Origin of the sequence: Paenibacillus sp. Soil766, from assembly GCF_001428105.1 — a bacterium.
Taxonomy (GTDB): domain Bacteria; phylum Bacillota; class Bacilli; order Paenibacillales; family NBRC-103111; genus Paenibacillus_E.
On sequence record NZ_LMSJ01000019.1, the window covers coordinates 1 to 115,343 of the forward strand.

The 115,343-nt window shown below is 45.4% G+C and carries 107 protein-coding genes, 1 tRNA gene and 1 other annotated feature (1 of these 109 running past the window's edge); of the genes, 91 read left to right on the forward strand and 17 right to left on the reverse strand.

The features are described 5' to 3' along the window. Positions 1–430 precede the first annotated feature (430 nt). Positions 431–1,531 (reverse strand): YheC/YheD family protein, encoded by a 1,101-nt coding sequence (locus ASG89_RS15195; protein ID WP_057311562.1) that lies wholly within the window; start codon positions 1,529–1,531, stop codon positions 431–433. A gap of 216 nt (positions 1,532–1,747) precedes the next feature. On the opposite strand from ASG89_RS15195, the gene ASG89_RS15200 reads away from it, so the two are divergent. From ASG89_RS15200 to ASG89_RS15260, 13 genes are all read left to right on the forward strand, one after another. Further along, the gene (locus ASG89_RS15200) at positions 1,748–2,938 is read left to right on the forward strand and encodes a glycosyltransferase family 4 protein (protein ID WP_235549776.1); all 1,191 of its coding nucleotides are present in this window, start codon (positions 1,748–1,750) and stop codon (positions 2,936–2,938) included. A 91-nt stretch (positions 2,939–3,029) separates the two neighbouring features. Next, positions 3,030–6,404 (forward strand): WIAG-tail domain, encoded by a 3,375-nt coding sequence (locus tag ASG89_RS15205; RefSeq protein WP_057311563.1) that lies wholly within the window; start codon positions 3,030–3,032, stop codon positions 6,402–6,404. Between the two features lie 231 nt (positions 6,405–6,635). Next, a complete protein-coding gene (locus ASG89_RS15210) occupies positions 6,636–7,355 on the forward strand; it encodes a sugar phosphate nucleotidyltransferase (RefSeq protein WP_057311564.1) in 720 nt (239 codons plus the stop codon). Then, the gene (rfbB, locus tag ASG89_RS15215; protein WP_057311565.1) at positions 7,355–8,356 is read left to right on the forward strand and encodes a dTDP-glucose 4,6-dehydratase; all 1,002 of its coding nucleotides are present in this window, start codon (positions 7,355–7,357) and stop codon (positions 8,354–8,356) included. The genes ASG89_RS15210 and rfbB overlap by 1 nt, the downstream gene beginning before the upstream one ends. After that, positions 8,353–9,240 (forward strand): dTDP-4-dehydrorhamnose reductase, encoded by an 888-nt coding sequence (rfbD, locus tag ASG89_RS15220; protein ID WP_057311566.1) that lies wholly within the window; start codon positions 8,353–8,355, stop codon positions 9,238–9,240. The genes rfbB and rfbD overlap by 4 nt, the downstream gene beginning before the upstream one ends. After that, entirely contained in the window at positions 9,234–10,325 is a 1,092-nt protein-coding gene (locus ASG89_RS15225) for a glycosyltransferase family protein (RefSeq protein ID WP_057311567.1), read from the forward strand. Before rfbD ends, ASG89_RS15225 begins: the two co-directional genes overlap by 7 nt. Positions 10,326–10,340: 15 nt before the next feature. Next, complete coding sequence (locus ASG89_RS15230; protein ID WP_057311568.1) at positions 10,341–11,486, forward strand: glycosyltransferase family protein; 1,146 nt, start codon at positions 10,341–10,343, stop codon at positions 11,484–11,486. 45 nt (positions 11,487–11,531) lie between these two features. Further along, positions 11,532–11,912: a hypothetical protein gene (locus ASG89_RS15235; RefSeq protein ID WP_057311569.1), complete on the forward strand. Its 381-nt coding sequence runs from the start codon at positions 11,532–11,534 to the stop codon at positions 11,910–11,912. A gap of 23 nt (positions 11,913–11,935) precedes the next feature. Then, the gene (locus tag ASG89_RS15240; RefSeq protein WP_057311570.1) at positions 11,936–12,454 is read left to right on the forward strand and encodes a glycosyltransferase family A protein; all 519 of its coding nucleotides are present in this window, start codon (positions 11,936–11,938) and stop codon (positions 12,452–12,454) included. Beyond that, positions 12,414–13,148 (forward strand): glycosyltransferase family 2 protein, encoded by a 735-nt coding sequence (locus ASG89_RS15245; protein WP_321166509.1) that lies wholly within the window; start codon positions 12,414–12,416, stop codon positions 13,146–13,148. The genes ASG89_RS15240 and ASG89_RS15245 overlap by 41 nt, the downstream gene beginning before the upstream one ends. 59 nt (positions 13,149–13,207) lie before the next feature. Next, positions 13,208–13,495 carry a hypothetical protein gene (locus ASG89_RS15250; RefSeq protein WP_057311572.1) on the forward strand — a complete coding sequence of 96 codons (288 nt, stop codon included), beginning with the start codon at positions 13,208–13,210 and terminating at the stop codon, positions 13,493–13,495. 5 nt (positions 13,496–13,500) lie between these two features. Beyond that, complete coding sequence (locus tag ASG89_RS15255) at positions 13,501–13,863, forward strand: hypothetical protein (RefSeq protein WP_057311573.1); 363 nt, start codon at positions 13,501–13,503, stop codon at positions 13,861–13,863. Beyond that, positions 13,860–14,117: a hypothetical protein gene (locus ASG89_RS15260; protein WP_057311574.1), complete on the forward strand. Its 258-nt coding sequence runs from the start codon at positions 13,860–13,862 to the stop codon at positions 14,115–14,117. Before ASG89_RS15255 ends, ASG89_RS15260 begins: the two co-directional genes overlap by 4 nt. 36 nt (positions 14,118–14,153) lie before the next feature. On the opposite strand, the gene ASG89_RS15265 is transcribed toward ASG89_RS15260, so the two are convergent. Next, positions 14,154–15,143 (reverse strand): ketoacyl-ACP synthase III, encoded by a 990-nt coding sequence (locus ASG89_RS15265; protein WP_057311575.1) that lies wholly within the window; start codon positions 15,141–15,143, stop codon positions 14,154–14,156. A gap of 277 nt (positions 15,144–15,420) precedes the next feature. Between ASG89_RS15265 and ASG89_RS15270 the strand changes: the two genes are divergently transcribed. Continuing rightward, positions 15,421–16,575 carry a sulfite reductase subunit alpha gene (locus ASG89_RS15270; RefSeq protein WP_057311576.1) on the forward strand — a complete coding sequence of 385 codons (1,155 nt, stop codon included), beginning with the start codon at positions 15,421–15,423 and terminating at the stop codon, positions 16,573–16,575. A gap of 312 nt (positions 16,576–16,887) precedes the next feature. On the opposite strand, the gene ASG89_RS15275 is transcribed toward ASG89_RS15270, so the two are convergent. Continuing rightward, complete coding sequence (locus tag ASG89_RS15275) at positions 16,888–19,884, reverse strand: efflux RND transporter permease subunit (RefSeq protein WP_057311577.1); 2,997 nt, start codon at positions 19,882–19,884, stop codon at positions 16,888–16,890. Between the two features lie 282 nt (positions 19,885–20,166). On the opposite strand from ASG89_RS15275, the gene ASG89_RS15280 reads away from it, so the two are divergent. Continuing rightward, the gene (locus ASG89_RS15280) at positions 20,167–20,943 is read left to right on the forward strand and encodes a peptidoglycan-binding protein (RefSeq protein WP_057311578.1); all 777 of its coding nucleotides are present in this window, start codon (positions 20,167–20,169) and stop codon (positions 20,941–20,943) included. Positions 20,944–21,117: 174 nt separating this feature from the next. On the opposite strand, the gene ASG89_RS15285 is transcribed toward ASG89_RS15280, so the two are convergent. Together ASG89_RS15285 and ASG89_RS15290 are read right to left on the reverse strand one after the other, a co-directional pair. Further along, positions 21,118–22,149, reverse strand: a complete 1,032-nt coding sequence (locus tag ASG89_RS15285) for an anthranilate phosphoribosyltransferase (protein WP_057311579.1) — start codon at positions 22,147–22,149, stop codon at positions 21,118–21,120. Then, on the reverse strand, positions 22,146–22,796 hold the full coding sequence (locus ASG89_RS15290) for an ANTAR domain-containing response regulator (protein ID WP_063867915.1): 651 nt from the start codon (positions 22,794–22,796) through the stop codon (positions 22,146–22,148). Before ASG89_RS15290 ends, ASG89_RS15285 begins: the two co-directional genes overlap by 4 nt. A 464-nt stretch (positions 22,797–23,260) precedes the next feature. Here ASG89_RS15290 and ASG89_RS15295 point away from each other — a divergent pair, with 464 nt between their 5' ends. From ASG89_RS15295 to ASG89_RS15310, 5 genes are all read left to right on the forward strand, one after another. Beyond that, a complete protein-coding gene (locus tag ASG89_RS15295; protein WP_057311580.1) occupies positions 23,261–24,502 on the forward strand; it encodes a nitrate/nitrite transporter in 1,242 nt (413 codons plus the stop codon). A gap of 21 nt (positions 24,503–24,523) precedes the next feature. After that, a complete protein-coding gene (locus tag ASG89_RS36420; protein WP_157276672.1) occupies positions 24,524–24,688 on the forward strand; it encodes a hypothetical protein in 165 nt (54 codons plus the stop codon). A gap of 68 nt (positions 24,689–24,756) precedes the next feature. Further along, positions 24,757–27,183 (forward strand): nitrite reductase large subunit NirB, encoded by a 2,427-nt coding sequence (nirB, locus tag ASG89_RS15300; RefSeq protein WP_057311581.1) that lies wholly within the window; start codon positions 24,757–24,759, stop codon positions 27,181–27,183. A gap of 33 nt (positions 27,184–27,216) precedes the next feature. Continuing rightward, positions 27,217–27,570, forward strand: a complete 354-nt coding sequence (gene nirD, locus ASG89_RS15305; RefSeq protein ID WP_057311582.1) for a nitrite reductase small subunit NirD — start codon at positions 27,217–27,219, stop codon at positions 27,568–27,570. Positions 27,571–27,618: 48 nt separating this feature from the next. Continuing rightward, complete coding sequence (locus tag ASG89_RS15310; protein WP_414813270.1) at positions 27,619–29,736, forward strand: molybdopterin oxidoreductase family protein; 2,118 nt, start codon at positions 27,619–27,621, stop codon at positions 29,734–29,736. A 481-nt stretch (positions 29,737–30,217) separates the two neighbouring features. Here the strand turns inward: ASG89_RS15310 and ASG89_RS15315 are convergent, their stop codons facing one another. Then, positions 30,218–30,439, reverse strand: a complete 222-nt coding sequence (locus ASG89_RS15315) for a helix-turn-helix domain-containing protein (protein WP_028556998.1) — start codon at positions 30,437–30,439, stop codon at positions 30,218–30,220. Positions 30,440–30,633: 194 nt separating this feature from the next. Between ASG89_RS15315 and ASG89_RS15320 the strand changes: the two genes are divergently transcribed. From ASG89_RS15320 to ASG89_RS15330, 3 genes are read left to right on the forward strand one after another with little or no spacing between them, the layout of a single operon-like run. Continuing rightward, on the forward strand, positions 30,634–31,308 hold the full coding sequence (locus tag ASG89_RS15320; RefSeq protein ID WP_057311583.1) for a DUF6483 family protein: 675 nt from the start codon (positions 30,634–30,636) through the stop codon (positions 31,306–31,308). A 47-nt stretch (positions 31,309–31,355) separates the two neighbouring features. Beyond that, positions 31,356–32,087, forward strand: a complete 732-nt coding sequence (locus ASG89_RS15325) for a class I SAM-dependent methyltransferase (RefSeq protein WP_057311584.1) — start codon at positions 31,356–31,358, stop codon at positions 32,085–32,087. A gap of 10 nt (positions 32,088–32,097) precedes the next feature. Next, positions 32,098–33,075 (forward strand): MBL fold metallo-hydrolase, encoded by a 978-nt coding sequence (locus ASG89_RS15330; RefSeq protein ID WP_082593270.1) that lies wholly within the window; start codon positions 32,098–32,100, stop codon positions 33,073–33,075. A 261-nt stretch (positions 33,076–33,336) separates the two neighbouring features. Here the strand turns inward: ASG89_RS15330 and ASG89_RS35635 are convergent, their stop codons facing one another. Continuing rightward, the gene (locus ASG89_RS35635; RefSeq protein WP_056610274.1) at positions 33,337–34,299 is read right to left on the reverse strand and encodes a phosphatidylglycerophosphatase A; all 963 of its coding nucleotides are present in this window, start codon (positions 34,297–34,299) and stop codon (positions 33,337–33,339) included. A gap of 249 nt (positions 34,300–34,548) precedes the next feature. Here ASG89_RS35635 and ASG89_RS15340 point away from each other — a divergent pair, with 249 nt between their 5' ends. The 3 genes from ASG89_RS15340 to rdgB all read left to right on the forward strand — a co-directional run bounded on the left by ASG89_RS15340 (position 34,549) and on the right by rdgB (position 37,168). Then, positions 34,549–35,598 (forward strand): GerMN domain-containing protein, encoded by a 1,050-nt coding sequence (locus ASG89_RS15340; protein WP_057311586.1) that lies wholly within the window; start codon positions 34,549–34,551, stop codon positions 35,596–35,598. Between the two features lie 180 nt (positions 35,599–35,778). Then, positions 35,779–36,537: a ribonuclease PH gene (rph, locus tag ASG89_RS15345; RefSeq protein WP_057311587.1), complete on the forward strand. Its 759-nt coding sequence runs from the start codon at positions 35,779–35,781 to the stop codon at positions 36,535–36,537. Next, positions 36,521–37,168, forward strand: a complete 648-nt coding sequence (gene rdgB / locus ASG89_RS15350) for an RdgB/HAM1 family non-canonical purine NTP pyrophosphatase (RefSeq protein ID WP_057311588.1) — start codon at positions 36,521–36,523, stop codon at positions 37,166–37,168. The genes rph and rdgB overlap by 17 nt, the downstream gene beginning before the upstream one ends. 68 nt (positions 37,169–37,236) lie before the next feature. On the opposite strand, the gene asnB is transcribed toward rdgB, so the two are convergent. Continuing rightward, complete coding sequence (asnB, locus tag ASG89_RS15355) at positions 37,237–39,081, reverse strand: asparagine synthase (glutamine-hydrolyzing) (protein ID WP_057311589.1); 1,845 nt, start codon at positions 39,079–39,081, stop codon at positions 37,237–37,239. Positions 39,082–39,269: 188 nt separating this feature from the next. Here asnB and ASG89_RS35640 point away from each other — a divergent pair, with 188 nt between their 5' ends. The 3 genes from ASG89_RS35640 (at position 39,270) to ASG89_RS15365 (ending at position 41,936) form a co-directional block, all read left to right on the forward strand. Continuing rightward, positions 39,270–39,383, forward strand: coding sequence for a DUF4023 family protein (locus ASG89_RS35640; protein WP_082593271.1), 114 nt, complete (start codon positions 39,270–39,272; stop codon positions 39,381–39,383). 480 nt (positions 39,384–39,863) lie between these two features. After that, entirely contained in the window at positions 39,864–41,507 is a 1,644-nt protein-coding gene (locus ASG89_RS15360; protein WP_057311590.1) for a hypothetical protein, read from the forward strand. Positions 41,508–41,606: 99 nt separating this feature from the next. Continuing rightward, positions 41,607–41,936: a hypothetical protein gene (locus tag ASG89_RS15365; protein WP_057311591.1), complete on the forward strand. Its 330-nt coding sequence runs from the start codon at positions 41,607–41,609 to the stop codon at positions 41,934–41,936. 148 nt (positions 41,937–42,084) lie between these two features. On the opposite strand, the gene ASG89_RS15370 is transcribed toward ASG89_RS15365, so the two are convergent. Beyond that, positions 42,085–42,158 (reverse strand) — tRNA-Arg (locus ASG89_RS15370). Between the two features lie 162 nt (positions 42,159–42,320). On the opposite strand from ASG89_RS15370, the gene ASG89_RS15375 reads away from it, so the two are divergent. The 6 genes from ASG89_RS15375 to ASG89_RS15400 all read left to right on the forward strand — a co-directional run bounded on the left by ASG89_RS15375 (position 42,321) and on the right by ASG89_RS15400 (position 48,893). Further along, positions 42,321–43,232, forward strand: coding sequence for a hypothetical protein (locus tag ASG89_RS15375; RefSeq protein WP_057311592.1), 912 nt, complete (start codon positions 42,321–42,323; stop codon positions 43,230–43,232). 110 nt (positions 43,233–43,342) lie between these two features. Then, entirely contained in the window at positions 43,343–44,644 is a 1,302-nt protein-coding gene (gene tig, locus ASG89_RS15380; RefSeq protein WP_057311593.1) for a trigger factor, read from the forward strand. A 195-nt stretch (positions 44,645–44,839) separates the two neighbouring features. Then, positions 44,840–45,430, forward strand: a complete 591-nt coding sequence (gene clpP, locus ASG89_RS15385; RefSeq protein ID WP_028556985.1) for an ATP-dependent Clp endopeptidase proteolytic subunit ClpP — start codon at positions 44,840–44,842, stop codon at positions 45,428–45,430. 12 nt (positions 45,431–45,442) lie between these two features. Beyond that, positions 45,443–46,711: an ATP-dependent protease ATP-binding subunit ClpX gene (gene clpX, locus ASG89_RS15390; protein WP_057311594.1), complete on the forward strand. Its 1,269-nt coding sequence runs from the start codon at positions 45,443–45,445 to the stop codon at positions 46,709–46,711. 97 nt (positions 46,712–46,808) lie between these two features. Further along, positions 46,809–47,909, forward strand: coding sequence for a flavodoxin-dependent (E)-4-hydroxy-3-methylbut-2-enyl-diphosphate synthase (gene ispG / locus ASG89_RS15395; RefSeq protein ID WP_057311595.1), 1,101 nt, complete (start codon positions 46,809–46,811; stop codon positions 47,907–47,909). A 180-nt stretch (positions 47,910–48,089) separates the two neighbouring features. Continuing rightward, positions 48,090–48,893 (forward strand): divergent polysaccharide deacetylase family protein, encoded by an 804-nt coding sequence (locus tag ASG89_RS15400; RefSeq protein WP_082593273.1) that lies wholly within the window; start codon positions 48,090–48,092, stop codon positions 48,891–48,893. A 1-nt stretch (position 48,894) separates the two neighbouring features. Here ASG89_RS15400 and ASG89_RS15405 read toward each other — a convergent pair whose 3' ends face one another. Further along, positions 48,895–49,575, reverse strand: a complete 681-nt coding sequence (locus ASG89_RS15405; protein ID WP_162259703.1) for an N-acetylmuramoyl-L-alanine amidase family protein — start codon at positions 49,573–49,575, stop codon at positions 48,895–48,897. A gap of 198 nt (positions 49,576–49,773) precedes the next feature. Between ASG89_RS15405 and lonB the strand changes: the two genes are divergently transcribed. From lonB to hemG, 15 genes are all read left to right on the forward strand, one after another. Next, positions 49,774–51,492: an ATP-dependent protease LonB gene (gene lonB, locus ASG89_RS15410; RefSeq protein ID WP_057311597.1), complete on the forward strand. Its 1,719-nt coding sequence runs from the start codon at positions 49,774–49,776 to the stop codon at positions 51,490–51,492. Positions 51,493–51,654: 162 nt separating this feature from the next. After that, entirely contained in the window at positions 51,655–54,006 is a 2,352-nt protein-coding gene (gene lon / locus ASG89_RS15415) for an endopeptidase La (protein ID WP_057311598.1), read from the forward strand. 17 nt (positions 54,007–54,023) lie between these two features. Further along, positions 54,024–54,674 (forward strand): ribosome biogenesis GTP-binding protein YihA/YsxC, encoded by a 651-nt coding sequence (gene yihA / locus ASG89_RS15420; RefSeq protein WP_057311599.1) that lies wholly within the window; start codon positions 54,024–54,026, stop codon positions 54,672–54,674. Positions 54,675–54,916: 242 nt separating this feature from the next. Beyond that, on the forward strand, positions 54,917–55,504 hold the full coding sequence (locus ASG89_RS15425) for a hypothetical protein (RefSeq protein WP_057311600.1): 588 nt from the start codon (positions 54,917–54,919) through the stop codon (positions 55,502–55,504). Between the two features lie 307 nt (positions 55,505–55,811). Continuing rightward, on the forward strand, positions 55,812–56,219 hold the full coding sequence (gene speD / locus ASG89_RS15430) for an adenosylmethionine decarboxylase (RefSeq protein WP_057311601.1): 408 nt from the start codon (positions 55,812–55,814) through the stop codon (positions 56,217–56,219). Positions 56,220–56,338: 119 nt separating this feature from the next. Beyond that, positions 56,339–56,875 (forward strand): hypothetical protein, encoded by a 537-nt coding sequence (locus tag ASG89_RS15435; protein WP_057311602.1) that lies wholly within the window; start codon positions 56,339–56,341, stop codon positions 56,873–56,875. A 153-nt stretch (positions 56,876–57,028) separates the two neighbouring features. After that, the gene (gene hemA / locus ASG89_RS15440) at positions 57,029–58,432 is read left to right on the forward strand and encodes a glutamyl-tRNA reductase (RefSeq protein WP_057311603.1); all 1,404 of its coding nucleotides are present in this window, start codon (positions 57,029–57,031) and stop codon (positions 58,430–58,432) included. A 32-nt stretch (positions 58,433–58,464) separates the two neighbouring features. Continuing rightward, a complete protein-coding gene (locus tag ASG89_RS15445; protein WP_057311604.1) occupies positions 58,465–59,295 on the forward strand; it encodes an inner membrane protein YpjD in 831 nt (276 codons plus the stop codon). A 26-nt stretch (positions 59,296–59,321) separates the two neighbouring features. Next, the gene (locus ASG89_RS15450; protein ID WP_235549778.1) at positions 59,322–60,044 is read left to right on the forward strand and encodes a bifunctional precorrin-2 dehydrogenase/sirohydrochlorin ferrochelatase; all 723 of its coding nucleotides are present in this window, start codon (positions 59,322–59,324) and stop codon (positions 60,042–60,044) included. After that, a complete protein-coding gene (gene hemC, locus ASG89_RS15455; RefSeq protein ID WP_057311606.1) occupies positions 60,041–60,985 on the forward strand; it encodes a hydroxymethylbilane synthase in 945 nt (314 codons plus the stop codon). Before ASG89_RS15450 ends, hemC begins: the two co-directional genes overlap by 4 nt. Before the next feature lie 5 nt (positions 60,986–60,990). After that, entirely contained in the window at positions 60,991–62,535 is a 1,545-nt protein-coding gene (gene cobA, locus ASG89_RS15460) for a uroporphyrinogen-III C-methyltransferase (RefSeq protein WP_057311607.1), read from the forward strand. Next, on the forward strand, positions 62,532–63,524 hold the full coding sequence (gene hemB, locus ASG89_RS15465) for a porphobilinogen synthase (RefSeq protein WP_057311608.1): 993 nt from the start codon (positions 62,532–62,534) through the stop codon (positions 63,522–63,524). The genes cobA and hemB overlap by 4 nt, the downstream gene beginning before the upstream one ends. A 158-nt stretch (positions 63,525–63,682) precedes the next feature. Then, entirely contained in the window at positions 63,683–64,747 is a 1,065-nt protein-coding gene (gene hemE / locus ASG89_RS15470; RefSeq protein WP_057311609.1) for a uroporphyrinogen decarboxylase, read from the forward strand. A gap of 1 nt (position 64,748) precedes the next feature. Continuing rightward, on the forward strand, positions 64,749–65,696 hold the full coding sequence (gene hemH / locus ASG89_RS15475; RefSeq protein WP_057311610.1) for a ferrochelatase: 948 nt from the start codon (positions 64,749–64,751) through the stop codon (positions 65,694–65,696). Next, a complete protein-coding gene (gene hemG / locus ASG89_RS15480; RefSeq protein ID WP_057311611.1) occupies positions 65,693–67,150 on the forward strand; it encodes a protoporphyrinogen oxidase in 1,458 nt (485 codons plus the stop codon). Before hemH ends, hemG begins: the two co-directional genes overlap by 4 nt. Here hemG and ASG89_RS15485 read toward each other — a convergent pair. Continuing rightward, the gene (locus ASG89_RS15485; protein ID WP_057311612.1) at positions 67,122–67,781 is read right to left on the reverse strand and encodes a Crp/Fnr family transcriptional regulator; all 660 of its coding nucleotides are present in this window, start codon (positions 67,779–67,781) and stop codon (positions 67,122–67,124) included. The two genes, hemG and ASG89_RS15485, sit on opposite strands and share 29 nt — an antisense overlap. Positions 67,782–67,861: 80 nt before the next feature. On the opposite strand from ASG89_RS15485, the gene hemL reads away from it, so the two are divergent. Together hemL and ASG89_RS37695 are read left to right on the forward strand one after the other, a co-directional pair. Continuing rightward, entirely contained in the window at positions 67,862–69,160 is a 1,299-nt protein-coding gene (gene hemL, locus ASG89_RS15490) for a glutamate-1-semialdehyde 2,1-aminomutase (protein WP_057311613.1), read from the forward strand. Positions 69,161–69,259: 99 nt separating this feature from the next. Beyond that, positions 69,260–69,457, forward strand: coding sequence for a hypothetical protein (locus ASG89_RS37695; RefSeq protein ID WP_235549779.1), 198 nt, complete (start codon positions 69,260–69,262; stop codon positions 69,455–69,457). 522 nt (positions 69,458–69,979) lie between these two features. On the opposite strand, the gene ASG89_RS15495 is transcribed toward ASG89_RS37695, so the two are convergent. Next, positions 69,980–71,473 (reverse strand): phosphodiester glycosidase family protein, encoded by a 1,494-nt coding sequence (locus ASG89_RS15495; RefSeq protein WP_057311614.1) that lies wholly within the window; start codon positions 71,471–71,473, stop codon positions 69,980–69,982. 266 nt (positions 71,474–71,739) lie between these two features. On the opposite strand from ASG89_RS15495, the gene ASG89_RS15500 reads away from it, so the two are divergent. The 6 genes from ASG89_RS15500 (at position 71,740) to ASG89_RS15525 (ending at position 81,375) form a co-directional block, all read left to right on the forward strand. Continuing rightward, positions 71,740–72,627, forward strand: coding sequence for an RluA family pseudouridine synthase (locus ASG89_RS15500; protein WP_057311615.1), 888 nt, complete (start codon positions 71,740–71,742; stop codon positions 72,625–72,627). A gap of 117 nt (positions 72,628–72,744) precedes the next feature. Continuing rightward, positions 72,745–73,863: a LysM peptidoglycan-binding domain-containing protein gene (locus ASG89_RS15505; protein ID WP_057311616.1), complete on the forward strand. Its 1,119-nt coding sequence runs from the start codon at positions 72,745–72,747 to the stop codon at positions 73,861–73,863. 188 nt (positions 73,864–74,051) lie between these two features. Continuing rightward, positions 74,052–74,312 (forward strand) — a binding site (T-box leader). Positions 74,313–74,367: 55 nt separating this feature from the next. Next, the gene (locus ASG89_RS15510) at positions 74,368–77,028 is read left to right on the forward strand and encodes a valine--tRNA ligase (RefSeq protein WP_057311617.1); all 2,661 of its coding nucleotides are present in this window, start codon (positions 74,368–74,370) and stop codon (positions 77,026–77,028) included. A 70-nt stretch (positions 77,029–77,098) separates the two neighbouring features. Next, complete coding sequence (locus ASG89_RS15515) at positions 77,099–78,472, forward strand: bifunctional folylpolyglutamate synthase/dihydrofolate synthase (RefSeq protein WP_082593279.1); 1,374 nt, start codon at positions 77,099–77,101, stop codon at positions 78,470–78,472. Between the two features lie 7 nt (positions 78,473–78,479). Further along, complete coding sequence (murC, locus tag ASG89_RS15520) at positions 78,480–79,868, forward strand: UDP-N-acetylmuramate--L-alanine ligase (RefSeq protein ID WP_057311619.1); 1,389 nt, start codon at positions 78,480–78,482, stop codon at positions 79,866–79,868. A 163-nt stretch (positions 79,869–80,031) separates the two neighbouring features. Then, a complete protein-coding gene (locus ASG89_RS15525; protein ID WP_057311620.1) occupies positions 80,032–81,375 on the forward strand; it encodes a hypothetical protein in 1,344 nt (447 codons plus the stop codon). A gap of 53 nt (positions 81,376–81,428) precedes the next feature. Here the strand turns inward: ASG89_RS15525 and ASG89_RS15530 are convergent, their stop codons facing one another. Then, a complete protein-coding gene (locus ASG89_RS15530; RefSeq protein ID WP_057311621.1) occupies positions 81,429–82,664 on the reverse strand; it encodes an N-acetylmuramoyl-L-alanine amidase in 1,236 nt (411 codons plus the stop codon). A gap of 164 nt (positions 82,665–82,828) precedes the next feature. Here ASG89_RS15530 and ASG89_RS15535 point away from each other — a divergent pair, with 164 nt between their 5' ends. From ASG89_RS15535 to ASG89_RS15630, 20 genes are all read left to right on the forward strand, one after another. Next, positions 82,829–83,071 (forward strand): DUF4321 domain-containing protein, encoded by a 243-nt coding sequence (locus tag ASG89_RS15535; RefSeq protein WP_057311622.1) that lies wholly within the window; start codon positions 82,829–82,831, stop codon positions 83,069–83,071. Positions 83,072–83,122: 51 nt separating this feature from the next. Further along, positions 83,123–83,725, forward strand: coding sequence for a Maf family protein (locus ASG89_RS15540; RefSeq protein ID WP_057311623.1), 603 nt, complete (start codon positions 83,123–83,125; stop codon positions 83,723–83,725). A gap of 121 nt (positions 83,726–83,846) precedes the next feature. Then, positions 83,847–84,296 carry an RrF2 family transcriptional regulator gene (locus tag ASG89_RS15545; protein ID WP_057311624.1) on the forward strand — a complete coding sequence of 150 codons (450 nt, stop codon included), beginning with the start codon at positions 83,847–83,849 and terminating at the stop codon, positions 84,294–84,296. 114 nt (positions 84,297–84,410) lie between these two features. Beyond that, entirely contained in the window at positions 84,411–85,100 is a 690-nt protein-coding gene (radC, locus tag ASG89_RS15550) for a RadC family protein (protein WP_057311625.1), read from the forward strand. A 36-nt stretch (positions 85,101–85,136) separates the two neighbouring features. Then, complete coding sequence (locus tag ASG89_RS15555) at positions 85,137–86,171, forward strand: rod shape-determining protein (protein ID WP_057311626.1); 1,035 nt, start codon at positions 85,137–85,139, stop codon at positions 86,169–86,171. Between the two features lie 21 nt (positions 86,172–86,192). Beyond that, entirely contained in the window at positions 86,193–87,056 is an 864-nt protein-coding gene (gene mreC, locus ASG89_RS15560) for a rod shape-determining protein MreC (RefSeq protein ID WP_235549780.1), read from the forward strand. Positions 87,057–87,069: 13 nt separating this feature from the next. Next, positions 87,070–87,597 carry a rod shape-determining protein MreD gene (gene mreD / locus ASG89_RS15565; protein WP_057311627.1) on the forward strand — a complete coding sequence of 176 codons (528 nt, stop codon included), beginning with the start codon at positions 87,070–87,072 and terminating at the stop codon, positions 87,595–87,597. Positions 87,598–87,669: 72 nt separating this feature from the next. Beyond that, positions 87,670–88,329, forward strand: a complete 660-nt coding sequence (gene minC, locus ASG89_RS15570; RefSeq protein ID WP_057311628.1) for a septum site-determining protein MinC — start codon at positions 87,670–87,672, stop codon at positions 88,327–88,329. A 38-nt stretch (positions 88,330–88,367) separates the two neighbouring features. Further along, the gene (gene minD, locus ASG89_RS15575) at positions 88,368–89,162 is read left to right on the forward strand and encodes a septum site-determining protein MinD (protein WP_057311629.1); all 795 of its coding nucleotides are present in this window, start codon (positions 88,368–88,370) and stop codon (positions 89,160–89,162) included. A 7-nt stretch (positions 89,163–89,169) separates the two neighbouring features. Further along, entirely contained in the window at positions 89,170–90,318 is a 1,149-nt protein-coding gene (locus ASG89_RS15580) for an FtsW/RodA/SpoVE family cell cycle protein (RefSeq protein WP_057311630.1), read from the forward strand. Positions 90,319–90,463: 145 nt separating this feature from the next. Further along, the gene (locus ASG89_RS15585) at positions 90,464–91,342 is read left to right on the forward strand and encodes a M23 family metallopeptidase (protein WP_057311631.1); all 879 of its coding nucleotides are present in this window, start codon (positions 90,464–90,466) and stop codon (positions 91,340–91,342) included. After that, entirely contained in the window at positions 91,335–92,210 is an 876-nt protein-coding gene (locus ASG89_RS15590; protein ID WP_063867918.1) for a M50 family metallopeptidase, read from the forward strand. The genes ASG89_RS15585 and ASG89_RS15590 overlap by 8 nt, the downstream gene beginning before the upstream one ends. Positions 92,211–92,234: 24 nt before the next feature. Then, on the forward strand, positions 92,235–93,398 hold the full coding sequence (locus ASG89_RS15595) for an Rne/Rng family ribonuclease (RefSeq protein ID WP_057311632.1): 1,164 nt from the start codon (positions 92,235–92,237) through the stop codon (positions 93,396–93,398). 155 nt (positions 93,399–93,553) lie between these two features. Beyond that, positions 93,554–93,865, forward strand: coding sequence for a 50S ribosomal protein L21 (rplU, locus tag ASG89_RS15600; RefSeq protein ID WP_028555793.1), 312 nt, complete (start codon positions 93,554–93,556; stop codon positions 93,863–93,865). Positions 93,866–93,876: 11 nt separating this feature from the next. Next, positions 93,877–94,230: a ribosomal-processing cysteine protease Prp gene (locus tag ASG89_RS15605; RefSeq protein ID WP_057311633.1), complete on the forward strand. Its 354-nt coding sequence runs from the start codon at positions 93,877–93,879 to the stop codon at positions 94,228–94,230. Between the two features lie 4 nt (positions 94,231–94,234). Beyond that, positions 94,235–94,549, forward strand: coding sequence for a 50S ribosomal protein L27 (gene rpmA / locus ASG89_RS15610; protein WP_036742986.1), 315 nt, complete (start codon positions 94,235–94,237; stop codon positions 94,547–94,549). Between the two features lie 139 nt (positions 94,550–94,688). Next, positions 94,689–95,495, forward strand: a complete 807-nt coding sequence (locus ASG89_RS15615; protein WP_082593282.1) for a Spo0B domain-containing protein — start codon at positions 94,689–94,691, stop codon at positions 95,493–95,495. 16 nt (positions 95,496–95,511) lie between these two features. After that, positions 95,512–96,816 carry a GTPase ObgE gene (obgE, locus tag ASG89_RS15620; RefSeq protein ID WP_057311635.1) on the forward strand — a complete coding sequence of 435 codons (1,305 nt, stop codon included), beginning with the start codon at positions 95,512–95,514 and terminating at the stop codon, positions 96,814–96,816. Positions 96,817–96,975: 159 nt separating this feature from the next. Continuing rightward, positions 96,976–98,055 (forward strand): anthranilate phosphoribosyltransferase, encoded by a 1,080-nt coding sequence (locus ASG89_RS15625; RefSeq protein WP_057311636.1) that lies wholly within the window; start codon positions 96,976–96,978, stop codon positions 98,053–98,055. A gap of 162 nt (positions 98,056–98,217) precedes the next feature. Further along, positions 98,218–99,198 carry a C40 family peptidase gene (locus ASG89_RS15630; RefSeq protein WP_057311637.1) on the forward strand — a complete coding sequence of 327 codons (981 nt, stop codon included), beginning with the start codon at positions 98,218–98,220 and terminating at the stop codon, positions 99,196–99,198. A gap of 307 nt (positions 99,199–99,505) precedes the next feature. On the opposite strand, the gene ASG89_RS15635 is transcribed toward ASG89_RS15630, so the two are convergent. Further along, the gene (locus ASG89_RS15635; protein ID WP_057311638.1) at positions 99,506–100,015 is read right to left on the reverse strand and encodes an NUDIX domain-containing protein; all 510 of its coding nucleotides are present in this window, start codon (positions 100,013–100,015) and stop codon (positions 99,506–99,508) included. A 197-nt stretch (positions 100,016–100,212) separates the two neighbouring features. On the opposite strand from ASG89_RS15635, the gene ASG89_RS15640 reads away from it, so the two are divergent. The 5 genes from ASG89_RS15640 to ASG89_RS15660 all read left to right on the forward strand — a co-directional run bounded on the left by ASG89_RS15640 (position 100,213) and on the right by ASG89_RS15660 (position 105,377). After that, positions 100,213–100,665 carry an ACT domain-containing protein gene (locus tag ASG89_RS15640; protein ID WP_056610603.1) on the forward strand — a complete coding sequence of 151 codons (453 nt, stop codon included), beginning with the start codon at positions 100,213–100,215 and terminating at the stop codon, positions 100,663–100,665. A 29-nt stretch (positions 100,666–100,694) separates the two neighbouring features. Further along, entirely contained in the window at positions 100,695–101,981 is a 1,287-nt protein-coding gene (locus ASG89_RS15645; protein ID WP_057311639.1) for a homoserine dehydrogenase, read from the forward strand. Between the two features lie 74 nt (positions 101,982–102,055). Continuing rightward, entirely contained in the window at positions 102,056–103,033 is a 978-nt protein-coding gene (gene thrB, locus ASG89_RS15650; RefSeq protein ID WP_057311677.1) for a homoserine kinase, read from the forward strand. Further along, the gene (pheA, locus tag ASG89_RS15655; RefSeq protein WP_057311640.1) at positions 103,030–103,902 is read left to right on the forward strand and encodes a prephenate dehydratase; all 873 of its coding nucleotides are present in this window, start codon (positions 103,030–103,032) and stop codon (positions 103,900–103,902) included. The genes thrB and pheA overlap by 4 nt, the downstream gene beginning before the upstream one ends. 200 nt (positions 103,903–104,102) lie before the next feature. Then, positions 104,103–105,377, forward strand: coding sequence for a LysM peptidoglycan-binding domain-containing protein (locus ASG89_RS15660; RefSeq protein WP_057311641.1), 1,275 nt, complete (start codon positions 104,103–104,105; stop codon positions 105,375–105,377). A gap of 71 nt (positions 105,378–105,448) precedes the next feature. Here ASG89_RS15660 and sigW read toward each other — a convergent pair whose 3' ends face one another. Together sigW and ASG89_RS37700 are read right to left on the reverse strand one after the other, a co-directional pair. After that, positions 105,449–106,060, reverse strand: a complete 612-nt coding sequence (gene sigW / locus ASG89_RS15665; protein ID WP_057311642.1) for an RNA polymerase sigma factor SigW — start codon at positions 106,058–106,060, stop codon at positions 105,449–105,451. 244 nt (positions 106,061–106,304) lie between these two features. After that, a complete protein-coding gene (locus ASG89_RS37700; protein ID WP_235549781.1) occupies positions 106,305–106,502 on the reverse strand; it encodes a hypothetical protein in 198 nt (65 codons plus the stop codon). Between the two features lie 76 nt (positions 106,503–106,578). Between ASG89_RS37700 and ASG89_RS15670 the strand changes: the two genes are divergently transcribed. The 8 genes from ASG89_RS15670 to yajC all read left to right on the forward strand — a co-directional run bounded on the left by ASG89_RS15670 (position 106,579) and on the right by yajC (position 114,623). Next, positions 106,579–107,241, forward strand: coding sequence for a BofC C-terminal domain-containing protein (locus tag ASG89_RS15670; protein WP_235549782.1), 663 nt, complete (start codon positions 106,579–106,581; stop codon positions 107,239–107,241). Between the two features lie 229 nt (positions 107,242–107,470). Next, complete coding sequence (gene ruvC, locus ASG89_RS15675) at positions 107,471–107,971, forward strand: crossover junction endodeoxyribonuclease RuvC (RefSeq protein ID WP_057311643.1); 501 nt, start codon at positions 107,471–107,473, stop codon at positions 107,969–107,971. Beyond that, on the forward strand, positions 107,968–108,597 hold the full coding sequence (gene ruvA, locus ASG89_RS15680; protein WP_057311644.1) for a Holliday junction branch migration protein RuvA: 630 nt from the start codon (positions 107,968–107,970) through the stop codon (positions 108,595–108,597). Before ruvC ends, ruvA begins: the two co-directional genes overlap by 4 nt. 32 nt (positions 108,598–108,629) lie before the next feature. Then, on the forward strand, positions 108,630–109,637 hold the full coding sequence (ruvB, locus tag ASG89_RS15685) for a Holliday junction branch migration DNA helicase RuvB (protein ID WP_057311645.1): 1,008 nt from the start codon (positions 108,630–108,632) through the stop codon (positions 109,635–109,637). A 167-nt stretch (positions 109,638–109,804) separates the two neighbouring features. Beyond that, positions 109,805–112,015 carry a SpoIID/LytB domain-containing protein gene (locus tag ASG89_RS15690; RefSeq protein WP_057311646.1) on the forward strand — a complete coding sequence of 737 codons (2,211 nt, stop codon included), beginning with the start codon at positions 109,805–109,807 and terminating at the stop codon, positions 112,013–112,015. A 9-nt stretch (positions 112,016–112,024) separates the two neighbouring features. After that, a complete protein-coding gene (gene queA / locus ASG89_RS15695; protein ID WP_057311647.1) occupies positions 112,025–113,104 on the forward strand; it encodes a tRNA preQ1(34) S-adenosylmethionine ribosyltransferase-isomerase QueA in 1,080 nt (359 codons plus the stop codon). Positions 113,105–113,153: 49 nt separating this feature from the next. Then, positions 113,154–114,293, forward strand: a complete 1,140-nt coding sequence (gene tgt / locus ASG89_RS15700) for a tRNA guanosine(34) transglycosylase Tgt (protein ID WP_057311648.1) — start codon at positions 113,154–113,156, stop codon at positions 114,291–114,293. A gap of 15 nt (positions 114,294–114,308) precedes the next feature. Then, positions 114,309–114,623 carry a preprotein translocase subunit YajC gene (gene yajC, locus ASG89_RS15705; RefSeq protein WP_057311649.1) on the forward strand — a complete coding sequence of 105 codons (315 nt, stop codon included), beginning with the start codon at positions 114,309–114,311 and terminating at the stop codon, positions 114,621–114,623. A gap of 61 nt (positions 114,624–114,684) precedes the next feature. Here yajC and ASG89_RS15710 read toward each other — a convergent pair whose 3' ends face one another. After that, positions 114,685–115,343 carry the 3' portion of a phosphatase PAP2 family protein gene (locus tag ASG89_RS15710; RefSeq protein WP_057311650.1) on the reverse strand. The gene runs 181 nt beyond the window's last position, so 659 of the gene's 840 nt are visible here — the last part of the coding sequence; its start codon lies beyond the right edge, outside the window; its stop codon occupies positions 114,685–114,687.

Below are 115,343 nucleotides of genomic sequence, written 5' to 3' on the forward strand. Positions count from 1 at the left end.
CGGCATCTCTTGCGGAAGAGAAAGACGAATTCTGGAGATTTTTTTATGCATTGTCCATGAAAATATAAGATAAAATTACATAAATAGTAAATAATTGAAGTATTTTTTCGTGTTAGCTTTGATGCAACGCTAGTGGAAAATATGTAGCTAATTTCTCGCTTTTCTCCTCATAAGGCGAAAATGGCGGGAATTAGCTGTAGGTTTTCCAGTTATTCTCTATTGCGAGAGATTATTTGCGAGAATAGATGTACTTTTTCTAGGTAATAGGCACCAGGTGGTATGGCTATGACTGCCTTTATACGTGGGCTATCATTCCAACCCGCCCCACCCCAAAAACACCGTCCCCCCCGAGTCAACTCGGAAGTACGGTGTTTTCGCTTCGCAGATGCTCTCGCTCTGATGTCTCCCTCCGGCGCACCCGCTCCTGCTTCTAGCACGGAGGCGTACCGCCGTCTAAGATGAATTTGGCATAGGCCATAGGGTTGAAATAGGTGGCTTTCCAACACTCTTGCATATTGGCCTCGCGGAAACTATAACGTTGATCCTTCCCGTTGCATTCGATAAATAAAGGGAATCCATCATTCGTCATCGCAATGTCGAGTCCTAAATCGGCCAAGTTCGGCAATTCTGTGCTGAGATGTTGCGCGACTAAGAGCGCGAATTTCGTCATCTGGAGACATACGGTCTCTGGATCAAGCTGCGGATAGTGGTTAGTCAAAATATCTGATAAGGATTTCACTCGCCCGCCTTGTGCGACATTCGTTAGGAAATGTTTACGAGAGGCCACCTTGGCAATGATGCCAGTAACGCCCCATGATCCATCATTCCCACGCTGAACGGAAATGCGCAGGTCAAAAGGAGAGCCATCTACTGTGGCAAGAGGCAGGCATTGTTGAACCATATAGCTGCTCTTTGCAATCCGCCGGCGGAGAAGCAGAGGTAAGTGTTGACGAAACTTGAGTGTTCGCCAAGTCCGATTCGTAAGCTTCATGTTAACTGGATATATAAGTTTCCATAAATTTCCTTGTCGCTCTAACTTCATCACACCGCGTCCGATGCTAGAGTTGGTTGGCTTGATTATTAACGAGTCAAACGAATCCATCATGGCCTTAACATTTTCAATTGTAGCGGGAAATGTACAGGGGAGATGGGGGCGAATGCTCTCATTTTTCATTAAAATTTCATGGATACGCATCTTGCTATAGCGGTTCCAACGATTAAACAGCGTAACACCTCGCTGTGTCCATGCTTCCAATATTCTAGCTGAAGATGAGTCCAAATAAATGGCGCGATTATGAATGACTTTAGGGAGATCAGACCATTTCCTTTTGAAATGTTGGCCGTCCTTTACATAGGCATGTACTTTCATAGTTTTCATATGAACATCATGAATTCGGAAATAACAAGGCGTTAGGCCATAGAGTTTGCAAGCATCCTCGTAAAATCGAATGGCTTCGTATTGTGTGTTCCCTAGAGGAATACCTGCAAACAAGGAATCGTTAACTAAAATACCCACATAGGGATTACTCATTGACTTCACTCCCTCGCGAATTGGGGTTGAAATTATGCCGAAAATGGAATCACTCTTAGTTTATGGAAAGTGAACACGACTTGTTTGTACAAATGCTGATACTTTCTTCAAAAACAAGGACAGATGCCTATGCTTTACCACTTTATCCGCATATGTATAGAAGGAAGTAGCAAAATGGGGGGAGCTGAGCCTCATTTTATCCAGGAGGTTTAGAAGTTGAAGACTATACGGAAGCCCAAATCGAACCGTCTCGTCATCATCACCCCAGGATCCTTCCCTATACCCTCTGGGAATAGTAGCTCCGTTGAGCAAGTGGTTCAGAAAACGGCAGAGCAATTGGTGAAGAGTATGCCTGTAGTCGTACTTGGACGAAAAGCATCCTATCAACCATGGAAGGAAATTCGACAGGGTGTAACGTATCACCGAGTACCTTATCAGACGCAAACTAGCTATATGAAACAAGTATCCAAACAGATATCCTCGTTAAGACCTGGTATTATTCAAGTGGATAATCGGCCTCGATTCCTTCCCTTTCTTCGCAAACGCTACCCTCATGCCATATTAAGTCTCGTCCTCCACTCTACAACCTTTATCACAAGACCCCATATTTCTAATTCGTCTTTAACTGTGTGTTTGCGTGCTGCTGATGTCATTATCGTGAATAGCGACTTTCTAAAGCGGTTTCTGCAAAAAAAAGTGCCGAGTGCTGCGCATAAAATAGTCACACACTATTTAGGCGTTGATGTTGCTCAATTTACTTCCAAATGGTCGAATGAAGGCATCAAATCTCGAAATGAAATGCGTAGAGGACTAGATTGTGAGGATAACAAAATTATTTTATATGTGGGTAGATTGATTCCTAAGAAAGGTGTTCATCATCTGTTGAATGCGATGAAAAGTATCATAAAACGTGAACCAAGCACCAAGCTTGTTATCGTTGGAAGTGCTTTTTATGGATCTAAGAAAAAAACCAAGTATGTAAGGCAATTAGTTAAAGCAGCCAGGATGATGCCTAAACATGTGCAATTTATTCCGTTTGTGAAGCATCAAGAAATGCCCAAATGGGTCCGAATCGCTGATGTTTTTGTTGTCCCCTCGATTGGAAAAGAAGCTTTTGGTCTTGTTAATGTGGAGGCCATGGCTACTGGTGTTCCCGTTGTTGCAACGAGAGTAGGCGGGATTCATGAGGTTGTGGAAGATGGCAAAACGGGCTATTTAATAGAACCAGGCGCCATTGAGAATGAGCTCCCCGACCGTGTTATACGGTTACTGAAAGATGAAAGCCTACAACGTAAGCTGGGGCAAAATGGTATCAAGCGGGTTGATAACCTGTTCACGTGGGAGCGAGCTGCTGAGGTGAGGTCAGCGTTGTACAGGCAAATGTTGAAGGAAACGGCTCTTGTCTAGGTGAGCGCACATTTTTTGGGGCTAATGTACTTATTAAGGTGAGAATGAATATGTTACCAAAGATAAATCTTGGCGAATGGAGAGGAGTCATATGAATAAGCGTAAGAGCAGTACCACCCAGAAAGCGAACGTGCAGAAAGTGAACGTGCACAAAGTGAACGCTAACTTGAATGAATTAAAATGGCTCGATGAAGCACCAATAAAGCAAGACAAAGTGGTAGAACAACCGAAACTAATCGCGAAAACGAATCCAGCGGTGACAGAGAAAACAGATATGACAGATAAGACAGAGAGAGCAGAGAAGACAGAGCCAAACAGAGTCTTGCATGTTACCGAGCAAATCACACCCGAGTTGTTATTAACGGAGCGGAAAACGGGGAAATTCGTTGACCCGGTTGTCTATACGGACGACATTGTAGATGAAGCGGTAACATGGGACAAAATTGCAAGCCGGTCGATAGATGATACGAAGATAAAGCCGTTCAGCATTGGTGTCAGATCGATCAAGGATGGTGCGATCGAACCTTCCAAACTAGCTCAGGCAAGCGTAACCCGTCCCAAAATTGCCAACCAGGCTATCCATGATGAACATGTTGCTCCAAACAGTATTGCAGGAGATAAAATTCAAGATAGTACATTGTCTGGCGGAAAGCTGTTCGATGGCAGTATCACGACTGCTAAAATTGCAGATAGATCGGTCGATGCCACGAAATTGGCAGATGGTGCTATTATGCCACAACATTTATCTGAACTGATTATTACAAGTGAATATATTGATCAACAAGCGATTACGTCAGATAAAATCCTCAGCGGTGCTGTTCAGACGAAGCATTTGGCCAATTATATTATTGATACAGCTAAGCTCATGGATGCTTCCATTACCTCTGCGAAAATTAGAGAGGGTGCTGTTACGGAAGATAAATTGGGGATTGGCAGTATCGGTTCTATTCATATCCAAGGTGAGAGCGTTAAGTCCGAACATCTAAGAAATCACTTAATCACAAGTGACAAACTCGCCGATCAGACGGTAACAGGTGCTAAGCTTGCTCCGCAAGCCGTAGATTCGATGCATATCACTCAATCCGCGGTGAGAGGTGTTCACATTGAGGGTGCTGAGGTAACCAGTTACCATATAGCTGATCAAGCCATTCGGACTAAGCATATTGGAGAAGGTGTCATAGAAACGAAGCTCATTCAAGATGGAGCAATTACTGTCGCGAAATTAGGCGAGAAGATCATCACGAGTAAACATATAACGCCGCAAGCGATTGAGTCGGACCATTTGAACGATCAAGTTATTTCTAGCAGCAAATTGCAAGACGGTGCGGTCACTGCGGATAAACTTGCGCAAGGTGCTATTATCGCCAAACATATCGGTTCACATATGATTCGGACTGATCATTTGGAGGAGAATGTGGTATCAAGCTCCAAAATTGCTGCAGGCTCCATCATTACAGATAAATTGGCAGAGGGGAGTGTAGGTAATTCTAAACTGAAGGATGAGAGTGTCACTTCCAACAAAATTGCCTACCGCACCATCAATTCTGCTCATCTGCAGGAAGAGATTATTGCTACTGGTCACATCGCAAAAGGTGCCATTGGTGAGAAACAAATCGATTTGCACGCGATTCATCGCAACCATATTGCGGACGAAGCGATTACAACTAGACATATTCAGGAAGAAAGCATTACGACGAGTAAGCTTGCTGAGGAAACAGTAACAACGGCGAAGATCGCTCCATTGTCCATTGAATCACGCCATTTGCAAGATGAAATTATCGATGGTGCTCATATTAGACCGGGGGCAATTACTTCGGAGCATTTGGCACAAGGGTCCATTACGCTGGAAGTATTCGCAGACCGAAGTCTAATGGGCAGTAAACTACAGGAGAGTGCAATCTCGACTGAAATTTTAGCCGACGGCGCAGTCACAGAAGAGAAGCTCGCGAATGGAGCAGTGGGCACACAACACCTTCAGGCGGAATCTGTGACTACGTGGACCATTGAAGATCAAGCTATAACGAACGCGAAATTAGAGAATGAAGTGGTGACTTCAGATAAGTTGGCTGATGGCAGTGTAATTAGTACCAAAATTTCGAGCAAAGCGGTGAATGCTGAGCATATCATCGATGGTGCGATCACGGCCTCGAAATTGGCGAATGAAAGTGTACATGGCAGCAAGCTGGCACCTTCGGCGGTAGTTTCCAGGCATTTGGCGGATGGCTCCATCATCAGCTCGAAAGTGGCATTTCGTGCGATCAATAGTGAGCATTTGGCAGAAGGTGCGGTCGTTAGTACCAAGTTGGCAAATCACAGTGTAGACGGCTCCAAAATCATGCCTGGCACGATCACAGATGAACATCTGTCACTAGGCGTGGTGAATGGTACGAAGCTGGCGCATGGTTCTGTAAGTAATCAGCATCTCGTTGCAGGTGCTATTGATTGTGAAAAGTTAGCTGTGAACTCGGTAGATAGCAGCAAACTGTTGTCTGGATCGGTCAATAATTATCATCTGGCTGATCATGCCGTATATGGTGTGAAATTGGCACCGGAAAGCGTGGATGGAAGTAAGCTGGCTTTAGGTGCTGTAAATAGTGACCATCTGGCAGATCATGTTGTGGATGCCTCTAAGCTGGCGTCGGGAAGTGTGGATAGCTCTAAAATCATCTATGGTGCGATTCAACGCGAGCATTTATCAGACTTCATCATTGATGGATTGAAGCTCTCCTTGGGCTCTGTAACTAGCAGCCATCTTGCTCCTGGTTCTATTGATGGGGGGAAACTGCAAAATGCCAGCGTAGACGGTTCCAAGCTAACCGATCATGCAATCGGAAGCAAAAACCTGCAGGACGAAGCCGTCACTGGCGATAAGTTAGCTCCTGGTAGTGTGGACAGCAATAAACTCGTGTTCGGCGCTGTGAATACTGAGCATCTAACTGATGAGGCTGTTACAGGATCGAAGCTATCCCTTAACAGTGTGGATGGCAACAAAATTGTCGATGGCGCAATTGATACAGCTAAGCTTGCTGACGGCAGTGTAGACAGTTATAAGCTGGCCCAGGGGGCGGTAACTGATTTCCATTTAGCCACTGACAGCATCGATGGAACGAAGCTTCAAGCTGGGGTGATCACGAATCATCATATCGCAGACGCTTCGCTTACCGTGACGAAATTGGCAGATAGTGTTGTGCGTACCTCCTCCGGGCAAAGGAATGTGTTGCAGCAGTTTGGTCTTGAGCCATTTGTTATGAAGATACAGGATGAGACTATTGAGCTGGTACTTCATTTTGAAGAGGAATATGCGGATACGAATTATGTGTTAACAGCAATAACGAATCATCCAGCTTGTTATGTCATTGTTAGTCAAAAGACTACAAGCAACGCGGTGCTGTCCATTATCCGGGCCAAGTTTTCACCCGATCAACAAGGCATAGTGAATTGGATGGCCATCGGTAAGAGTAATTAATCGCCTCGTTGTTGTGAACCCATGCATCAGAAACAAAAAACAGTGTATCGCACCCTATGCGAGACTACTGTTTTTTTGTTTTTTTCCTATTCGATAGTTAGATAGATGACCAATTTTCGATTTTGAGGTATTCGTCCAATTTCCGTCTATCACGAAAGCATATGATAGTAGAAATGGATGTGACTAAGCACCATACGAAATCATACGAACATTCGTGAAGGGGGATGACTTGTGAAAGGTGTCGTACTTGCAGGAGGAACTGGGAGTCGTTTACGCCCTTTAACGTATATTATCAACAAACATTTACTTCCAGTTGGTGATCTGCCCATGATTCAATATGCCATTGATAAACTAAGTCAGGCAGGTATTCAGGATATTCTTGTCATAACTGGGAAACAATCTGCGAGCTTATATGTAGACTACTTGGGCAGTGGTGACCCGTTTGGCGTGAATCTGACTTACAAGATTCAAGAGAAACCAGGAGGTATCGCACAAGCCTTGGCATTGGCGGAGGATTTCGTGGGGGAAGGTGAGAAATTCGTGGTTATTTTGGGAGATAATTTATTCCGAGATCCACTTCAACCCATAATTTCAACCTTTTATCAGCAGGACGAAGGGGCTATGGTCATTTTAAAAGAGGTGGAAGATCCTCGCAGATATGGTGTAGCCACGATGAAGCATAATCAGATTGATCGCATTGTAGAGAAGCCGGAGCATCCAACCTCGCCGTATGCTGTGACGGGGATCTATTTATATGACTCTTCTGTTTTTGAGATTATTAAATCACAATCACCCTCAGCAAGAGGCGAGATGGAAATCACAGATGTTAATAATGTGTATGCAGCCGCTGGCACGCTCGCTCATATGTACTTGACAGGTTGGTGGATTGACGCGGGCACGCACGAATCGCTCTTTCAAGCCACTCTGTTAGTAAGAAAGGGGTACAGCTAATGCAGTCATTGCTTGTGACAGGTGGCATGGGGTTTATTGGAAGTAATTTTATTCATTATTGGAAGAAACATCATCCAGATGATCAAATCATCAATGTTGATTTACTTACGTATGCAGGGAATAGGGATAACGCTAGGCTGTTTGATGGTCAAGTTGGCTATCAGTTTGTGCAAAGTGATATTGGTGATGAGGCGCTCATGATGAAACTGATGCAAGGCATCGATGTGGTTGTTCACTTTGCGGCTGAATCCCATGTAGATCGAAGTATTCATGACCCTGGCAGTTTCGTGAGAACGAATGTTGTTGGCACCCAAATCCTGCTTGAGGCCGCACGTCAAGGTTCCATTAAGAAGTTTATCCATATATCCACAGACGAAGTGTATGGATCACTTGGGGCTGAAGGATCCTTCAGTGAAGATACACCAATTGCACCGAATTCTCCGTATTCAGCTAGTAAAGCAGGCTCTGATTTACTGGTTAGAGCCTATTATGAAACCTATGGTTTTCCAGCAGTGATTACACGTTGCTCCAACAATTACGGTCCCCGCCAATTTCCTGAGAAGTTAATCCCACTTTTGATTACACGTGCGTTGCGCGATGAAAATATACCCCTATATGGTGATGGATTGAATGTACGAGACTGGTTGTATGTAGACGATCATTGCTCTGCCATTGAACGCGTAATTGAAGCTGGTGTGCCTGGGGAGGTCTACAACGTTGGCGGCCAGAATGAGAGAACGAATTTGGAGGTTGTCCAGAGCATTTTGAAGCTGCTGGGCAAACCTGAATCTTTAATTCAATACGTGGCGGATCGGCTTGGACATGATCGGCGATACGCTATCGACAGTTCGAAGATACGTCGCGAATTAGGGTGGTCGCCGGCTTATTCGTTTGAGATGGGCCTGCAAAAGACGTTGGAGTGGTATGTGCAAGAAAGTGAATGGTGCGCCCGTATTGCAGACGGTTCGTACCGTGTAGATAAAGAAGCTGATCACACTTGAAAATCGTCATTACAGGAGCAGGCGGGCAGCTAGGCTATGACCTTAAGCGTGTTCTGAGTCCCGTGCATGAGGTCATCTCATGGGAGAAACAGAAACTGGATATTAGAGATGAGCAAACAGTCATGGAGAAGCTGTTGCACGAACGACCGGACGTTGTTGTGCACGCTGCTGCCTATACGAATGTAGATAAGGCTGAACTGGAGAAAGAGTCTGCTTATCAAGTGAATGCATTAGGTGCTCTCCATATCTCGACGGCTTGTGAGATCCTGGGGGCCAAGCTCGTCTATGTTAGTACAGATTATGTGTTCGATGGGACGAAGTCTACACCCTACGACGAGAACGATGTTCCGAATCCACTTAATATATACGGACATTCTAAGCTTCTTGGGGAGAAATTCGTCGCAATGACTTGTTTGAAGCATTTTATTGTACGAACCTCTTGGTTATATGGTCAGAAAGGAATAAATTTTGTAACCAAAGTATTAGAGAAGGCGCGCGAGGATTCGCCTCTTTCCATCGTGGATGATCAATTTGGCTCACCCACGTATTGCTTGGATTTGGCCATTTTCATTCGTGAGCTCATCGAAACGGACCGATATGGGCTCTATCATGCCTCTAATCAAGGCGTATGCTCTAGGTATGAATTCGCCAAGCATATCTTTCAAGCGGCTGGCATGCCGCATATTTCCCTGCTGGCTGTCCCTACTCATGCTTTTCCGGCAGCACCAGCAGCAAGGCCCATGTATACCGCATTTGCACACAAAGCGATGAGAAGCAACGGATTTGAGCCAATGCGAGATTGGCGGTCGGCATTGGATTTCTTTCTACAAGTAGATTATTACAATACAGCTGCTAGGGCTAAGAGGGTGAAAAATACATGGTGAATCGTAACCGCATGGCGGAGAGTCGCAGTCAGGGATTTCAGGCTGGTCGGGAAAGTGGCTTTCGTATGGGCAGATGTCAGTTTGCCCTCGACACCTGTTATCCAGCACCTATTCCGCTGAGAGAAGCTAGTGTTTTATTTATTGTTCAGGGCATTTTCGATGCCATTGACAATGGGATTATTCATGGTCTGCAACAAACAGTTCGAGTTGCATATACAGCGACGGCTGCAGATATGCTCCGATTAGCGAATGAGCTTAAACCGAATCTGGTGCTTGTCATGAATGGGCTCCATGTTTTCCCGGATGATCATGCTAATCATGTGGATCAAGTAAGACAGATGGGGATTCGAACCGCTATTTGGTTTGCTGACGATCCCTATTTTACCGACCCATCGGCTGTATTAGCTCCTCATTATGATTATGTATTTACGCATGAACTGTCCTGTGTACCCTTCTATCAGGGGATAGGCTGCGCGCAAGTTCACTACTTGCCATTAGCGGCTAACCCAACTGTGTTTAAACCTCAGCATATTAGCCCTGACTACCAGAGCGATATTTGCTTTATTGGCACGGGTTTTCCTAACCGAATTACCCTCTTCAATGAGTTAACTCCCTACTTGATAGGGAGAAAAGTGGTTATTGCTGGGGGATTATGGGATCGTTTAGATCACTTCGCTTTGCTTCAACAAGGGATTAAGCTGCAAGGGGTTACGGTCGAAGAGTCAGTGAAGTATTATAACGGGGCTAAAATCGTCCTGAATATCCACCGACTTACGTACGATGAAACCTACAACAAAAACAGCAGAAATATACCAGGAAATTCCATTAATCCGAGAACCTATGAGATTGCGGGATGTGGAACTTTGCAAATAACGGATTATCGTCAGGATCTGGAACAGCACTATCGGTCAGGTCATGAGATCGAAACCTTTCGTCATCCAGCTGAGCTCGTTCATAAAATAAATCACTACCTAATTCATGAAGAGGAAAGATTACGGATTGCTGTCAATGGGCTGCGGAGGACACGAATGGAGCACTCATTTTCAGCTCGATTAGTTAAGCTGTTGGACATTATATTTGTCTAGAAAGGAGTAAAGAGGATGAGTTTTATGAATAGTGCGCATGCTCGGGAGCGCGGACTTGCTGATGGTCATCAATTAGGTCACGCTAATGGAGTCAGGATGGGACAGTGTGAAGCGATCATGCAAAAAGCGATTCGTGACCGTGCGCCTAGTCCTGTCTGGGACGTACGTGTGTTGTTTGTTACTTCGGGCAAAGGATACCCTTACGAGCCCTTGGATCTCGCCGTTATTAACGGCCTTCGTCCTATAGTTCGCGAATTGATTATAGGAAACTATGACAACGATCCGATTCGTATCGGGAATCCAAAAGCCAGCATCGAAACGATTGCCACGAGGTTCCGACCTGATGTGATGATTGTTTTAGAGGGGATGAATCTCTCCTTGAAAGTCGTTGATCGGGTTCGCCAAATGGGTATTCGGACTGCCATTTGGCTAACCGATGATCCCTATTACACGGATATTACGGCTGCCTATGCGACCCACTATGATTATTTATTTACCTTGGAAGTGAATTGTGTACAGTTTTATCGGGAGATGGGATGTCAGCAGGTTCATTATTTGCCTCTAGCCTTTCAACCAGATATGTTTCGACCAAGACCAGTGCCGAATGGTATCCACCGCGATATTTGTTTTATTGGTTCGGCTTACTGGAACCGGGTTGGAGTGTTCAATCAGATTGCACCTTTTTTAGCGAACAAACGTGTCTTCATCTCCGGAATATGGTGGGAACGGCTGCAACAATATCGTCTTTTGGCACCTCAAATTCAATTGAATACGTGGATGCCGCCAGATCAAACCGCTACCTTCTACAATGGGGCTAAAATCGTCATTAATATGCATAGAGCCTTCGATGATCAATCGTATAATAATAATTCACGGCGCATTAGCGCGGCTTCGCCTAATCCTCGGACATTTGAAATTTCTGGTTGCGGCGCCTTTCAATTGACGGACATTCGGGATGATTTAGTCAATTTCTATACACCTGACTATGACATCGTGACGTACGCATCACCAGAAGAAATGCTTCACAAGATGAATCATTATTTAATTCACGAAGAGGAACGTAAGCAAATAGCCATGCGTGGGCTCTATCGCACGATGCGAGATCATACCTATACCAATCGGCTGATTACGATGCTTTCCATCATTTTTGGACCTAGATAAAGATTGACTTCAAGAGAACCATTTTAGAAAGATGAGGTGTAGAGATTGATCACGAAAAATAAGGTTCGCAAGCTGAACGTGAGCAGAAAGGTTCAGAAGAAGCGGGTTGCATCGCCAAGAAAGGCGGGTCCTAAAAAACGAATCATTGTTCGAAAAAAGGGGCGTGCCATTCGACGTTTGAGACCAGTAGCAAAGCGGAAGGGGAAACGTCGGTTAGTTCGTCGTTTGATCCGACTCCCTAGACGCAAGGGGAATCGAATCATAGCTCGCCGCCGCAAAGCCCCGCGCCGTATTATCCAAAGTCCGAGAGCTAGGAGATTTCAATTGGCCTATGATCGAGCATTCAATGAAGCTTACAATTCGGGATATGGCGTTGGTTACGCAGAAGGATACCAATGGGAGCTTACGCATCCAACGATTGCTTAAAGCCAAGTCATGAGGTGAGCCAGTTGCTTAAACTTATTAGAAAGAAGCGGATGAGGGGGCAGGTTTCCTTAAGGCATGAAAAGAAACGCATCCTAAAGAAACCAAAACGCCGATTCATTCCTAAGCGTAAGAGATCTTTTGCTAGGGTAAATAGGACAAGTGTCCATCCTGTCGGTGCGATCATCCTAGCTTCCAATGCAGAAGGAACGATCGTGCATGTACTGGAGCCATTGAAACGTTTACCGCTTAAGGAGATTATCGTGATTGTTCACGGCTCTGTAGACCGTACACTAGATAAGGTTAAAAGACATTCCAGTGCCATTATTATTCATGATCCTCAAACAATCGAATGGGATGCGGCAAGAGCTCTGGCTGCGAGAATATCGCGGTCGGACTTCTTGCTTTTCATAGAAGGGGACGAGATTGTTAATGCGGATGAGCTGCTTCCGTCTATTAATAATGTAGCATTAGGAATTGAAAACGGCACATTAGCGAGGAGGCATGAACTTGCAATTAACGAGCATCATTATTCCAACGTTTAATGGTCTAACTTTGCTGAAAGCTTGTGTCACATCTATCCGCCAGCATACATCCGTGCCTTATGAAATTATTGTTGTGGATAATGGCTCCGGGGACGGTACATTGACTTACTGCCGCAATGAAAATATTAAGTTTGTGGCGCTGCCAGCCAATCTCGGTTTTCCAGCTGCATGCAATTACGGGTTACGTTTTGCGGAAGGTGACTCGTTAATGCTCTTGAATAACGATACAATCGTAACGCCTAATTGGCTGCCCATGCTGCTGAACTGCTTATACAGTCGAGATGACGTAGGGATTGTAGGTCCTGTCTCTAACTATGTCAATGGCAAACAAAAAATCCGTACCCCCTTCACTGGTATTTCGAACATGGCTCACATCTATAGTCATGTTAATCCTGGGAAATGGCGGCAAACGAATCGCTTGGTTGGCTTCTGTTTACTGTTTAAGAGGAAGCTCTATGAGCAGGTAGGTGTTTTGGATGAACGATTTGCACCCGGCTATTATGAAGATGACGACTTCTCCTACCGTGCGCGATTAGCGGGCTATCAGCTGCTCATAGCAGGTGATTGCTTCGTTTATCATCGTGGAAGTGTTAGTTTTCGAAAAAATAGCCGTCGATCTAAGCTCTTACTGCTGCGACGAAATCGTAAGAAATTTATTCAAAAATGGGGCGTCGATCCCTTTCAGTTTATTTAGGCACAGTTTCAGAATCAGCAGCATAACGTAGAGTGAAAAAGGTTGTAGGAGGAGTACGTGTGGAGGAGCGGGTGACGAAAATTATTTCTCAAATTGCTGCATCGCATAGCCAAATGGGACGAATATTGGAAACACATCGGCATGTGTCTACACAAATGGCAGCCATTACAGGAGATCTGCCTGATTCTCATCCTGGGTTTGCAGGATTAGAGATGCTGCAGAAGCGGGCTTTACAATTAACCAAAAATGTAACGGTGTATTTAAACAGCCTTGCTGAATTGGAAGAAGCTATGGCGATGCAAACGGAAATAGTTATGAAGGAAATACAAGTAACTGATGAGGAATAGAGGGAATGACCTTGGACAGAACGGATCTCTATATGCAAATGTTAGATGCGACAGGCAAGCTGCAAACCGAAATAAGTCTGATGCTGGAAGCAAGAGTCGTTGAAGCTTCGAAGTCGCAAAACTGGATTTGTCAGCATATCAACGCGACTAATCTGGAAGGACATGACCATAAAATGAAAGTAACTGGCGAAATTAATGAGAGTGTTATTGATCTTATAGATGGCTTAACAAAGATGGAAAATGCGCTAAATCGTCAGATGAAGGCGTTGCTTGGGAAACATTCTTCAGGTTCCGCAATAGGCTTGGGGTCAGACGACGATATGGGATTTGGCGGCATGCTTCCGTTTGGTGAGGATGAGAAGTTGTGAAGAAATGGAACCGAGAGCGCGTGGAGCTGCATATGTTGATCTCGCTGGCTAGAAGCCAGCGAGCGTTATGCCGAATCATGGAATCTGTGGCGGATCACGTAGAGGGTTCAGAACAGCTGGCTGGTCATGTCGCGGAAAATCTTAAGTCGATAAGTGATTATCAGAATGCGATGATGTTGAAATTATCGAAGCAGCCAGATCGTAAACGTGTTAGCGGCAAGCCAGGTAAGCCTTGGATGAATAAGCGATTGTAGCCTCATGGGCACAACCTCAAGCAATTGTATACGAACTTAACCCCAGCGTACGATCAAACCTGCGTGAGTCAATCCACCGCCAAATCCATAAAGTAACAGCGTGTTGCCGGCTTTTACTTTTCCATCCCTTAACCCCAGATCCAGTGCAAGCGGGATCGAAGCGGCGGAAGTGTTTCCGAAGTATTCAAGGCTGTACAGTGCTTTGTCGATCGGGATCCCGCTCTTCTCACAGATGGAGTCAATCATGCGCAGGTTTGCGCTATGAGGAATGAACCAATCGATCGCCGCGAGCGGCAAGCCGCTTTTATGCAGCAGCATCTCAATGCCCTGCGGTACTGTTGAAACAGCGAATCGGTACACTTCGCGACCGTTCTGGACAAGCTTACCTTCCCCAAGCAGCGGTTCGCCATTCAGCTCTGTAGCCAGTCCCGTCCGGTAGACATGCTTGGCGCCTGTTCCATCTGATCCCATATGATAAGCGAGGAAGGCAGGCTTAGCTTCTTCCCGTTCAACAACAACGGCACCAGCGCCATCACCAAATAGGATGCAGGTAGAACGGTCCGAATAATCTGTGATCTTGGATAAGGCGTCGCCGCCGATTACGAGTATTTTGTGATGTACGTCTGCCGCCACAAGGGCACTAGCCGTGTGAAGCGCGTAGGCGAAGCCCGCGCACGTCGCATTGAGATCATAGGCTCCAGCGGACTGGACGTTGAAGTGAGCCTGAACCTGACACGCAACTGGCGTTGACGATAAATCTGGTGTATGTGTGGACACGATGATGAGATCTACATCGTTAAGGGAACTTGGGTATCGATCGAGCAAATTTTGTACGGCTGCTATACATAAATGGCTAGTGAACTCATGGGCTCCAGCAATTCGGCGCTCACGAATCCCAGTGCGTTGGACGATCCATTCATCATTGGTATCCACCATGTGGGAAAGTTCTTCATTGGTTAAAGTGCGATCAGGCACATACGTACCGATGGCAGAAATACGCGCATGCAAGGGATATGAGAAAGGCATTAACGACACTCCTTTGGGTTGAATAGATTTTTTAAGACTAGATATTAGTATCAGGTACTAAATTTAGTTTAAGATAAGGGAGTATACTTTGTCAATGGGCTGATGTTGATGATATGAGGGGTTCCATTGCTGGAACCCCTTTCTTATGTTTTTAATGACAAATTGTTTAATTTTTTCGAAAAAGTTAAAAATTCATAATAGGGTTAATTAAAAAACGTTTCTAAGTTGAGCGGCATGTGCTATTCTAAATAATAAAAAATTCCTGGAGTGAAGAGAAATGCAAGTTACTGATGTCGAAAAAGTACCATCCTTGTTTTCCAGAACCAATCCGTTTCAAGCGAAAGTGTTGAAAAATGTCAACTTAAACGGAGAAGGCTCCAGCAAAGAAACACGCCACATCGAGCTTTCGCTTGAAGGCTCTGGCTTGTCCTATGTGCCTGGTGACTGCTTAGGCGTAGTTCCAGACAACGATCCACAGTTAGTTGCTTCCATCCTTGAGGTTATGAAGTGGGATGCGGATACGGCAGTTGTCATTAATAAACAGAACGATACGCTCCCGCTCCAAGAAGCGCTTTTGAAGCATTTCGAGCTTACGTTATTGTCCAGAAAAATCGTTCAGCAAGCAGCTGAATTTTCCGACAATAAAGCGTTGAAACAGCTTGTGGCGGATACGGAGCAACTGAAGGCCTATGTAGATGGTCGCGATTTGCTCGATTTACTGAGCGAATTTGGACCTTGGTCAGCTTCCGCGCACGATATCGTTGCTTTATTAAGAAAAATGCCGCCACGCTTGTATTCCATTGCAAGCAGCTTTGCAGCGAATCCAGGTGAAGTTCACCTTACGATCGGTGCTGTTCGCTACATGGCACACGGCCGCGAGCGCAAAGGTGTATGTTCCGTGATGTGCGCAGAGCGCCTGAGCGGCGGAGATACAGTTCCGGTCTTTGTTCAAGTAAACAAACATTTCAACCTCCCGGAGTCCTCGGAGCAGGATATCATCATGGTAGGTCCTGGTACAGGTATTGCGCCATTCCGCTCCTTTATTCAAGAGCGTGCGGTGAGCAAAGCGACAGGCAAAGCATGGCTGTTCTTTGGTGACCAGCATTCCGCGACAGATTTCCTATACCAAGAGGAGCTGGAGCAATATCAACAAGAGGGCGCATTGACCAAAATCGACGCAGCCTTCTCCCGTGATACGGCGCAGAAAGTGTATGTCCAGAATAAAATGCAGGAAAATAGCCAGGAGCTATTCACTTGGTTAGAGCGCGGAGCTTACTTCTATGTGTGCGGCGATAAACAAAACATGGCGAAGGATGTTCACAACACTCTGATTGACATTATTGAAAAAGAAGGCAAGTTGAGCCGCGAAGATGCTGAAGCGTATTTGGCAGGCTTGCAAGAACAAGGACGTTACCAACGCGACGTTTATTAATTGGAATTATAAGGCGAGTAAGCTGAATATCAGCTTGCTCGCCTTTCGTATTTATTGCTCCAAATCCCGCCCGCAGCGGTCGGTGTGCAGCACAATAAGGCCCCTTTTGGGCCTTATTGGTGCCTCCACCGCAGGGCGCTATTGCTCCAAATCCCGCCCGCAGCGGTCGGTGTGCAGCACAATAAGGCCCCTTTTGGGCCTTATTGGTGCCTCCACCGCAGGGCTCATGGCAATAGCGCCCCAAAAGGGCGCTATTGCTCCAAATCCCGCCCGCATCGGTCGGTGCGCATTATGGTGATCTGTAAACGATGCTTAATGAGTTCTTGCAAGCCGTCGTCTTTGACGTTTTGCTTTTCTAGCATGCAGAAGCTCATATACCGTTGGAACCATAATCAGCGTAAAGATCGTTGCTGAAGTCAAACCACCGATAACGACGACCGCTAGACCTCGAGAAACGATGTTGCCTTCTTCGGCTTTGGCAAGAACAAGCGGCACCATGGCACAAATGGTCGCTACTGCGGTCATCAAGATGGGACGCATCCGAGTAGCCGCGGCTTCCAGCAAGGACTCACGGATGGTCATGTGCTCTTCGTTTTGCTTCACACGGTCAATCAAGACGATGGCGTTCGTGACGACGATACCGATCAACATCAAGAATCCGAAGATCGATGTAACGTCGAACGATGTTTTCGTGATCATCATCCCGACAATCGCACCAATGGCCGCGAAAGGAAGGGATACCATGCTCGCAATCGGTGCGCGGAATGATTTAAATGTGATGACCATGATCAGTAATACGATACCGATGGAGATACCCATGGTCATGAATAAGTCGGCAAAATCACTGGATTGCTCCGCCGATGCTCCGCCAACCATTAAAGCAACGCCTGCTGGCAGCTTCAAATCCTTCGTATTTTTCGTGATCTCTGTGTTGATTTTGGATAGCTTAGTTGAGTCTACGAGTGCCGTCGCACGCAAAAATTGTTGACTATTCTTATGAAGGATCGTGTTGGACTCATTTGTTTTTTCGATTTTCGCAACAGAGGTCAAAGTTGCTGGACCCGCTGCTGTCATAATTTGAATATTCGATAGGTCTGAAACCGTCGATGGATTAATCAAAGCATCTAGCACAACGGGAATTTCTTTGTTCTCCAGCTTCATGGAACCAATCGGTGTTGGGTTCATCAGGGAACGGATCGTACCTGCAATTTCCTCAGGTTTTGCGAGTGCAGGATCAACGGTAATCGAGTACCCAGGTTTCGTTACATTTTGATTACTCGTCACTTTCTCGACGCCTTCAATACCTTTAATTGCCGCGATGACATCCCCTGCAGCTTGATCTAAGCTCTTGGCTGAATCTCCCGTTAAATCAACAGTAATCGCTGAACCGCTGCTGCCATCGAAGCCACCGCCGCCTGCTTGCAAATCAGCGTCCGGATATTTAGATTTTTGAGAGAGAACCTCATCGATAAAATGCTGTGTATCCACATCTTTTTTCATGAATACTTGGAAGGTTGCAATCGTTGGAGACGCTACGCTGCCCCATTTGGCATTATCTTCGGTATTCCCTTGTTGCAGTATTAGATGATCAAGCTCACTTTGTTCGAGCATGAATTTTTCTAACTCAATCGCTTTGTCGCGGACAGTTGTAATCGGAGTTTCAGGTGCATAGGAAAGTGTGACCCCTAACTGACTTGCCGTCGATCCGCCAACCGCACCTTTTGGCATAACAAAGTATAGGGCAATCGAGCCTCCAAATAGGATAAGGGAAACGAGAATGGAGATGAATTTATGATTCAAGCTCCAGGATAAGATGTTTCTTAGACCCTGCGACTCTTTATGCTCCTTTAATTTCGTTTTGCGCAGTAACCAAGCACTCATCAGAGGCACGACGGTTAATGCAACCAGCAAGGAGGAAAGCAGGGAATACGTAACGGTTAAGGCAAAAGGAAGCAGGAACGCTTGTAATGAGCCTTTTAGAAGCCCAAGCGGCAGAAACACGGCAACAGTTGTTAAGGTTGAAGCGGTAATTGCTCTGGCAACTTCACGCGTTGCATCAATGATTAATTCCTTGGAGAACGCCGCCTTCTGGGTTCTTCGGAAAATATTTTCGATAACAACGATACTGTCATCAACGAGTCGACCTACGGCCACCGCGACCCCGCCGAGCGTCAATATATTCAGTGTCACACCGGATTGAGATAGCAGGAATAATGTTAGTCCAAGTGAAAGTGGGATGGAAACAATCGTAATGAACGTAGAACGAACATTTCTAAGGAAGATCAGAATCACGATTGTTGCAAATAATGCGCCAAGCAACACTTCTCTCATCATACTGTTCACGGAAGTAACGACAGATTCAGCCGTGGAATAAATCACTTCTGCTGTCGCACCTGGGTATTTGGTCGCGATTTCTTCCGAGATTTTATCTACTTCCTTAGAGATATCAACTGCATTGGAGCTAGCATCCTTGGTTACCACCAAAGTAAGGGAATCCTTGCCGTTAATACGAGTCAATGTATCTTTGTTTGCAGCTACTTCTACAGTCGCAACGTCTTTTATTTTAACGCCTGGTCCTACGGTTAAATTATTCAGTGTATTGAGATCGTCCAGGTTCCCAACGACCTTAATGGCGCTCGTTTTGCCATCGATAGGTCTTTCTCCAACATTGACTGTTACATTCTGTCCTTGGAGGACACCCATTAGTACTTGGGCAGGCAAGTTGGCAGTGGACAGCTTATCCTTGTCTGGGTGAATAATCACTTGAGATACGGATGTGCCACCTAGAACTACGCTAGCAAGACCTCTAATTTTCTGAAACTCAGGTAAAATTTTCTCTTGTGCTAGCTCGACATTTTGTTTGGTGATGCCATCTTTGAAGTTAAGGGATACCCAGGAGAGTGGAATCATCGAGGTTTTTAATCGAATAACGAATGGCTTCGACATACCCGCAGGGAGAACGATTGAGGAGAGAGCTTCTTGTACGCTTGCTTGGGCATCCTTCATTTTAATATCCGAATCAAATGTCATATCAATTTTCATGAAGCTGTCGGATGAGGTGGAGAATACTTCTTTCTTACCCGGCACACTGGAGACGGCCTTCTCTATAGGTGTAGTTGCACTATCAAGCATGGATTTGGCATCGTAGCCTTGACCTACGACTGTAATGCTAATTTGTGGGAAATCTGCACTTGGAAGAAATTCCATCGGCAATTTAAAATAACTACCGATCCCTGTGCCTAAAATTAATATCACCAAAAAAATGACGGCTGCTTTGTTGCTAAAAGCCCATTTCGTAAACCATGTCACACGACTCGCTCCCTTTCAATATCTATCTCTTTATATCTCTAGTCTCAAGTGTAGCAATAACAATCTTAACGCGAATATGGCTGGGGGCAGGTTTCAACTCGGTCTAGAGTCGGAAAAATCCCTTAGGTGTAGAATTCCATCTTCTGATTGATATATGTAAAATAAGGTGTTGTTAGCGTGTATTTTCATGATTTGGATAAAAGATAACTGTGAAGGAAATGCTACCCTTATCGTCCATCGTGTGACGAAGATACTGAAGACGACAGGAAGTGAACGTTACATATGTTACAAGGCAAAAAGAGGTTGATCTGGATAGCCCTCATCTGTGTGGTCTTGTTCAGTGCTTCCACAACGACTGTATTTGCATATGGCAAAGGAGCAAAAGGCCCTGATGTGTATGCGGTACAAGGGATGTTGAAGTCTCTGGGATACTACTCCGGACCGATTACTGGCTATTATGGCAATCAAACACAAGCTGGGGTTAAAGCATTTCAAAGTAGATATGGTTTGGCAGTGACGGGAAATGTAGATGATCAAACCTTACAATCCATACTTTGGGCATACGGGAATCTGAAGATTCCAAAGAAGATAACGCCAACGCCAGTGCCAACACCGGCGCCGAAGCCGGATACTCCGAGTCCTACACCTGCACCGCAGGTTCCATCTACGTCAGGATTAACGGTGGAAGAGCAGCAGATGCTGGATCTTGTGAATAAAGAGCGTTTAGCTATCGGTCTTCCTGCGTATACGGCGGATCTAGAGCTTACCAAAATAGCTCGTATCAAAAGCCAAGATATGGTAGATAACAAATATTTCTCCCATGATTCACCAACGTATGGTTCACCATTCGATATGATGGAGAAATTCGGAATTACGTATAATGCAGCAGGGGAGAACATTGCTTGTAACCAAAGCGTTCAAGCAGCGCATGAAGCACTAATGAACTCTCCAGGACATAAAGCCAACATTCTGAGTAAGGATTACACGCATATTGGCATCGGCATTGTGAATGGCGGGCCGTGCGGTAAAATGTTTACCCAACAGTTTATTGGTAAATAGAAAGCGATAAGGGGCTAAGCGGTGTTTGCGCTTAGCCCCTTTGTTTTGCAAATTAAAAAAGATTGATCATTCGCATTTTCACAGTTGAATTCACGAGTGGTCTTTAAAAAAATACAAAAAGAGGGTCCAGCCACATATCTGGCTTAAGGAACCCTCTTTCACTTGCTTTTATGCTTATGTCGTTGGTACAGGCTTAATTGCTTCGGTCCATTCTGTGTACTTCTGAAGAGCAACACCTTGCTCAATCGCATGGCGGGCCATATAAATGCCTTCTTCAATAGAGCCAGCCCTCTGGGCGATCCACAATCGAACAGCACTGTTGAGCAGAACCATATTTAAGTAGGGGAGTGGAGCGTCGCCGCGAAGCACGGACAGCGTGGTCTCTGCTTGTAGTTCAGCTGTCCATTCCACTTCCGGGACTTCAACCATAAGCTCATAAATTTCAGGGTCAACGATGAATAGCTCACTAGCTCCATCTTGAATGAGATAAGTTCTAGTCCGTTTTTCTACGCTCAGGTCTTCGGAACCCTCCATACCCTGCACCACAATACCGCGAGAAACCCCTAATTCAATGAGTAGATTCGTGATTTTCTCAAAAACAGTACCATGAAACACACCAACTGCCATATAAGGAGCTTCTGTAAAACGCAGCAGCTTCTCGGCGGTATTGAACACGGTTCTCAAACCGAGTTCTTTGCGGATTTCGCGCAGCTCACCAAGTGGTGCGCACCAGCTTTCGGTCGGTGTGAACAAGAAGCCTGTTCGCGCTGCAGCAGAAACCAATGCTTCGCGGGATGCTTCAAGTGCGTTTACACCCATTGCCGCAAGCACATCGGACAAGGTAATGCCCCATTTTGGAGGCATGCTTGGGCTGCCATGCAAGGTTGTCGGCAATCCGCAGGCTGCGAGTACGAATGCGGTCGGTAATGTTGCAATAAACGAGCGTGTGCGACCATCATAGGGACCGGCACAATCAATACTTCCAGTCATCGGATAAGTGTTAATACGTTGTCGTAAAGCATGAATAAAGGCTTTGATTTCATCAGGTGATTCCATTTTAATTCGCTCAGCTACAAGAAAAGCACCGATCTGTGCTTGCGTGGCTGCACCAGTTAGAATGAGTTCGGCTGCTTGAGCAGCTTCTTCATAGGAAAGGTCTCTAGCTCCGCGTTTACCGCGGCCTACTTCTTTTAATAAGGATATCATCGTTTGCGGCCCCCTTTGTTCTGATCCTGTAGTATCTGATATACCTTGACGATGGAGGTTGCGACGTCGACCATACGCTTACGTTCATTCATAGCTTGTTTACGGAGGAAATCATAAGCTTCAGCTTCCGAGATCCCTTTGATCTCACATAAAATTCGCTTGGCTTGATCAACCCATTTGCGTTCTTCGAGCTTCGACAGCAGTTGTTCGCGCTCCTGCTGCCACTCGGTTCGTTGAAAATAATGATTCATGCCTAGGATCAACGCACAATGAATTTCCTGTTGGCTCATCGTGGGGCCGATCAAGCCATCTATTCCCGCATCCATCTTACATTCATTAGAAGGGAAAGTTTGTGTATCACACCACCAGAACACGGGAAGACTCCGCTGAGCAAGCAAGCGTATGCGCCAATCTGTGACGTGTTCGGGACCTACTGATAATAATACAGCATCGACCTTAGGGATGATAAAGGAAATTTCTTTCATATTAGATGAAGAATAAATACGAAATCCCAAATTTTTCATAATTTCATCAGGAGACAATTCTTTTCCTTGAGTGACTTCCGTTCGCACAGCATGTAAGGGCTCAGAGGAGGTAGCTGAGCGAGTTGTCAAGAACTCGTCGACCAGAATGAATGATTGTAACATGGGAATACCTCCATCTTGAATAACTTCAACTCATGACAAGTACATGTTAGGTTTAGGATTTATTTGGTATTATTATAATGAAATACTATAGCATATGCACCTGAAATTTGTCGATATGCTACTCAAATTCTCTTTAATAATATTTTTGTGTTAAGTTTATTGACATGGAATTATGCGCATCGTATAATCAAGTTAAGAAATCGGCACAATGTTGTGCCACCTAACGAAGGCAACGGCGCCTATCCCCTTACCAATACGTAACTGGATAGGCTTTTTATGTTCATTGTAATGAAAAAACTACATCTATCATGCTGTTCACGAGGAAGTGGCGGCAGTGGCAATGAGGCCGATAAACATCCCGTGACTGATGGGGTATGTTTGTCGGCCTTTTCTGTCAATGTGCAATCACAAAAACGGGTAGGACAAAAAGAAGGCGAAAAGCCTCACAAAAGGAGAGGGATTGCATGGTAGATCGGAAAAGCTTTATGCAAGTCGGGCACAAAGGTTCATTGTTCAGTTCATTCTTGTATTTTGACATGAGCTTCATGGTTTGGGTGCTCCTTGGACCGCTAGCTGTCATCCTTGCCAATGATTTTGGGTTGGATGCCGCACAGAAAGCGAATTTGGTTGCTTTACCAACTTTAGGGGGGGCGGTCCTACGACTAGTACTTGGCGTACTAACAGATAAGATTGGTCCTAAACTAACAGGACAGATTGGACTTTCTCTTACCTTAATTCCATTATTCTGGGGATGGCAGTTCGCTAACACGATGGGAGATATGTACTTCGTAGCTCTGATGCTTGGTATCGCAGGTGCAAGCTTTGCTGCAGCACTACCGCTCGCTAGTAGCTGGTATCCGCCGCAGTATCAAGGATTAGCAATGGGGATTGCAGGGGCTGGAAATAGCGGAACGATCTTCGCTACCTTGTTTGCAAATCGTTTAGCCCAACATTATGGAGACTGGCACGTTGTTTTCGGTATTGCCATGATCCCAATTGCGATAACGCTGGTCATATTTAGTATTTTGGCAAAGGATAGCCCCAATAAACCAGCGCCAAAAACAATTGCAGAGTACGGTAAAGTCTTAAAGCAAAAGGATTCGTGGTTGTTCTGTATTTTCTATAGTGTTACTTTCGGTGGTTTTGTAGGAATGGCATCTTATCTTACGATTTTCTTTAATACACAATATGGACTTTCACCTGTACGTGCTGCAGACTTTACAACGCTTTGTGTCATCGGTGGCAGCTTCTTCCGTCCCGTTGGTGGATGGCTCGCAGATAAGCTTGGTGGCATTCGCATGTTAATGGTTCTTTACGGAGTTGTTGGTTTAATGATGGCAGGGATCTCGATGCTTCCCGCACTTTCACTGACAACAGTCATGCTCTTCGTTGCTATGATGGCATTCGGTATGGGCAATGGTTCGGTATTCCAACTTGTACCACAGCGCTTCAAATCGGAAATTGGTGTTATGACAGGGATTGTTGGAGCGGCAGGAGGATTAGGTGGTTACTTCTTGCCTAAAATTCTTGGAAACCTGAAATTATCCACGGGCTCTTTCACACCAGGCTTCCTGATTCTCAGTGGAATTGCAATCAGCTGTATCGTCATTATTGCGGTTGTTCAAGGGCAATGGAAACGTACATGGATTGGCGAAGGCGGCAAGGTAAAGGTAGCGCCAGCTGGCATCGATACGGTTCAGGCTTAATGTAGGCAGGGGACGCCGCTGATGCTAAGTGGTCAGCGGCACATCGGTAAAGTTTTTGCTCATGCAGCCTACTCATCAGGCTGTATGGGCAAAGACGTTACGACTAGCGTCTTTGCAGTTCTATCCAACAATCGAACTGCTCAAGCTCCATATCCCAAATTTGTCATTTGGGAGCCCTGCTCCTAAATGACCCTTTTTCACAACTACTCAAATTCAACTGAATGCCATAGTAAATGGATGGAAGGATGATCACAATGACAGTCAAAAAAGAGAAGCTAGTCCTGGTCGGAAACGGAATGGCGGGTGTTAATGCCGTTGAACATTTACTAAAACTGACACCAGATAAGTATGAGGTTACGATATTCGGTAGTGAACCGCATCCCAACTATAATCGAATCTTGTTGTCCTATGTGCTCTCCGGTGACTCTAAAGTTGAGGATATCGTTATCCACCCTTATGAATGGTACACGACTAATAATATTACCTTATACACGAATCAAACCATCACAGGCATAGACACAACGACCCAAACTGTAACGAGCGATAAAGGTCTGACGGTTTCCTACGATAAGTTAATTTTGGCAACAGGCTCTAATCCATTCATGATTCCTATGCCTGGTGCTGACAAAGAAGGCGTCATGGCCTACAGAACGATCCGCGATTGTGAAATCATGATTGAATCAGCTAAGAAGTACAAGAAAGCGATCGTCATCGGCGGTGGTTTGCTAGGCTTAGAAGCAGCGCGTGGCTTCCTCAATCTCGGTATGAAAGTCGATGTCGTTCATATCGTCGATACGATTATGGAACGTCAACTTGATCGGACAGCATCCAAGATGCTGCAAGCTGCCCTTGAAGAGCAAGGTATCAACTTCCTATTAGAGAAGCAATCGGCAGAAATTGTGGGTGACAAACGGGTAACCGGCCTTAAATTTAAGGATGGCACGATAGCTGAAGCGGATCTGATCGTCATGGCGGTCGGTATTCGTCCTAATGTTGCCCTTGCCAAAGAAGCTGGGGTCGAGTGTAACCCGGGCATTATCGTGAATGATTATTTGGAAACTAACGTACCGAACGTGTACGCCGTTGGTGAATGTGCGATGCACAGAGGCATCGCTTATGGGCTAGTAGCACCGCTCTATGAGCAAGGTGCTGTACTGGCGAAGCATTTGGCTGGCGTGGAAACAGGCCCGTATGAAGGCTCTGTTTTATACACGAAGCTCAAAGTATCCGGTGTTGATGTATTCTCAGGCGGTCAATTCGTTGATGCTGAAGGAACTAAAGCGATTCGAATTCACGATGAATTCACGGGTGTCTATAAGAAAGTCGTCATTAAAGATAATAAAATTATCGGTGCCGTGCTCTTCGGTGATACAGCTGACGGTACACGACTTATGCAAATGATTCGGGAAGAAACAGATATTAGTGGTATGGGCAAAACAGCGATCTTGACGGATGCTTCTGGCGCTGGCGGCGGAGCGGGATCCGGGGTTGCAGAGATGAAGGATGACGCGATTATCTGTGGTTGTAACGGCGTAACGAAAGGGACGATTTGTTCAGCCATTAAGGATCAAGGCCTAACGACTGTAGATGAAGTGAAGAACTGTACTACGGCATCACGTTCCTGTGGAGGCTGTAAGCCATTAGTCAGCGATTTGTTGGCGTTCACTCTAGGTGCTTCCTATGATAAAAACGCAGCCAAAGAAACGATCTGTGGCTGTACAACGCACACGCGAGATGAAGTCGTGACGGCTATTCGGGAAAAAGGACTATCCCATGTGCGCGAAGTGATGAACGTTCTTGAATGGAAAAATGAAGAGGGATGCTCCAAGTGCCGTCCAGCATTGAATTATTATTTGGGCATGATTAGCCCTGAAACGTATAAAGATGACAGCACGTCCCGATTCGTGAATGAGCGTATGCATGCCAACATTCAGAAGGACGGTACGTACTCCGTTGTTCCACGGATCTATGGCGGTGTTACGAATCCGACGGAGCTTAAGCGCATTGCAGAGGTTGCTGAACAATTCAACGTACCAACGGTGAAATTTACTGGAGGACAACGACTCGACTTGCTAGGTGTGAAAAAAGAAGATTTGACCGCCATGTGGGAAGCATTGGATATGCCATCAGGGTATGCCTACGGGAAAGCCTTACGGACGGTAAAAACATGTGTCGGCGAAACCTTCTGCCGTTTCGGTACGGGGGATGCGATGGGTGTTGGTATCGAGTTGGAGAAGCGTTTTGAACGCTTGAATACACCAGCTAAAGTGAAGCTTGCTGTATCGGGTTGCCCGCGAAATTGTGCTGAATCAGGAATTAAAGATCTCGGTGTCGTGTCCGTTGATGGCGGCTGGGAGTTATATGCGGGTGGTAACGGTGGCGTAAAAGTTCGAGTTGGTGATTTGATGAGTACGGTTAAGACCGAAGAAGAGATCATCGAATATACCGAAGCTTATCTCCAATATTACCGCGAAACAGGGAAATACGGTGAGCGTACGAGTGAGTGGGTGCACCGTCTAGGCATAGATCATATCCGTGAGGTTGTTGAGAATGAGGCGGAGCGTAAGCAATTGTGTGAGCGCATGGATTTGGCTTTATCCGTGACACAAGATCCATGGAGACAAGCGATTGACAGCAAGAAAATCCAACGCGATCTATATGAAGTTGTTGAACTGAAGTAGAAATAGAGAGATAAACAGGGAGGAGCAGAGAAAATGATAACACAAAATGAGCAAATGATTTGGGTGCAAGCCGTTTCTTATGAGGATTTAGCCTTTAATACAGGGAGGACGATTCGATATCAAGGGGAAGAGGTTGCCCTATTCAAATTGAAAAGCGGTAAGCTTCAAGCGATTCAGAATCGTTGTCCGCATAAAGAAGGTGTTCTTGCCGAAGGCATCGTCTGTGATGACCACGTGTTCTGCCCTATGCATGATCGGAAGATCCATTTGCCTTCGGGCCTCGTGCAAGCTCCAGATACAGGCTGTGTGAAAACGTACTTAACCAAAGTGGATGATGCTGGGGAAGTATATATCGGATTTCCAATCAATAATGAAATGGCTAGTTAGCCCTTATATAACCCTATTATACCTATAAAGAGAGCTCGATCTGCGGGGGTGGGAGCGTTGAAATCAGCATTGGTCACATTAACGGATGAACAGCCCTCCTCCCATTGTTGTTTTTGCAGTATGCAGTGTGGATTGGAGATATTACCAAGTGAAAAGGCAGAAGGTTTAACGATCAAACCGAGCGCGAATTTCCCTGTTGCGACAGGCCGTTTATGTCAAAAAGGCTTGAACGCATTGGAGCATGTGGTTCATTCCGAGCGTATTCTGGAGCCGCTTCATAGGAAGGTTGCAAGAGTAGGACAATGGCAGTCCGTGTCTTGGGCTCATGCGTATTCAGATATTGCCGAGAGGATTAAAGCGTTGCAAGCTGAACATGGGCATGATGCTATCGGTGTCTATGGCGGCGGATCGTTGACGAATGAAGTAAGTTACTTACTTGGTAAGTTTACGCGTGTGGCGCTTAGATCCAAATATATCGATTATAATGGTCGGTATTGTATGTCATCGGCTGCGGCGGCGAGTAATAAAGCATTCGGTATCGATCGTGGGATGACGATGCCCCTATCGGAAATTCCTAATGCGAAATATATCATTCTAGCGGGCACAAATATTGCGGAGTGCCAGCCTACGATGATGCCTTATCTGTTAGAAGCGAAGAAAAAAGGCGCCGTGATTGTGACCATCGATCCGCGCAATACCATGACCTCCAAGACAGCAGATATTCATGTGAGGCTTCAACCAGGCTTCGACTCTGTATTTATTAATGGGCTTCTTCATGTGATGATTGCAGAAAACCTCGTTGATCAGAAGTTCATCCAATCGCGTACGTCTGGCTTCGAACAAGTGAAAGAGGCAGTCAAATCATTTACACCAGCTCGTGTTGAGTATCTAACAGGTATCCTTGAAGCGGTGGTTCGTACAATCGCTCGCGGTTTCGCGAAGGCGGAGACGGGCATCGTGCTAACAGCAAGAGGATTGGAACAGCAAGTGAATGGGGTTGAGAACACACTCAATTACATTAACCTGGCACTGCTAACGGGTAAAATAGGGCGTTCAGGCTGCGGTTATGGCGCTGTGACTGGTCAAGCGAATGGCCAAGGCGGTCGCGAACATGGGCAAAAAGCCGACCAGCTCCCAGGCTACCGTTTAATTGAAGATCCTGCTGCGCGTGAGCATGTAGCCAACGTATGGGGCATCGATCCAAGCGAGCTGCCAGGCAAAGGCGTTTCTGCGTATGAGCTGCTGCAGAAAATCGATGAAGGTGAAATTAAAGCATTAATTGTGCTAGGCTCCAATCCTTTGGTGTCTAGCCCCAATAACAAGATGGTAGAGCGTGCCTTACAAAAGCTAGAATTACTTGTGGTCGTAGATATGTTCGAGACCGAAACAGCGCGCTATGCTCATTATTTGTTGCCAGGCTCATCCTTTGCTGAAGCGGAAGGGACCATGACCAACCTGGAGGGCCGTGTGTTCCATCGGAGGAAAGCCATGGAGCTTCCGGGGAATTGCAAGCTCGATTATCACATTATCAGCGAACTGGCTGATGCGCTAGGACGAGGCGCCTATTTTCAATATGCGGGTATTGAAGACGTGTTTCGTGAACTTGCCGCTGCTACTGCAGGTGGCAAAGCAGATTATAGCGGCATCACCTATGAGCGCTTGCAAAAAGAGAAAGGGATCTTCTGGCCTTGTGGGTCAGCTGACCATCCGGGAACACCGCAATTATTCCAAGATCGTTTTCATCATGCGGATGGAAAAGCCATCTTATTCGGTATCCAGCCTAAAATGCCTGCAGAGCCCATTGACAGCGATTTTCCGTTCGTGCTCACAACGGGCCGTCTGGCCAACCATTATTTAAGCGGTGCGCAGACGCGCCGAACCGAAGCTCTCAATAAGAAGGCACCTGTTCCAGTTGCCGAAATTCATCCGTCTTTGGCCAAGCGAATTGGCCTAAGCGTGGAACAAAAAATCCGGATCACAAGCCGGCGCGGTTCCCTTGTTTTCCAAGTCAAGGTCACCGAGGGGATTCAACCTCGCACCGTCTTCGTCCCTTTCCATTGGGGCGACGAGCATTCGATCAACGTGTTGACGAACGACGCCTTGGATCCAACGAGTCGGATGCCAGAGTTTAAAATTTGTGCCGTGAAGGTTGAACGAGAGGAATAGATAGATGAAGCACCCCAGTTGGGATTCGACTGGGGTGTTTGTTGTGTTAACACCGAAGCCTGTAACCCCGACCCCCCGACCCCCCGACCCCCGTAACCCCCCACCACAAGCTTCTTCTGCTACTTTAACTGGATTTTATACAGCTGTTTCGCGGGGAAATCAACGAAAATTCCAATTATATGGAAAATATGTAGTTAATTTATCCCATTAGACGTAAAAAAGTTAAATTTAGCAAATATAACTACATAAAATCCATCTAAATCCAATTTTAGCGCGTTTTGAGTGAATTTAGATGTACAAAATCATACAAAATCCAGTTAATTCGTGTGATGGACTGAAGATAGATAGTTACTTGGCAAGTTGACTGCTACTCGGTCTAGGGAGGGTATGTCAAATAATTGACTCTCGATAAAAACATAAAAGCCCCCATTTCCCTCTAATAGAGGGTGGGTGGCTTGCATGGATCCCTTTGCTGACGGAATCAGATCTTTAATTCCCCAAGCTTAATCAGTTCTACAACCGCTTGTGAACGACCCTTTACGTTCAGCTTTTGCATGACGTTCGATATATGATTCCTCACAGTCTTTTCACTTATGAAAAGCTGCTGTGCGATATCCTTTGTCGTTTTGTCCTGCACTAAGAGTTCGAATACTTCGCGTTCGCGGTTCGTAAGTAAAAATTTGTTTTTGTGGTCGCTGCCCATGGATGTGTGTCACCCCTCCTTGCTCGGGTATTGGGAATTACAAGGTTAAGGGATACAGTCAAAATTAGTTTATGAAGGGCTGCTGTCAATGGTGCGGTATATGTGAAAAATAGGCGGAATGTATTTTTGAGTTTCAGCGCGAGGCGTGGTAAGCTAAATTGAGGTGTATTTGAAACCGAGAGGAGCTGCTCCGGATGTTCAGGCGTGATTATTTGATGCGACAGATTGAACAATTGACGGTGGTGCTGCATCGGATTCTTTTTAACAAGGAACATATCCCGATTGAAGATGCGCAGAGACAGTTAGATGAAGCCAGTCGTCATTTATTGGGTTTGAATATTCGTTCCCTCCAGTCATTATCCAGTAAGGATATTCTGGATTTGCTATCCTACCAAGGGAGCATTGATACGGCGAAAGCGTTGGTCATTAGCGATATGTTCGTGGGGCAAGGTGACCTGTTGAATCAGCATGAAGAGGATGGAGAGGCCTATTGGGCATATCTGAAGTCCTTGGATTTACTTCTGCATTTGTCTTTGTCGGAAGAAGTTGAGCCCGATGAAGAGGTTAATGACGAAATTGCTTTGCGGATGGTTACGAGTTTGAACCATCTGAAAGGCTGGGGGATCCCAGAAGGGGCGCAGAGGTTGCTTTTTTTACATTATGAGAAACAAAGCAATTATGCGAAGGTTGAAGATGTTTTGTTTCATTATATGGAGGATCACCCGGAAAAGGTGGAGCTGCCGAAGCAAGGTCTTGTTTTTTACGAAAAGCTGCTTGAGGTTGAGGACGAGCAATTGAAGGCTGGGAATTTTAGTAAGGAAGAAGCGCTAGAGGGTTTGCGGATCATGAAACAGCGGCTGCTCTTATAACATTTTATTTGTAGAATTTCAATCATAATGCTAAAGGTGTTGAAAAGATGGCGTGGTACCAAGATAGTTTCGGAAATGATTATTTACTTGTTTATAAACATAGAGACATGCAGGGTGCTTACCATGAAGTGAAAAAAATGGTGAACTGGTTGGAGCTTAAGCAAGGTGCACGTCTGTTGGATCTCTGTTGCGGGATGGGGCGGCATTCGATGGCGCTTGCGGAGTTTGGTTATACCGTAACTGGCGTCGATTTATCGAAAGTATTGCTTCAGGAAGCCGTCAAGCTGGGTGGAGAAGAGCAAGTGACATGGATTCACGGAGATATGCGGGAAGTGCCGCTGAGCGAGCCATTTGACGCAGTTGTGAATTTGTTTACGTCTTTTGGTTATTTTGATGAGGATAAGCAGAATGAGAAAGTGCTTCATGAGATGCATCGACTGTTAAAAAAAGAAGGTCGATTCATTATCGATTTTCTGAATCCAATCTATGTGAAGGCGAACTTGGTCGCGCAGTCGGAGCGAAAGGAAGAGGAGTTCACCATTCGTGAGTCGAGAGCGATCGAAGACGGTTGTGTGCGCAAACGGATCGTGATTTCGCAGGCGGGCGAACCTGACCGGCATTATTTGGAGCAGGTGAAGTTGTACGAGCGTCCGGTGTTTGAGGCGATGTTAGCCAAAGTCGGATTACATATTGATCATGTCTATGGAGACTACGAGGGTCAGGCTTATTCGCCAGAAGTTTCGAGTCGGATGATTTTTGTTGGACATAAGGAAGGATGACTACGGGGATATGAACGTCGTGACCGTACATACAGATGAAATTATACAAGTGAAGGTGCCGTTGCCATTCCCTTTACGTTGGGTGAATGCCTACCTGATTCGCGGCAGCCGCGGGTACACCGTCATTGATCCGGGTTTGCATACCCCGGAAGCCGAAGCGCTATGGCTGCAGGTGCTGCAGGAGCAAGGGATTGGGTTCGAGCACGTGGAACAAATCGTGCTCACCCATCACCATCCCGACCACTATGGGATGGCCGGTTGGTTCCAGGAGCGCACGGGCGCACCGGTACTCCTATCGGAGATCGGATACGCGCAGGTGCAGCTCCTGTGGGGCCCGGAGCAGCCGATGTCTCCGCTGCTCCTAGAGCTTTTCGCCCGGCATGGCTTCCCCGAAGCCGGGCTGGAGGAGATGACGAAGCACATGGTGAGCTTCGTCGATCTGGTCTCCCCGCAGCCGCAGGTTACCCTGCTGCGTGAAGGGCCTGTGCGCCTCGGCGACCGCGTCTATGAAGCCATCGAGACCCCCGGCCATGCCGCGGGGCATCTCGTCTTCTACGACGCTGAGGCGCAGGTGATGTTTTGCGGCGACCACGTCCTGCCGCAAATATCGCCGAACGTTTCCTTCCTCCCGCAGGTGGAAGAAAACCCGCTCGGCGCGTACTTGAGCAGCCTGCAGGAGATAGGCAGGCTGCCGGTTGTGATGGCTTACCCGGGGCACCGGGAGCCATGGCAGGGCTTCAGCGCGCGCGCAGAGGAGCTCGTGCGCCATCACCATGAGCGGCTCGCGCTCATGGAAGGGCAGCTAAGCGCGCCGCAGAGCGCTTATGAGGTGTGCCGGGCGACGTTCGGCGACCGGCTGAGCGTGCACCAGCTGCGATTCGCGCTGTCGGAGACGATCGCGCACTTGATCCTGCTGGAGGCCGAAGGCCGCATCCAGCAGGTGGATTCGCAAGCAGATCGCGTGTATTACGTCGCGATATCTACGTAACGAAAAAAGCGCTAACCGTGGCATCGGGGTTAGCGCTTTTTTATGTTCAAACGATTTGGTCCCTAGACAGCCACTTTTATCCGTAAGGGGGAACGTAGATGCCAAACTACATATTTCTTCTAAATAACGCCTCTACGTTCCCCATAACTAGTCACTTACCCCAATTATCGCCTAAATAGCGCCCCTACGTTCCCTTACGCACTTTCAACCAGTTAATTGGTTTCATGGTGCAGACTATCGCTTCAATGCCTACTTCAACGCTTACTTCAACGGCTTACTATACGTAGGCGTATGGTTATGCGCTAACCGCCCACAAGCGGCCGCCACAATCCCACAGACCATATCGTCAATAAATGTATTGCATTTCCCATCAGCGTGATCACTGTCGAGCTCCTCGATAATACCGATTTTTGCTTTATCGAGATAGCCGAAATTTGTGAGCGCTATGGTCCCATACATGAGAGGGACGGCTGTTGCGATGCTTTCATCTACGCCGAAAAGTCCTTCGTCCATCCCTACAATATGATTGTATTGAGGATTGAATTCTTTGGCTTCGACAGCTGTATCGATTTTGATTGCGAGCTGGAGCGCATGAAAGGTTTGTTGTTTGCGAAGGACTGCCAGAATATGCTCTTCACAGAGACTGCGTGGCATATCTGGATTGTAAGGACGTTGCAACTGATCGAGAATCTCAACCATATCATCCAGAAGCACGCCTCGTGCCTCAAGCATTTGCAGATTGCGTTTGGAGTAATCCATCTTCACGCTATCTGAAATAATGACACTTGCGGTTGATGCAACAATCGCACAAATCCCCTTGGAGATGAAGGATTTAGGTCTTTTTGTAGGGAAAAAGAAGCGGAATTTACAGTCGATGAATCCGAATAGTGAGATCGCACCGCTCCCGTATAATCCGCAAATGGACATCGCAATTGTGCGATGAACGTTATAGGCAGGGTCTTTCATGCTAGCTAGCAGCTCAGCATCATGCTTCACCTTTTTTTGAAGCTCCATCAATGTAGACATGACGTTGAATGTTTCCGTCTTACTTAAAACCCCGAGCAGGGTGGTTGTGATCAAGTCTGTAGGGATTTTCTTGATGCCTTTTATTTCAACAAGCAATCTAGCAACCGCTTCCTCAATGACAGCTTGTGGATAATGACTGAAAACCTCTTCTCGAAATTCATTGAAAATAAGAGTTTTTTCCTTCAAAAATGTTCTCATAACAAAACCTCCTTAATCCAATAGCAGAAAGTAGTTGTTGCAATTAATAAACTGGTATTCAGTATAGCATATGAGTTCGAATTGACGAAGAATGGTGATAATTCCCTTCGTTATTGTGTTTTTTTTGTGATTCATAAAAAGGTGGACAAAAAGTAGTTATAAATCGGACAAAGCCTCGTATACATAGTAATACGAAAAAGCATCGTACAGGCCATGCGAATAGCAAAAATCGAAGGAGGAAATAAGCAAATGAAACATCAACATTGGATTCGTTCAGCCGCTTTAGCGGGGGTGATTGTTCTACTGACCACGGGATGTTCGATTTTGGGCAGTGGAAAGAAGAGTGACATCGATGCGCCTCCTGGGGCGGGTACAGAGGTAGATGTGAAGACGACTTCAGCTGCAGTTACCGTCGATATGTCTGGAGAAATTACGTCACAAATGACGGTTTATGTGAAAGATGCCAAAGGGTTCGTTACACCATTAAGTTTAGCGTTGCCGAAGACAGTCTCTGTGGCTAAGACGACATTAGAGTACATGGTTGACGGTGGACCCGAGACGAGTCAGCTGCCTTCAGGATTTCAAGCGCTTCTGCCGAAGGGGACTAAAGTGATTAGTTTGAATGTAAAAGGGGACAAAAGTGCTACGGTTGATTTCTCCAAAGAGTTCCTTAACTACGATGTGAAGGATGAGCGCAAGCTCCTTGAGGCGATCACGTGGAACTTAACGAATTTCCCTACGATTGATAAAGTTCAGCTGCGCGTGGATGGCAAGGATTTGAAAGAAATGCCTAAAGGGAAAACGCCACTCGATGCACCATTAGCGCGCACCATGGGTATTAATCTGGAGAAATCTGAGGATACCGAATTTGGTCAAGCTACACCGGTTACGCTCTATTTCCTCAATCAAAATGATCAAAATTACAAATATTATGTTCCTGTGACTCGCCTGATCAAGAGGACAGATGATGTTGCGAAGGCTGTTGTCGAGCAATTAATCAAAGGTCCAGATCAGAAGAAGGGGCTTGCGGCTGTCCTTAATGCAACAACAGAGCTCAAGAGCATTAAGCCAGGCGAGGGTCTAATCACTGTGGACTTCTCCAACAAGCTGCTAGGTACTGATCAGAAAGCTTCAGCGGATGCGTTGCAATCTGTCATCTTGTCACTAACGGAGAACACCACATTTAAACAAGTGCAAATCAAGGTGGATGGCGCTGTGAAAATTACTTCTACAGATAATCAAAACTACAGTAAGCCTGTCTTGCGACCAACGCATATTAATCCTGCAACTAAGCTATAATTGTATTAATAACCATCGATCCACCAGGTGATACCAACGTTCATTAACGGGGGCGTCCCTGGTGGTTTTGCGGTTTTTTCCATATTCCCTAGTGTTAGGATGCTTTTCCTTGATGAGTTTGTTACAATGAGGCGTAAGGATTAGAGCTTTAGATGTAGCTACAGGAGGAGAAAGACATATATGAGAATTGGTGGAAGAACGGATCAAGAACTGCGACCTATGCAAATAACCCCTCATTATATAAAACATGCAGAAGGCTCAGTCCTCATTGAGGTCGGGGATACGAAAGTCATTTGTACCGCAACGGTAGAAGATCGTGTTCCTCCTTTTATGAAAGGGCAGGGGAAAGGCTGGGTTACAGCGGAATATTCGATGCTGCCGCGGGCAACTCAAGTTCGGAATCAGCGTGAAGCGGCAAAAGGTAAGCTCGGTGGACGCACGATGGAAATTCAACGTCTAATCGGTCGTGCATTACGTTCGGTTGTCAGCTTGGAAGCGCTAGGTGAAAGATCCATTACGCTGGACTGCGATGTGATTCAAGCAGATGGCGGTACGCGTACAGCGTCGATAACGGGTGCTTTCGTAGCGATGGCTTTTGCAATCAACAAGCTTGCAAATGATAAAAATTTAGCCAAGTTCCCCATCAATGACTTCCTAGCTGCTGTCAGTGTAGGCGTAATTGGGGATGTCCCGAAGCTGGATCTGAATTACGAAGAGGATTCCAAAGCAAAAGTCGATATGAACGTTGTTATGACGGGACAAGGTCAATTCGTCGAAGTTCAAGGAACGGGCGAGGATGCTCCTTTTTCTCGTAAAGAACTTGATGAGTTGCTAGCGCTAGCAGAAGCGGGAATTAACACCATGATTGACGTACAATCCGGCGTGCTAGGACCGATCGCAGATCGTATTCGAGGTGCTAGGCATGCGGCTACAAAGTAATTTTGTTGTTATCGCAACGCGTAATGAAGGTAAGGTGAAAGAGTTTGCTAAGCTTTTCGGAGCCAAAGGGTATAAGGTTCGTAGCTTAGCGGATTACTCGGATTTACCAGAAATCGTTGAGAGTGGGAAAACTTTTGCAGAGAACGCGCGAATCAAGGCGCAAATCATCTCTGCGCATCTTCATGTACCTGTACTTGCTGATGATTCTGGTCTATGCGTTACGGCATTAGGTGGTGATCCAGGTGTTTATTCGGCTCGCTACGCAGGAGAAAACGCAACGGATGCTGACAATAATGCCAGACTACTTCAAGCTTTGCGTGACTTGGAGGATCGGCTTGAGCTGAATGCTGAGGAGGGCCACCCTCCATTGCTTAGTGAGGCTTCCTTCGTTTGTGCACTCACGTTGATTGATCCCGTGGCGAATGAAGTGATCGAAGCTGAGGATGTCTGTCAAGGCTTTATTATTCACGAGGAGCGTGGAGAAGGCGGATTTGGTTACGATTCTTTATTCTACATCCCATCACTAGGCCGAACGATGGCTGAGTTGACTGTGGAAGAGAAGAATGAAATGAGTCATCGCGCCAAAGCCTTGCGTATGTTCCTTGATCAGCTTCCTGATCAGACGAACTAGAACACAGAAAGACCTGCAACCACGTGAATGCGTGGACGCAGGTCTTTTCATTTTTACTGTGATCTGATCTATCGGATCGAGATCTTATAGGTTCGCAGCCACATATCCACTTGAGCTAAATATGCGAATAGCTGAGGACCTGTCATTAACTGGCCGAACCAAGGGAGGTCGAAATCATTCGACTCGGAGCTGGCGAGTGCGCGAATTTTTTTGACATCGATAAAAGGCAAGATAGGGGATGAAGGGTCATCCAGAATTTCCAATACCCATTTCCTTACGGCAGTTAAATAATTCGGGTTGTGTGTTTTCGGATAGGGGCTCTTTTTCCGTGTCAGCACATCTTCAGGCAATACGCCGCGCAGTGCTTTGCGCAGAATACCTTTTTCCCTATCGCCAGATGTTTTGATTTCCCACGGAATGTTCCACACGTATTCTACGAGACGATGATCACAAAAGGGGACACGTACCTCGAGGCCGACAGCCATACTCATGCGATCTTTACGATCAAGCAAGGTGGGCATGAATCGCGTGATGTTTAAATAGGACATTTCACGCATGCGATTCTGCTGCTGTGTTTCCCCAGCTAGGCGAGGCACCTCACTTAACGCTTGCTGGTATCGATTGCTGACGTATTCGACAGGCTTAATCCAATCGACGAAGTCTGGGGCGAGCAGGTCGACCCGATTTGCTAGCTTGAGTGACCACGGGAAGGTGTTCGCTTCTAGTGCTTCTGCATTGTGGAACCAAGGGTATCCACCGAATATTTCGTCAGCCGCTTCTCCAGAGATCGCGACCGTAGCTTCCTTTTTGATTTCTCGGCAAAATAAATAGAGAGACCCGTCGACATCGGCCATCCCTGGTGTATCGCGAGCGATCACGGCTGTCTTCAGTGATTCAACAAGCTCCGGTGTATCAAATTCAATGTAATGATGCTCGGTTCCTAAATGATCAGTCATCCTTTTAATCCATGGGGCATCCGAGTTCGGTTGGAATAGGTTCGCTTTGAAATGCTTATCATTATCCTTGTAGTCCACAGAGAAGGTATGAAGCGATCCTTCCCCGCTATCCTTGTAATGCATCGCAGCAAGCGCAGTGAGTGCACTAGAATCCAGTCCGCCTGAGAGGAGTGTGCAGATGGGAACGTCAGAAACGAGTTGGCGTTCTGAAGTGTCCCGAAGCAATTGCTGTACCTGCGCGGCTGTACCGGCGATATCATCAGGATGGGGATGGCTTTCGAGCTTCCAGTATGTTCGTATGGATAAGCCATTCCGATCAAAAATAGCAAATTGACCTGGCTTCAGCTCAGACATGTTGCGATAAATTCCATGTCCTGGCGTGCGAGCCGGTCCTACTGCGAATATTTCTGCAAAGCCTTCAGCGCCAACCTCTGCTTTGAAGTCAGGATGGGCTAGGATTGCTTTTGGTTCAGAACCGAATAATAAAACACTATCCTGATGGGAATAAAATAGAGGCTTAACGCCGAGTCTATCCCGCACTAGGGTTAGGGATTGCTCCTGGTCGTTCCAGGCAGCAAAAGCAAAGATGCCGTTCAGTCGATCAATGCATGCTTTTCCCCACTCTATAAAAGCGACCAGCAGTACTTCGGTATCGCACGTTGTGCGAAATTGATGGCCGCGGAGCTCGAGCTCCTTTTTTAACTCTGGAGCATTATAGAGTTCGCCATTATATACGATGGTATACGTATAGTCGCCTTGTTTACGGACCATGGGCTGAGCGCCATTCTCAGGATCCATAACACTTAGACGTCGATGTCCGAGGGCACAATGCTGTGAAATCCAGGTACCTGTTGCATCAGGTCCGCGCAGTTGGAGCGTTTCCGTCATATTTTCTAGAATGGACGGGTACCCGGTCAAGTCTTTCCGCCAATCTATCCAACCCGTTATTCCGCACATAGACGTTCCTTCCTTTCTTTTGAAGAGCGCATAATGATAAATGGTATGCGAATGCCAAGTATTAAATGTCTGTCCAGAAAGCGGCGGAGTAAGCAGGATACGGATTTTATATGAAGGGTGATTAAATTTCGAATGTTCGTGACATTCTATTAGGGTAATGCCATTCTTTCTTCAGGAGGCGAGTGCTCATGGATAGTCATTTCATTAGCAAGCTGCATGAGAAGCAGAGGAAAGCCGAGAAGAATAAAAGGACACAAGGTGACGGTCAGACGGGCAAGAATTTGCCTCACAAGATGCACTAACGTCGATTGGCATGAGCAAGAGCCTGAAGGGGCCATCCCTACAGGCTCTTTGTTACTCACCAGCAGCTATGCCAGACTGAAGGAAACGATAACCAGCATAGTCCTTACGGAAACCCTCCATACTAAGGTGGCGTTCATTCTATGAATAGAAGGAGTTGCTTTCCATGGGTAAAAAGAAAAGTATGGACCAGAAAACGCAAAGCGCTATCGATCACTCCAAGCAATCATCTCGCATTCAATCGAATCTTGATTCAACGGAGCCGGGTCATCATCAGCCCAATAGGCCGTCCGTGTAAGCTGATAATTTTATTTGTACCATTAGCACCCTTGCTTGCAAATATAGCGGGGTGCTTTTTAATTTAATCATGTTTCATAGGAATATCTATTCAATACGCCTATGACCTAACGAGTGGAATTTTGTCGAAAATGGTATATAATACCTAGGGAAAGAATGTAAAAAAACTGAAAGAGGGATTTGATTTGAAAAAAATACTGTTTTTATTTTTAATCATTTTTTTGGTAGTTCCGATAAACACAAGTTTTGCACTTGATTCACCATCAGTTATTAATAAAATAACTTTACCGGAAAACTACAGAGCCACTGTAGAATTTAAAGTAAGTACTGATGACACAAAGCGAAAAATGTTCCCGACCGTCTTTGTTACCTTAGTTGACTGGCAAACAGGGAGAATACAATATGAAACATTTAATTTCCCTGAGTACTCAGTCGTCATACCAGATAATTATTCCTTCAAAGATAGACCGCTAGATGAACAATGGGCTTCGGATAAAGATGCCATGGATTTCTCCATAGTGAGCGTTCGTGATTTACATAAAACTCAAAGAGGAATAACTGCATACGCTGTATTCCAAGAGGAACATTTTGAATTTCGTCCGGTGAAAACAAGGATATTTACTGCACCCATAATTACAAATCTTTTTGAGTTTAACCTTACCAGTAAAAAGCTTACTCGAATCAATCAAGTAGCTGACGAGGATTTAAAATTAGGTACTGTAATTCCTGAGTCAAATGTATATAACATCTATGGGGCCGAAAGCAATGATTTTTACTCTCTGACCTCAAATGAATACGCATTTTCAATATCGAATAAATTACATATGAATCATCTGATGGCAAATAATGCTCGGGATACTGGCTCTACATTAAACGTTGCATTTGAAGAAAACATTGAAACGGGTGATTTACTTTACAGTTATTGGGATGGGAGTTTAGGTAATAAAAGAACCCATCTTAGATTGAATAAAGACGGATTATCTTATATTAATGAAATAAATAATAACGATGAAAATATTGAAAATTATGGATACAGAAAAATTGGGGAAACCGTGTTTGAAAATAAAATCGTTAAAATAAATAACTATAAATATTTACGCGAAATAACGATGAAAATTGGAAACAATGAAAAAGAATCCATTTGTGAAGGTAATAATTGCAATGGAGTCTTCTCGCCTGACAGAAAGACTTTGTTTATTCAGAAACCGATTCCTAATAGTTCTAATCCATACGCACCTGATAACGAGACTAAAATAATTAACACGGAAAATCACGAAGTTAGAGTTATTAACAACTACGCACGTTACTTGTTCAATTATTTTTACTGGTTCGGTAATCGAATTATTTTAAAAGAACAAGGAAATGGAAATGAGTTACCATTTCTGCATACTCCAACTGGGCTGATAACAATGATGAATGATAGTTTGAATCCATATTCTTTGTCACGAGTTGAGAGCACTTTTTATAATTTTAATCCCGAAAGTCTGCTTACAATGTCCGATCCATTAGAAGTGGTGGTTAATGATAAGCCAGTAAGATATACAGGGCAAGGGACCTTTTTATTGGAAGATTATACTGCGTATGTCCCATTAAGAGATTTTGTAGACAGTATTGGTGGCAAAATTGCAGTGAATGGGAATGATATTGTTGTTGAATATGGTAGTTCAATAATAAAATACGACCTACATGATTCTGAAATAATCCAATATGATGGAAGATCCTATGTGAAGATTTGGGATATTTCTTCAAAACTGGGCTTTTCCGTGGAGTACCAAGAACCAGGTGGTAAAACAAATGCTAGAGTCAAAAGATATGTATTGAAAAACTAACCTACTTCTAATTCGCGTGAGCAAGTTACCAGAGCTTTTCGTTACTATCTTAATATTCAATAAACATATTTTTAAAAAAGCAAAAGGTGGATTTGATATATGAGCGAAATTACATTGAATATTAATTTTTTGAAATTTGGATTTATATTCTCATGCATTTACATAGGTTTTAGAATAATTGGATTAGTATTTAGGATAGAAGTGCGAGAAGGATGGTTAGCATTATTCAAAACTATTTCCTATGGGTTACTGGCTTTATTTATTTATAAATATTGTTTAGCAAAGCAACTTACAGAAGTTCCTATAGTTGATGCATTCACGTTTATTTTATGCTGCCTCGAGTTCTCTGGGAATCTAGTGTTACTTGTGGAATCCATTACAAAACCTTTTATTGTTGCTTCAAAAATGTTTAAAAGTGATGATGTTTAAACTCACCTTCTAATTCCTAATATTTATTGTCATTGGTTGTCCTGTTGCCCTATTCGGGACAACCGTAGTTGCCGATTTATGCAATTTTATAATATATAAAAAAAACAAAAGACCGCGCAATCGCGCGGTCTTTTGTTTTTTTCTTAAACGTCCCAGGAGGGATTCGAACCCCCGACCGCACGCTTAGAAGGCGTGTGCTCTATCCAGCTGAGCTACTGAGACCTATGACACTTCTTACCGCCTGGACGTGATCCGTTTGGCGAAGCAAGAGTTAATATATCACAACGTATAATGCGAGTCAACTTCAATTTATAATTATTTTTGCAATCCCTGAGATGATAGAGTAAACTGGCACAAGCGAGACCACGAACAGAGGTGATCCCTATGTCAGATCCTACGCCTAATAATGTCATCCTTTTTCCTAAAACAGAGCAGTTCTATGAAGACGAGTTAATGAAGCTACTGCGCTCCGAGCAATATAAGGAAGCACTGGAGATGCTTACTTTTTTGCTCCAATTTCCTAATGTCAATGCGAATAAGTCCGATCAATGGGAAGCTTTGCGCCACTGGCTGCTCACAATGTTTCCAGAAACGATGTTCTCATCATCCGTGACAGAGGAAGAGGATTCGGAAGAAGAATCCACTCTATTGCGACAGTATATCCATGATAAATCTGCTTCGGATGATGGTGCTTTTGTGAAGAAGCTTCAAAACATGCTGCAAGAAGGTTCGCTAGAGGGACAAGTAAGTGCCTTGGAGCAACTTGCTTATATCGAACAGTCGGAGGTTAGTCAATTCGTGAAGACATGGCTTTGCGAAAGGCCAAGACATCCTCATCTTCAATTCAAAGCCCTACAGACGCTTAAGCAAATGGGAGAGCATGGATTAATTGAGTTCCCCAAGAATGGTCAAACCGTTCTTGTAGAAATCGATGAAACTCCGCTGGGGGTGGAAGATTTTCCATTACGAATTCGTGATATGATTCGCAGAGTCGGGGACATTAGTGAAATAAGCCAACCTGACTTTGTCTACTTTGCTACTCAGACTTGGCAGGAGTTTCTTGCCTATGCTTATGGCACTTCGATTTACACGGAGTTGTTAAGGGCAGAAGAAAGTGCAGTAGACGTGTGGGCCTCTGCGCTGCATGCGATTTTGCAAGACAAATTGTTTGGTACGGTTGATCGAGATGAACTGTTAGAAACGTATGGTATCGTGGATGCGATGACGCTGCAGTGGAAGCGCGCGCACAACGTGCTGACCGCTTTTGTAAAGCAATTTAGCCCAGATCCTAGCTAAGAACAATGCTCGCTTGAAATGAAAATGTTATATGGTATAATAGAATGGTTATAATGAGCTTAACGTGAAAAATATATGTCATGGTACATTTTTGGAGGGGAAGGCATAAAATGAAAGCAAGTTGGGAAAAAATAGAGAAGAACGTAGGCGTTCTTGAAGTTGAAGTTGGGGCAGAACGAGTAGCGGATGCTTTGGATAAAGCATTCAAAAAGGTTTCAGCGAAAGTAAACGTTCCAGGATTCCGTAAAGGGAAAGTGCCACGTTCCATCTTTGAAGCTAAATTCGGTGTGGAAAGTTTGTATCAAGACGCTATCGATATCATTCTGCCAGAAGTTTATGTACAAGCGATCGAAGAGGTTAAAATCGAGCCTGTTGATCGTCCTGAAGTAGACGTAGAGCAATTTGGTAAAGGTCAAGTCATGAAGTTCAAAGCGAAAGTTACCGTTAAGCCTGAAGTAACGCTTGGCGATTACAAAGGTATTGAAGTAGAAGCGGTTAACGCGACAGTTTCCGAAGAAGAATTGAACGAAGAGCTTACACGTTTGCAACAACGTCATGCTGAATTGGTTGTTCTTGAAGAAGGACAAGCTGCTAACGGCGATGTCGTAATCATTGATTTCGAAGGATTCGTTGATGAAGTAGCATTCGAAGGCGGTAAAGCGGAGAAGTATTCCCTTGAGCTTGGATCCAACTCATTCATCCCAGGCTTCGAAGAGCAACTTGTAGGTCTTGGTAAGGATGAAGAGAAAGACGTTAACGTCAGCTTCCCTGAAAACTACCATTCCGAAGATCTGAAAGGCAAAGCAGCTGTGTTTAAAGTGAAACTTCACGATATCAAACGCAAAAACCTGCCTGAGCTTGATGATGAGTTCGCTAAAGACGTAAGTGAGTTCGATACGCTTGTTGAGTACAAAGAAGAGCTTCAAAAACGTTTGCAAGACCGCAAAGAGAAAGATTCCGAAGCTGCACTTGAAACTGCAGTTGTTGAGAAAGCTGCCGCTAACGCAGATGTTGAAATTCCAGGTTCGATGGTTGACGCTGAGCTTGATATCATGGTTAAAGAATTCGAAAGACGTCTTCGCTCCCAAGGCATGACGCTTGAGATCTACTACCAGTTCTCAGGCCAAAACGAGAGCGCATTGAAAGAACAAATGAAAGAAGATGCTGAGAAGCGTGTTCGTAACAACCTTGTTCTTGAAGCGATCGCAGCTGCAGAAAAAATCACAGTTTCCGACGAAGAAGTTGACGCGGAACTTGAGAAATATGCACCGTCCTACCAAAAATCAACAGCTGAACTTCGTGAGCTGTTTGCTTCCAACGGATCTCTTGAAGGTCTTAGCAATGATCTAGTAATCAGAAAAACGGTTGATTTCTTGCTTCAAAATAGCAAGCATGTTTCCGCAGCCGTGTAAATAAGGTAAGTAAAGGCACGTACGCAAGCAACGTGCCTTTCTTTTACCCTAATTTACGTATAAACGCCTTAGTACATACGTATTACCGCTTACATAGCTGATTTCAGAAAAATGACATTGTTGCCCAATCGTGTTAAACTGTAATTGAATCTCAAGTGAGAGAACATGGCGCTTGCCGCAAAAGGAGTTGGTACAATGAGTCTTATTCCTATGGTTGTAGAACAAGAGGCTCGTGGGGAGCGTTCCTACGATATCTACTCGCGTTTACTTAAGGACCGCATAATCTTCATCGGGACCGCTATTGATGACGATGTGGCTAATTTGGTCATTGCCCAGCTGCTCTTTTTATCCGCCCAGGACCCTGAAAAAGATATTCACTTATATATCAACTCACCTGGTGGGTCTGTTACGGCTGGAATGGGTATCTTCGATACCATGCAGTTTATTAAACCGGATGTATCTACGATTTGTGTAGGTATGGCCGCAAGTATGGGTTCTTTGCTTTTGACAGCAGGAGCCAAAGGTAAGCGATACGCGCTGCCAAATGCAGAAGTAATGATTCACCAACCGCTCGGCGGTGTTAGAGGTCAAGCAACCGATATCAAAATCCATGCGGATTGGATTATCAAGACCAAGAATAAACTCAACCAGATTTACGTGGACCGAACGGGACAGCCGCTTGAAAAGATCGAAAGAGACACCGACCGAGATAACTTTATGAGCGCTGATGAAGCGAAGGCATACGGGTTAATCGACGAGGTTATCACTCGAAACGACTTGAAATAAAGGAGTGATCCCATGTTTAAATTTAACGATGAAAAAGGCCAACTCAAATGTTCCTTTTGTGGAAAATCCCAGGACCAAGTTCGTAAACTTGTTGCCGGACCGGGAGTTTACATTTGTGATGAATGTATAGAGCTTTGTACGGAGATTGTGGAAGAAGAATTAGGGCATGAAGAAGAGCTGGATCTGAAAGATGTTCCGAAACCAAAGGAAATTCGTAATATTTTGGACCAATACGTCATTGGTCAAGAACAAGCGAAGAAATCCTTGGCTGTTGCCGTGTATAACCACTACAAACGGATCAATTCCCAGAACAAGCTTGAAGATGTTGAACTTCAAAAAAGTAATATCGTCCTTCTAGGGCCAACAGGAAGTGGTAAAACACTTCTTGCGCAAACACTTGCGAAAATTTTGAATGTGCCTTTTGCAATTGCGGATGCAACTTCGTTGACAGAAGCTGGTTACGTTGGTGAAGATGTTGAGAACATCTTGCTCAAACTGATCCAAGCGGCTGATTACGATGTTGAGAAAGCAGAGCGCGGCATCATTTATATCGATGAGATTGATAAAGTTGCACGTAAATCCGAGAATCCATCCATTACACGCGATGTTTCCGGTGAAGGTGTACAACAAGCTCTTCTCAAAATTCTTGAAGGCACAGTTGCTTCTGTACCTCCACAAGGTGGACGTAAGCATCCGCATCAAGAATTCATTCAAATCGACACGACGAATATTCTCTTTATTTGTGGTGGAGCTTTTGATGGTTTAGAGCAAATTATCAAACGCAGAATCGGTAAAAAAGTAATTGGATTTAGCACAGATGGTATGAAAGTTGACTTGAAACCAGGTGAATACCTATCTATGGTCCTTCCAGAGGATCTATTGAGATTCGGTTTGATCCCGGAGTTCGTAGGTCGTTTACCAGTTATTTCAACTCTAGAGCCGCTTGATGAGGCAGCACTTGTGCGTATTCTTTCCGAACCTAAGAATGCACTCGTGAAGCAATACCAGAAGATGCTCGAGATGGATAACGTTTCGCTTGAATTTGATGCAGATGCACTTGATGCGATTGCCAAAGAAGCGATTAAACGGAATACGGGTGCTCGTGGTTTAAGAGCCATCATTGAAAGCATTATGCTTGATGTGATGTTTGAAGTTCCTTCAAGAACGGATGTATCTTCTTGTGTCGTTTCCAAAGAAACGGTTCAAAACAAGATTACGCCTGTTCTGACAACTAAAGAAGGCGTTCAGCCATCTGGTAAGAAGAAGGAAGAAAGTGCTTAACCTATAATTTTATAAATGAACACACAGCCTCCAATCCGATTTCCATTTCTGGGAATTGGAGCGGAGGATGTTTGGTGTCATGGGGAGAGAAACCAAAATGTTCCATAGACGAGATACCAGAGCCGTTCGGGTAGGTGATTTAACGATCGGTGGCAGTAACGAAGTAATCATGCAAAGCATGTGCACAACTAAAACAGCGGATGTCAAAGCGACAGTAGCAGAAATACTTCGCCTAGAAGAAGCCGGTTGCCAACTTGTACGTGTGACTGTCAACAATAAGGAAGCCGCTGAAGCGATCAAGGAAATTAAGAAACAAATTCATATTCCATTGGTTTCTGATATTCACTTCGATCATCGTTTGGCTCTTGCCGCAATTGAGAATGGCATTGATAAAGTCCGCATTAATCCAGGTAATATCGGTCGCCGTGAGAAGGTTGAAGCGGTTGTGAAGGCATGTAAAGAGCGCGGAATCCCGATTCGCATCGGTGTTAATGCCGGCTCCCTTGAGAATCATCTGCTTGAAAAATATGGCTATCCAACGCCTGAGGCGATGGTAGAAAGTGCCTTATTCCATATCAACATTCTGGAAGAACTTGATTTCCATGATATCATCGTATCCTTGAAGGCTTCTGATGTCCCTATGGCTATTGCGGCGTATTCGCAAGCTGCGAAGGCATTTAATTATCCTCTTCATCTGGGGATTACAGAGGCTGGGACTCTCTTTACAGGGGCTGTGAAAAGCGCCGCGGGGATTGGGACTTTGCTTAATATGGGCATCGGAAACACGCTTCGTATTTCTTTGAGTGCGGACCCTGTTGAAGAAATTAAAGTCGCAAGAGAACTGCTCAAGACATTCGGTTTAATTACGAACGCCGCGACGTTGGTTTCTTGTCCTACTTGTGGTCGTCTGGATATTGATTTATTCTCGATCGCGAATGAAGTTGAAGAATATATTGCCAAAATCAAAGTGCCAATTAAGGTTTCTGTATTGGGTTGTGCCGTGAATGGCCCTGGTGAAGCGAGAGAAGCGGATATTGGCATCGCAGGGGCTCGTGGAGAAGGGATGCTGTTCCGTTACGGAGAAATGATTCGTAAAGTGCCTGAGGCTGAATTGCTTGCTGAGTTGAAAAAAGAAATTGATATTATTGTGGCTTCCTACGAACAGACTGGGATCATTCCTGGGCGCAAGCAGCACTAAGTATCTATATAACTGAAATAACAAACCGTTAAAGAACTCAACGATGAGAGTCTTTAACGGTTTTTTTGTATGCCCACACCTAAGTGCATATTTGCCCAGGAAGAGAAGCATAATGAGTAAAACTGGAAAGCATGCTCAATAATTGTCAGTAAGACTTTCTTACTTAAGGAGGAGAAGAGGATGAAGTTATTTTCAACGTTTGTATTATCTCGACAGGTGGCCCTTACCTTAATTGCAGGGGTTGTATTGATCGTGAATCCAGGATTTACACAAGCAGAACCAAGCGTAAACCCGCAACCGCCGACCGGAGCGATTACGAAGAAAGTAGCCATCGTCATTGACGATTTTGGCAATAACATGGAGGGGACAGTGGAAATGCTGAAGCTGCCCATCCCATTTACCGTGGCTGTCATGCCTTTCTTGCCTTCAACGAAGCAAGATGCACAGTTAGCACATGATAGGGGTCTTGAGGTCATTCTACACCTTCCCATGGAGCCTGTAAGAGGAAAGAAAAGCTGGCTGGGTCCGGGAGCCATCACAACGGATTTGTCCAGCGAAGAAATACATAAACGGATCGTTGCAGCGATTGACGATGTTCCTTATGCCATAGGTATTAATAATCATATGGGTTCCAAAGCGACCGCGGACGAAAGAGTCATGAAGATTCTTATTGAAATTTGCAAAGAACGAAATCTCATCTTACTGGATAGCCGGACCACGCCGAAAAGCCTAATTGGCAAGATTGCAGATTCACGCGGCGTACCGCATGCAGAGAATCTGTTATTTTTCGATGATCTGTACACGTACAGTCACATTAATAAGCAAATGGTTAAACTGAGAAAATTAATACACGAGAAGGATGAAGTGATTGCTATAGGACATGTGGGGCCTCCAGGGAAGAAGACCGCTCATGTCATCCATGAAGCTATTCCAAGCATACAGAAGGAAGCAAACTTTGTTCCTATTTCACAAATGGTCAAATAGCTTATTTCGATTGTGTCATGGCGAAATATTGTTCGACCGCATGCGTAATGGCTTTGGCAAGCTTGGCTTGATGATGACTCTCATTTAGGAGCTTGCGATCTGATTTATTAGATAGAAATCCAAGTTCAACAATGACGGAAGGGCATTTTGTATACTTGAGTACATGATATTTTTTACCAAGAACAGGAAGCTCTTCCGTACCATATACTTGATTCAATGCATTTTGTAAGAGGTTCGCTAACAAAATACTGTCAGATTGATTTTGGTAGATAACAAGTGGGCCTCGAGTACCCGCGTTTTTGGCCCAATTAATATGAAGGCTGAGCATCATGCTCGGCTTAATCGTATTGGCAAGACCAGAGCGTTGTGCAAGATCTTTGCGATGTCTTCCACCCCATGACCAAGTGTTATCATCGCTTAACGCATAATCCTCTGTTCGGTTAATAATGACGCGATAACCTTTTTTTACAAGTGATTTGTACGTTTTCTTGGCGATAGCTAGATTCATATCTTTTTCTTCATATTTGCCAACCATGGTCCCGCTATCGATTCCACCATGTCCTACGTCTAGAATAATATCAGTGGATGGAAGAAGGGGATCAAAACGAGCAGCTGAAGCTAACTTCGAATTTGGCGCGCAAAGAAATAGCGCAAGTAGGATAATCAACAAATATTTCTTCAAATCCCGCCACATCCTTTTGCAAGAATAACTACCCTTATCCTTCTTCCTTAAGCAGGCTATCATACGTGATGCAAAAGTTTGCATGGATTGGATTAACCTTCTTTTACACGGGAATAATGGAAATTAGCAAAGGCAGGCATATAGGCGAGACATATAACGTACCTAATCGAAGATGACGTGTTTAAGGAGGTTCAACACATGAGTTTAAGTATCGTTCTAATGGTTATTCAAGTGTTTTTTGCTGTTGTAATCGGGTTGTATTTCTGGAATTTACTGCGAAATCAACAGACGAACAAGTCTGCAGTGGATAGAGAGTCTAGGAAAGAATTGGAGAAATTACGCAAGTTGAGATCCATTTCGCTAACCAAGCCGCTGTCTGAGAAAACGAGACCTTCTTCTGTGCAGGATATTGTTGGCCAAATCGAAGGATTGAAGGCTTTGAAAGCAGCGCTATGTGGTCCGAATCCTCAGCATGTGCTAATTTACGGCCCTCCCGGTGTTGGAAAAACTGCAGCAGCGCGTGTCATATTAGAAGAAGCGAAGAAAAATCAAGAGTCTCCTTTTCGACCTGACTCTAAATTTACAGAGATAGATGCAACGACTGCTCGTTTTGACGAGCGTGGTATTGCTGATCCGCTGATTGGATCTGTACATGATCCCATTTATCAAGGTGCCGGTGCGATGGGTGTAGCTGGGATTCCGCAACCGAAACCGGGTGCAGTAACGAAGGCGCATGGCGGAATTTTGTTCATTGACGAAATTGGTGAATTGCACGCGACACAAATGAACAAATTATTAAAGGTGCTTGAAGACCGTAAAGTATTCTTGGAGAGTGCCTATTACAGCTCTGAGGATGCGAATATTCCAGGCTATATTCATGATATATTTCAGAATGGACTACCGGCAGATTTCCGTTTGGTTGGAGCGACAACCCGCACACCGAGCGAGATTCCTCCGGCTATTCGATCACGCTGTTTGGAAATTTTCTTTCGGCCACTTTTGCCTGGTGAGGTAGGAGAAATTGCAAGAAAAGCGCTTGATAAAATTGGGTTCAAGAAATGTGAAGAAGCCATTGAAGTTGTAACAAAATATGCAACGAATGGCCGCGAGGCTGTCAATGTGATTCAATTAGCTGCGGGTATTGCCCTAACCGATAAGCGGGATTCGATTACTGCAGCTGACATTGAATGGGTCGTGAATTCTTCACAAATTCCGCCTAGACCAGAACGCAAAGTGCCTGCTCAGCCACAAATTGGATTCGTAAATGGTTTGGCTGTTTATGGTCCTAATTTGGGTACTCTATTGGAGATTGAAGTTTCGGCGATACCAGTTGCGGTTGCAGGAACAGGAAAATTCAATATTACAGGTGTTGTTGATGAAGAGGAAATGGGCGGAGGCTCCCGAACCATTCGTCGTAAAAGCATGGCTAGAGGCTCTGTGGAAAATGTATTAACTGTTCTTAGGAAACTAGGTTTCAATACTTCTGATTATGATTTGCATATCAATTTCCCTGGCGGGGTGCCGATTGATGGACCATCCGCAGGTATTTCTATGGCTACTGCTATTGCCTCAGCCATACATAAAATACCTGTTGATAACAAGTTAGCGATGACCGGAGAAATGAGCATACATGGGAAAGTGAAGCCTGTTGGCGGTGTTGTGGCTAAAGTGGAGGCTGCATTTCAAGCGGGAGCTACTCGTGTTATTATTCCAAAGGAAAATTGGCAAGCTATGTTTGTTGATTTACCTGGTGTTGAAGTTGTTGCGGCAGAAACAATTGAGGAAGTGCTTGCAGCTGCACTCGGCATTGAGCTTCATGATAATGTGATTCCTTTACCTTTCTCTATGGAAAGAACGATTCCAGCTACAACTTTACCCATTCTACATGCCAATTCACAGCATACAATTGACTCTTAAAGGGAGGCTTTCCGCTACCTTACATAGCGCGTCAGCCCTCAATTGGTGTTTTGTTTAGAGTTTTGTTAAAATGTAAAGGGCAACGTAGGGAGAAAATCCCACATAGACAAGGTGAGACTTTGAACGAAGGTTCAAGGATCCCTATTATTGGAGGTGCAGAGGATGGGGCCTGGAAAAATGAAAGTGCGCAGATTGCCTCTATTGCCACTTAGGGGACTGCTGGTCTATCCGAGCATGGTTCTACACCTGGATGTAGGGCGAGAAAAATCGGTGAAAGCACTCGAGCGGGCGATGGTGGATGACAGCATGATTCTCCTCTGCTCTCAATCAGAGATCAACATAGAAGAACCAACCAAAGAGGATATTTATCGCATTGGAACCATTGCGAAAGTTCGGCAAATGCTCAAATTACCGAATGGTACAATTCGCGTCCTTGTCGAAGGTGTTTTACGCGCAGAGATCGTAGAGTACTTAACAAATGACGAGTATTATGAAGTAACCGTAAAAGAATTGCCTGAGCAAGAGATTTCAGACCCTGAGATTGATGCCTTGATGAGAAGTGTGCTTAGTCAATTCGAGCATTACATCAATCTATCTAAGAAAGTAACGCCTGAAACACTAGCCGCGGTTTCTGATATTGATGAGCCTGGTCGCTTGGCGGACGTGATTTGTAGTCATTTATCGCTAAAAATCAAAGATAAACAAGATATTCTCGAGACCGTTGACGTACGTGAACGGCTCGAGAAAATGCTGAATATTTTGAATAATGAGCGGGAAGTACTTGAACTCGAACGCAAAATCAGTCAGCGAGTTAAGAAGCAAATGGAGAAAACACAGAAGGAATACTACCTCCGTGAGCAGATGAAGGCGATTCAGAAAGAGCTTGGAGATAAAGAAGGTCGTGCTGGCGAAGTTGATGAGTTACGCACCCAGCTAGCAGAAGCTGAGCTTCCGGATAAGGTTCGTGAGAAGGTTGAGAAAGAGATTGATCGATTGGAGAAAATGCCTGCAACTTCTGCAGAAGGCGGCATCATTCGCAATTATATCGATTGGTTGCTAGGTCTTCCTTGGCACAAACAGACCGATGACGATTTGGATTTAGATAAGGCAGAAGAGATACTGAACGAGGATCACTTTGGTCTAGAGAAGCCGAAAGAGCGGGTACTGGAGTACTTAGCTGTACAGAAGCTAGTCAAGAAGCTCAAGGGTCCGATTCTATGTTTGGTTGGCCCTCCTGGGGTTGGTAAAACGTCGATTGCGCGTTCAATAGCTAGATCGATGGGAAGGCAGTTCATCCGGATTTCGCTAGGCGGCGTGAGAGATGAAGCTGAAATTCGTGGTCATCGTCGTACGTACGTTGGCGCCATGCCTGGACGAATCATTCAGGGCATGAAGAACGCAGGCGCGAATAATCCCGTTTTCTTATTAGATGAAATTGACAAGATGGCGATGGATTTCCGTGGAGATCCTGCCTCGGCCTTGCTTGAAGTATTGGATCCTGAACAAAATAGCACTTTTAGCGATCATTTCATTGAAGTACCTTTTGATTTATCCAACGTGATGTTTGTGACCACGGCGAATGCTGTGCATAATATTCCTCGTCCTCTGTTAGATCGGATGGAGGTTCTATATATTCCAGGTTATACGGAGATTGAGAAGCTCCAAATTGCCAAGAAATATTTACTTCCGAAGCAGAAACGTGATCACGGTCTTGAAGAAGAGCAACTTGTCGTTGATGAGGCTGCATTAATGAAGATCGTGCGTGAATATACGAGAGAAGCAGGCGTGCGTAATCTTGAACAGCAAGTTGCAGGCATGAATCGTAAAGCAGCGAAGAAGATCGTCTCAGACCCAGAGACACCTGTTCATGTAACGGTAGATAACTTAACTGACTATTTAGGTCCCGTTAAGTTTAAATATAATGTTGCAGAAGAGAAAGATCAGATCGGTGCTGTTACAGGTCTAGCTTGGACGGAAGTCGGGGGAGATACACTCGTCATCGAGGTATCTGTGTTGCCTGGTACTGGCAAGTTAACCTTGACGGGTAAGCTTGGTGATGTGATGAAGGAATCTGCGCAAGCAGCATTCAGTTATACACGTTCGCGTGCTGAAGTTCTTGGGATTGCCTCAGATTTCCATGAGAAGAATGATGTACACATTCACATTCCTGAAGGTGCTATTCCGAAGGATGGTCCATCAGCGGGCATTACAATGGCTACCGCGCTAATCTCTGCCTTGACGAACATTCCGGTCTCACGCTTAGTTGCGATGACTGGAGAAGTCACGCTTCGCGGCCGCGTACTACCGATCGGAGGCTTGAAGGAAAAGGCACTAGCGGCACATCGTGCAGGAATACGTACTATCCTTTTACCTCATGATAACGAGAAAGATATTATCGAAATACCAGAAAGTGTCCGTACAGAGATGACGTTCATCCCTGTCAGCCACATGGATCAAGTGCTGGAACATGCACTTATCACAAATAAGCCGACGGCTAACGTCGGATCGACTTAGAAAGTAGTTGACCATTCATGAAAGTCAATCAAGCTGAATTTATTATCAGCGCGGTTGGACCTAGCCAATATCCAGAGGATGCCTTGCCAGAGATTGCGCTGGCAGGGCGTTCTAATGTCGGGAAATCGTCACTCATTAATTGTTTGATTTCTCGTAAGAACTTAGCTAGAACCAGTTCACAACCGGGCAAAACACAAACGCTTAACTATTATAAAGTGAATCAGGACTTATATTTTGTTGATCTTCCTGGATACGGCTACGCGAAGGTTTCCAAAACCAAGCGTGAGCAATGGGGTAAATTTATTGAGGGTTATTTATTGAATCGTGAACCTCTGCGCCTAGTGATGCAGCTAGTCGATCTAAGACATCCGCCTTCCAAAGATGATCAGGCGATGTATGAATGGCTTCGTCATATGGATGTACCTGTTCTTGTTGTTGCGACCAAAGCGGACAAGATTCCTAAGAGCAGATGGCCGAAACATTTGAAGATTGTACGTGAAACATTAGGGATGGATAAAGGAGTTCAGCCGCTGATGTTCTCTTCTGAGCTTGGGCTTGGCAAAGATGAACTGTGGGGAATTCTAGAACAAGCGATTGCTTATGGCGAGCCGGAGCCTCAAACCGAAGAAGTTCTTACAACTGCTAGTACCGATCCGCAACCGTCCTAATCGCAGGGCGGTTTTTGCGTTTTTTTGAGTATAGCGTTCAAAGATAGAGGAAATCAAAAAGAAGCATACGGGAAAGTGAGGTAAACTGGGGGAAATTTGATGGCATTCCTGTTTATCAAGCTTTTTTCAGAATATTTGGCTGATTATCATGAATTGCTGGCAGGAATATTCGAGACTCTTGTAGTATAATAATAAGCAAGGTAATAGTTAATGGCTTGAAAACAAAGAATCGAGGGATTTTTATGGCACAAAGGTTAGCGACTGAATATGTCAAAACCTGCCTCCAGTTAACAGAAGCCGATATGTTGAAGTTTTTTCAAATGTTTGTGGACCATGGAGTGACACTGCAAGTCAAAGTTTTGGAAAACGGGAATCAAGAAGTTGTTTTTCAAGATGGAGCAGGTCAAGAAATTGTCCTTTCATTTGAAAAGAAATCGGGCCTATATGAATGCACAGGATCCTGCAGATTAAGTAATACCTTATTAGCTAATTTAATGCGTAAAGCAGTATCGGAATTCAAAGGCAGCGCTAAAGTCAATCGGATTTACCCAAGCTACACGATGGTTTATTATTACGAACGCGGAACTGTTGTTAAGATTGAGGAAATCAAAGGTCAACTGTTAACAATTGTCTATGAGCACAAAGATACCATTGGCCTCATGCAGATGATGTTCCAGAAGAGAGAAGTTGAGCAAGAGATTGAAATGATCTACGATCAAATCAATCACCTTCTTGATATGCGTAACACACTGCAGGCTAGGGATGAACACCATCAGATCGACATTCGCCTCAATGAGCTGACACATCGTTTGTTCGTTTTGGAGGCATAATCACCCATACATGCTGTATTTGTTGAGACCCATTTTTGGGTCTCTCTTTGTTTTGAAGCACATACAATGGCATTCCGACATAATTTAGATATGGCGTCGGTGTGACAGTTAGGGTTGAGTAAAAAAAACTATTGCATTTATCGTCGATAGATGTTATTTTTATTCTCGTTGAAACAATATAGGAACCAGGATTCACTCAGGACATTGAATGTTGCGAGAGATTATACCCTCGGGAAGTGAATGACGTAGGTCCTAGCGGATGAAATTTTTTTCACACATTTTATTCCTAGGAAGGGGGAACCGAAAGATGGAAACAGAATACTCAACTTTCGGAAGACACGTTGCTGTTGATACTTGGGGGGGAGATTTTGAACTTCTGAACAATGCAGAATGGCTGCAAGCTCAGATGGTTGAAGCTGCCGAAGTATGTGGAGCAACTGTTTTATCTGTACAATCCAAGCAATTCGAACCACAAGGAGCAACAGTTCTCGTAATGTTGTCCGAGAGTCATCTCTCCATTCATACTTATCCTGAGAGAGGTTTTGCCGCACTTGATTGTTATACATGTGGTGAGACAGTCGACCCTCAATTAGCAATCGACTTTATGGTATCCGTACTAAAACCAGAAACGTTCTATGCGAAGAAACTTGTTCGCGGAATGGGTGAACTGCAAGTAGAAACTCCTGAAATAAAGCAAGCAGAGCTTGTTAAATAAAATTCTGCACCTTACCATAACGATAACCACGGAGAAATCCGTGGTTATTTGTTTGTTCAGATACCCATACAATGATATTGGCGATACATGTCCAGATCACTTGAGGTGGGGGAAGTAGCTTGAATCATAAAATTATTAGGAAATTGGTGCTGTATATCGTTGTTCTCTTTCTGATCATTTGGCCTATACATCAACTCGCCCAGATGCTAGGTCATCAAAAGGAAGATCACAATGCCACACATTTACTATTCCAAGTATCCTTATTTCAAATGGAAATATTGAAGAGCAGCTTAGAGGAAGCCTCACAGAGTAAAAGTACGAATGAGCTCGATCCAGTGAGACGAGCGCTGTACTCAGCGGAATACACACATGAGCGACTGATTTTGGCAGCAGGGGGAAAAGAGGAGTTGGGCTCACTTAGTTTCATGAACCAATTAAGCCAATTCATACAGAGGTTGCAGCTCGGTGGCGTCAGAGCTCTGAAAGCGGATGAGACGCTAACACTAAAGGAGGCTCAAAAGCAATTTGGACACATGTATGAGATTTATGAGAAAATGATGGCATCGAATGGGGAAATCATTTCATCGCAGAACAGCGAGTTATCGAAACTAGATCGCGAACTGACTTCCTTTTTAAGAAAAAAAGGGCTGCAATAGGGGATTCTACATGTATGAGGTATAGAGGAGCACAGAGCTGTTAAAACTAACGATCAGAACCAAAGCATTCATAATTTATTCAAATATTTTGTCGGAATGTCTGATCTGCTGTGCTATAATGATTCTAAATAGACGGAAAGGCAGGTGGTAGCCATGCATATTATCGCAGTTGGTTTGAATTATCGGACAGCCCCGGTAGAAATTCGTGAGAAGTTTGCGTTCTCGGATCAAGATTTACCGAAGGCAATTGCGGAATTGAAAGAGACGAAAAGCATCTTGGAGTGTGTCATTGTTGCCACCTGCAATCGCACCGAAATTTATGCCGTCGTGGATCGGCCTCAGCTGTGTAGTCACTACTTGACGCACTTTCTTGAGCGTTGGTTTCATGTGACGAAGGATCAGTTCCAGAAGCATTTATATACGTATGAGAATGAAAAAGCAATTGAACATTTGTTTCGTGTCACAACGGGGCTTGATTCGATGGTCATCGGGGAAACTCAGATTCTCGGTCAGGTGAGGGATGCTTTTTTAGCGTCTCAACAATTGAAAGCTACGGGTTCTTATTTCAACACGTTGTTTAAACAAGCGATAACACTTGCGAAGAAAGCACATTCAGAGACAGGCATCAGTAATAATCCAGTCTCGATTAGCTATGCTGCTGTAGAACTGGGTAAGCGGATTTTTGGAAGCTATGTGAACAAGACCATTATGATCATTGGCGCGGGTAAGATGAGTGAGTTGACTGTGAAGCATTTGTATGCAAATGGTGCCAACAAAGTTATCGTAGTGAATCGCACATTGGAGCGGGCAATGGACTTAGCCGGCAAATTCAGCGGTGTGGCTTGTACACTAGAAGATATGCCGCAATATTTACCTGAGGTTGATATTATCATTAGCTCGACTGGAGCGCCTGGATACGTTCTGACGAAGAAAGATATTCAAACTTACGTGCAAAAAAGAAAATCACGTCCGCTCTTTATGATGGATATCGCAGTTCCGCGCGATCTGGATCCGGGGATTAGCGGCTTGCCTAATGTGTTCCTCTACGATATTGATGATTTAGAGAATATTGTGGATAAACATTTGCAGGAGAGAAAGAAAGAAGCGGCTAAAATTGAGATCATGATCACATCCGAAATTGCTGCCTTTGAGCAATGGACGAAGACACTTGGCGTCAGCCCGTTGATTAGTGCTTTGCAAACAAAAGCGAATCAGATTCACGAAGAAACCATGGAGAACATGCTGAATAAGTTGACTGATTTGGATGAACGTGAAATTAAGGTGATTCGCAAATTAACGAAGAGTATTGTGAATCAAGTGTTGCGTGATCCGATCCTACGGATCAAAGAAATGGCTGGCGAGCGTCATGGTGACGATGCGCTTGAGATTTTCACGAAACTTTTTGCATTAGAAGATACGCTTAAACAACAAGAACAGGCAGATCAAATAGCACAAGAGTTAGAGTCAGGCTTTAACAAAGTGGAAAGTAAACAAACGTTGGATGAGAAGTTGTCCGTACGTGGTTTACAAAACGCGGATGTTCTAGCCCCATCTTGATAAAAAGGCGCTAACCGCCTAGGAGAGGTGCCATGGTAACAAGCAGCTGGTTGTTTGATGCGATGATTTATATGTATGCCCTGAGCCTACTGTTTTACTTTTCGGATTTCGCGAATGCGAGCCGGAGCGCGAAACGGATGGGGACGGGGCTGCTTTTGTTTGTATGGGTTTTGCAGACCGCTTACTTGGCTATCAGTTTGTATGGGCATTTAACGGAATGGGCATTCGTCAGGTCAGACGTGCTGTTCATGTTTTCATGGCTTTTAGTAACAATTTCGTTGATAATCAACCGCTTTTTCCGTATTGAATTGTTTGTGTTCTTTGTGAACGTGTTAGGGTTTTCGATTCTTGCGCTGAATATCTTCGGGAATCCCAATGTGATGCCAATCAAATCCAATTGGGAAGTCAATGATGAGCTATTATTCATTCATATTTCGTTAGCGATTGGCAGCTATGCCGCATTTTCAATTGCCGCTATTTTTTCGGGCATGTACATATTTTTACATACAAGATTAAAGAGTAAAAATTTCTCTCAGGCTGTTATGAGATTGCCGTCTCTGGAGAAAATTGAGCATTATACGTATTTATCGGTCATTATCGGGGCGCCGCTTCTGCTTATGGCCTTAAGTCTTGGGGTTGTTTGGGTCGTTCTAGAGGGAGACCGCAATCTGCTTTACGATGCTAAAGTCGTTAATTCATTTTTCGTCTTAGCGGCATATGCGTTTTACTTATTTCAACATAAATCCATGCAAATTTCAGGCAATAGGCTAGCTGTGTGGAACCTAGCAGCGTTCTGTATCGTCGTGTTGAACTTCGTTGTTTCGAACCTTGTTTCTGGTTTTCATGGGTGGATATGGAGTTAAATAGCTGGCAGCATCCTTATCCCATAATGATGAATTTAGCTGGATGCCGGTGCCTGATTGTTGGCGGAGGGCCGATTGCAGAACGGAAATTACGCTCGTTGCTGCAGGCAGGTGCAGAGGTGACAGTTGTCAGTCCGACGTTCACAGCCGGTATCCTAGGACTGGAGAACCGCTCTGACGTGATGCTTAAGAAACAAATCTATGACCCCATGATATGGGGGTGCCATGGTGAGGCGCGTTATGCATTGGTCATCGCGGCAACGAACGATTCTCATGTGAATCAGCAGATCGCACAGAAGGCGAATGCTCAGGGGCTGCTCGTCAATATTGTTGATAAACCTGAGTTGAGTTCGTTCATCTTACCTTCCGTGGTTCGTCGAGGCAAGCTGGTGATTACGGTTTCCACAGGTGGCGCTAGTCCTTCAGCGGCACGTAAGATTGCTAAAGAAATTGACAAGACGTACGGTGATGAGTATGAAATTTATTTGGATTTTCTAAGCGAAACTCGCTTGTTGATTCAGAATCAGGTTCAGGATAAAGCAGCTAGACAGCGTTTATTCAAAGAAATGCTGGCATGGGATCTCATGCGCTTGATCCGTGAAGGTAAGTTTAAAGACTGGAAAGTGAAGTTTGACATAGCACTGCAAGGCGCCGCTTGGATGCAAACGCAAGAGCAGGGAGAGAGTGAACTGTCTTCTTGGTCTTTCATCAATGATTTGGCAGCACGTATAGGAGGCGGAGACGAATGAGAACGATTATTGTAGGGACAAGACAAAGTGCATTGGCACTGACTCAAACAGGACAAGCCGTAGAGCTTTTGAAGCAGTTGGCGAAAGAGCACGGGATCGAATGTCAATTTGAAATTAAGAAAATTGTAACGAAAGGCGATCGTATTCTGGACGTCACGTTATCCAAAGTCGGAGGCAAGGGTCTGTTCGTGAAGGAAATCGAACAGGCGTTGACAGACGGCGAGATTGATATCGCCGTCCATAGCATGAAGGACATGCCCTTCGAGCTGCCGGAAGGTCTCGTTGTGGGTGCAATTCCTAAGCGTGAGGATCCGCGCGACGCGCTAATCACGCGCGGTGCTGGATCGCTGGACGAGCTTCCGCAGGGTGCGCTCGTCGGTACAAGCTCGCTGCGCCGGGCTAGCCAGCTGCAGCACCACCGCCCGGACCTCCGGATCGAGTCGATCCGGGGCAACATTGATTCGAGGCTGCGCAAGCTCGAAGAAGAGAACTTCGATGCGATTATGCTTGCCGCCGCCGGTCTCCACCGGATCGGCTGGCAAGATCGCATCAGCGCGTACTTGCCGCCCGAGCTATGCCTCCCTGCCGTAGGGCAGGGAGCGCTGTGCATCGAGTGTCGCGGCAACGACACCTTCGTACTGGACTTGCTGGGCAAGTTCCAGCATGAACCAACGGCGCTCGCGGTGCGAGCGGAGCGGGCTTTCCTCGGCAGACTCAATGGAGGCTGCCAGGTGCCGCTCGGCGCTTACGCGAGCGTCGAGAACAGCAGCGGGGACGACGCCCCGCTGTTGACCCTGACAGGCATGGTTGGGACGCCGGATGGCGTGACCATGCTGAAGGAAACGGCTTCCGGCAATGATCCGGAAGCGTTGGGTGCGCTAGTCGCAGAGAAGCTCATCGCACAAGGAGCCGAGAAGATTCTAGCTGAGGTGAGGGAGTGATTGCTATGAACAAAGGAAGAGTTTTTCTTGTTGGAGCGGGTCCAGGGGATCCTAAGCTCATCTCGGTTCGCGGGATGGAAGCGATCCAAAGAGCTGATGTCATTGTATATGATAGACTGGCGAATCCACGCTTATTGAAGCATCGTAGACCGGAAGCAGAACTCATCTTTGTTGGCAAGCTGCCTGACAAACATATATTAAAGCAAGAAGAAATCAATCAGTTGCTTGTGGATTTGGCTTTACAAGGGAAGATAGTAACACGTCTTAAAGGTGGAGATCCGAGCGTATTCGGACGCGTTGGGGAAGAAGCAGAGCTGCTGGCGGATAACGGGATTACGTATGACATTATCCCCGGAATCACTTCTTCGATAGCTGTACCTGCTTATGCCGGGATTCCGGTGACACACCGTGACTTCACTTCGTCCGTTGCGATCGTAACCGGCCATGAATACCCGAACAAAACCTATTCCAGCCTGAATTGGGAGCATCTCGCCAAAGCGATTGGCACGATGGTGTTCCTGATGGGTGTTGCCAATCTAGAGCAAATATGCCGCGAGTTAATTCGCTGTGGCAAGCCGCCAGAAATGCCTGTTGCCTTAGTGCGGTGGGGAACTTGGGCGGATCAAGCGACGATAACAGGTACACTTGCAGATATTACAGAAAAAGTTAGAGAAGCGAATTTCAAATCTCCAGCTGTCATTATTGTTGGTGAAGTAGTTAGGCTTCGTGAGAAGCTGGCTTGGATGGAGAAGAAGCCGCTGTTTGGCAAGCGAGTACTCGTTACGAGAGCTCGGAGTCAAGCAAGTGAGCTTGTTGATCTGATCGATGATTTGGGTGGAGAACCCGTCGAATTCCCTGTGATTCGCTTACAGCCACCAAGTCGTCCAGAAACCCAACAGGCACTCGATCTGGCACTTGAGAAGCTGCAGGAGTTTGATTGGATCGTACTGACGAGTGCGAATGGCGTTGAATTCTTCTTCCGCAGAATGCGTGAGCTGCGTATTGATATCCGCAAAATGGGAAATGCGCGTATAGCTGCCGTAGGTCCTAAGACCGCTGAGGCGCTCGCTGAGCGTGGTATTATCGCAGACGTCCTACCAGCTAAGTATCAGGGGGAAGGCATCTTAGATGCCATTCAAGGGGATTTGAACGCAGGTCAGAAAGTGTTGCTGCCGACAGCAGACTTAGCAAGAGATTATTTACCTTCTAAATTGAAAGAGCTCGGGCTCGAAGTTACCGAAGTGGATGTATATGAGAATGTATTGACCACGGATGACGGCGAAGAGATTATTCATCTTTTGCAAAATCAAAGCATTCATATCATAACTTTTACAAGCTCATCGACCGTTACGAATTTACTCGAAGCGCTGAAGCAGCTGGGTATGGAAGATCCGTTATCGCTGCTGCAAGATGTGGAGATTGCAGTTATTGGTCCCAAAACGGCAGAAACTGTCTTACAGGCAGGACTGTCGATCACATATACGGCTGAAGAAGCAACAGTGGCTTCTTTGGTACAAAGCATGATTCAAGGAGGCGGAAATCCAGCATGAGTTTCCCAATCGTTCGTAACCGCCGCTTACGCGGAAATGCAGCCATTCGTAATCTCGTTCGTGAGAACCAAGTGACAGTGAACGATGTCGTTCAACCGATCTTTGTAACGCATGGCACAAATGTTAAGTCAGAAATTGCCTCGATGCCAGGTGTGTATCATTTCTCATTAGACCGCTTGAAAGAGGAAATTGATGAAATCACACAATTAGGTATTCAAGCTATTCTTTTATTTGGCGTACCTGATCATAAAGATGCTACAGGAACATCCGCATTTATGGATGAGGGTATCGTGCAGCAAGCAACACGTTTTATTAAAGAGCTTAACCCTAACTTGCTAATTATCGCGGATACGTGCTTATGTCAATTTACGGATACTGGGCATTGCGGAGTTATTCATCACCACCCGATTACAGGGCAAGCAGATGTCGCGAACGATCCTTCCTTGGAGCTTCTCGTCCGTACAGCGGTGTCTCAGGCCAAGGCAGGTGCGGATATTATCGCTCCTTCCAATATGATGGATGGTTATGTGCATGCTATTCGCGCTGGACTTGACGAGGCGGGCTATGAGAACACGCCGATCATGGCGTACTCCGTCAAATATGCTTCGGCCTACTACGGGCCGTTCCGTGATGCTGCACATTCTACACCACAATTCGGCGATCGGAAAACGTATCAAATGGACCCGGCTAACAGCCGTGAAGCGCTTCGTGAAGCGTCAAGCGACGTCGTCGAGGGCGCTGACTTCCTAATGGTGAAGCCAGCACTTGCTTATATGGATATTATCCGCATGCTGAAGGATAACTTCGACTTGCCGGTTGTTGCTTACAATGTGAGCGCAGAGTACGCCATGGTAAAGGCGGCTGCTCAGCAAGGCTGGGTGAATGAAGAAGCGATCGTCATGGAAACCATGACGAGCTTCAAACGTGCGGGAGCCGACATTATCCTGACCTATTTCGCCAAAGATATCGCTCGTTACTTGCAAAAGTAAGGAGTGCGTGAACCATTTGTCCTCTGTGATCTATAACGGAGTTCAGGTGGTTCTTTTGTCATACTTTTGTCGCAATAGGGAAGCTTACGTTGGTTGTGAGAGGGGTATAATTAGGGCATAATGGATGAGAATAGATGGAAACAAGAGGAAGGTGCCTCATGAGTTATAACGATAATTTTATTAAAGCATGCCGGAAAGAAAAAGTTGATACGCTACCCGTTTGGTATATGCGTCAAGCTGGTCGTTACGACCCTGACTATCGTAAGATCAAGGAAAAGTACTCCTTGCTTGAAATTTGCCAGCAACCAGAGCTTGCTGCCGAAGTAACGATGATGCCGATCAAAAAGCTTGGCGTAGATGCCGCGATTTTATACTCGGATATTATGAACCCGGTGGCTTCGCTTGGTGTTGACTTCGATATTGTGAAAGATATCGGTCCTGTCATACATACACCGGTTCGTACGGCACAAGATGTTGAACGACTTCGTCCAATTGATGTGGAGAAGGACTTGTCCCATATTCTTCAAACGATTCGTATTTTAGATAAAGAATTAGAAGTTCCGTTGATTTCGTTCGCGGGTGCGCCATTTACGATTGCCAGCTATTTGATTGAGGGCAGACCCTCCAAGAGCTACATTCGCACGAAGCAAATGATGTATTCGGAACCAACTGTCTGGTTCGCCTTGATGGATAAGCTCGGGGATATGGTTATCACATATCTGCGTGCACACATCGCCAATGGGGCTAAAGCTGTTCAAGTATTCGATAGCTGGGTGGGAGCACTCTCTCCGGCCGATTTCGACGTCTATGTTCGGCCAACGATGATGAGAATTTTCAAAGAGCTGTCCGATTTGAAAGAACCCAAAATTTATTTCCCTGGCGTTAGCTCAGGTGAATTGCTCCCGTATTTGACGACGATTCAAGCAGATGTGATTGGTTTGGACTGGCGTGTACCGATCTCTGTTGGTCGTGAACGACTACAGCACCGCTATGCGGTGCAAGGGAACTTAGATCCCTACATTTTAACAGCGCCGATGAGTGTGATTGAAGCACAAGCAAAAGCCATTATGGATGAAGGCATGAAGCAGCCAGGGTTTATTTTCAACCTTGGACATGGCTTGTTCCCAGAAGCATCGCTTGAGAAATTGAAGGAATTAACGACGTTTGTTCATTCTTATTCGCATTCCGTTTTAACCCAGCAAGCTGGAAAGAGTGGTGTTTAACATGACCAAATTGCGCATTGGTGTCTTAGTGATGTCGTATGGTACGCCGGAAAGTTTAGATCAAGTAGAAGCGTACTATACGCATATACGACGTGGTCATCCGCCGACCCCTGAGCAATTGCATGAATTAACGACGCGTTATGAGGCTATTGTAGGAGGCTTCTTCCCGCTGCGTGAGAATACGAATAAACAAGTAAAAGGACTCGAAGCTACGCTTCGTCAAGAGCATCCTGAGCTTGAATTTGTCTGCTACCAAGGCCTTAAACATGCTCAGCCCTATGTAGAAGATGGTGTTGAACAAATGGTTAAGGACGGCATCACAGAGGCTGTAGGGATCGTTCTCGCGCCTCACTACTCCACGATGAGTGTCGGTGGCTATGTGAAGAGAGCGAAGGATAAGGCGGAAGCACTAGGTCTTAATATGACGTTCGTGCTGGATTATCACCTTCATGGGAAGCTGCTGGATGCTTTGCAAACACGTGTAGAGAACGCTTTGGGGAAATTCGCTGAGACGGATCGGGATAACGTGAGAGTCATCTTTACTGCTCATAGCTTGCCGGAGAAAATTTTGGAGATGAAGGATCCATATCCGGATCAATTGCTGGCTACCTCCAAAGCGCTTGCTGAACGGGTTGGTCTAACGAATTGGCAGTTTGGTTGGCAAAGTGCTGGCCAGACAGCAATGCCTTGGTTAGGTCCCGACATTATGGACGTCATGCGTACGATTAAGCTAGAAGAAGGCGTGGATAAGATACTCCTTTGTCCAATTGGTTTCGTTTCCGATCATTTAGAAGTTCTTTATGATATCGATATTGAAGCCCAAGCGTTGGCGAAAGAGCTAGGCGTTCACTTGGAACGTACGGAGTCGCTCAACACCGATCCTCTTTATATGGAAACCTTGAGTGATGTTGTTTACAAGAAATGGCAAGAGTCAGCGAGTTCGAAATGAGTAATAACGTGCCTCATTATATGATTATAGGCGGCGGGATCACAGGGCTGAGCGCTGCTTTTTATTTGAAAAAACAGTTGGAAGCTTTTAGCGGAGGTGCTCCCTTTCGCATTTCTGTCATAGAGAAATCACCGTCGTTTGGCGGGAAAATTCATACGATAACGCGTGAAGGCTTTGTGATTGAAAAGGGGCCAGATTCCTTCCTTGCTCGTAAACGTCCCATTATTGATTTGGCTTATGATTTAGGAATGGAAAATGAGCTGACAGGTACGAATCCGAAAGCGAAGAAAACGTATATCGTTCGCGGGAGAAAGCTGCATCGCATGCCTCCGGGCTTGGTTCTGGGAATTCCGACTCAAATGACGCCGTTTATGAGCACAGGCTTAATCTCACCATGGGGCAAGCTTCGCGCTGCGATGGACTTGATTTTGCCGAAGCGGAATGTTACAGCGGATGAGTCGCTTGGACATTTTCTGGAGCGCCGACTCGGTAAGGAAGTGCTTGAGCGTATTGTTGAGCCCCTGCTTGCCGGGATTTACGCTGGGGATACGTATAAGCTGAGCTTGAAATCCACCTTCCCGCAGTTTCAGGCTATGGAGCAGAAGAATCGCAGTTTAATTCTTGGGATGATGGCGAGCCGCAAAAATGTGACCGAGGAAAGCGCGCATTTGCCTGCTGCTGTTCGCAATTCCGTATTTGTAACGTTTAAGCGAGGGCTGCAATCGCTAGTTAATAGCTTAGTCGATTCTTTAGCTGCGATAGATTTACGTACTGGAGTTGGTGTTGCTTCCGTGCGTGGCGTAGCCGGTGGACTAACAGAGGTTGTCTTAGAGGACGGTCAGCGTGAGATCGTCAACGGGGTTATTGTAACGACGCCAACGTATCAAGCGGCAAGGCTGCTTTCGGAGCTGCCGGCTGCAAGCAAACTAGCGAAGATTGATTATATATCGGTAGCCAATGTGATTATGGCGTTCGATCGTAAAGATATACCATTTGAGCTGGATGCCTCTGGTTTCCTTGTTCCTAAGCATGAGGGTTATACCATTACAGCTTGTACGCTAACCTCAGCAAAGTGGCTGCATGCTGCGCCTGAAGGTAAGGTACTGCTTCGTTGTTATATTGGTCGTTCTGGTGAGCAGGAATGGCCTGCATGGTCTGATGAGCAATTAATCAGTAAAGCACGACATGATATAAGTGATCTGCTTGGGATTACGGCTGAACCTGGTTTTGTTGAAGTGACGAGGTTGATGCATTCCATGCCGCAATACCCAGTTGGTCATTTAGAGGCGATCGCGGATTTCAAAAAAGAACTGACTGAAGCTTTGCCGCGAGTACTGGTCACTGGTGCAGGGTTTCATGGCGTCGGATTACCCGATTGTATACGGCAAGGAAAAGATGCTGCAAATCAGCTTGCATCACTAATAATTAGCGAAGCTTCGTCAATTCCAAAGTGAATTCATTGGCAGAAATCGTCAGGATTTTCTTCTCTTCGAGATCACGAATGACTTGCATGAGCGTGGATTTCTGAACACCAGCTAGTTGGGAGATTTCATCAAAATTCAGAACAAGCTTAATGACGATTGTGGTGCCTTTACGTTGGCCATGCGTGTTCGCCATTTTGATCAAGCTTTTGATGACTCGTGTTCGTGCATCTACGAAGGTTAAATCGTACACTTGTTGATTCGTATCGCGTAACCGATTACTGAGTTCTTGCATGATGCCTAGGCTAATGTCAAAATGATTACGAAGCAGTTCAAGGAAGCTTTGGCCTGTTATCGTAAGGAGTATGCATTCTTCCAAGGTTTGAGCTGAGGCAGAACGAGGTTTGCCATCTATGAGAGAAAGCTCTCCGAAGCTTTCGCTGCTTTTGCAGATCGTCAGTATTTTCTCCTCACCTGAAGTACTTGTTGTGAAGATCTTTACGGAACCGCTAAGAACCATATAGAATACGGAACCGAGTTCTTTTTCTTGAAATAGGATTGTGCCTGCTTTATAGGTACGTCTTGTACAAATTTCAATAAGGGCGTTCAATTGCTGCTCGCCTAGTTGGGCAAATAAAGGAACTTTCTTGATAAGCTCTAGCATAGGTTGTACCGCCTTTATAGGTAGTTATTGGTGGGTATGACCTCATTTTATCACAAGATTACGTCATTGGGGGCTAAATAATGGGAAATTCGAGCAGAATCGACAAACTGTCAGCGGCTGCTTTCCAAGAATCAAGGAAGCTGATTCCTGGCGGGGTGAACAGTCCAGTTCGTGCATTTAAATCAGTGGGCTTAACACCTCTATTTATGGAGAGTGGGTCGGGTTCCAGAGTAACTGATATTGATGGGAATACGTTTATTGACTACGTAGGTTCATGGGGACCGCTCATCGTAGGACATGCTCATCCGAAGGTTTTGGAAGCGATTCAGGATACAGCAATTAAAGGTACAAGCTTCGGTGCTCCCACGTTGCTCGAAACTGAGATGGCCAAGCTTGTCATTGAACGTGTACCGTCTATCGATATGGTCCGCATGGTCAATTCGGGAACGGAAGCCACGATGAGTGCGTTGCGCCTAGCTCGTGGATTTACGAAGCGCGATAAGATCGTGAAATTTGAAGGAAGCTATCATGGACATGCGGATGCTTTGTTGATTAAGGCTGGTTCTGGGGTTGCTACACTTGGATTACCGGATAGTCCTGGTGTACCAAGCAGTGTGGCGTCCAACACGATTACTGTACCTTATAATGATTTGGATTCCGTGAAGCTTGTTTTTGAAAAGTTTGGTGAAGAAATTGCCGCACTTATCGTAGAACCCATTGCGGGCAATATGGGGGTTGTTCCTCCAGCAGATGGCTTCTTGCAAGGTCTTCGTGACATTACCAAGCAATATGGCTCCTTGTTGATTTTTGATGAAGTTATGACTGGCTTCCGCGTGCATAAGAACTGTGCTCAAGGTTTATATGGCGTAACACCTGATTTAACTTGTCTAGGTAAAGTTATTGGCGGTGGGCTTCCTGTAGGTGCTTATGGCGGCCGTTTAGACATTATGGAGCAGATTGCTCCTGCGGGTCCGATTTACCAAGCAGGTACGTTATCGGGTAACCCACTTGCCATGGCAGCTGGTTTCGCAACGTTGTCCTTACTAGGCGAGCCGAATGTCTATGAGGAGCTAGAACGCAAATCAGCTAGACTAGAAGCGGGCTTTGCTTCAAATGCTGCTGAGTTCGGCATTGCCAGCACGATCAATCGCGTAGGATCAATGGTTTGTCCTTTCTTCACGGAAACGGCAGTCACCAATTACGATTCGGCCAAAACATCCGATCTTGGTCGATTTAATGCGTATTTCGGAAACCTACTAGATTTAGGTGTTTCCGTTGCACCTTCGCAGTTTGAGGGTATGTTTGTGTCTACAGTGCACTCCGATGCGGATATTGAAACGACAATCGAGGCTCATCGTGAAGCCTTGAAACGACTATAAAATAAGGGCAGCCGACCGTAGAAAGTTCTACGTGAGGGCTGCCCTTGTGTTATAGGGAGTGATGATGTGTGATGTGCGGTAACTGGTCGAGTTGGGGGCGTGGGAGTAAGAGGAAGAGGAAGAGGAAGAGTAGGAGTAGGAGTAAGCGCATGTTTGGGAGTAGCTGGATTTTCTCCAGTTAAATTTGCGATTTTCAAATCAAACGAGGAGATAGATGGAAAAAATACAGTTAATTTTACCCAATTTGCTCGAGATATGAACAAAAGAGGCATTTTTAACTACATATTTTCCAGTTAAATCGAGTTTTTAATGAATTTCTCCTCAAATAGCTGTACTTTTTCCAGTTAATACAATAATGCAGTTACCTAGGCCCGCCAAACGCCCAAACAACTTCCACGCGCTGAAACGCCCACGCCCGCCACACGCGTCTCCACCACGCCCGTACCGGCTGCCGCGTCGGCTTGTCGTCCCGCCTAGCGTGGGCCATCTCGCGGGCCCCCGTTGCCACGTCGGCTTGTCGCCCGCCCTGCGCGTGTTATCACGCCCGTCCCCGCTTGCGTGTCGGCTTGTCGCCCCGTCTAGCGTGGGCCATCTCGCGGGCCTCCGTTGCCACGTCGGCTTGTCGCCCCGCCTAGTGCTGTGCCTTCTCACGCGTCCCCGCTGCCCATGCGTCCATATCGAGCGCTACTGACCTGTCACCAAGTTTTAACAACTATTCGATGGATTGGATGCACCCGTACAAAAAAAGTTAGCATCCGTAGAAACGGTTGCTAACTTTTTAGTAGTTTAATGCTGTCGCTCGTTTATCTATTTCTCTTACTAGTTAGGCTTAACTGTTGGAGAAGTGGATATAGATGCGTTGGGTAAAGTCTCTGTTCCATTCGTTGCTGGCTTCGGTGTAGGACTTGGCGTAGGCGACGGTGTTGTTGTCGTCGTTGGCTTCGTACTACCCGTGTTAGTACCTCCCGTTGCAGTCCCACTACTTGGCGTTGGCGTAAGTGTAGGAGTCGGTGTAGGGTTACCAGTAGTTGTTGGTGTAGGGCTAGTTGTATTTGTTGGTGTTCCAGATGATGGTTTATCTGTCGAGTTCGGCCTAGTCGAATTGGTATTTAATGGTGAAGACGACCCGCCAGCTTTGACTGATTCAGCTGTGTTTTCTGGTTTAACAGATGGTGTTGGTGTGGCTTTCGGCGTTGGTGTGGGCAATTTACCTTGTGCCTTCAGTTCTGCTTGTTCTTTCAAGAATTCAGGGTGAGTTGAAGCACCGCCTGCATCAATTGTCGTCAGACCAGCCCAAATGTTCTTGACTTCGACTTTCTCAGGATGATCGAATACTAAGAAAGCTGAAGGTAAGCGACGCTCACCATAACGGCTAGATGGTTTTGTAATAAGTGCATTATTATAAACCATTTCAGAAGATGCTCCGCCATCAAGGAATCCAGCGTTGATGACATCGTCTTCTAAGAAAAGATCCTGAACTTCTTTCAGCGTAGCTCCAACACTTGACGTTTGACGTCCATCGATGACGATAAAGATAACCGTACCGTCTGCTTTTTGTCCAACAGCTGTACGCGGCGCACGTCCCCAACCTCCATCACCACTAGTAATAAGTGGTTTACCATTCGCGATAACACGCGGGTAGAAGGAGACAGCTTCCGTGACACCGAGCTCTAATAAGGCATTAATTGTATATTTACCGATAATAAGGGTACCTTCTTTGGTAAATCCAACAATTTGTTGCGGGTTGCTTCCCTCTTGGTCGGTATAAAGGATTTCACCACCGGACATAATAGCACCGATTGGGGCAAATCCGTTTCCAAGGCCGTCAGGATCATTGAAGCCACCGCCATTGACACCGGCTACAGCACCTGTACGTTGAACCATGGCTGTAATTCGTTCACCTTCACCTTGTTTGGAAGGAACGACAACACGGATTGAACGTGGGTCATATACATACATTCGCTTACCCTTCCACAGGGTGCCTGAAATATCCTCTACTTTGACTAGACTCTCAATAGGACGATTTGTATTAAACTGAACAGCTTCAATATCTTGTTTCTCAATCGAGTTAACTTCCGTTAAATTCTGCATTTCAAGCACCATTTGATCACGGCGCTGTGCACCTACGAATATCCAGGCCCAGTCGCGATGCTGCGTTGTTATGACGGTTTTGGCTAAATACTCACGTATGAATGTCCCTGGTGGGGTTAGAAATAGAAAGCTAGAACTCAAAAATGTACACACGGCTATAACGAGTAAAGTCCGCTTCAGCCAACTATAATTTCGAAAATGATTTGCAATTGAACTACCCAAGGTAAACCTCTCCTGCTCTATTAATAAATTGATAGAAAATGTCGAAAAAAAACAATTCAAGAATAATAGTATCATATTTTTGCATGCAAATGGTATTGGTAATTGTTAAAATAAAGTGTACATAATCCCTCTTTCTTAAAGGAGCTCGTTCTACTTATGAAACGTTATTACTTTTTTGATTTCCCAATCGACCTTATGGCGATTGTTTTTGTATTTCTATTAATTCTGCTAGCAATCTTCCTATCATTTCGTAAAGGCATGAAATCATGATCAATTGGTCGCGTGATGGAGAATGGCTGCAACTACCACTTCCAAATGAACAATGGAAACCGCTCAAACCGGGCGCTGTTGAAGAATTAGCGGCTTATTTGCCGGTGCCACGCAAATTTTTTCTGCGATTAGCTTCCCAGGGACTTATTCGTATAGAAAATAACACGATTCGGCTAAAGGTTTTTCCTCAGGAAAAAGCGGCGTTTAAACCTGAATCTTACCCATTAGACGTTTTATTTGAAGATGAGTTCACTCTAGTCGTGAATAAACCGGCTGGTAAGTCTGTCCATCCAGCTGAAGCTGGACAAGGAGGAACGCTTGCCAATGCGGTAGCTCATTATTATGAAGCGACAGGACAAGCATATAGTGTTCGTCATATTCATCGTCTAGATAAAGATACGACTGGCGTTGTACTTTATGCCAAAAATGAATGGGCGCATGTCCTATTGGATGAAGCCATGCGAGAGAAGCAAATTGATAGACGCTATGTGGCGTTAGCTCACGGTTTTTTCAATGAAAAGGAAGGATGGATTGATGAACCGATCGGCAAGGACCGTCATCAGCCAGGGAAACGAAGAGTAGCCCCTAATGGGGATCAGGCGCTTACGCATTATCGTGTCCTTCAGCAAATGAAAGCTGGTGCACTCGTGGAAGTGGAGCTGGAAACGGGCAGAACACATCAGATACGGGTCCACCTCAGTCATTTAGGACATCCTCTAATCGGAGATACCTTATATGGAAGTTCTTCGCGATCGTTTGAGCGGCAAGCCCTACATGGCGACAGGCTCATATTTAAGCATCCAATTACGCAAAATGAGGTCGTTGTACACGCACCGTATCCACTAGATTTCAAGACGTTGCTGGATCAAATGTCAATGAATTAAAAATGTAGTCATGCCTGGACTCATCCACCCATATACTTTTAGAGACAATCAAGTATATCACCCAACAATTCGGAACTGCTGTATGTTTCGAGTTAACGGAAGGGAGGAAACATTTCGGTGACTGAACAACAACCAGGGTTACGTTTTGATATTTATGAACGTGTGCATTTGCAGGAGAATTTGGCAGCCATACAAGAGTTGAATGAGGTAGAATTGCTTCCGCATATTCAAGTTATAACGCTAGATGATCAAGCGATCTTAAAGGGGAACTTACTACTTACAGGCAACTACTTTAGTGAAGAAGGCGGCAGCCCACGCACGCTTGAGCATTTGATTCCTGTGGAAATTACATTGCCCTTGAATCGTATTCATCGCGTAGAAGATATTCAGGTGGAAATCGAGAATTTTGATATCGACCTATTATCGGCACGAAGCCTAAATGTCACAGGTGTACTATCCTTGCAAGGTGTAGAAATGGTTTCTGTACCGCAAGAAAGCTGGCGCGAGGAAGAAGAGGTTACATTTGTCCATCAAATTGAGTATCCTCGCTCCGAGCCCGTCATGCCTTACGTATCAGAACCTGTACCTACACCAGCACCAGCACCGTTTGTTCAAGAGCCACAGGTTCAACCTGTTCCACAAGTTCAACAAGTTCAACAAGTGATTCAACCACCACCAGCGCCAACACCTGTTATTCCAACACCTTTGCCTACGCCAAACCCAACGTTGATAGCAGCTGCACCAGAACCAACCGTAGTTGCGGCTCAGCCGGAATCCTTATCGGGGGACGACACGATAGGTGTGGAATTTGAACAAATCGAGCTGAAGGTGACCCCTCATGCTGACAGTACCGTCGTTACGGAGGAGAAAAAGGAACTGAAAGTTGCCTTTGGCAAGAAGGCAGCTGACGCCGTGGAGGTTAACCCGTATGGTATTAAATCGCTATTATCTAAGGCAGGCTCGTATCTTTCCGATAAGCGGCTTGCGGAAGCTGAAGCGCAAGCGGCTCTTGAGGCGGAATCGCGGATAGATGCGGTAGAATGGCGGCGTTTATTTCTTCAGAGCCGATCGGAGTCGCAAGAGTTCAGGAAGCTCAAACTATGTATCGTTCAGAGGGATGACACCTTAGAATCAATTGCGAAGCGCTATCAGTTGACAACACGTGAGCTTCAACTGATGAATCGTCTAGGGGATCAAGATATTGTTGTGGGTCAAGTTATTTATTTGCCCAAATAAATACCTATACATAGGCAAGAGCCTCTGGCTGCTGATAGCGGCTGGGGGCTCTTTATGTTTTAAGCTAGTATAACTTCCACCATTTCGCCCAATACTAGAAAATAATCCTTATAACATGGGCTGAAATTATTGACTATATGTCGATAATTCGATATCATATACTGTAAATCATTTTCAAACCAACATATGGAATTGCAAAGATAGGGAGTAGTAGTCGGAACGCCCTTCAGAGAGTGGAACTGCAACGCTGAGAGGTTCCTCAGGATACATCCGATCGAAGTCGCCCTGGAGCAGTAAATGTGAGTGCAATCACCGAGTTATCCTTTCTCGCTTGCATTAGCATTTTCCGGTCGCAGCCGTTATCTGTTTAAGTGTCATGTTATTTGCTATTGGGGCAAGTCGCATGAAATGAAGGTGGTACCACGGAAGCTATACCTTTCGTCCTTTTTGGGGCGAAAGGTTTTTTTGTGTTTATAACAACTAGCCAGATATGGAGGTACTCTTATGACCGAAACCAAATTGCAAACAGAAATGCCGACCACGTACGACCCGAAAGAAGCGGAGCGTAAATGGTACGACTACTGGATCAAAAATGAATTCTTCAAAGCAGGCAACCGTCCTGATGCGGAGACCTACACCATTGTGATCCCGCCTCCGAACGTAACGGGTATGCTGCACATTGGGCATGCGCTTGATTTTACACTGCAAGATATTCTTATTCGTACGAAACGGATGCAGGGCTTTGACACGTTGTGGCTGCCTGGTTCTGACCATGCTGGTATTGCAACACAAACTCGCGTAGAGCAGAAGCTTCGGGAACAAGGACAAACGCGATATGATCTTGGCCGCGAGAAGTTCTTGGAGAAGGTATGGGAGTGGAAAGAATTATATGCGGATACCATTCGTGAGCAATGGGCCAAAATGGGCTTCTCACTCGATTATTCGCGTGAACGCTTCACATTGGATGAAGGGCTTTCGCAAGCGGTTCGTGAAGTTTTCGTAAGCTTGTTTGAAAAAGGTCTCATTTATCGCGGCAACTATATTATTAACTGGGATCCGGCGGCACGCACAGCACTTTCGGATATTGAAGTGGAATACAAAGAAGTTACAGGTGCGCTGTACCATTTGAAATATGAAACAACAGACGGATCAGGTTCGATCGTTGTCGCTACAACGCGTCCTGAGACGATGCTGGGAGACACAGCAGTTGCTGTTCACCCGAAGGATGAGCGCTATAAGCACCTCATTGGGAAGTCTTTGCTTCTGCCGATTGTAAACCGTGAAATTCCAATTATTGCAGACGATTATGTTGAAAAAGAATTCGGAAGCGGCGCGGTAAAAATTACGCCGGCACATGATCCTAACGATTTCGAAGTAGGAAAGCGTCACAATCTGCCGCAAATTCTGGTTATGGACGAATCGGGTACGATGAATGCGAATGCTGGCCCTTACCAGGGGCAAGACCGTTTCGATTGCCGTAAACAAATCGTTGCTGATTTGAAAGAACAAGGTGTTCTGATCAAAATTGAAGAGCACGTTCATCAAGTTGGACATAGCGAGCGCAGTGGCGCAGTGATTGAGCCGTACTTGTCCACCCAATGGTTCGTGAAAATGCAGCCGCTTGCTGATCAAGCGATTGAAGCGCAGAAATCAGGCAAGGGCGTAAATTTTGTACCCGACCGCTTTGAGAAAACGTATTTGAATTGGATTGAAAATATCCGTGACTGGTGTATTTCTCGCCAATTATGGTGGGGTCACCGAATTCCTGCTTGGCACTGCGCGGATTGCGGTCAAGTCACCGTAACTCGTGAGGATGCGACTGTCTGCTCCCATTGTCAAAGCGCGAATCTTAACCAAGATAACGATGTACTGGATACATGGTTCAGCTCGGCACTATGGCCTTTCTCCACATTAGGGTGGCCGAAAGATTCCGAGGATATGAAGCGTTTCTATCCGACGAGTGTACTGGTTACTGGCTATGATATTATTTACTTCTGGGTAGCTCGTATGATTTTCCAAGGTCTCGAATTTACGGACCAAATTCCATTTAAAGATGTGCTCATGCATGGTCTTGTTCGTGATTCCGAAGGACGCAAAATGTCCAAATCGCTCGGAAACGGTGTTGATCCTTTAGAAGTGATCGAGAAATACGGCGCGGATGCGATGCGCTATATGATTTCTACGAGCTCCACGCCAGGTCAAGATTTGCGCTTCCGTTGGGAGCGGGTTGAGCAAGCTCGTAATTTTGCCAATAAGATTTGGAATGCTTCCCGATTCGCTCTAATGAATTTGGAAGGCGTTACTGCAGCGGACATCGATTTGACTGGCCAATTAGGTACCGCAGATCGTTGGATTCTACATCGCTTGAATGAAACGGTTCGTGATGTAACACGTCTAATTGACAGCTATGAATTCGGTGAAACAGGCCGTCTACTTTATAACTTCATCTGGGATGATCTCTGCGACTGGTATATTGAGTTCAGTAAACTGAGCTTGTATGGCACAGATGCAGCTGCGAAAAAGCAGACTCAATCGGTTCTAGCTTATGTATTAGATCAAACGCAACGTTTGATTCATCCGTTCATGCCGTTCATCTCCGAGGAAATCTGGCAGCATTTGCCGCATGTTGGGGACACGATTACACTTGCAGCTTGGCCAACTGAGAATGCCGCCTTCGAAGCACCGGATGCGATTCGTGAGATGGAGCTTTTGATGGAAGCGATTCGTTCTGTTCGTAATATCCGTGCTGAAGTGAATGTGCCGATGAGTAAGAAAGTTGAGCTTTTAATTAAACCAGCTAGTTCAGAGACACAGGAGATTCTTAGCAAAAATGAAGAATACCTGAAACGCTTCTGTAACACGTCATTGCTTGAAATTGACCTTACATTGACAGCTCCTGACAAAGCAATGACGTCGATTATCACTGGGGCAGAGCTTTACTTGCCATTAGCGGGCTTGATCGATATCACGCAAGAGCTTGCGCGCTTGGACAAAGAGCTGCAATCTTTATATGGTGAAGTTGAGCGCATCGAGAAGAAGCTAGGTAATGAAGGTTTTGTAGCTAAGGCACCAGCGAAAGTCATCGAAGAAGAGAAGGCTAAGCTAGCTGATTATGCAGACAAACGTGATAAAGTAATCGCTCGATTAGCGGAGTTAAAGGTGTAAGGAACGTAAATTATACGATCGCCTATGTTCGTGAACAAGGTGATTCATATAGTAAAAGAGGATGAGAACAATGGATGAAATCAAGAACACGGCGGGTGAATTCCAATCCGCACAGGAAGCCATTGATTGGATCGTTGGACGGATGGAGAAGCTCGGCATGAAGCCGGGCCTCCAACGTATGCATCTACTTATGGAGAAGTTGGGTAACCCCGAACGCAGGCTGAAGTTTATTCATGTGGCCGGAACGAATGGAAAGGGCTCAACATGCGCTTACCTAGCTTCTGTGCTTCAGGCTTGCGGTTATGATGTGGGCACATTTACATCACCGTACTTGGTGAGATATACGAACCGTATACAAGTCAATGGCGCCGATATTGAGGATGACGTACTACTTCGTTTAGTGAATGAGATGAAGCCAATTGTGGATGAGATTGCAGCCACAGAGGTTGGTCCGCCAACGATGTTTGAGATTTCAACAGCACTGGCGATTCTATACTTTGGGAAAGTGGCTTATCCCGATTATGTAGTATGGGAAACCGGACTCGGGGGAAGGCTGGATAGCACGAATATCGTGAATCCAATTGTTACCGTAATTACGAATGTCGGTCATGATCACATGGATATTCTCGGAGATACCCTAGAGCTCGTAGCAGCTGAAAAAGCAGGCATTATTAAAGCCGGTGTACCAGTGATTACAGCAGTGGAACCTGAGGCTGTATGGCGTGTGATCGAACAAACGGCGAAAGCGAAGAAAGCCACCCTCTACTCCCTTGGCGATCAATTTTCGTTGACGGATGTGACGAGTGAGCTCGATCGTCAAACCTTCCAATTTAACGGACCATTTCGACCTATTCCAGAGTTGTCCATTACATTGAATGGTGAGCACCAATTGAAAAACGCCGCTGTTGCGGTTATGACGCTTGAAGTGCTTCGTCAATATTACGCCACCATCGTGGATGATGTGGATTTGCAGCAGGGTCTTACGGGAACGAAATGGCCAGGTCGACTGGAGATGGTTTCACAGGAGCCGCGCATCCTAATCGATGGGGCACATAACCCTGAAGGGGCGGCAACACTAGCTTCAGCGCTTCAAAATGTGTACAGCTACAAGAAGCTTCATATGATGATTGGAATGCTAGCAACGAAGAATCATACAGGCTACTTAAGGCATATACTACCATTGGTGGATACACTTATTATTACAGAAGCTAATTTTCATAAAAAAGGGGATGCTTCCATGCTCGCAGAACTCGCAACGAGTCTGCTGCGGGAGATGAATCGTGAAGTTGACATTGTTGTTGAACGCGATTGGAAGCAAGCTTTAACTTTATTAACAAATAGAACTGAGCAGGATGATCTGGCGGTCGTATCTGGCACGCTGTATTTAATCTCTGATGTTCGTTCTTGGATAACCTATCAAACCGATTCTGAAAAAGGATGGTGAGAACGGCGTGAATCAAGCAGAACACGTACATTTTATAGGAATCGGCGGATACGGCATGAGTGCCATTGCCAAAGTCATGCTCGAAATGGGATACCGTGTCTCAGGGTCAGATATTGCTCAGCAAGAGTTAACTGAGAAATTGAAAGCCAAAGGCGCTCAAGTCTTTATCGGTCATCAGGCGGCGAACGTGTCTGGTGCTGATCTTGTTGTATATTCAACTGCAATTGCCAAAGATGATGTAGAAATGCAAGCGGCAGAGCAACTGAATATTCCGATTATTCATCGTTCACAAATGCTGGGAAGGCTGATGAATGAACGCAAAGGCATTGCCGTAGCAGGTGCCCACGGGAAGACGACAACGTCCTCCATGATAGCTTTGGTAATGGAGATTTGCGGTACGGATCCAACGTATATTATCGGTGGAGAAATTATGAATGTAGGCAGCAATGCCAAAGCTGGCAAAGGAGAGTATGTTGTTGCGGAGGCCGATGAGAGCGATGGAACCTTCCTGCAATATCACCCAACTCTTGCGTTAGTGAATAATATTGAAGCTGACCATTTGGAAAATTATAATGGCGATTTCGAGAACTTGAAGAGGGCATACAAACAATTCTTGAGCCAAGTAAGACCTGGCGGCAAAGCGATTGTATGTCAGGATGATGAGTTCCTGCGCGAAATGATACCGGAAATTCAAAGTCAAGTGATTACGTACGGGATTGAGACGAAAGCGGATTATATCGCACGTGACATCTCACTAGGTGATCGCAAGGTAACCTTTACGGTAGAGTATAATGGTTCATCCCTTGGCCAAGTCAGCCTGTCCGTGCCTGGTAAACATAATGTATACAATGCACTTGCGACACTGATTACTTGTTTGGAAGCAGGGCTATCTTTCGAGAGCATTGCAGAAGCGATTCAGGAGTTTCGTGGAGCAAAGCGTAGATTTCAAGTACTCGGTGAAGTTGAAAACATTTTGGTGATTGATGATTACGCGCATCACCCTACGGAAATTCAAGCAACAATTTCCGCTGCGAAAGCAACAGGAAAGCGTATCATCGCCGTGTTCCAACCGCAACGGTATACACGAACTTACTACCTGTTTGAGCAGTTTAGCCGCTCCTTTCTGGAAGCGGATGAAGTTGTCATAACAGATATTTATTCACCAGCCGGTGAGAAGCGCATTGAAGGCGTGGACTCTGTTAAGCTAGTTGAGTTAATACGCAGCAACAGCAATCCGAATGTGCAGCATATTGCCACACGGGAAGAAGTACTGACGTATTTGATAGACCATGTTCAACCAGGTGACCTCGTTCTCACGATGGGTGCAGGAGACATCTGGAAGGCAGCGGATGGGTTAGCTAAATCGCTGCGCAAGAAATACGAATCACATACGTAGAGAGAAGATCGCTTACGCCGAAGGGCTGGAGGCGGTCTTTTTTTCTTGAACGAATCATATTATGGTTCTCACTCTCATACTCTAGTAACAGAAGATTGGGACAAGATGATACGGCATTGTGCCTGTTTCGGGACATACATATGATGAGGAGTGTGGGAAGGGAATGAAAAAAGCTAGAATTACATATCGCTTCGACCCCAAGGAAGGGGCAGAATCAACACGCAGAGCAGCAAGGGTACATGATCAAGAGGAGAACATTATTCCCCTCTATCAAGAAGAGTATAAAGTAATAGAGCCGAAGATAGATCGGAGTTCGAAGGAAGTAACGCCATACGAACAAGCAGAAAGAGAGCAAGTAGAGTCACTTTTTGAACCGCATGCGCTGAATACGTTCACGACAGATTTTGGGAGCTGGCATAGCCAGATCGAATCAGAAGGAGAGCGTGTAGAACGAATCATTCGTGAGAACCAAATTACTCGAGAACAGCAGAATTCTCCGATCCCAACGGTAGTTCGCCAAGAGCGGCAACCCGATCCCGAGCTTACTGACAATCGGGAGGAATGGTCCAATTGGACATCCAAGGAGCCATACCGGGATCCCGGGAATGGAACTCGTTATGCGAAGTCGCCCGATGCGCCATGGTTTCGCATAGCAACCTCTGTGGCGGGTGCAGTGGTAACGGGAATTGCATTCGGTTTCTTCGTGCTCTCCATGTTCTCTTCGGATCAAGATAAGACAACGAGTTTAGCGACATCCAATCCTTCTAAAGTTACGGTGCCATCGCCTAATACACAAGCAGCAACCTCCACGACCAAAACACAAACAGGTACAGGGGATGTAGCTCTACCCGCAACAACAGCAGCTGTCACAGCGGTGCAAATTCCTGCTAAATCGTATACCTTCTTGCAAAATGGGGTGTTCAGCTCGCTCCAAGGCGCCCAAGCTGTTCAAGATTCGCTCAATAAGAAGGGGCTTGCTTCTGCGCTGGATAATTCCGATAAGCTCACTGTGTTCGTAGGTTTTGCTAAGACGAGGGACGATGCTGTTGCATTAAGGCAAGGTGTGCAGGCTACGGATAAAACGATTGAGGTTTTCATGAAAAATGTGGATTTCCCAGCGATAACGGGCATTCGCTGGTCTGGCGCAAAAGCGGAGACATTGCCTAATTATATCGCTGAGGGTGATAAGCTTGTGACTGCGATGAGTGGACTGACACTAATCCATTTGGCGGAGACGAAGCCCACAGCACTGACGGATGTCTCTTTACAGTCGATTCGTACTTCGCATCAGGCACTCATTACGCTCGGTACAGGGCTGACTAGCGGCGCGGGTGATGATGTTAAACCGTTGCTAGCGAAGATGACTACAGCGATCAATAGTGCCGTACAATCGATGGAAGAATACAAGAAAACGCCATCTCAGGCCTTGATGTGGCAAGCGCAATCAGCCTTGATGCAGTACATTATTGCTCAGAAAAATCTGCTTACTACGATTAGCGTAGTATAAGGAGAAGCCGTGTACCCTGAACTCTACAGAGCCAGGGATACACGGCTTTCTTGTCATTTCGTGAGATAACGATCCAGCAGGGCGGCAATTTCAGCCCTAGTCATTGTTTGATCGGGCTTAAAGGAAGTGTCCGATATGCCATTTATGATGCCTTTATCTTTCAAATTTAGGATAGCTAATGCGCTCCACATGGACTTCGGTACATCATCAAATGCTGCTGTATACGTCGGTTGTGAAGTTGGCGAAGTCATTTGTAGAAGCTGATTAAATAAAAAAGCAACTTCCCCGCGTGTGATTGCTTGATTAGGACGTATTGTCCCATCGGCATAGCCTTGTAGTAAGTTTAGTTTCGCAGCCTTGGCAAAAACGGCGCTTGCCCAATGGGAAGTCGATAGATCCGAATAGCTTTTCGTTGCGCCAGTCCCGCAGCTATAAACATTGGAAGTTACACTTCCGTTCGTGCTGCAGACAGCTGGCAGCTTGCCCAAGGAAAATACGCGATCCATTAGCGTCAGGAATTCCGCTCTCGTAAGCGCGCGGTCGGGTTCGTAATTGTTGCCGATCCCTTCGACAATGCCTGTATTCTTCATGCGAAGAACGGCAGATCTAGACCAGTGAACAAGCACATCGGTAAAAAGTGGTGGTTCATAACTGCTAATTCCATTGGCGATGCCGATCGCCATCTTAGAACGAACAGCACTGCTAGCAAGTAAGGCTGCATCGCTAGTATTTGTGAGAAAAGCCGTCTCGACGAGAATACTTGGAATTGTTCCCATTCGGGCCACATAGACTGCACTAGGTGTTAGTCCTAAGTCTTTGGTACCGGCTTGCGCAAGTAAAGCATCCTGTACAAGCTGTGCCAAATTTTTACTATAAGGTGTTAATTGCGTCATCGCACTGCTTGCTGGATAATCTTCTTGGGGGTACGCACTGTCATAATAAAGCACCATGGTTCCGTTAGCTTTGCTGCTCGAATGTGCATTGGCATGAATGGATACGAATAGGTCAGCTTGCTGTTCATTCGTGAAGGCAACCCTTTGAGCGAGTGATAAGAAGGTGTCGTTAGTGCGTGTCATGACGACCTCGTAACCGCGTTCAAGAAGGGCTTGTCTCACCTTTAACGTGATGTCCAGATTGACATCAGTTTCACGCAGTCCACCAACACCAATGGCACCAGGATCACTTCCACCATGTCCGGGATCAAGCACAACCTTGTAAGCGAATGCTTGATAAGGGCATGCAATTGTGAGCAGTAACATGAACAGAATTAGTCTTTTGAATAGAGTCATAGTTGAATTTACCTCCGGTAACTATCTTACTAGGATTGGTCTAGGCTGTAAGCAGGTAAGAATCACCATCGGTTTATTCAACTGCCGGCCGTTTATTTTACATGGAAAAAAGAGGTGAATCCTCGTATAATAGGGCATGTACATACTTGGAGAGGATGGCAGGAATGAAAAAAAACACATTTACACTGATCATTTTTTTAATCGTCGGGTTAATTACTGGGGTTATTATTGGCCAGCTGCTAGCGCCCGTTCCTGCTCTCGCATTTTTAACTAAATCAGTTCAAATTTCTTGGGAACCTAAAGCCGATTTACAAGTTGTGAAATATCAATTCGAACTTTTGGTGAAGCTAAACCTGTGCAGTATTATTGGATTAGTAGGAGCTTATCTCCTATATCGGAAACTCTAGTGAGTTTGTGAACGTTAGAAACGTAGGATTATTATCTAGGAGTTGTTTATCGTGCCAACCAAAGAACATCAAAGACTTATTCTTGCTTCATCGTCGCCGCGGAGGCAGGAGCTTATCCAATCTTTCGGACTACCCTATATCATTCGTGTGAGTGACGCAGATGAGACCGTCGAGCAAAAAATAACGCCATCTGAGCTCGTTGAGCTGCTTTCTTTACGCAAGGCGGGGGCAGTTAGAGACATGCTAGAGGACCAAGATCAACATGGTATTATCATTGGATCGGACACGGTTGTTGTATATAACGAGGAAGTTCTAGGCAAACCGGTAGATGAGCAAGATGCTTTCCGAATGCTGAAAGGATTACAAGGAAATACACATCAGGTGTACAGTGGTGTTGCTTGTGTGGATGCAGCGACGGGTCAGCAGGTTGTCTCGCATAGCGTGACCCATGTGCGGATGAAGCCGATGACGGATAATCAGATTTTGCGCTATATTGCAACTGGAGAGCCCAGAGATAAAGCGGGGTCTTACGCCATTCAAGGTATAGGGGCAACGATAATTAGCGGGATCGAAGGGGATTATTTCACAGTTGTAGGCTTGCCGCTTTCCTTGCTGAGTGATTTATTGCTGACATTTGATATTCAAGTTCTGTAGGCTCATTTCCAAGCATATCCATTCTAGTCCAAAATAGGGTGTTTAGATTGACTGAGCAATCTGTAACGGTTACAATGACAGTAAGCGACATGACTTCGCATTCTTCTGGGAGGTACCAGCCATGAACAGCGAATTTACAATTGCCGTCCACAGCCTTGTTTTATTAGCTCATTTGCCTGATCATATGGCAACTAGCGAAGAAATTGCAGCTAATGTATCTACACATTCTGCACGCATTCGTAAAGTTATGGGCTTTCTTCGAAAAGCAGGTTATGTGTCAACGAAGGAAGGCATCGGTGGCGGTTTTATATTGAGTTGTAAGCCTGAGGAAGTCACACTCGGGGAGATTTACCGCTTGACATGTCAAGGTACTTTGAAGCCGAGCTGGTGCTCAGGTGATGAGTCCAAGCCTTGTATGATATCATCCAAAATGGATAGATTGATGGGTAAAGTTTTCTGCGATGCTGAGAAGCAAATGGAAAATTACTTTGAAGGACATACAATTGGGAGTATGTTAGAACAAATAAGGGCATTTGAATGTCCGCAATCGAATACAGAATCTCTATCCTAGAAGCCCTCGGATCTCACAATCCGGGGGTTTTATGTTGTTTTTAGGGCTTATAGCCGCATGCATGGGATAGCAATAAGTAACATAACCTACATTACGTACGGAAGAGGGGAAAACATGGAAAGCTCAAACTTGATGCTGCGAGAAGTTCCGATCGAAGAGAGACCGCGGGAGCGAATGCTTCAACTGGGGGCAGGGGCGTTAAGTCATGCGGAACTGCTTGCCATTTTATTACGGACTGGTACAGTGGCTGAGTCTGCCATTTATTTGGCAAGCCGGATTCTAAGTGAAAGCGGGGGGCTGCGCAGTCTTGTTGATATGAGCAAGGATCAATTAACGCAGATCAAGGGGATTGGCGATGCCAAGGCGCTTCAAATTCTTGCCGGTATTGAGCTAGGGCGCAGGCTGGCTAAGAGCTCATATGAGGAGCGGATAACGATTCGTTCGCCCAAGGATATCGCTAATTTAATGAGCGAGGATCTTCGCTATTTGCAGAAAGAGCATTTTGTTTGCTTGTTCCTCAACACCAAGAATCATGTCATTGCGCAGGAGACCTTATCTATGGGCAGCTTGAACGCTTCGATTGTCCATCCAAGAGAAGTGTTTCGTGCAGCGATCAAAAGAAGCAGTGCCTCGATCATTTGTGTACATAACCATCCCAGTGGAGATCCTACACCAAGTCCGGAAGATATTAGTCTGACAGGTCGGTTAGTAGAAGCAGGAGCAATAATTGGTATTGAAGTGTTGGATCATGTTATCATTGGAGATCAGAGATTTATAAGTTTGAAGGAACAAGGCTTTATGTAATATAATAGAACACGCAACAGGAAAGGAGCCGTTTGTATGTTTGGTGGTTTTACGAAAGATCTGGGGATTGATTTGGGTACCGCGAACACCTTGGTTTATGTGAAAGGCAGAGGAATTATCGTTAGGGAGCCTTCGGTGGTCGCCCTTCGTACAGATACAAAAACAATTGAAGCAGTCGGTGAATCCGCCAAAAAGATGATTGGTCGTACACCTGGGAATATCCGTGCAGTTCGTCCGATGAAGGATGGCGTTATTGCCGATTTCGACACGACCGCAACGATGATTCGATACTTTATTCGACAAGCACAGAAGCAACGGTGGTTGTTTCCGCGTCATCCGAATGTGATGGTATGTGTGCCATCGGGGATTACGGCTGTAGAGAAGCGTGCCGTTGAAGATGCAACGAAGCAAGCTGGAGCAAGAGAAGCCTATACGATCGAGGAGCCTTTCGCTGCTGCGATTGGAGCAGATCTTCCAGTTTGGGAACCAACCGGAAGTATGGTTGTTGATATTGGCGGAGGTACGACAGAAGTTGCTGTTATCTCACTTGGCGGTATTGTAACCAGTCGATCGATTCGTATTGCTGGTGATGAAATGGATGAGGCCATTATTCAATATATTAAACGTACATACAACCTCATGATTGGAGAACGCACAGCGGAAACGTTGAAGATCGAAATCGGCTCGGCGCTTAACACGGATAAAGCAGAAACGCTGGAAATTCGTGGCCGAGATCTTGTAAGCGGACTGCCGAAAACGATGAGTGTAACGTCTGTTGAGATTACGGAATCGTTGTCGGACACAGTAAGTGCCATTGTGGATGCCGTAAAAGTCACCCTTGAGAAATGTCCTCCCGAGCTATCTGCGGATATTATGGATCGCGGTATTGTGCTGACTGGCGGAGGAGGATTGCTCCGTAATTTGGACCGACTTCTAGCAAGAGAAACAGGGATGCCCGTTATGGTTGCCGAAAATCCCCTTGATTGCGTTGCGATTGGAACGGGACGTGCATTAGAGAACATTCACTTATTCAAAAACAAATCAGGATCTGGTTCGAGATATAAGGGTTAATATTCGTTAGAAGGTGCTAATTTGTTTAAATTCATGGGAAATAAACGACTTATTTTTCTTATGTCTGGTTTAGTCTGTTTCTTTATTCTAATGGGACTAACACTAGGGAATCGAGGGCCGATGACATGGCCTGAGAAGTTCGTCAAAGACTCCGTATCATGGACGCAAGGACTCTTGTACAAGCCCGCTGCGCAGGTAGCGGGCTTCTTCGAAGACATCAGACAGCTGCGAGTCATTTATGAAGAAAACAAGACATTGAAGCTGACGCTCACGCAATATGCACGAGATACACAGCGATTGAACGAGCTTGAATCACAGAATAAGCGTCTGTTGGATGAGCTTGGTTTCACAGAACGTCAGCGACAAGCCAACAACTATACGTATCGAATCGCTGAGGTCGTGACCATTGATCCAGATCCGTACAATAGCACCGTGACGATTAATTTAGGTGATAAAGATGGGATTAAGGAGAATATGGCGGTTATGACTGTCGATGGCTTAGTGGGAAGAGTGAGCAAAGTGTTTGGATTTCACTCCAACGTGCAGCTGTTATCAGAGACGAATGATACCGACAACAACTCCAAAGCAATCGCCGTTACAGTCAAAGGGAATGATTCGCAGCCATTCGGGATGATTGAATCCTATGATCCTAAGGTTGGGGAGTTAGTGATGAATAAGGTTGAACTTGCTGATGATATGAAAGTCGGCGATACGATTATTACATCAGGCTTAGGGCAGGTTTTTCCAAAGGGGATAGAAGTGGGAACGATCTCTTCGATTGGACCTGGGGAATTCGGCATTACATATAAGGTAATGGTCAAGCCCAAAGCGTCCTTTAACCGAATCCGTGAAGTGTTCGTCGTTGAAGTTCCGGAAGTGAAATGAGGTGAGCGGGCAAATGAATAGACATGTGTTATGGCTCATCCTCTTCGGTCTGTTTATCCTTCAAGGTAGTTTAGTTGTATGGTTATTGCCAGCCTCATGGCAATCGATCGTCTATGTAACACCACACTTACCCTTGGTATTCATCATCTTTATTGGACTTTTTCATCATCGTCATGCGGCTTTAGTTTACGGATTGCTGTTTGGACTGTTACACGATTTTACTTACTATGGAGCGATGTTGGGCGTATACTCTTTCAGCATGGGGCTCGTAGGCTATTTGGCAGGTCTTGCGCAGCGCCGGCAGCCCAATCTTATTTTTTACAACTTGCTTATTACAAGCCTAGGGTTATTAATATTTGAGTTTCTCAACTATGGGATCAACCGCTTATTCAAACTGATTGCCATTGATTGGAATTTTGCTCTCACCCATTACATGCTCCCAAGTGTTCTATTCAATTTACTTGTGGCCTTGATTTGCTACGTTCCCATCCGCAAACTGCTTGAAGGCAAACGACTTGCAGCGTCAGCGAAGGAAGATTAATTTTCCAGGCGATAAGCAGGAGAATTTAGAACAAGGGCCGAAATGTATAGGTTGGGAGGTCGTCATGCCATTATGTCTGTAGCGAAGCACCATGTTATGATTAAAGGGGTCAAAGATGGCCTTGTATTTTTACTAAATGACGCATGCGATTGGCAAGAGCTGTTGCAAGAGCTGCAACATAAGCTTGAGAAAACGCATCAACAAATATTAACGGGTCCGATTATTCATGTGAATGTCAAGTTGGGCAACCGTGAGGCCACCGATGAGCAGAAAGAAGAGATTCGAGCTGTGATTAAGCAGAAGGGGAATCTCTTGATTCAATCGATCGAAAGTGAGCCGTCTAAAGTGGAGGCTCCACCGGAGCCCAAGGTCTCGATGACTACGCTAAGAGGAATGATTCGTTCAGGTCAAACCCTTCACAACGAAGGTGATTTGCTTTATTTAGGTGATGTTAACCCAGGAGGAATCATTACATCTACAGGGAACATTTACATAATGGGATCACTTCGCGGTATGGCTCACGCAGGGTCAGATGGAGACGAGAAAGCAATCATTGCTGCGTCTCATATGCGGCCTACCCAATTACGTATTGCCGGGGTCATCAGTCGTTCTCCAGATGAGTGGGGGATCGAAGAGGCTTTCATGGAATTTGCTTATGTCAAAGAAGGCAAAATGGAGATCGATAAGCTGCATCAGCTTCATCGGATTTGGCCGGATGCTCCAATTAAATAATTATTTTTAACATATAAACTGTGTCTGGGGTGAGGAATATGGGAGAGGCTATCGTTGTCACCTCAGGTAAAGGTGGCGTTGGTAAGACGACGACTTCCGCTAATCTGGGGACTGCACTTGCGCTTCTGGGGAAAAAAGTATGCATGGTTGATACGGATATTGGTTTACGTAATCTGGATGTCGTGATGGGTTTGGAAAATCGGATTATCTATGACCTCGTGGACGTTGCTGAAGGTCGATGCCGATTGCCGCAAGCGTTAATTAAGGACAAACGATTTGACGAGCTGTATTTATTGCCAGCTGCTCAAACGAAGGACAAGCACGCCGTATCTCCGGAACAGGTGCGGACGATTATTTTGGAACTCAAAAATGATTTCGAATATGTCATTATCGACTGCCCAGCAGGGATTGAGCAGGGCTTCAAGAACGCGGTTGCAGGTGCAGATAAAGCCATTGTCGTGACGACTCCAGAGAATGCTGCTGTGCGTGATGCGGATCGAATTATTGGCCTTTTGGAGAATGAGAAAATATCTTCACCAAAGCTTGTCATCAATCGGATTCGTCCTCAAATGGTGAAAAAAGGCGAAATGCTGGATATCGATGAAATTTGCTCTGTGCTAGCAATAGATTTGTTAGGCATTGTGCCGGATGATGAGCACGTTATTAAGGCGGCTAATCTAGGTGAGCCTACGGTGATGAACCCTTCATCACGCGCAGCCATTGCGTATCGGAATATTGCTAGGCGTATTGTTGGCGATACCGTGCCGCTTATGCAGCTTGAAGACAAAACCGGTTGGGTAAAACGAATGAAAAAGTTTATTGGAATAGGATGATTGTTCTGTGTTTGCCAAACTGAAAAACATTGATATTCCAATTGTTGTCATTCTGATTGCCTTCATGGTGATAAGTACAATGATGGTCTACAGCGCTTCTGTCGATCATCCGACCATTAATATCAGCATAACGAAAATTCTGATTTTATATGCGGTAGGACTTGTCGCTTTTCTAGCCTGTAGTTTATTCGATTATCGTGTACTCATACGAATTGCCCCATACTTGTATGGGATTGGAATTGTCTCATTGATTGCTGTCTATTTTTTTGGTAAAAAGATTCACGGTGCCCGCGGCTGGTTTGAGCTTCCGGGTGGATTGACATTCCAACCAGCAGAGCTCGTCAAGTTAATCTTGATTATTTGCATTACAGCTCTGCTTGCCAGACGCGGCGGGGATTTACTTCAGGTGAAGAATGATATTATTCCTGTCGGGCTAGCTGTTTTTCTCCCTTTCGTACTTGTGCTCATACAGCCAGATTTAGGGAATGCGATTATTTTTGTCATTATTTTGATTGGAATGCTATGGATAGGGAATATCAAATACTCGCAAGTATTGATAAGTATTCTTCTCGTGGCTGGAGTAGGCTTCCTGATGCTTACGTTATATAAGCATTTTCATGATAGTTTGTTTGGATTGCTTAAAGGTTTTGGTTTTAGTCATTGGATGGACCGAATTGATACGTATCTGTACCCACAGGAAGTATCCGAGGATGATAGTTGGCAAGTACGAAATGCGGTAAGAGCTATTGGTTCAGGTGGGCTTGAGGGAGAGGGGTATCTACTTGGTACTTCCGTGCATAGTAATTTTATTCCTTACGCATATTCCGATTCTATCTTCGTCGTAGTCGGTGAAGAATTCGGATTCCGAGGTTCTGCTGTTTTGTTGCTAATTTATTTCATGCTTATTTACCGGATGATTCTAATTTCGATTCAAAGCACCAATATCGGTGGCGCGTATATCGTCGTTGGTGTTGTGTCGATGTTCGTTTTTCAAATATTTGAAAATGTGGGAATGTTAATTGGTATCATGCCATTAACGGGTATTACGCTTCCTTTTGTAAGTTATGGAGGAACTTCGCTCTTGATCAATATGCTCTCAATTGGTCTTGTCATGAGTGTGAAGCTGCATCAGGAGCGGGCCCCTGAATTGTTTTAACAGCTGTATCGATGTTAAGTCCGTGACCTATCGGGGTTGCGGGCTTTTTCTATGGCTGCAAACAGAATGAAGGCTGCACTTTTCACATAATCTTGTCCATCTGCTCATAGGCTGTACTAATGAAAGTCTATAAGGAGGGGATTCTATGGTTATAAAAGATAAAGTAAAGCAACGCCGGTTAGAGCGACTTCGCCATTTGCGAGAATCGTCAGAAGCAACTCTTGGGAATGGAAGCTCTCACAGATCCTCTCCGTCGGTTGATTTCCTTTTGCCACCTTCACGCCAGAAAGAGGAATTGCCTTTATACGCAGATCCTGATTGGAGAAGGCAGATGGAGGATCCTGAATTTGCTTGGAGACAGAAGATTATGATGGATACGGCGCATGATGATACAGAAAGAGGTTTTCTCACCCCTCCTTCTGCGCGGAGAATTGCTTTTAAGCTGCTGATCAGCGGTGTTATATTTGCTTCTGTTTATGGCATGTTTCACATAGACAAGCCTTGGGCTAATCAAGGGAAGCTCTATATCACGGCAGCACTAACGCAGTCCTATGACTTTACGGCTTTGTCCGCTTGGTATGCCGATAAGTTCGGGGGAGCTCCCTCCTTTATTCCAAGCTTTAACCGCGCAGGCAATGAAGCCGTGATTGTAAGTACTTCGAAGCGCACGTTGTTCGCACCAGCCAAAGGAAGCGTGTTGATAAGGTATGACGGGGCAACTCATAAAGGAGTCCAATTGAACGCAGCTGAGTATGCTCCAGTGTATGCGATGGACACAGGGCAGGTTATTTTTGCAGGGACAACTACGGATACGGGATTAACAATTATGATTCGACATCCAGGAGGGCTGGAGTCATTATATGGTGGACTGAGTGAGGTTACTGTAGCAGTAGGGGATTGGATGAAAGTTGGGGAGCCGATTGGTAAGGCGTCTGCCAAAGATCCAGCGCAGGGGAATTTGTATTTCTCGGTCATGAAAGAAGGAATGACGATCAATCCGGCGGATGTGATCACCTTTGATTAAATGGGCAGGGACCAAATATCGATTTCATCCACTATTTACACTAATTATGATTGGCTGTGCGATTACGGGGTATTTCCTTGAGGCAATCACGTTATTCGGCATCGTACTCATCCATGAGCTTGGACATTTAACCGCGGCGAAAGGCTTCGGTTGGAGAGTACAAGAAGTGCAACTACTTCCTTTTGGTGGTGTCTTAATTGTTGATGAGCTAGGGAGTACCTCGACTCGTGAAGAATTGATCGTCGCTATAGCGGGACCACTTCAACACGTATGGATGATTGGGCTGGCGATGATCATGAAGGCGTTTGATCTAGGCAGTGGCAACTGGTGGGACTACTTCATTGAAGCGAATCTCATGATCTGTTTATTCAATCTAATCCCTGTGATGCCACTCGATGGCGGGAAAATCATGCAAGGTTTATTAGGCTATTTGATGTCGTTCCATGACTCGATTGTCTACTCGGTTTGGATTAGTATGATCATAAGCTTCTCGATCATTGTTATGGCAATTATTCAGCTCGTACAAGGGCAGCTGCCGATTAATATCCTGGTTATAGGTTTGTTTCTGCTTGTATCCAATTGGTACGCTTACAGGCAGATTCCTTATCACTTTTTACGTTTTCTAATGGGCCGCGGGTTGCGTGTAGGGCAGTTATTGAGCCGAGGTACAAGAGCGCAGCCTATAGTAATTACGAAGCAACTTACGATGGCAGAGACGTTGAAGCTTTTTATGCGAGAACGATACCACTTAATTTATATTGTGAATGAAGCAGGGCGCATCCAAGCCGTGTTGCCTGAACAGCAAATCGTCGGCGGTTATTTAGATGGGAAAAAACCGGGGAGTGCAGTTTCCGATCTTTTCATGTAAAATAACTGGTGAGGTGAAGCATGTATGAAGCAACTGATAATTCACTGCACCCCAGAACTTACACAAGCGGCATTGCTAGAGGATGGACGTCTTGTGGAGTATGATACACAGTATCCGCTTGAATCTCAACGGGCAGGCAGCATCTACATGGGCCGCATCGTTAACGTACTTCCTGGCATGCAAGCGGCATTCGTCGATATTGGACTTGCGAAGAATGCCTTTCTTTATATAGACGATCTCCTCCCCGTTCATGTGGACAAGCAGCCTAAGATTAAGCCTTCCATAACGGATATTGCTGAAGTTGGGCAAATGCTAATGGTTCAAGTGAGCAAGGATCCACAGGGTACCAAAGGGGCGAGAGTAACTACACATGTTTCCATTCCGGGCCGTTGGATTGTTTATATGCCAGATGCTGATTATATTGCCATATCTCGCAAAATTGATCTAGACGCAGAGCGGCAGCGACTGAAGCAGCTAGCAGAAGGGAATCTGATGCCTGGTGAAGGCGTCATTATTCGCACTGGTGCAATAGGTCAAAGTGAAGAATCCATTCGAGACGATCTGCAAAATTTACGCGATGTATGGAGTACAATACTAGCTAAACGGGAAGAAACGCATGTTCCCGCTCAGCTTTATCAGGACTTGGATTTACTACCTAAGCTAGCGCGTGATGTGATCTCCGATGAAGTTCAAGAAGTGTGGATGAGCAATAACAAAGTGTTTGAAGAGATGAGAACCTTATTGCGCAAGCAGCAGCCCAGCTGGCGTGGTCGCATCGCTTTCTACGATCGTCGAACACCTATGTTCGATCATTTCGGCGTCACAGAAGAGCTGAACCAGAGCTTTCGACGCAAAGTATGGCTTCCTAGCGGCGGATATTTGATCATCGATCAAACCGAGGCACTGACGGTCGTTGATGTCAACACGGGTCGATACACGGGTTCTATTGATTTAGAACAAACGGTTACAGATATTAATCGTGAAGCAGCTGTCGAGATCCCTAGACTTTTGCGGCTTCGTAATCTTAGAGGCATCATTATTGTTGATTTTATTGATATGCATGCAGAAGACAATCGGGCGAAGGTCATGGCGAATATGGCGGAAGCTGTACGCAAGGATCGTTCGAAGACGACAATTGTCGGTTGGACCAAGTTAGGATTATTGGAAATGACTCGAAAACGGAAATAAAAGATTGCATATGAAAATATAACTGTGATATAATACTCGGAGTGTGTTGTTTAGGCATGCTGTAACCGCACGAAACAGGTCGAAGTACGCGAGTGGATTCCGTTCCGTTCCGTCACCTGCACAAGGCGAGTCTGAGACATGAGGAGGTAATGAAAATGTACGCAATTATTGAAACAGGTGGTAAACAGTACAAAGTTCAAGAGGGCGATGTTCTTTACATCGAGAAATTGAACGCTGCTGAGGGTGAGGTTGTTTCTTTTGATCGTGTGTTCTTGGTTTCCAAAGAGGATGGCCTAGTAGTAGGTGCTCCATTGGTTGCAGGTGCTTCAGTTTCCGCGAAAGTGGAGAAACACGGCAAAGGTGCAAAAGTCATCGTTTATAAGTACAAACCGAAAAAGAACTATCACAAAAAGCAAGGTCATCGTCAACCGTACACAAGAGTAGTAGTTGAGAAAATCCAAGCGTAAGAGACAAGCCTATGATCTACGTGACCATAGAACGTCTTGCACCGGATTCACCTCAAATTCTTTCTTTTGTCGTTGAAGGCCATGCTGAATATGACATACCTGGCAAAGACTTGGTCTGCGCTGCGGTATCAGCGATTTCCGTTGGTACCTGTAACTCGATAGAATCCTTAACCGGTGTGATTCCCATTCACGAAATGGAGCCTGGACTGCTGGATATAACCATCCCTGATAGTGCGCGTGCCATCCCTGAAACTTGGAATCAAGTGCAGTTAATTATAGAATCGATGGTCGTTATGTTACAAACGATTGAACAAACTTACGGTGATTATATAACGATTGAAACAATCTATCACAAAGGAGGATAACACCATGTTTTTGAAATTGGATCTCCAATTATTCGCTTCCAAAAAAGGGGTAGGTTCCACAAAGAACGGTCGTGACTCACACTCTAAGCGCCTTGGCGCTAAACGTGCTGACGGTCAAACTGTTACTGCTGGAAGCATTCTTTACCGTCAACGCGGTACCAAAATTCACCCAGGAACGAACGTAGGCATCGGTTCGGATGATACACTTTTCGCTTTGGTACAAGGCGTAGTGAAATTCGAGCGTTTGGGCCGCGATCGCAAAAAAGTGAGCGTATACCCAGTTGATGTAGCTCCTGTAGCTGCAGCTCTAGAAGCGTAATTAGAATCCCTGGTGAGCGAGAGTTCATCCAGGGATTTTTTCTCAGGTATGCATGAAAAAACCTCTAACCGTGATCACTCATTTCGGATGGTCGAGGGCGGGGGTTTTCTCGTTTGTTTGGTGAAGTTTTCCAAGCAGCATGATATACTGGATGAACGGTTACAAAGCAGGAGAACGGGGCGAGCGGATAATGAAGCAATTGGGCAGCGCACAGGTCTATGTATTAGCACTTGTGCTCATAGGATTGACTGGCTTGTTGGTGACAGAACCGTGGATTATTCGAGTGGCATTTCTACTAATTATTCTCGTAAGTGGGTATACAGCTTGGAGACTAGAAGTAAGTAGAATGGAAGAAAAGTGGCGTTCTACGCTGAAGCAGCAAGAGCAAGAGGATCATCTAAAGTTGATTGCCGTTGTAAATCGCTTGCGGCATGATTGGATGAATGATACCCAGATATTATTTGGTTACATTCAAATGAAGAAGTTTGATAATTTGCGGCCATATATGGAAAAAATAAAAATGACTATGCAGCAGGAAAGCAATCTTTCCAAGTTGGGAATCCCCTCTTTTATTGCTTACTTGCTTCAATTCCGTGTGCAGTCCAAGACGTTAGAGCTGAATGTGGAGGTCGAACAGGAAATTAATCTTGGACAACTCCCGATTCAGCACGGACTGATTGAACGATTGGTTCGCCAAATGGTGGCATGCATCCAGGAACATACGGCATTTGAAGATGGGGAAAGTGGCACACTCAGCTTGGAGTTTGATGTTCAAGAAGATGGCTTACTGCTTGATTTTGTATATCAAGGCCCCTATAAACGGGAGCAACTTGAGCAATCTGTTTTAGCGCGTTTTGTATCGAAAGGTTCCCAGTATTCGCTTGAGAATGATGATTGGCATGAAGAAGAAGCAAGTGTCACACTACGATTGCCGTTTCATATATAAAGTTGAGGTGTAGGAAATGTTTGTTGATAAGGCGAAGATTTTTGTAAAAGGCGGCGACGGTGGTGACGGTTTAGTTGCTTTCCGTCGGGAGAAGTATGTACCGGAGGGTGGTCCTGCCGGTGGTGATGGAGGCAACGGTGGTGATGTTGTTTTCCGCGTAGATGAAGGCTTACGGACATTGATGGATTTCCGTTATCAGAAGCACTTCAAAGCAGATCGCGGCGAGAAGGGTCGCAACAAATCGATGCATGGAGCCAATTCAGAGGATATGATCGTTCGTATCCCCCCTGGGACGACCATTATTGATGATGACACGCAAGAAGTGATTGCTGATCTAACGCGTCATGGCCAAGAAGTCGTTGTTGCGAAAGGTGGCCGAGGTGGTAGAGGGAATACTCGCTTCGCAACTGCGCGTGTAACGGCTCCTGAGATTGCGGAGAACGGTGAAGAAGGCGTAGAGCGTTGGGTTATCTTAGAAATGAAAGTAATGGCTGACGTAGGGCTTGTCGGATTCCCGAGTGTGGGTAAATCAACTTTATTGTCTGTCGTTTCTGCCGCGAAGCCTAAGATTGCAGCGTATCACTTCACAACGTTAACCCCAAACTTAGGTGTAGTTGATGTTGGAGATGGCAGAAGCTTCGTGATGGCAGATTTGCCTGGCTTGATCGAAGGCGCTCACGAAGGTGTAGGTTTGGGGCATGAGTTTCTTCGTCACGTAGAGCGGACGCGGGTTATTGTACATGTCGTGGACATGTCGGCTGCGGACGGACGTGATCCTTATGAGGATTTCATCAAAATCAATGAAGAAATCAAGCTCTATAATGCGAAGCTAGAGCAACGTCCTCAAATCGTTGTAGCAAACAAAATGGACATGCCGGAGTCTGAAGATAACTTGGCCTTGTTCAAAGAGCAGTTGGCTGCTGACGGTAAAGATTATGCCGTTTATCCGATTTCGGCATTGACGCGCGGCGGTGTTCAAGAGCTGCTGTATAAGATTTCTGACATCGTGGAAAGCATCCCGAATGCCCCTGAGGTTGAGGGAGTAGCTGAAACGGAAGAGCGTAAGGTCTATCGCTTTGAGAAACGCGAAGAGAATGATTTCACGATACGTCGTGATAATGATGTATTCGTTATAGAAAGTACATCGATTGAGAAATTGATTAAGCGAACGAATTTTACGACTCAAGATGGCATCGCGCGTTTTGCTCGTATTTTGCGAAACATGGGCATTGATGATGAGTTGCGTAAACGTGGCGCTGTACATGGACAGACGATTCAAATTGGTGACTTTGATTTCGAATTCGACGAGAACAATTTATAATGGCAGGCACTTATCCAACACGGATAGGTGCTTTTTTTATTTGGTTCAATCAAATGTTATGATACTTGACACGTTAAACTAAAAGTATTACCATTTCATATATATGTCATGGTTTATGTCAGAAAATATAACATTAATGTGGATCGAGAAAGGGGGAGCATGATGAAGCGATGGATACAGGCGATGGGGTCGGATCAGACGCGTATGCGGAATTTAACCTACGATGAAGCTGTAGAAGCAGCTGGTGAAATGGCAAAAGGAGATTCAACAGACGCGCAATGCGCAGCTTTTCTAATGGCGTTGTGTATGAAAGGGGAAGCAGATGACGAGTTGATGGCCTTTATTGATGTCTATCGCGGCTATTCCTTGAATTATCATACTCAGCCGAACTCGCTTAATACAATAGGTCCTACGGAAGGTAGGAAGCGATTTCCTATTACGTTGCCTGTCAGTCTGTTGCTGGCGTCAGTGGGGTTCACTCAGGTGATGCAAGGTGGTGATGCGCTTCCGTCACGACAAGGGACAACAGCACTGAGGGAGATCGTAGAAGGCTTTGGTGTTTCCTTACAGCTTTCTGTGAAGGCTTGGCAATCCATGCTATTTCATTTGCATATCGGATTTCTTCCCACAGAGCAGCTGTGTCCGCCAATTGGACGTCTGAAGCAGGTCCGAGAACAATTGGGAATCAGAACAGTTATCGATACGATAGAGAAAGTATTGAATCCGGTGCTATCGACAAACTTAATTATCGGTGTGCAACAGCGCAAAGCCATGGAATCCCTGATACCGATTTCGATGCGTTCGGGGTTTCAACAAGCATATATTATTAGCGGGATTGATGGATCAGAGGATTTACCCCTCTATGAGAACAGTACGATCCGAATCGTGACACCCTGGGGAGATGAGTCCCGAAGTGTTGAGCCACAGAAATTTGGCTTCATGAGTACACCGTTACCCAATCTCGCGAAAGAAGATCAGATTGCGATGGTGAAACGCATTATTACAGGTGAGGAAGGGACTGAAGTCAAACGTGAACGTGACCATGTCATTTTCAATACGGGGCTAAGATTGAAATGGTTTGATAAAGTAGATAGCTATGAAGATGGCTTTCAGCTTGCCGAAGCTTTATTACAGCGGAAAGAAGCACATAAAATCATGCAGCGCTGGATCGAACAGAGTCAGTATTTGAAACTGCAAGATCTTGCTGACAGCGATGATTCCTCTACGAAAATAGGTTGAAGACCTTTCCAAAAAGCTGTGAGTAGACAGCAAATGGGGGGTCTTTTTTTATGGGGGTAGCGAAATTGGTAGATGTTACAGCTAAAACTTAATCAATGGATATGTTACCATTTACTAGTGTCAATATGATTCGTAAGTACAAAACGCTAGGAGGACTACAACATGAAGAAACAACTACTTGCTTTTGCCCTTATCCCATCCCTACTATTCGGTGCTGTCACAGTCCCATTCCCTAAAGCAGCTTCTGCTGCAACTACTGGTCAAGTTATTAGCAGTGTGAGCTTCCGCCAAAGTCCGGATGAGAACTCACCGCGAATTCGTTATTTAAAAGCTGGTGAGCCTGTCTCCATTATTGAGAAAGTGAATGCCTATTGGTATCGAGTTCAAGTAACGAACGGTCAAATCGGTTATGTCTCAACGAGTTCGAAGTACATAAAAGCAAACAGTCAAACTACGTCACCTGCAACGGGGACAGGACGTATCGTCGCCAGCGTGAGCTTCCGCACCGCTGCAAATGTGAGTGCAACGCGCATCCGTTATCTGAAGACAGGAGAGACCGTTGAAATCCTGCAGAAAGTAAATGCTTATTGGTATAAAGTTAAAGCATCAGATGGTCGTGAAGGATACATAAGCACAAGTCCTACTTACATATCAACATCAGGTGCAAGCACGTCTCCTGAGTCAAATACAGGCGGGACAACAAGCGAAAAGATTCAAAAGGTGATAGCAGCAGGCAAGAAATACTTAGGAACACCATATGAATATGGATCCAGTCGTGATAACACGTCTACGTTTGATTGTTCTGATTTCGTACGTCAAGCATTCTTGGACGGAATTGGACTGAAATTACCTTCCGATTCTAGAGGGCAAGGCGAGTATGTGAAGTCGCTCGGACACCACGTCACGGACTGGCATAACCTCAAAGTTGGCGATCTGATGTTCTTTATGTCATATAAAGGGACGGCGCAATCCAACTATGCAGGGATTAATAAGTCCGCACAAACGATTACCCATGTGGCTATTTATTTAGGCAATGGTCAAATACTTTCGACTTATTCCAAAGAAAGTGGCGGCGTGCGGATTGATTCCATCGCAAATCGGCATTGGGAATATCGTTTTCTATATGGAGGCAGTGCTCTATAAGAGACAGTCGATTAATAAATCGAGCCTTAATACGCCTATAGCTTAATGAATTTTTGTGAAAATGACCGATTTCGGAGACGGTTGTCTCCCCTTGCAGTAATGCGGTCACATCTAATTCCTTGTCATAAAGCGATACGTCATCTGGAGTTTCAGAAGTTCAGAAGTTCCCGGTTGTTTCTCTATATTTCAAATGTTTGTTTAAGGGATTCAAGATAAAGAGTTTATCTACAGTCTCTATAAGGGGACTAATTAAAAAGAGCAGGCAACGAGAAATCGTTGTCTGCTCTTTTCCAAGTCATGGGTTGGATTATATTTGCATCGGGTCCAATAAGGGGTTCCAATGTATTGTAGGTATGTCTGTCCCTGGTTGAATCCCTGCAGAGCCTATCCATGGATGGGAAGTCCGGCCTACGCTGAAATAATGTTGGAGTAAACTGCGGAAAATATAGGGCATCGGGCGATCTAGGACGGCTGCTCTGTGAATCCAATGAAGATCACCTTCCGAGGTAATGATTCGTGGATTCACATCCGTTTTACCGACATAGAAAAACTGTTGGCGTATTTCTTGTCCGTTCAGTCGAATTAAGACATATTGTAGATGCAAATCTTGAATCTCATCTTGCTCAATGCCGGTTTCTTCCCAAACTTCACGAAAGCAAGCCGTTCTTGGTTGGCTAATTTCATGTGGTTCGAGATGACCACCTATTGCCGCCCATAGGCCGGGGGAGAGAGTGCGATTTAGCGCACGTTTCATCATGAGAAGCTCATCCTGTTTGTTCCATAAAAGTGCAGTAGACATCATTCGTAAAGTATTCATCGAGAGATCCCCTCCCTTCGTAAGTTCCGTTTCAGCTTATCATAGAAAGGGAAGGGGCTGCAAAGGCAGATGCTTGGATGCATTTTGCCTATTGCTTCACGAGGCATGTTTCGATATAATGTCCACTATAGAGAAACATTAGTCTTTTTGGAGAGGACGGTAGTTAGGTGCCGGAGAGCAAAGAGTTTCTTCCAACCATGAAGCACATCGGACCTGAGAGGTACTACTTAGTCCGTGAGGACATTCTTCCAGAAGGTGTTCTGAAGACAGCGCAGGCCAAGGAGTTACTTGCACGGGGTGAAGTGAAGACGATTCACGACGCTGTCGAACAAGTTGGGTTGAGCAGAAGCGCCTTCTATAAATATAAAGATGGCATTCATCCACTTAGCAAGCTAGAACGCGAACGTATCATTACGATTTCAATGGATTTGGAGCATAGGTCCGGGATATTGTCCCGCGTACTTGCACTCATCGCCAATTTGGACGGCAATGTATTGACCATCCACCAAACGATTCCATTACAAGGTATGGCGAATGTCGTTATATCCTTAGAAATTTCATCCATGGGCGAGGAGATCCGGGAAATTGTGGATCGCCTAGGGGCGCAAGACGGCGTCAAGCGTGCTATGGTCATCGGTCAAGGCAGTTAAGAGAAGCATACAATTCAGGAGGTAATGAAATGAAACCCATCAAGGTTGGTTTACTAGGATTAGGTACTGTAGGAACAGGTGTAGTGCGTATTGTTGAAGGTCATCAAGAGGATTTGCAGCGTCAAACAGGTTCAGTTATTGAAATTGCCAAAATCCTTGTACAAGATAAGTCCAAGCATCGTAACATTTCGGTTGATGCAGATAAGCTGACAGAGAACGTCTGGGACGTAATTGGCGATAGTGACATCGATATCGTTGTTGAAGTGATGGGTGGCATTGAAGCAACGAAAGCCCACATTCTAACAGCACTTGGGAACGGCAAGCACATCATTACAGCTAATAAGGATCTAATGGCGATGCATGGGGCTGAAATTTTGGCCAAAGCCGCAGAGAATAATTGCGACGTCTTCTATGAAGCGAGTGTTGCAGGCGGGATTCCGATCATACGTGCACTTGTTGAAGGCTTCTCCTCCGATCGCATCACGAAGATCATGGGGATTGTGAACGGCACGACGAACTACATTTTAACTAAAATGAGTCAAGAAGGCGCTGCTTATGCCGACGTGTTGAAAGAAGCACAGGAATTAGGCTATGCAGAAGCGGACCCTACTTCCGATGTTGAGGGCCTAGATGCGGCTCGCAAAATGACAATCTTATCGACACTTGGTTTTCATGCCAATGTTGCTTTGAGCGATGTGGAAGCGAAAGGTATTTCCAAAGTAACGAAGGAAGATATCCAGTACGGTAAAAAGTTAGGCTATGAAGTGAAATTACTGGGTATTGCTGAGAATCATGATGGCCATATCTCCGTCAGCGTCCAACCGACGATGGTCAAAAACTCGCATCCGCTTGCTTCCGTAAATGGTGTCTTCAATGCCGTTTATGTGACGGGTGAAGCAGTTGGTGAAACAATGTTCTACGGTGCGGGTGCAGGTGAGCTTCCTACCGCAACGTCCGTTGTAGCCGATCTAGTGGCGGTTGTGCGTAATTTGAAATTAGGTATTAATGGACGTACGGTACAAGCTCCTTACAAAGAGAAGAAGCTTAAAACGGATGAACAAATCGCTTCCAAAAACTTTATCTTACTTCATGTTGAAGACAAAGCAGGCGTGCTTGCCCAAATTACACAAATTTTCGCAGAGCATGAAGTTAGCTTGGAATCGGTCTTCCAACATCCGAATAAGTCGAACCCGAAAGCGGAAATCATCATTATTACCCATGACGCTAATCAAGCGAGCATGAAAAATGTATTGAATCAATTCGAATCCATGGATGTTATCCATGCGATTAAGAGCGTGTATCGTGTAGAAGGCTAGAAATCGGTAACGCACTCGTCCTAGGAAGAGTGCGTTAGATGTTTATTTTGAGTGAAGAGAGGCGCAATTTCGAAATGAGCTACAAGACAGAACAAAAGGTAAGGGTGAAAGTACCGGCAAGCACAGCGAATCTAGGTCCTGGCTTTGACTCCTTGGGGATGGCCTTGAATTTATATGCTTGGATTGATATGGCGATCTCTGATCAGACAAGAATTCAATTGATCGGCGATCAGATGAGTGGAATACCTACGGATAAATCGAATTTAATCTATAAAGTAGCTCAAATGGTGTTTGATAAAGCTGGCGTTGCACATCCAGAGCTTGAGATTTCTATGTATAGTGAAATTCCACTTACGCGTGGTTTAGGAAGCAGTGCTTCGGCAATCGTAGGGGCGCTTGCAGGTGCGAATGCGCTTATTGGGAATCGGTTCTCGACCTATGAGTTGTTCCAAATTGCTTCGCGTCTGGAGAAGCACCCTGATAATGTGGGAGCAAGCCTTTATGGCGGAATTGTCGTTGCGTTCTGGGATGAAGTAAGAGCAGAATCCATACGGATTGAGCCTGATATCAATTTGGAGGTACTGGTGGCGATACCAGCTTTTCAGCTATCGACCGAGAAGGCGAGAGGCGTTATGCCGCAGCAAGTAACTATGAAGGATGCGGTATTCAATCTGAGTCACTCCTCATTACTAGTTGCTGCCCTAAGCACGGGGAACTTAGAGATGATTCGTCTTGCGATGAAGGACAGATTGCATCAGCCCTATCGCGCGGCACTTATCCCTGGGATGCAGACGCTTTTGCATGAATGTGAAGATCATGGCGCGCTTGGTGTTGCTTTGAGCGGAGCAGGACCAACCATGCTAGCGCTTGTCGATGCACGCAGTGAGAAGAAGACGGAGCTAGAGAAGTTTCTCCAAGGCACGTTGGCGAAGGAGGGCATAGAAGCCCAGCTTCTATGGCTGAAGCCAAGCCAAGAAGGTGTGACTACGACAGTCCTTCAAATGGGAGATGATAGTCTTCTTTCCTTGGTGGAAAATGAGGTGCTGGCATGAAGCGAGTTGCGATTCTTGGACCCAGTACATTCTCGGAAGAAGCTACACGTCACTTTCTAGGTGAGAATTTTACGTATGTCTCGTATAAGCTGATCTCTGAAGTTTTCAATGCAACGGCATCGGGTGAAACCGATTTAAGTGTCATTCCAATTGAGAATACGCTAGAAGGCTCTGTACATCTCCACGTGGATTGGCTCGTTCATGAAGTCGATCTTCCGATTCGTGCGGAATGGGTATTTCCGATTGATATGAATTTGATTGGTTACCCGAATCCTGATGCAGAAGTTGATGAATTGAATTTGAATCCCTATCGTCATATTCGCAAGGTGCTGTCTCATCAAGTTGTACCTGCGCAATGCAACCAATTTATGAAGCGATATTTGGGTGAGGCCGAGTTTGAGCAAGTAAGCTCTACGGCGGAGGGAGTCCGTATCGTTTCTACGCTTCAGGACCCAACGGTCGCTGCGATTGGGACGGCCATTGCTTCGACGAACTATGGTGTGCCTATGTTGCAACGTGAGATTCAAGATCACAAGGATAACATGACTCGCTTCTTGCTTGTTGGGAAAGAAGCATCGGAATTGATGCCGTCAGAGGATATGAAGACGACGATTCTGGTTACACTGCCAGAGGATTATCCGGGTGCCCTGCACCAAGTACTATCGGCTTTTGCATGGCGGCGAATTAACCTTTCGAAGATTGAATCGAAACCGACGAAGAAGAAGCTTGGCAATTATTATTTCTATATCGATATTGCGGGTACGATGGACTCTGTTCTTCTGCCTTCTGCCATTCAAGAGATCGAAGCTATAGGATGTCAGGTTCGAATTTTGGGCTGCTATCCAAGCTATCCGTTTATTGGATCTTAGGGAAAATCCCTTGCGTTTATGACGCGAGGGATTTTTTTTGTGCGACAGGGGCAAAAGCCTAGGATCGTGCATAAACTGTAATATCATGAGTATGAATAAGCGAATGCTGACGCGGCCAAGTTGATGACAATTGGAAGAGAAACGCGAAGGAGATGCTTACGAAGTCAGTTTTCTAAAGAAAACTTTAAGGAGGTAGGGTTTTGAAAATCCATATTGTCAAAAAAGGCGATACCCTGTACGAGCTCGCAAAAAAATACAACACCCCCCTAGACCAGATTATTGCGCTTAATCCGCAAATAGCTGATCCAAATCAGATTGAGATTGGGATGAAAGTGAAAATTCCATCTGCAGTTAAACCAGTCGAACCACCTGCATCTGATTTTGTTTATAAGCATGTTGTTCAGCAAGGTGACAGTCTATGGAAGCTGGGAAAAGCCTGGGATGTGCCATTGCAAGCGATGATTAAAGCTAATGCGCACCTAAAGAATCCGAATGTACTTATGACGGGTGATATTGTTTTTGTCCCCAAAATGCAGCATGGACATACGCATGGTAATCAGCACTCGACGCATCACACGCACCACAATACCTCCAAACTCAGCACAGAGCCGTTTGCTCCCGTGCCAACGCCGCAGCCAATGCCGCCAACAGATGCGTATCAACAGCCTATTATTGCGAGCCCACAACAACCAGTCGTTGAAGCACCTCCGTTATCTACGGGGGAAACAGTTCCTGCCGTGCCACAAGTAATGCAGCCCGCGCCGGTGATTCCAGCTCCAGTCATGGAAGATCAAGGACTCCATCAACCCTATGGGCAAGCGGTACATCCGTTCCAGCAGTTTCATATTACAGCGACAGAAGTCTTTGCTTACCCTGAGCAGCAGCATGAGGCAATGACGCTTCCTGCGTATCCTTCGTACCCTCCGTATCAGGAAGAGCCTTGTGAGCAGCTTCCGACGATGGCAGCACCTGTTACTGTAGTCGATGAAGGATGCGGGTGTGGCGGACCGCCATTACATGAGCAACCGTGGATGAACTATCCAACCCACTACGCGAATGTTCCTATGGGGAACCCGTGGGATAACGCGTCACAAGAGATGCCTGCAATGCCAGCCTTTTATCCGCCTCCGATGCCGTATGATCATCCAATGGCGCAACAGTATGCGTTTCAACATGATCCCTATGGTATTCCTTATGCAGGTGCAGGTCAGCATGCTCCCTATGAAGAATCATCTTTGTTACCGCAAGTTCATACCCATGAACTGAAGAAAGTTACGGATACGGTAGCGGAAATCGACATTGATATTCGCGACGACAAGCATAAATCAGCTAAACCCAAGACAAGTGGAAGCCGTACCACACGAAAAGTGAAATTATCAGGAGCTTCAGCGTTGAGTGCGTTCTTACAGCAGCAAGAGCGGGGCATAGAGAAGCGGGAACCGAGCAAACCGAACAGCCCGTGGATTAATTTCTAAATTTCAAACAAAAAAGCCTCAAATCACGATCTAACTCGTGGTTTGAGGCTTTTTTCTATTCTGCATGGAAATCAAGCGATCATGCCTAATGTGAAGAAGGTCATTAAACCAATGACGAAATTCATTCCCCATTTTTTACGAAGAAGCTCACGCCCTCGGTGCAAACGAGTTTTCACAGTCGTAATCGGCAGGTTCAGACGCTCACTAATTTCTTGAAGAGAAAGCTCCTCTAGATAATACAGCGTAATAATACCTTTATATTTGTCTGCTAATTTGTTAATGGATGCGTGCATGTGCTCTTGAATTTCGGTTTGAAGCACGGCGTGTTCCGGAGATTGATCTTGACTGGCTAGCTTACTGTAGTAGCTGTAGTCATCATCAAAATCATTTAGCTCCGCATCGAGGGATTGAACGGGTCTTTTTTTGCGCAACAGATCGATGGCAACATTTTTTCCGATCCGATAAATCCAAGTTGAGAAATTCTGGCTTTCATCAAAGTGGTTTAAGTTCAAATAGACGCGAATAAAAGTTTCTTGCACAATATCCTCGGAATCAGGACGGTTATGCAGCATCCGAAACGCCAGCTTTTGTATTTTGCTACGATAGAGCTCGACTAACTCCACGAAAGCGTTGCGATCGCCTCGTCTGGATAATTGAATTAATTGAAGTTCTGCCACATTCATGATGTTTCCCTCCTTAGAGTTGTCGTTAAGAAAAAAAGGTCTAGATCAATCTCATTTGCTTATATCATATATATCGTCATTCCTGTATGCCTATGAGAGTTTTATCTATCTTTGACTATATCATTTCTGTGGCTACAGTCAAATTCAAATGAGGACGAGAGGCAGTTTATAACCAATTGTTACCGAAATCATGTAAGTTTCGTGACACTTTATAGAGATCTTTGACGAAGTCAAAGTTTCTCTGCTAGCTACGAGGACTTGGATTGGAGTGGGATACAGTGGTTGTATTTGTATTTGAGGTGCCAATTCCAATCTTATGAATTTCGTTCCACAATGCTACACTTCCCCATAATAAAACGATGCCGATAATCAGGAGAGTTGTGCGTTTAATTGGTTTTCTTCCGTTCATGGTAAATTCACCATCCGTCTTGATTGGTTTCATTCTATTCTATGGTAAATGATGTATAGTGCTTCTTGCAAATGGAAACAATACGAAAAAACAAGAAGAAGGGGATAACGTGATTGTACATCGGTTCTTGAAGCAATTGAAGAAGAGATTACGCTGGAAGCGAAGTTGGTTGACCTTAGGGATATTCGTTCTGGTTGTTATGGCTACCTGGTCCGTATTTGGTGATGATGCCCCCTACAACCGGAAAGTTGCCACTCGCGCGACCATCGCTGGTTTAACACCAGAAGATGATGTACGTCTTCAGGAAGCAACAAAACGGTTGCAAACCATTTCAGATCGCAGAGACAGCTATTTGCTCAAGTCCTATGTCTGCGGAGAAGAACGCAGTCAGTTGGGTTCGCATACGTCACAAGAATTACTTGCACTGCAGAAACAACACCCTAGTTGGCAGTTAAGCATTCAAGAGACAGGTGAGGTTGTTTTTACGGAAAACATTGAAGATTTATCACCAGACTGCAAAGAAAGGGCAGTATTCGGGATAGACGGCAGCAGCAATTTGTCGTTATTCAATGGAACCCCTGCAAACAATCAAATTATTCGTACCTTTTTCCAACTCAATATTCAGCAATTAGAAAGCAGTTTGCCAAGAGATACGGTGGCACAGCTTCACGAAGGGATTCGAGTTACGGATATAGAGGAGTATAATAGCGTATTATCTACGTTCAGCGATTATGCCATTGAAGTTACGGAAGGTGCAATGTCACGTCCTTAGTTCAAAGAATACCATAGATAAAGCCTAAGAGATAGTTTCGGGAATTCCCGAGTCTATCTCTTTTTTTCATTCTCTGCTATAATGGGAAATGACTACATATGTTCGCTTTTTTATAAAATATAAGCATTTATAAGTTTCAAATGATAAGTCGGCTATATTTCTAGATAAACACTTTGATACGTCCTTAGAGGACGGTGTGGCCGTTTATTTTGGATGGGAGAGAAATTCTTTGCGTATTCTAGGGATTGATCCAGGGATCGCGATCGTAGGCTTTGGCTTTATTGATAAAATCGGCAGTAAACTAGTTCCGGTACAATATGGTTCGATTCAAACGGAAGCACACACGGATCCAGGTATCCGGTTGAAAGATGTCTATGACGCTACAGTACAATTGATAGAGAAATATAAACCAGATGTGATGTCCATTGAGAAACTATTTTTTAATCGAAATGTAACAACGGCATTTACTGTAGGTCAGGCGCGAGGCGTAATGATCCTTGCAGGCGTGCAGGCTGGGTTGCCGATTGCTGAATATACGCCGCTTCAAGTCAAGCAAGCCGTTGTAGGTTATGGGAATGCAGAGAAGAGGCAAGTACAGGAAATGGTCAAGATTTTGTTGAAGTTGTCCCAAATACCGAAGCCAGATGATGTCGCTGATGCCTTGGCTATCGCTATTTGTCATGCACATTCCTCCGCACTCCAATCTAGAATAAACGAGGTCAAACGATGATAGATTTCTTACGAGGTAAAGTAGCTCTGCGGGAAAGTGACTATGCAGTGCTCGATGTGAATGGTGTTGGCTACCGTGTATTTTGCCCGAACCCTTATGCGCTTTCGCATAAAGAAAATGAAGATGTCACGATGTTTATCCATTATCATGTAAGGGAAGATGCGCATCTCCTGTTTGGCTTTATGACGCGCGATGAACAGTCCTTATTTCGCTTATTGCTGGATGTCAGTGGTATTGGTCCCAAAGTTGCGCTAGGCATTTTAGCGGCAGGTGGAAGACCCGAAGCTGTCATACTAGCGATAAGCCAAGAAAACTTGGCGTTTCTGACTAAGCTTCCTGGTATCGGGAAGAAAACAGCCCAACGGATTATTCTAGACTTGAAAGATAAGCTAGGCTCTGTGAGCTTCTCTAGTCCAGAGGCTGCTGTCGCATTAAGTGTTGTCGGTTCGGCACAATTAACAGAAGGCGGGCTGCCTTGGAGCGAAGCGAAGGAAGCCTTGATGACACTTGGCTATACGGAAGCAGAAGTCGATCGTGCATGGCTGCAAGTGAAGCCAAAAGCAGGGCCATCGGATTCTGTTGATGTGCTGGTGAAGCTTGCTTTGCAAGCTTTATTCACTATGTAAGAAATTGAACGAGCACAGAAAGGAGGGACACCATGGACAATGATCGGATCATATCGGCTAATTTTATGATGGAAGACAATGTGGTCGAGTATAGTCTGCGTCCACGGTTTTTGGCTGAATATATCGGCCAGAAACAGGCGAAGGAGAACCTCAAGATCTATATTGAAGCAGCGAAAATGAGGAAAGAGGCCCTAGATCATGTACTTCTGTATGGACCGCCTGGACTCGGTAAAACCACGCTATCCAACATTATCGCCAATGAGCTTGGTGTGAATATTCGTACAACCTCCGGGCCTGCCATCGAGCGGCCTGGAGATCTTGCTGCCATCCTGACGAATTTGCAGGAGGGGGATGTGCTCTTCATCGATGAGATTCACCGACTCCACCGGACGGTGGAAGAGGTGCTATACCCAGCGATGGAGGATTTTGCCCTTGATATTATCATCGGCAAGGGGCCAAGCGCACGATCCGTGCGACTCGACCTGCCGCCATTTACCTTAATCGGCGCCACAACACGCGTTGGGCTGCTCTCTGCGCCTCTACGCGACCGATTTGGGGTCGTTAGTCGGTTGGAGTTTTACACGGTCGATGAGCTCAGCTACATCGTTAGCCGGACAGCCGACATCTTGCAGGTCGGCATTGTTGGTGATGCTGCGCGTGAGATCGGCATGCGTTCGCGGGGGACTCCGCGTATCGCGAACCGATTGCTGAAGCGGGTGCGCGATTTTGCCCAGGTGAGAGGCGACGGCATCATCACCATGGAGCTTGCCAAGGAGTCGCTAAGACTCCTGCAGGTGGATGATCTGGGGTTGGATGAAATTGACCATAAGATGCTGCGTGCGATAATTCAGAGCTTCCAAGGGGGCCCTGTTGGGCTTGAAACGATCGCTGCAACCATCGGTGAGGAAAGCCAAACCATTGAAGATGTCTACGAGCCGTATTTGCTTCAAATTGGCTTTATGCAGCGTACACCTCGAGGACGGATCGTGACGCCGCAAGCTTATCACCACCTCGGGTTACCGGTACCGGAGCAACGCTAGATCTATTAGCGTTCAGCCTTCAAGAAATGACTTTTGTAAGCTTTTGCCGCTGCTGGAAGGGCGGGCAAGAGCTTTTTTTGTCTTTTTTCAGCGAATAAACAAAACTTCTGTCTCTTGCTAGAGTCTACATTACTAGATGATAGCGTAAGAAAGGATACGATACCTTTATGTTTGGAAGACATCAGCTAGTTAAACCAAAGCGAATTGCCATCCTAACGGCAGCAGCATTAACGTTTACAGCCATTTTATATGGGGGATCTGAAGTGAATGCCGATGGGATTAAGCATTTGGATCAGATTCGTGTTGCCCTTGTCATTAATGCGACGAAATATAAAAAGATAGAACCGCTAGTTTCGCTCTCTTCCCCAGGCGGATTCGAGATTGGTGTGCGAAGTTCTGCGAATACGGAAGCGAAGCCATGGGCATCTATTTCGGATGCTACGATTCGGATGTCACTAGATCAATACAGTATGATGATGCTAGAAACGCCAGACTACACGACGGCTAGGACCTTGAACGGCAAACTGGCAATAATGGCAGAAGAAAGTTTCGTGTTAAGTCGTAACAAGCTGGGCAAGATGGTGTACCAAGTTTATTACGGGAATCTGCCTACGAAGGGGGAAGCCGAAAGCGCAGCAGCTCAAGCCTTAAAGGACCCGGCGGTAGCGGCATTGACGAAATCAGCCCCTCCTGTGCCTAGTGGTCCCCTCCACTTGAGTGCGGGAACGTATGACTCAGAGGAAGCAGCCCAGCAGCAAATCGCCGTGTACACGGGGGCTGGTGTCCAAGCTGATCTGGTTTTACAGGAGAATGGGGCTGGCAACGTGGCCTACAGTGTCTGGTTAGGGAGCGAAGCAACGGATGCCAAGCTTGAGCTCGTAAAGCAAGCAGCTTTGAAGGCTGCACCTAATACGCCTCTCCAACCAGCGAATACGAAATCGGCCTACTTGATCCGTAGATCAGATGTAACAAGCTCGGCCAGTCCTACTATTACTATAGCCCATTATGTGACAGCTACTGGAGAGCAGAAAACTGTGATCCATCCTAAGAAACAGGGCATCGCAGTGAAAGAACGAATGGACCGCAGCTACCGTGGCGACATGGAGATTAGCACCTATCACGATCGATTGGCGTTGGTCAATGAACTTCCTATGGATCAATATTTATATGGGGTTATTGGAGCAGAGCTTAACTCGCAATGGCCAGCAGAAGCACTGAAGGCACAAGCTGTAGCGGCGCGTACTTATGCCATCGTTCAAGGAAACAAGTATGAGATTGCGCAAGTTACGGATACAACGCTTGAACAGGCCTACTATGGCTTGGGTAAAGAATTTACGGCTGGCAACCTAGCGGTTGATGCGACAAAGGATCAAGTGATTACGAATACGCGAGGCTTGATAACACCAGTATTTGCTTCTAATGCGGGTGGCATAACAGCAGATTCTACAGAAGCTTGGGGCAACTCGGTTGACTATTTGCGTAGTGTTGCAAGCCCAGATGAAAGCGCTGAACAGGGCAAAGCCATCTGGTACCAGATTCAACTATCAGACGGCCGAGTCGCTTATGTACATAGCATGTATGTTAGGGATAGTGGACAGAAGGACAAGGCAGGTAAATCGATTTTCGAGGCTACAGAGTCAGATGTCAACGTACGTGTAGCACCTTATGTGGATAATGCTGCGAATCCTCCCATAGCTAAATTGACTGCCAAAGAAAAAGTCGTCATCCTTGGTCAAGAGAGAGAATCGAATGCTTACTCTTGGATAAGAGGTCCTTACAGCCTGAGTGAAATTAAAAGCAAGTTAGAAGCTGCGAAGATCCCCATTAACGGAGAGTTAACCTCACTGGAAGTTTCCCAAAGAGGCCCGTCTGGCCGAGCAATTGAGTTGAAGGCCAACGGTGTTGTCGTGAAGTTAGACAATCCGGACGCTATTCGAGGCGTATTAGGTGGTTTACCGAGCACGCTGTTTGAAATAGAAGGAGCAGGCAGTTATACTGGTACTAGCTCATCTGCTACAAGCACTGCCAACATTGCGATTTTGAGCGGCTCTGGGGTCGTTACGAGCAGCTCATCTTCAGATAGTGTTTATGTGTTATCCGGCAAACAAACGCAGCCAACTGCTGTGAAGAAAACGGATTTAATGACGCTAAGCAGTACGGGCTTAAGTAAGCCTGTGTTGACGGGAACAGGTTCATCTAGCATCCTTTCTAAGGGATCAACGGCCCTACTAGGAAATCAAATTATTTTCCGCGGAAAAGGGTTTGGCCATGGCGTAGGCATGTCGCAATGGGGTGCAAAAGGCTTTGCAGAGAAGGGCTACGATTACAAAAAAATACTTCAGACGTATTTTACTGGAGTCAACATAACGAAGGAATGAATAACTAACATGGAAGTACAAGCATTCGATTTTGATTTACCAGAATCACTTATTGCCCAGACGCCGCTGCTAGAGCGCACGGCGTCTAGACTGCTTACACTGAATAAAGTAACAGGCGAAACCGCTCATCGTACATTTGAAGATCTGATTGCTTACTTAGAAGCCGGGGATTTACTCGTGATGAATGATACACGAGTCATTCCAGCACGGCTTTTTGGTATGAAGAAAGACACGGGCGCTAAAGTGGAACTATTGCTGTTAAAACCGCTGGGCGAGGATCGATGGGAAGCACTGGTTAAACCAGGGAAGCGCATGCAGCTCGGCGCTGTTGCGGTATTCGGCACAGCTGCTGACGAAGGTGGCGAGCCTCTCCTAACTGCGGAAGTCGTTGAAGTTGGCGACATGGGAGCTCGTATTCTACAATTCCGGTATACGGGAATTTTCAATGAGATCTTGGATCAATTAGGCGAGATGCCGCTTCCGCCTTATATCAAGGAGCAGCTATCCGAGCGGGAAAGATACCAAACCGTCTATGCGAAGCATGAAGGATCCTCTGCCGCGCCAACGGCAGGCTTGCATTTTACGGCAGATTATTTGGAGAGACTGAAGGACAAAGGTGTCCGACTAGCCTTCGTGACGCTGCATGTAGGTCTAGGTACATTCCGCCCTGTATCCGTGGATAAGATTGAAGATCACCAGATGCATGCTGAGTATTACATTTTATCCGAAGCAACAGCAGCACTAATTAATGAAACGAAAGCGGCAGGGAAACGTGTTATTGCTGTCGGAACGACTTCTGCACGAACATTGGAGACAGCAGCAGGATTGAGCCGCGAGCAGCCAGGTTACCAAGAAGGACAACCTTTACGCATTCAGGCCTCTCAAGGATGGACATCTATTTTCATCTATCCTGGCTACACGTTTGGTGTCGTAGATGCATTGTTGACGAATTTTCATCTGCCAAAGTCAACATTGCTTATGCTCATTAGTGCACTAGCTGGTAAAGCCAATATCATGCGAGCCTACGAAGAAGCTGTGAAAGAAGAGTACCGATTCTTCAGCTTCGGTGATGCCATGTTGATTTATTAAATCATTCAATTGAACAAGAAGAGCAAGCTTAGAATAGGAAGTGGATATCATGACAGCAGCAGTAACGTATGAACCGATTAAAACGTGTAAACAATCCGGCGCTCGCTTAGGCCGCGTTCACACCCCGCATGGCGTTATTGAAACGCCAGCGTTTATGCCGGTAGGCACACAGGCAACTGTGAAAACGATGAGTCCGGAAGAATTGAAAACGATGGACGCTCAAATTATTCTAAGCAACACCTATCACTTATTTATTCGTCCAGGACATGAGATTGTGAAAGAAGCTGGCGGATTGCACAAGTTCATGAATTGGGATCGTCCGATCTTGACGGACAGCGGTGGTTTTCAAGTTTTTAGCCTAAGCAACATGCGTAAAATTACGGAGGAAGGCGTCACATTCAAATCGCATTTGAATGGGGATAAGTTATTCCTATCTCCAGAGAAGGCGATGGAAATTCAGAACGCTCTTGGCTCGGACATCATGATGGCTTTCGACGAATGTCCACCGTTCCCCGCGGAATACGAATACGTGAAGAAATCACTGGAGCGTACGACGCGGTGGGCAGAGCGCTGTCTGCAAAGTCATGCGAGACCCCAGGATCAAGGCTTGTTTGCGATTATCCAAGGTGGTATGCATGAGGATCTACGCAAGCTGAGCGCGGAGCAGTTGACTTCCATGGATTTCCCGGGGTATGCTATTGGTGGACTGAGTGTAGGTGAGCCTAAGCATTTGATGTATGAAGTGCTAGATTACACAACACCACTTATGCCTGCGAATAAGCCTCGTTATTTGATGGGGGTTGGCTCGCCGGACGCATTAATTGAAGGCGCTATCCGAGGCATTGATATGTTTGATTGTGTATTACCGACGCGGATTGCTAGAAACGGGACTTGTATGACAAGCTCAGGTCGTCTAGTTATTCGTAATGCGAAATATGCAACGGACTTTGGGCCGCTGGATGCCAAATGTTCTTGTTATACATGTACGAATTACAGTCGCGCTTATATTCGACATCTCATCAAAGCTGATGAAACTTTCGGTATTCGCTTGACGACAATTCATAACCTTCACTTTCTACTACAGCTTATGCGTGAAGTTAGAGAAGCCATTAAGGAAGATCGCTTACTTGATTTCCGAGATACCTTCTTTGCCGCTTACGGGCTGAATGATAATGAAAGAGGATTTTAAGAGAGGAGGATACCTATGTTTCTATTGGCAGAAGATGCAGCAAGCACAGGTGCAGTAGGATATTTGTATACATACGGGCCATTAGTGCTCATGTTCGTAGTTTTGTACTTCTTACTTATTCGTCCACAGCAAAAAAGACAGAAAACACGTAGTCAAATGCTCGGAGGATTGAAAAAAGGGGATAAGGTTGTTACGATTGGCGGACTTCATGGCACGATTGTAGAAATCACAGATGACATTTGCGTACTTCGTGTTAACGATGCTACGAAAATGACTTTTGATCGCTCGGCAGTTAATGCAGTTTCACAAACACAAGCTACTAAGGAATAAGAAAATAAAAAGCGAGGTCCTATAACAGGCTCTCGCTTTTTATTTGCATATATAGTTGAAATTAATATTCGTTATTCTTTACTGGGCGCTTAAGGAGTGCACGCTCACCAAGGATAAGTCGACCTTCAGCAATACGTAGACCCATTCGAGCAGCGACGACACCGAGTACAACACCAGCACACATATCGGACAACCAGTGAATACCTAGATAGAAGATTGTGAAAATGATAAAGGCTGCTGAGCAGGGAACGAAAACTTTCCAAAACATGTTTCGGCTTTTTACAGCGATAACCGCCATTGAAACGGATATGGATGTGTGCAAACTTGGGAAACAATTGTCGAGTCCAGATAAAGGTCTGTAATCTTGCTCGAACGTTGGGAACACATCTAAGATGAGTAGATCTACTTTTGGGTGGAAAAACCATACTTCATTAACTGGGAAAAAGAGATAAAACGGGATGGCTATCATATAATTGAACATCAATGCATAACAGACGGCATAGAAAAGTTTATGATTCTTCTGATACGTGTAAAGAGCAATAGAAGTAATCATAATCGATGGGAATATAATGACATAGAAATAACTACATACGATCGTAAGAATATCATTATGGAAAAAGTTCTGAATCGTTGCTACAAAGTCTCCTTCGATGCCATAGATCGATTTCGTGAAATCGGCTTTGTATTGCATGCCTTTCTCAATGGCCATCTCCATCTTGT

Bases quoted from the DNA above. Each gene is read 5' to 3' on its own strand.
- ASG89_RS15195 (WP_057311562.1), bottom strand. From the start codon at position 1,531: ATGAGTAATCCCTATGTGGGTATTTTAGTTAACGATTCCTTGTTTGCA.
- ASG89_RS15205 (WP_057311563.1), top strand. From the start codon at position 3,030: ATGAATAAGCGTAAGAGCAGTACCACCCAGAAAGCGAACGTGCAGAAA.
- rfbB (WP_057311565.1), top strand. From the start codon at position 7,355: ATGCAGTCATTGCTTGTGACAGGTGGCATGGGGTTTATTGGAAGTAAT.
- ASG89_RS15225 (WP_057311567.1), top strand. From the start codon at position 9,234: ATGGTGAATCGTAACCGCATGGCGGAGAGTCGCAGTCAGGGATTTCAG.
- ASG89_RS15230 (WP_057311568.1), top strand. From the start codon at position 10,341: ATGAGTTTTATGAATAGTGCGCATGCTCGGGAGCGCGGACTTGCTGAT.
- ASG89_RS15245 (WP_321166509.1), top strand. From the start codon at position 12,414: ATGAACTTGCAATTAACGAGCATCATTATTCCAACGTTTAATGGTCTA.
- ASG89_RS15255 (WP_057311573.1), top strand. From the start codon at position 13,501: ATGACCTTGGACAGAACGGATCTCTATATGCAAATGTTAGATGCGACA.
- ASG89_RS15265 (WP_057311575.1), bottom strand. From the start codon at position 15,143: ATGCCTTTCTCATATCCCTTGCATGCGCGTATTTCTGCCATCGGTACG.
- ASG89_RS15270 (WP_057311576.1), top strand. From the start codon at position 15,421: ATGCAAGTTACTGATGTCGAAAAAGTACCATCCTTGTTTTCCAGAACC.
- ASG89_RS15280 (WP_057311578.1), top strand. From the start codon at position 20,167: ATGTTACAAGGCAAAAAGAGGTTGATCTGGATAGCCCTCATCTGTGTG.
- ASG89_RS15285 (WP_057311579.1), bottom strand. From the start codon at position 22,149: ATGATATCCTTATTAAAAGAAGTAGGCCGCGGTAAACGCGGAGCTAGA.
- ASG89_RS15290 (WP_063867915.1), bottom strand. From the start codon at position 22,796: ATGTTACAATCATTCATTCTGGTCGACGAGTTCTTGACAACTCGCTCA.
- ASG89_RS15295 (WP_057311580.1), top strand. From the start codon at position 23,261: ATGGTAGATCGGAAAAGCTTTATGCAAGTCGGGCACAAAGGTTCATTG.
- ASG89_RS36420 (WP_157276672.1), top strand. From the start codon at position 24,524: ATGCTAAGTGGTCAGCGGCACATCGGTAAAGTTTTTGCTCATGCAGCC.
- nirB (WP_057311581.1), top strand. From the start codon at position 24,757: ATGACAGTCAAAAAAGAGAAGCTAGTCCTGGTCGGAAACGGAATGGCG.
- nirD (WP_057311582.1), top strand. From the start codon at position 27,217: ATGATAACACAAAATGAGCAAATGATTTGGGTGCAAGCCGTTTCTTAT.
- ASG89_RS15315 (WP_028556998.1), bottom strand. From the start codon at position 30,439: ATGGGCAGCGACCACAAAAACAAATTTTTACTTACGAACCGCGAACGC.
- ASG89_RS15320 (WP_057311583.1), top strand. From the start codon at position 30,634: ATGTTCAGGCGTGATTATTTGATGCGACAGATTGAACAATTGACGGTG.
- ASG89_RS15325 (WP_057311584.1), top strand. From the start codon at position 31,356: ATGGCGTGGTACCAAGATAGTTTCGGAAATGATTATTTACTTGTTTAT.
- ASG89_RS15330 (WP_082593270.1), top strand. From the start codon at position 32,098: ATGAACGTCGTGACCGTACATACAGATGAAATTATACAAGTGAAGGTG.
- ASG89_RS35635 (WP_056610274.1), bottom strand. From the start codon at position 34,299: ATGAGAACATTTTTGAAGGAAAAAACTCTTATTTTCAATGAATTTCGA.
- ASG89_RS15340 (WP_057311586.1), top strand. From the start codon at position 34,549: ATGAAACATCAACATTGGATTCGTTCAGCCGCTTTAGCGGGGGTGATT.
- rph (WP_057311587.1), top strand. From the start codon at position 35,779: ATGAGAATTGGTGGAAGAACGGATCAAGAACTGCGACCTATGCAAATA.
- rdgB (WP_057311588.1), top strand. From the start codon at position 36,521: ATGCGGCTACAAAGTAATTTTGTTGTTATCGCAACGCGTAATGAAGGT.
- asnB (WP_057311589.1), bottom strand. From the start codon at position 39,081: ATGTGCGGAATAACGGGTTGGATAGATTGGCGGAAAGACTTGACCGGG.
- ASG89_RS35640 (WP_082593271.1), top strand. From the start codon at position 39,270: ATGGATAGTCATTTCATTAGCAAGCTGCATGAGAAGCAGAGGAAAGCC.
- ASG89_RS15365 (WP_057311591.1), top strand. From the start codon at position 41,607: ATGAGCGAAATTACATTGAATATTAATTTTTTGAAATTTGGATTTATA.
- ASG89_RS15375 (WP_057311592.1), top strand. From the start codon at position 42,321: ATGTCAGATCCTACGCCTAATAATGTCATCCTTTTTCCTAAAACAGAG.
- tig (WP_057311593.1), top strand. From the start codon at position 43,343: ATGAAAGCAAGTTGGGAAAAAATAGAGAAGAACGTAGGCGTTCTTGAA.
- clpP (WP_028556985.1), top strand. From the start codon at position 44,840: ATGAGTCTTATTCCTATGGTTGTAGAACAAGAGGCTCGTGGGGAGCGT.
- clpX (WP_057311594.1), top strand. From the start codon at position 45,443: ATGTTTAAATTTAACGATGAAAAAGGCCAACTCAAATGTTCCTTTTGT.
- ispG (WP_057311595.1), top strand. From the start codon at position 46,809: ATGTTCCATAGACGAGATACCAGAGCCGTTCGGGTAGGTGATTTAACG.
- ASG89_RS15400 (WP_082593273.1), top strand. From the start codon at position 48,090: ATGAAGTTATTTTCAACGTTTGTATTATCTCGACAGGTGGCCCTTACC.
- lonB (WP_057311597.1), top strand. From the start codon at position 49,774: ATGAGTTTAAGTATCGTTCTAATGGTTATTCAAGTGTTTTTTGCTGTT.
- lon (WP_057311598.1), top strand. From the start codon at position 51,655: ATGGGGCCTGGAAAAATGAAAGTGCGCAGATTGCCTCTATTGCCACTT.
- yihA (WP_057311599.1), top strand. From the start codon at position 54,024: ATGAAAGTCAATCAAGCTGAATTTATTATCAGCGCGGTTGGACCTAGC.
- ASG89_RS15425 (WP_057311600.1), top strand. From the start codon at position 54,917: ATGGCACAAAGGTTAGCGACTGAATATGTCAAAACCTGCCTCCAGTTA.
- speD (WP_057311601.1), top strand. From the start codon at position 55,812: ATGGAAACAGAATACTCAACTTTCGGAAGACACGTTGCTGTTGATACT.
- hemA (WP_057311603.1), top strand. From the start codon at position 57,029: ATGCATATTATCGCAGTTGGTTTGAATTATCGGACAGCCCCGGTAGAA.
- ASG89_RS15445 (WP_057311604.1), top strand. From the start codon at position 58,465: ATGGTAACAAGCAGCTGGTTGTTTGATGCGATGATTTATATGTATGCC.
- ASG89_RS15450 (WP_235549778.1), top strand. From the start codon at position 59,322: ATGATGAATTTAGCTGGATGCCGGTGCCTGATTGTTGGCGGAGGGCCG.
- hemC (WP_057311606.1), top strand. From the start codon at position 60,041: ATGAGAACGATTATTGTAGGGACAAGACAAAGTGCATTGGCACTGACT.
- cobA (WP_057311607.1), top strand. From the start codon at position 60,991: ATGAACAAAGGAAGAGTTTTTCTTGTTGGAGCGGGTCCAGGGGATCCT.
- hemB (WP_057311608.1), top strand. From the start codon at position 62,532: ATGAGTTTCCCAATCGTTCGTAACCGCCGCTTACGCGGAAATGCAGCC.
- hemE (WP_057311609.1), top strand. From the start codon at position 63,683: ATGAGTTATAACGATAATTTTATTAAAGCATGCCGGAAAGAAAAAGTT.
- hemH (WP_057311610.1), top strand. From the start codon at position 64,749: ATGACCAAATTGCGCATTGGTGTCTTAGTGATGTCGTATGGTACGCCG.
- hemG (WP_057311611.1), top strand. From the start codon at position 65,693: ATGAGTAATAACGTGCCTCATTATATGATTATAGGCGGCGGGATCACA.
- ASG89_RS15485 (WP_057311612.1), bottom strand. From the start codon at position 67,781: ATGCTAGAGCTTATCAAGAAAGTTCCTTTATTTGCCCAACTAGGCGAG.
- hemL (WP_057311613.1), top strand. From the start codon at position 67,862: ATGGGAAATTCGAGCAGAATCGACAAACTGTCAGCGGCTGCTTTCCAA.
- ASG89_RS15500 (WP_057311615.1), top strand. From the start codon at position 71,740: ATGATCAATTGGTCGCGTGATGGAGAATGGCTGCAACTACCACTTCCA.
- ASG89_RS15510 (WP_057311617.1), top strand. From the start codon at position 74,368: ATGACCGAAACCAAATTGCAAACAGAAATGCCGACCACGTACGACCCG.
- ASG89_RS15515 (WP_082593279.1), top strand. From the start codon at position 77,099: ATGGATGAAATCAAGAACACGGCGGGTGAATTCCAATCCGCACAGGAA.
- ASG89_RS15525 (WP_057311620.1), top strand. From the start codon at position 80,032: ATGAAAAAAGCTAGAATTACATATCGCTTCGACCCCAAGGAAGGGGCA.
- ASG89_RS15530 (WP_057311621.1), bottom strand. From the start codon at position 82,664: ATGACTCTATTCAAAAGACTAATTCTGTTCATGTTACTGCTCACAATT.
- ASG89_RS15535 (WP_057311622.1), top strand. From the start codon at position 82,829: ATGAAAAAAAACACATTTACACTGATCATTTTTTTAATCGTCGGGTTA.
- ASG89_RS15545 (WP_057311624.1), top strand. From the start codon at position 83,847: ATGAACAGCGAATTTACAATTGCCGTCCACAGCCTTGTTTTATTAGCT.
- radC (WP_057311625.1), top strand. From the start codon at position 84,411: ATGGAAAGCTCAAACTTGATGCTGCGAGAAGTTCCGATCGAAGAGAGA.
- ASG89_RS15555 (WP_057311626.1), top strand. From the start codon at position 85,137: ATGTTTGGTGGTTTTACGAAAGATCTGGGGATTGATTTGGGTACCGCG.
- mreD (WP_057311627.1), top strand. From the start codon at position 87,070: ATGAATAGACATGTGTTATGGCTCATCCTCTTCGGTCTGTTTATCCTT.
- minC (WP_057311628.1), top strand. From the start codon at position 87,670: ATGTCTGTAGCGAAGCACCATGTTATGATTAAAGGGGTCAAAGATGGC.
- minD (WP_057311629.1), top strand. From the start codon at position 88,368: ATGGGAGAGGCTATCGTTGTCACCTCAGGTAAAGGTGGCGTTGGTAAG.
- ASG89_RS15585 (WP_057311631.1), top strand. From the start codon at position 90,464: ATGGTTATAAAAGATAAAGTAAAGCAACGCCGGTTAGAGCGACTTCGC.
- ASG89_RS15595 (WP_057311632.1), top strand. From the start codon at position 92,235: ATGAAGCAACTGATAATTCACTGCACCCCAGAACTTACACAAGCGGCA.
- rplU (WP_028555793.1), top strand. From the start codon at position 93,554: ATGTACGCAATTATTGAAACAGGTGGTAAACAGTACAAAGTTCAAGAG.
- ASG89_RS15605 (WP_057311633.1), top strand. From the start codon at position 93,877: ATGATCTACGTGACCATAGAACGTCTTGCACCGGATTCACCTCAAATT.
- rpmA (WP_036742986.1), top strand. From the start codon at position 94,235: ATGTTTTTGAAATTGGATCTCCAATTATTCGCTTCCAAAAAAGGGGTA.
- ASG89_RS15615 (WP_082593282.1), top strand. From the start codon at position 94,689: ATGATATACTGGATGAACGGTTACAAAGCAGGAGAACGGGGCGAGCGG.
- obgE (WP_057311635.1), top strand. From the start codon at position 95,512: ATGTTTGTTGATAAGGCGAAGATTTTTGTAAAAGGCGGCGACGGTGGT.
- ASG89_RS15625 (WP_057311636.1), top strand. From the start codon at position 96,976: ATGATGAAGCGATGGATACAGGCGATGGGGTCGGATCAGACGCGTATG.
- ASG89_RS15630 (WP_057311637.1), top strand. From the start codon at position 98,218: ATGAAGAAACAACTACTTGCTTTTGCCCTTATCCCATCCCTACTATTC.
- ASG89_RS15635 (WP_057311638.1), bottom strand. From the start codon at position 100,015: ATGAATACTTTACGAATGATGTCTACTGCACTTTTATGGAACAAACAG.
- ASG89_RS15640 (WP_056610603.1), top strand. From the start codon at position 100,213: ATGAAGCACATCGGACCTGAGAGGTACTACTTAGTCCGTGAGGACATT.
- ASG89_RS15645 (WP_057311639.1), top strand. From the start codon at position 100,695: ATGAAACCCATCAAGGTTGGTTTACTAGGATTAGGTACTGTAGGAACA.
- thrB (WP_057311677.1), top strand. From the start codon at position 102,056: ATGAGCTACAAGACAGAACAAAAGGTAAGGGTGAAAGTACCGGCAAGC.
- pheA (WP_057311640.1), top strand. From the start codon at position 103,030: ATGAAGCGAGTTGCGATTCTTGGACCCAGTACATTCTCGGAAGAAGCT.
- sigW (WP_057311642.1), bottom strand. From the start codon at position 106,060: ATGAATGTGGCAGAACTTCAATTAATTCAATTATCCAGACGAGGCGAT.
- ASG89_RS37700 (WP_235549781.1), bottom strand. From the start codon at position 106,502: ATGAAACCAATCAAGACGGATGGTGAATTTACCATGAACGGAAGAAAA.
- ruvA (WP_057311644.1), top strand. From the start codon at position 107,968: ATGATAGATTTCTTACGAGGTAAAGTAGCTCTGCGGGAAAGTGACTAT.
- ruvB (WP_057311645.1), top strand. From the start codon at position 108,630: ATGGACAATGATCGGATCATATCGGCTAATTTTATGATGGAAGACAAT.
- ASG89_RS15690 (WP_057311646.1), top strand. From the start codon at position 109,805: ATGTTTGGAAGACATCAGCTAGTTAAACCAAAGCGAATTGCCATCCTA.
- queA (WP_057311647.1), top strand. From the start codon at position 112,025: ATGGAAGTACAAGCATTCGATTTTGATTTACCAGAATCACTTATTGCC.
- tgt (WP_057311648.1), top strand. From the start codon at position 113,154: ATGACAGCAGCAGTAACGTATGAACCGATTAAAACGTGTAAACAATCC.
- yajC (WP_057311649.1), top strand. From the start codon at position 114,309: ATGTTTCTATTGGCAGAAGATGCAGCAAGCACAGGTGCAGTAGGATAT.